The 115,343-nt window shown below is 70.4% G+C and carries 88 protein-coding genes and 10 pseudogenes (2 of these 98 only partly in view); 60 read left to right on the top strand and 38 right to left on the bottom strand.

Features of this window, described 5'->3' with window-relative positions; all coding sequences use genetic code 11:
• Together OG700_RS01545 and OG700_RS01540 are read left to right on the top strand one after the other, a co-directional pair.
• A protein-coding gene (locus OG700_RS01545; RefSeq protein ID WP_405607660.1) for an ABC transporter ATP-binding protein crosses the window boundary here: on the top strand, nucleotides 1–882 show its 3' portion. The gene continues 819 nt to the left of window position 1, outside the view; the window shows 882 of its 1,701 coding nt (coding positions 820–1,701); its start codon lies off the left edge, out of view; the stop codon is at nucleotides 880–882.
• Nucleotides 879–1,700, top strand: coding sequence for an ECF transporter S component (locus tag OG700_RS01540; protein ID WP_405607657.1), 822 nt, complete (start codon nucleotides 879–881; stop codon nucleotides 1,698–1,700). Before OG700_RS01545 ends, OG700_RS01540 begins: the two co-directional genes overlap by 4 nt.
• 421 nt (nucleotides 1,701–2,121) lie before the next feature.
• On the opposite strand, the gene OG700_RS01535 is transcribed toward OG700_RS01540, so the two are convergent.
• Nucleotides 2,122–2,463, bottom strand: coding sequence for a hypothetical protein (locus tag OG700_RS01535; RefSeq protein WP_405622250.1), 342 nt, complete (start codon nucleotides 2,461–2,463; stop codon nucleotides 2,122–2,124).
• A gap of 62 nt (nucleotides 2,464–2,525) precedes the next feature.
• On the bottom strand, nucleotides 2,526–3,023 hold the full coding sequence (locus tag OG700_RS01530; protein WP_405607654.1) for a hypothetical protein: 498 nt from the start codon (nucleotides 3,021–3,023) through the stop codon (nucleotides 2,526–2,528).
• 33 nt (nucleotides 3,024–3,056) lie between these two features.
• Here OG700_RS01530 and OG700_RS01525 point away from each other — a divergent pair.
• The 3 genes and pseudogenes from OG700_RS01525 to OG700_RS01515 form a co-directional block, all read left to right on the top strand.
• Nucleotides 3,057–3,308: pseudogene (locus OG700_RS01525) on the top strand (sugar ABC transporter permease); the annotation flags it as partial.
• Nucleotides 3,309–3,395: 87 nt separating this feature from the next.
• A pseudogene (locus OG700_RS01520) lies at nucleotides 3,396–3,775 on the top strand (enolase C-terminal domain-like protein); the annotation flags it as partial.
• A gap of 175 nt (nucleotides 3,776–3,950) precedes the next feature.
• Nucleotides 3,951–5,519, top strand: coding sequence for an SMI1/KNR4 family protein (locus tag OG700_RS01515; RefSeq protein ID WP_405607651.1), 1,569 nt, complete (start codon nucleotides 3,951–3,953; stop codon nucleotides 5,517–5,519).
• Between the two features lie 398 nt (nucleotides 5,520–5,917).
• Here the strand turns inward: OG700_RS01515 and OG700_RS01510 are convergent, their stop codons facing one another.
• Nucleotides 5,918–6,820 carry a LysR family transcriptional regulator gene (locus OG700_RS01510; RefSeq protein WP_405621370.1) on the bottom strand — a complete coding sequence of 301 codons (903 nt, stop codon included), beginning with the start codon at nucleotides 6,818–6,820 and terminating at the stop codon, nucleotides 5,918–5,920.
• Between the two features lie 90 nt (nucleotides 6,821–6,910).
• On the opposite strand from OG700_RS01510, the gene OG700_RS01505 reads away from it, so the two are divergent.
• Complete coding sequence (locus tag OG700_RS01505) at nucleotides 6,911–8,254, top strand: aspartate aminotransferase family protein (protein ID WP_405607648.1); 1,344 nt, start codon at nucleotides 6,911–6,913, stop codon at nucleotides 8,252–8,254.
• A gap of 920 nt (nucleotides 8,255–9,174) precedes the next feature.
• Here OG700_RS01505 and eno read toward each other — a convergent pair.
• Nucleotides 9,175–10,482 (bottom strand): phosphopyruvate hydratase, encoded by a 1,308-nt coding sequence (gene eno, locus OG700_RS01500; protein WP_405607645.1) that lies wholly within the window; start codon nucleotides 10,480–10,482, stop codon nucleotides 9,175–9,177.
• 176 nt (nucleotides 10,483–10,658) lie between these two features.
• Here eno and OG700_RS01495 point away from each other — a divergent pair, with 176 nt between their 5' ends.
• Complete coding sequence (locus tag OG700_RS01495; protein WP_405607642.1) at nucleotides 10,659–11,087, top strand: MarR family winged helix-turn-helix transcriptional regulator; 429 nt, start codon at nucleotides 10,659–10,661, stop codon at nucleotides 11,085–11,087.
• Nucleotides 11,088–11,340: 253 nt separating this feature from the next.
• Here the strand turns inward: OG700_RS01495 and OG700_RS01490 are convergent, their stop codons facing one another.
• From OG700_RS01490 to OG700_RS01465, 6 genes are all read right to left on the bottom strand, one after another.
• The gene (locus tag OG700_RS01490; protein ID WP_405607639.1) at nucleotides 11,341–11,898 is read right to left on the bottom strand and encodes a TetR/AcrR family transcriptional regulator; all 558 of its coding nucleotides are present in this window, start codon (nucleotides 11,896–11,898) and stop codon (nucleotides 11,341–11,343) included.
• 8 nt (nucleotides 11,899–11,906) lie between these two features.
• On the bottom strand, nucleotides 11,907–12,488 hold the full coding sequence (locus tag OG700_RS01485; RefSeq protein ID WP_405607636.1) for a sugar O-acetyltransferase: 582 nt from the start codon (nucleotides 12,486–12,488) through the stop codon (nucleotides 11,907–11,909).
• Between the two features lie 86 nt (nucleotides 12,489–12,574).
• On the bottom strand, nucleotides 12,575–13,783 hold the full coding sequence (locus OG700_RS01480) for an MFS transporter (RefSeq protein ID WP_405607633.1): 1,209 nt from the start codon (nucleotides 13,781–13,783) through the stop codon (nucleotides 12,575–12,577).
• Nucleotides 13,784–13,874: 91 nt separating this feature from the next.
• Nucleotides 13,875–14,099 (bottom strand): hypothetical protein, encoded by a 225-nt coding sequence (locus OG700_RS01475; RefSeq protein WP_405607630.1) that lies wholly within the window; start codon nucleotides 14,097–14,099, stop codon nucleotides 13,875–13,877.
• Nucleotides 14,083–14,343 carry a DUF6400 family protein gene (locus OG700_RS01470; protein ID WP_405607627.1) on the bottom strand — a complete coding sequence of 87 codons (261 nt, stop codon included), beginning with the start codon at nucleotides 14,341–14,343 and terminating at the stop codon, nucleotides 14,083–14,085. The genes OG700_RS01475 and OG700_RS01470 overlap by 17 nt, the downstream gene beginning before the upstream one ends.
• Before the next feature lie 228 nt (nucleotides 14,344–14,571).
• Nucleotides 14,572–15,201, bottom strand: a complete 630-nt coding sequence (locus OG700_RS01465) for a hypothetical protein (RefSeq protein WP_405607624.1) — start codon at nucleotides 15,199–15,201, stop codon at nucleotides 14,572–14,574.
• A gap of 71 nt (nucleotides 15,202–15,272) precedes the next feature.
• On the opposite strand from OG700_RS01465, the gene OG700_RS01460 reads away from it, so the two are divergent.
• The 8 genes from OG700_RS01460 to OG700_RS01425 all read left to right on the top strand — a co-directional run bounded on the left by OG700_RS01460 (nucleotide 15,273) and on the right by OG700_RS01425 (nucleotide 30,360).
• Nucleotides 15,273–17,771, top strand: a complete 2,499-nt coding sequence (locus OG700_RS01460) for a protein kinase domain-containing protein (protein ID WP_405607621.1) — start codon at nucleotides 15,273–15,275, stop codon at nucleotides 17,769–17,771.
• A gap of 10 nt (nucleotides 17,772–17,781) precedes the next feature.
• Nucleotides 17,782–20,076, top strand: coding sequence for a protein kinase domain-containing protein (locus tag OG700_RS01455; RefSeq protein WP_405607618.1), 2,295 nt, complete (start codon nucleotides 17,782–17,784; stop codon nucleotides 20,074–20,076).
• Between the two features lie 206 nt (nucleotides 20,077–20,282).
• Entirely contained in the window at nucleotides 20,283–21,371 is a 1,089-nt protein-coding gene (locus OG700_RS01450; protein WP_405607615.1) for a hypothetical protein, read from the top strand.
• Nucleotides 21,368–22,726: a hypothetical protein gene (locus OG700_RS01445; protein WP_405607612.1), complete on the top strand. Its 1,359-nt coding sequence runs from the start codon at nucleotides 21,368–21,370 to the stop codon at nucleotides 22,724–22,726. The genes OG700_RS01450 and OG700_RS01445 overlap by 4 nt, the downstream gene beginning before the upstream one ends.
• A complete protein-coding gene (locus OG700_RS01440) occupies nucleotides 22,723–26,172 on the top strand; it encodes a hypothetical protein (RefSeq protein ID WP_405607609.1) in 3,450 nt (1,149 codons plus the stop codon). The genes OG700_RS01445 and OG700_RS01440 overlap by 4 nt, the downstream gene beginning before the upstream one ends.
• Nucleotides 26,172–28,064 carry a hypothetical protein gene (locus OG700_RS01435; RefSeq protein ID WP_405607606.1) on the top strand — a complete coding sequence of 631 codons (1,893 nt, stop codon included), beginning with the start codon at nucleotides 26,172–26,174 and terminating at the stop codon, nucleotides 28,062–28,064. The genes OG700_RS01440 and OG700_RS01435 overlap by 1 nt, the downstream gene beginning before the upstream one ends.
• 296 nt (nucleotides 28,065–28,360) lie before the next feature.
• Nucleotides 28,361–29,260, top strand: coding sequence for a GNAT family N-acetyltransferase (locus tag OG700_RS01430; RefSeq protein ID WP_405607603.1), 900 nt, complete (start codon nucleotides 28,361–28,363; stop codon nucleotides 29,258–29,260).
• Nucleotides 29,261–29,463: 203 nt separating this feature from the next.
• Nucleotides 29,464–30,360 (top strand): hypothetical protein, encoded by an 897-nt coding sequence (locus OG700_RS01425; RefSeq protein WP_405607600.1) that lies wholly within the window; start codon nucleotides 29,464–29,466, stop codon nucleotides 30,358–30,360.
• Nucleotides 30,361–30,401: 41 nt separating this feature from the next.
• Here OG700_RS01425 and OG700_RS01420 read toward each other — a convergent pair whose 3' ends face one another.
• Entirely contained in the window at nucleotides 30,402–30,986 is a 585-nt protein-coding gene (locus OG700_RS01420; RefSeq protein ID WP_405607597.1) for an exonuclease domain-containing protein, read from the bottom strand.
• A gap of 173 nt (nucleotides 30,987–31,159) precedes the next feature.
• Nucleotides 31,160–31,492: a hypothetical protein gene (locus OG700_RS01415; RefSeq protein WP_405607594.1), complete on the bottom strand. Its 333-nt coding sequence runs from the start codon at nucleotides 31,490–31,492 to the stop codon at nucleotides 31,160–31,162.
• A 416-nt stretch (nucleotides 31,493–31,908) separates the two neighbouring features.
• Between OG700_RS01415 and OG700_RS01410 the strand changes: the two genes are divergently transcribed.
• The 5 genes from OG700_RS01410 to OG700_RS01390 all read left to right on the top strand — a co-directional run bounded on the left by OG700_RS01410 (nucleotide 31,909) and on the right by OG700_RS01390 (nucleotide 38,313).
• A complete protein-coding gene (locus OG700_RS01410; protein ID WP_405607591.1) occupies nucleotides 31,909–35,304 on the top strand; it encodes a tetratricopeptide repeat protein in 3,396 nt (1,131 codons plus the stop codon).
• Nucleotides 35,305–35,484: 180 nt separating this feature from the next.
• Nucleotides 35,485–36,039, top strand: coding sequence for a hypothetical protein (locus OG700_RS01405; RefSeq protein WP_405607588.1), 555 nt, complete (start codon nucleotides 35,485–35,487; stop codon nucleotides 36,037–36,039).
• Nucleotides 36,036–36,383 (top strand): transcriptional regulator, encoded by a 348-nt coding sequence (locus tag OG700_RS01400; RefSeq protein WP_405607585.1) that lies wholly within the window; start codon nucleotides 36,036–36,038, stop codon nucleotides 36,381–36,383. Before OG700_RS01405 ends, OG700_RS01400 begins: the two co-directional genes overlap by 4 nt.
• A 98-nt stretch (nucleotides 36,384–36,481) precedes the next feature.
• Entirely contained in the window at nucleotides 36,482–37,354 is an 873-nt protein-coding gene (locus OG700_RS01395; RefSeq protein ID WP_405607582.1) for an ABC transporter ATP-binding protein, read from the top strand.
• A gap of 65 nt (nucleotides 37,355–37,419) precedes the next feature.
• Nucleotides 37,420–38,313 (top strand): ABC transporter permease, encoded by an 894-nt coding sequence (locus OG700_RS01390; protein ID WP_405621368.1) that lies wholly within the window; start codon nucleotides 37,420–37,422, stop codon nucleotides 38,311–38,313.
• 124 nt (nucleotides 38,314–38,437) lie between these two features.
• Here the strand turns inward: OG700_RS01390 and OG700_RS01385 are convergent, their stop codons facing one another.
• Nucleotides 38,438–39,718: an MFS transporter gene (locus OG700_RS01385; protein WP_405607579.1), complete on the bottom strand. Its 1,281-nt coding sequence runs from the start codon at nucleotides 39,716–39,718 to the stop codon at nucleotides 38,438–38,440.
• Between the two features lie 125 nt (nucleotides 39,719–39,843).
• Between OG700_RS01385 and OG700_RS01380 the strand changes: the two genes are divergently transcribed.
• Nucleotides 39,844–40,383 carry a TetR/AcrR family transcriptional regulator gene (locus OG700_RS01380; RefSeq protein WP_405607576.1) on the top strand — a complete coding sequence of 180 codons (540 nt, stop codon included), beginning with the start codon at nucleotides 39,844–39,846 and terminating at the stop codon, nucleotides 40,381–40,383.
• A 54-nt stretch (nucleotides 40,384–40,437) separates the two neighbouring features.
• On the opposite strand, the pseudogene OG700_RS01375 reads toward OG700_RS01380, so the two are convergent.
• From OG700_RS01375 to OG700_RS01365, 3 genes and pseudogenes are all read right to left on the bottom strand, one after another.
• Nucleotides 40,438–40,698 (bottom strand): annotated as a pseudogene (locus OG700_RS01375) (2-phosphosulfolactate phosphatase); the annotation flags it as partial.
• A 50-nt stretch (nucleotides 40,699–40,748) separates the two neighbouring features.
• Nucleotides 40,749–41,753, bottom strand: coding sequence for a helix-turn-helix domain-containing protein (locus tag OG700_RS01370; RefSeq protein WP_405607573.1), 1,005 nt, complete (start codon nucleotides 41,751–41,753; stop codon nucleotides 40,749–40,751).
• A gap of 147 nt (nucleotides 41,754–41,900) precedes the next feature.
• Nucleotides 41,901–45,659: a S8 family peptidase gene (locus OG700_RS01365; RefSeq protein ID WP_405607570.1), complete on the bottom strand. Its 3,759-nt coding sequence runs from the start codon at nucleotides 45,657–45,659 to the stop codon at nucleotides 41,901–41,903.
• A gap of 245 nt (nucleotides 45,660–45,904) precedes the next feature.
• On the opposite strand from OG700_RS01365, the gene OG700_RS01360 reads away from it, so the two are divergent.
• Nucleotides 45,905–46,732 (top strand): helix-turn-helix domain-containing protein, encoded by an 828-nt coding sequence (locus OG700_RS01360; RefSeq protein WP_405607567.1) that lies wholly within the window; start codon nucleotides 45,905–45,907, stop codon nucleotides 46,730–46,732.
• Nucleotides 46,733–46,856: 124 nt separating this feature from the next.
• Nucleotides 46,857–48,245 carry a tryptophanase gene (locus OG700_RS01355; RefSeq protein WP_405607564.1) on the top strand — a complete coding sequence of 463 codons (1,389 nt, stop codon included), beginning with the start codon at nucleotides 46,857–46,859 and terminating at the stop codon, nucleotides 48,243–48,245.
• On the opposite strand, the gene OG700_RS01350 is transcribed toward OG700_RS01355, so the two are convergent.
• Nucleotides 48,230–48,427: a hypothetical protein gene (locus OG700_RS01350; RefSeq protein WP_405607561.1), complete on the bottom strand. Its 198-nt coding sequence runs from the start codon at nucleotides 48,425–48,427 to the stop codon at nucleotides 48,230–48,232. The genes OG700_RS01355 and OG700_RS01350 overlap by 16 nt on opposite strands.
• A 114-nt stretch (nucleotides 48,428–48,541) precedes the next feature.
• On the opposite strand from OG700_RS01350, the pseudogene OG700_RS01345 reads away from it, so the two are divergent.
• Nucleotides 48,542–48,976: pseudogene (locus OG700_RS01345) on the top strand (chitinase); the annotation flags it as partial.
• 167 nt (nucleotides 48,977–49,143) lie between these two features.
• Here the strand turns inward: OG700_RS01345 and OG700_RS01340 are convergent.
• Complete coding sequence (locus OG700_RS01340) at nucleotides 49,144–50,073, bottom strand: LysR family transcriptional regulator (protein WP_405607558.1); 930 nt, start codon at nucleotides 50,071–50,073, stop codon at nucleotides 49,144–49,146.
• A 1,147-nt stretch (nucleotides 50,074–51,220) separates the two neighbouring features.
• On the opposite strand from OG700_RS01340, the gene OG700_RS01335 reads away from it, so the two are divergent.
• From OG700_RS01335 to OG700_RS01290, 10 genes are all read left to right on the top strand, one after another.
• The gene (locus OG700_RS01335; RefSeq protein WP_405607555.1) at nucleotides 51,221–56,656 is read left to right on the top strand and encodes an SDR family NAD(P)-dependent oxidoreductase; all 5,436 of its coding nucleotides are present in this window, start codon (nucleotides 51,221–51,223) and stop codon (nucleotides 56,654–56,656) included.
• 5 nt (nucleotides 56,657–56,661) lie between these two features.
• The gene (locus OG700_RS01330; RefSeq protein ID WP_405607552.1) at nucleotides 56,662–63,693 is read left to right on the top strand and encodes a beta-ketoacyl synthase N-terminal-like domain-containing protein; all 7,032 of its coding nucleotides are present in this window, start codon (nucleotides 56,662–56,664) and stop codon (nucleotides 63,691–63,693) included.
• Complete coding sequence (locus OG700_RS01325; protein ID WP_405607549.1) at nucleotides 63,690–65,273, top strand: PfaD family polyunsaturated fatty acid/polyketide biosynthesis protein; 1,584 nt, start codon at nucleotides 63,690–63,692, stop codon at nucleotides 65,271–65,273. The genes OG700_RS01330 and OG700_RS01325 overlap by 4 nt, the downstream gene beginning before the upstream one ends.
• Before the next feature lie 29 nt (nucleotides 65,274–65,302).
• On the top strand, nucleotides 65,303–65,596 hold the full coding sequence (locus OG700_RS01320) for an acyl carrier protein (protein WP_405607546.1): 294 nt from the start codon (nucleotides 65,303–65,305) through the stop codon (nucleotides 65,594–65,596).
• A complete protein-coding gene (locus OG700_RS01315; RefSeq protein ID WP_405607543.1) occupies nucleotides 65,593–66,597 on the top strand; it encodes a 3-oxoacyl-ACP synthase III family protein in 1,005 nt (334 codons plus the stop codon). The genes OG700_RS01320 and OG700_RS01315 overlap by 4 nt, the downstream gene beginning before the upstream one ends.
• A 55-nt stretch (nucleotides 66,598–66,652) precedes the next feature.
• The gene (locus OG700_RS01310; RefSeq protein WP_405607540.1) at nucleotides 66,653–67,525 is read left to right on the top strand and encodes a class I SAM-dependent methyltransferase; all 873 of its coding nucleotides are present in this window, start codon (nucleotides 66,653–66,655) and stop codon (nucleotides 67,523–67,525) included.
• Between the two features lie 85 nt (nucleotides 67,526–67,610).
• On the top strand, nucleotides 67,611–68,462 hold the full coding sequence (locus OG700_RS01305) for a thioesterase family protein (protein ID WP_405607537.1): 852 nt from the start codon (nucleotides 67,611–67,613) through the stop codon (nucleotides 68,460–68,462).
• Between the two features lie 526 nt (nucleotides 68,463–68,988).
• A complete protein-coding gene (locus OG700_RS01300) occupies nucleotides 68,989–70,194 on the top strand; it encodes an acyl-CoA dehydrogenase family protein (protein WP_405607534.1) in 1,206 nt (401 codons plus the stop codon).
• Between the two features lie 125 nt (nucleotides 70,195–70,319).
• Nucleotides 70,320–70,628: a transposase gene (locus OG700_RS01295; protein WP_283472008.1), complete on the top strand. Its 309-nt coding sequence runs from the start codon at nucleotides 70,320–70,322 to the stop codon at nucleotides 70,626–70,628.
• A complete protein-coding gene (locus OG700_RS01290; protein ID WP_405607530.1) occupies nucleotides 70,625–71,542 on the top strand; it encodes an IS3 family transposase in 918 nt (305 codons plus the stop codon). The genes OG700_RS01295 and OG700_RS01290 overlap by 4 nt, the downstream gene beginning before the upstream one ends.
• A 316-nt stretch (nucleotides 71,543–71,858) precedes the next feature.
• Here the strand turns inward: OG700_RS01290 and OG700_RS01285 are convergent.
• Nucleotides 71,859–71,960, bottom strand: a pseudogene (locus tag OG700_RS01285) (hypothetical protein); the annotation flags it as partial.
• On the opposite strand from OG700_RS01285, the gene OG700_RS01280 reads away from it, so the two are divergent.
• From OG700_RS01280 to OG700_RS01270, 3 genes and pseudogenes are all read left to right on the top strand, one after another.
• The gene (locus OG700_RS01280) at nucleotides 71,924–72,346 is read left to right on the top strand and encodes a 4'-phosphopantetheinyl transferase family protein (protein ID WP_405621366.1); all 423 of its coding nucleotides are present in this window, start codon (nucleotides 71,924–71,926) and stop codon (nucleotides 72,344–72,346) included. The pseudogene OG700_RS01285 and the gene OG700_RS01280 sit on opposite strands and share 37 nt — an antisense overlap.
• Nucleotides 72,347–72,361: 15 nt before the next feature.
• Nucleotides 72,362–72,562: pseudogene (locus tag OG700_RS01275) on the top strand (acetyl-CoA C-acyltransferase); the annotation flags it as partial.
• 36 nt (nucleotides 72,563–72,598) lie between these two features.
• Nucleotides 72,599–74,782: a 3-hydroxyacyl-CoA dehydrogenase NAD-binding domain-containing protein gene (locus tag OG700_RS01270; RefSeq protein ID WP_405607527.1), complete on the top strand. Its 2,184-nt coding sequence runs from the start codon at nucleotides 72,599–72,601 to the stop codon at nucleotides 74,780–74,782.
• Between the two features lie 24 nt (nucleotides 74,783–74,806).
• Here OG700_RS01270 and OG700_RS01265 read toward each other — a convergent pair whose 3' ends face one another.
• Entirely contained in the window at nucleotides 74,807–75,562 is a 756-nt protein-coding gene (locus tag OG700_RS01265; RefSeq protein ID WP_405607524.1) for a hypothetical protein, read from the bottom strand.
• On the bottom strand, nucleotides 75,559–76,479 hold the full coding sequence (locus OG700_RS01260; protein WP_405607521.1) for a hypothetical protein: 921 nt from the start codon (nucleotides 76,477–76,479) through the stop codon (nucleotides 75,559–75,561). The genes OG700_RS01265 and OG700_RS01260 overlap by 4 nt, the downstream gene beginning before the upstream one ends.
• 265 nt (nucleotides 76,480–76,744) lie before the next feature.
• On the opposite strand from OG700_RS01260, the gene OG700_RS01255 reads away from it, so the two are divergent.
• Together OG700_RS01255 and OG700_RS01250 are read left to right on the top strand one after the other, a co-directional pair.
• Nucleotides 76,745–76,960: a hypothetical protein gene (locus OG700_RS01255; protein ID WP_405607518.1), complete on the top strand. Its 216-nt coding sequence runs from the start codon at nucleotides 76,745–76,747 to the stop codon at nucleotides 76,958–76,960.
• Nucleotides 76,961–77,381: 421 nt separating this feature from the next.
• Nucleotides 77,382–78,635, top strand: a complete 1,254-nt coding sequence (locus OG700_RS01250) for an MFS transporter (protein WP_405621364.1) — start codon at nucleotides 77,382–77,384, stop codon at nucleotides 78,633–78,635.
• A gap of 563 nt (nucleotides 78,636–79,198) precedes the next feature.
• Here the strand turns inward: OG700_RS01250 and OG700_RS01245 are convergent.
• The gene (locus tag OG700_RS01245; protein WP_405607515.1) at nucleotides 79,199–79,888 is read right to left on the bottom strand and encodes a nitroreductase family protein; all 690 of its coding nucleotides are present in this window, start codon (nucleotides 79,886–79,888) and stop codon (nucleotides 79,199–79,201) included.
• A gap of 106 nt (nucleotides 79,889–79,994) precedes the next feature.
• On the opposite strand from OG700_RS01245, the gene OG700_RS01240 reads away from it, so the two are divergent.
• Entirely contained in the window at nucleotides 79,995–80,600 is a 606-nt protein-coding gene (locus tag OG700_RS01240; protein WP_405607512.1) for a TetR/AcrR family transcriptional regulator, read from the top strand.
• A gap of 321 nt (nucleotides 80,601–80,921) precedes the next feature.
• On the opposite strand, the gene OG700_RS01235 is transcribed toward OG700_RS01240, so the two are convergent.
• Nucleotides 80,922–81,305, bottom strand: a complete 384-nt coding sequence (locus OG700_RS01235; protein ID WP_405607509.1) for a hypothetical protein — start codon at nucleotides 81,303–81,305, stop codon at nucleotides 80,922–80,924.
• A gap of 201 nt (nucleotides 81,306–81,506) precedes the next feature.
• On the opposite strand from OG700_RS01235, the pseudogene OG700_RS01230 reads away from it, so the two are divergent.
• Nucleotides 81,507–82,935, top strand: a pseudogene (locus tag OG700_RS01230) (NF041680 family putative transposase); the annotation flags it as partial.
• Nucleotides 82,936–83,641: 706 nt separating this feature from the next.
• Here the strand turns inward: OG700_RS01230 and OG700_RS01225 are convergent.
• The 4 genes from OG700_RS01225 to OG700_RS01210 all read right to left on the bottom strand — a co-directional run bounded on the left by OG700_RS01225 (nucleotide 83,642) and on the right by OG700_RS01210 (nucleotide 86,576).
• On the bottom strand, nucleotides 83,642–83,824 hold the full coding sequence (locus OG700_RS01225) for a hypothetical protein (RefSeq protein ID WP_405607506.1): 183 nt from the start codon (nucleotides 83,822–83,824) through the stop codon (nucleotides 83,642–83,644).
• A 160-nt stretch (nucleotides 83,825–83,984) separates the two neighbouring features.
• Nucleotides 83,985–84,893, bottom strand: a complete 909-nt coding sequence (locus OG700_RS01220) for an AAA family ATPase (RefSeq protein WP_405607503.1) — start codon at nucleotides 84,891–84,893, stop codon at nucleotides 83,985–83,987.
• Nucleotides 84,893–85,978, bottom strand: coding sequence for an RNA ligase (locus OG700_RS01215; RefSeq protein ID WP_405607500.1), 1,086 nt, complete (start codon nucleotides 85,976–85,978; stop codon nucleotides 84,893–84,895). The genes OG700_RS01220 and OG700_RS01215 overlap by 1 nt, the downstream gene beginning before the upstream one ends.
• 388 nt (nucleotides 85,979–86,366) lie before the next feature.
• Nucleotides 86,367–86,576 (bottom strand): hypothetical protein, encoded by a 210-nt coding sequence (locus OG700_RS01210; RefSeq protein ID WP_405607497.1) that lies wholly within the window; start codon nucleotides 86,574–86,576, stop codon nucleotides 86,367–86,369.
• A gap of 430 nt (nucleotides 86,577–87,006) precedes the next feature.
• Between OG700_RS01210 and OG700_RS01205 the strand changes: the two genes are divergently transcribed.
• Nucleotides 87,007–87,276, top strand: a complete 270-nt coding sequence (locus OG700_RS01205; protein WP_405607494.1) for an NrtR DNA-binding winged helix domain-containing protein — start codon at nucleotides 87,007–87,009, stop codon at nucleotides 87,274–87,276.
• A 47-nt stretch (nucleotides 87,277–87,323) separates the two neighbouring features.
• Here OG700_RS01205 and OG700_RS01200 read toward each other — a convergent pair whose 3' ends face one another.
• From OG700_RS01200 to OG700_RS01180, 5 genes and pseudogenes are all read right to left on the bottom strand, one after another.
• Nucleotides 87,324–87,542 (bottom strand): hypothetical protein, encoded by a 219-nt coding sequence (locus OG700_RS01200; protein ID WP_405607491.1) that lies wholly within the window; start codon nucleotides 87,540–87,542, stop codon nucleotides 87,324–87,326.
• Nucleotides 87,543–87,627: 85 nt separating this feature from the next.
• Nucleotides 87,628–88,081 (bottom strand): annotated as a pseudogene (locus tag OG700_RS01195) (transposase family protein); the annotation flags it as partial.
• Nucleotides 88,059–89,465 (bottom strand): helix-turn-helix domain-containing protein, encoded by a 1,407-nt coding sequence (locus OG700_RS01190; protein ID WP_405607488.1) that lies wholly within the window; start codon nucleotides 89,463–89,465, stop codon nucleotides 88,059–88,061. The pseudogene OG700_RS01195 and the gene OG700_RS01190, both read right to left, overlap by 23 nt.
• 41 nt (nucleotides 89,466–89,506) lie before the next feature.
• Nucleotides 89,507–90,304: an SAM-dependent methyltransferase gene (locus tag OG700_RS01185; RefSeq protein ID WP_405607485.1), complete on the bottom strand. Its 798-nt coding sequence runs from the start codon at nucleotides 90,302–90,304 to the stop codon at nucleotides 89,507–89,509.
• On the bottom strand, nucleotides 90,301–91,146 hold the full coding sequence (locus OG700_RS01180; RefSeq protein WP_405621362.1) for a helix-turn-helix domain-containing protein: 846 nt from the start codon (nucleotides 91,144–91,146) through the stop codon (nucleotides 90,301–90,303). The genes OG700_RS01185 and OG700_RS01180 overlap by 4 nt, the downstream gene beginning before the upstream one ends.
• Before the next feature lie 737 nt (nucleotides 91,147–91,883).
• Between OG700_RS01180 and OG700_RS01175 the strand changes: the two genes are divergently transcribed.
• Nucleotides 91,884–92,657, top strand: a complete 774-nt coding sequence (locus tag OG700_RS01175) for an SAM-dependent methyltransferase (RefSeq protein WP_405607482.1) — start codon at nucleotides 91,884–91,886, stop codon at nucleotides 92,655–92,657.
• Between the two features lie 181 nt (nucleotides 92,658–92,838).
• On the opposite strand, the gene OG700_RS01170 is transcribed toward OG700_RS01175, so the two are convergent.
• Entirely contained in the window at nucleotides 92,839–93,294 is a 456-nt protein-coding gene (locus OG700_RS01170; protein WP_405607479.1) for a GNAT family N-acetyltransferase, read from the bottom strand.
• A gap of 321 nt (nucleotides 93,295–93,615) precedes the next feature.
• Between OG700_RS01170 and OG700_RS01165 the strand changes: the two genes are divergently transcribed.
• From OG700_RS01165 to OG700_RS01100, 14 genes and pseudogenes are all read left to right on the top strand, one after another.
• Complete coding sequence (locus OG700_RS01165) at nucleotides 93,616–94,458, top strand: IclR family transcriptional regulator (RefSeq protein ID WP_405607476.1); 843 nt, start codon at nucleotides 93,616–93,618, stop codon at nucleotides 94,456–94,458.
• Between the two features lie 412 nt (nucleotides 94,459–94,870).
• A pseudogene (locus OG700_RS01160) lies at nucleotides 94,871–95,671 on the top strand (transposase); the annotation flags it as partial.
• Nucleotides 95,672–96,166: 495 nt separating this feature from the next.
• Nucleotides 96,167–96,889, top strand: coding sequence for an aspartate/glutamate racemase family protein (locus tag OG700_RS01155; RefSeq protein WP_405607473.1), 723 nt, complete (start codon nucleotides 96,167–96,169; stop codon nucleotides 96,887–96,889).
• A 130-nt stretch (nucleotides 96,890–97,019) separates the two neighbouring features.
• Nucleotides 97,020–98,003 carry a membrane dipeptidase gene (locus OG700_RS01150; protein ID WP_405607470.1) on the top strand — a complete coding sequence of 328 codons (984 nt, stop codon included), beginning with the start codon at nucleotides 97,020–97,022 and terminating at the stop codon, nucleotides 98,001–98,003.
• 46 nt (nucleotides 98,004–98,049) lie between these two features.
• On the top strand, nucleotides 98,050–99,657 hold the full coding sequence (locus OG700_RS01145; protein WP_405607467.1) for a phytoene desaturase family protein: 1,608 nt from the start codon (nucleotides 98,050–98,052) through the stop codon (nucleotides 99,655–99,657).
• A complete protein-coding gene (locus OG700_RS01140; RefSeq protein ID WP_405607464.1) occupies nucleotides 99,654–101,288 on the top strand; it encodes an ABC transporter substrate-binding protein in 1,635 nt (544 codons plus the stop codon). Before OG700_RS01145 ends, OG700_RS01140 begins: the two co-directional genes overlap by 4 nt.
• Nucleotides 101,289–101,301: 13 nt before the next feature.
• Entirely contained in the window at nucleotides 101,302–102,252 is a 951-nt protein-coding gene (locus tag OG700_RS01135; protein ID WP_405607461.1) for an ABC transporter permease, read from the top strand.
• A gap of 19 nt (nucleotides 102,253–102,271) precedes the next feature.
• Nucleotides 102,272–103,219: an ABC transporter permease gene (locus OG700_RS01130; protein WP_405607458.1), complete on the top strand. Its 948-nt coding sequence runs from the start codon at nucleotides 102,272–102,274 to the stop codon at nucleotides 103,217–103,219.
• A 15-nt stretch (nucleotides 103,220–103,234) separates the two neighbouring features.
• The gene (locus OG700_RS01125; RefSeq protein WP_405607455.1) at nucleotides 103,235–104,257 is read left to right on the top strand and encodes an ABC transporter ATP-binding protein; all 1,023 of its coding nucleotides are present in this window, start codon (nucleotides 103,235–103,237) and stop codon (nucleotides 104,255–104,257) included.
• Entirely contained in the window at nucleotides 104,254–105,351 is a 1,098-nt protein-coding gene (locus OG700_RS01120; RefSeq protein WP_405607452.1) for an ABC transporter ATP-binding protein, read from the top strand. The genes OG700_RS01125 and OG700_RS01120 overlap by 4 nt, the downstream gene beginning before the upstream one ends.
• On the top strand, nucleotides 105,348–106,838 hold the full coding sequence (locus OG700_RS01115) for an aldehyde dehydrogenase family protein (RefSeq protein ID WP_405607449.1): 1,491 nt from the start codon (nucleotides 105,348–105,350) through the stop codon (nucleotides 106,836–106,838). Before OG700_RS01120 ends, OG700_RS01115 begins: the two co-directional genes overlap by 4 nt.
• A gap of 78 nt (nucleotides 106,839–106,916) precedes the next feature.
• Nucleotides 106,917–107,207 carry a muconolactone Delta-isomerase gene (locus OG700_RS01110; RefSeq protein WP_405607446.1) on the top strand — a complete coding sequence of 97 codons (291 nt, stop codon included), beginning with the start codon at nucleotides 106,917–106,919 and terminating at the stop codon, nucleotides 107,205–107,207.
• Between the two features lie 75 nt (nucleotides 107,208–107,282).
• Nucleotides 107,283–107,756, top strand: coding sequence for a GNAT family N-acetyltransferase (locus OG700_RS01105; RefSeq protein ID WP_405607443.1), 474 nt, complete (start codon nucleotides 107,283–107,285; stop codon nucleotides 107,754–107,756).
• Between the two features lie 54 nt (nucleotides 107,757–107,810).
• The gene (locus tag OG700_RS01100) at nucleotides 107,811–108,725 is read left to right on the top strand and encodes an IS982 family transposase (protein ID WP_405607440.1); all 915 of its coding nucleotides are present in this window, start codon (nucleotides 107,811–107,813) and stop codon (nucleotides 108,723–108,725) included.
• A 561-nt stretch (nucleotides 108,726–109,286) separates the two neighbouring features.
• Here the strand turns inward: OG700_RS01100 and OG700_RS01095 are convergent.
• Nucleotides 109,287–109,490, bottom strand: a pseudogene (locus OG700_RS01095) (SDR family oxidoreductase); the annotation flags it as partial.
• Nucleotide 109,491: 1 nt separating this feature from the next.
• Nucleotides 109,492–109,641: a winged helix-turn-helix transcriptional regulator gene (locus OG700_RS01090; RefSeq protein ID WP_405607437.1), complete on the bottom strand. Its 150-nt coding sequence runs from the start codon at nucleotides 109,639–109,641 to the stop codon at nucleotides 109,492–109,494.
• Between the two features lie 449 nt (nucleotides 109,642–110,090).
• On the opposite strand from OG700_RS01090, the gene OG700_RS01085 reads away from it, so the two are divergent.
• Together OG700_RS01085 and OG700_RS01080 are read left to right on the top strand one after the other, a co-directional pair.
• On the top strand, nucleotides 110,091–110,783 hold the full coding sequence (locus OG700_RS01085) for a DUF998 domain-containing protein (protein ID WP_405607434.1): 693 nt from the start codon (nucleotides 110,091–110,093) through the stop codon (nucleotides 110,781–110,783).
• A gap of 590 nt (nucleotides 110,784–111,373) precedes the next feature.
• Complete coding sequence (locus OG700_RS01080) at nucleotides 111,374–111,796, top strand: VOC family protein (protein WP_405607431.1); 423 nt, start codon at nucleotides 111,374–111,376, stop codon at nucleotides 111,794–111,796.
• Between the two features lie 27 nt (nucleotides 111,797–111,823).
• On the opposite strand, the gene OG700_RS01075 is transcribed toward OG700_RS01080, so the two are convergent.
• From OG700_RS01075 to OG700_RS01065, 3 genes are all read right to left on the bottom strand, one after another.
• Nucleotides 111,824–112,858, bottom strand: a complete 1,035-nt coding sequence (locus OG700_RS01075; protein WP_405607428.1) for a FecCD family ABC transporter permease — start codon at nucleotides 112,856–112,858, stop codon at nucleotides 111,824–111,826.
• The gene (locus OG700_RS01070; protein ID WP_405607425.1) at nucleotides 112,855–113,928 is read right to left on the bottom strand and encodes an iron chelate uptake ABC transporter family permease subunit; all 1,074 of its coding nucleotides are present in this window, start codon (nucleotides 113,926–113,928) and stop codon (nucleotides 112,855–112,857) included. Before OG700_RS01070 ends, OG700_RS01075 begins: the two co-directional genes overlap by 4 nt.
• Before the next feature lie 92 nt (nucleotides 113,929–114,020).
• Nucleotides 114,021–114,767, bottom strand: coding sequence for a helix-turn-helix domain-containing protein (locus tag OG700_RS01065; RefSeq protein ID WP_405607422.1), 747 nt, complete (start codon nucleotides 114,765–114,767; stop codon nucleotides 114,021–114,023).
• Nucleotides 114,768–114,906: 139 nt separating this feature from the next.
• Between OG700_RS01065 and OG700_RS01060 the strand changes: the two genes are divergently transcribed.
• A protein-coding gene (locus tag OG700_RS01060; protein ID WP_405607419.1) for an ABC transporter substrate-binding protein crosses the window boundary here: on the top strand, nucleotides 114,907–115,343 show its 5' portion. It continues 553 nt past the right edge of the window; 437 of the gene's 990 nt are visible here — the first part of the coding sequence; the start codon lies at nucleotides 114,907–114,909; its stop codon lies off the right edge, out of view.

Raw genomic sequence — 115,343 nt, 5'->3', positions numbered from 1 at the left:
GTGACCCCGGTGCGCCGCCCGGCGGCGGACGGCGAGCGGCCCGTACTGCTCGACGCCCGCGGAGTCACCGTCACCTACCACGGCGTTCCCGCCGTGCGTGAGGTCGACCTGAGGCTGCGCGGCGGCGAGATCACCGCCTTGATGGGGCGCAACGGATCGGGCAAGTCCTCACTGCTGTGGGCACTTCAGGGCTCGGGACCTCGGCGGGCCGGGACGGTGGCGGTCACCTCCGCCGACGGTACGGAACCGGCCGACCCCAAGTCGCTGTCCGCCGCCCGTGCGCGGCGCCTGGTGGGTCTCGTCCCCCAGACGCCCACCGATCTCCTCTACCTGGAGAGCGTCAAGCAGGAACTCGCCCAGGCGGACCAAGAATCGGCGGGGACCTCTCAGAGCGCCGGCACACCGGGGACCGCCGGCACATCCGGGAGCGCCGGCCAGTTGCCGGCCCGTGTCATCCTGGACCGGCTGGCCCCCGGAATCGACGACGCGAGCCACCCCCGCGATCTCTCGGAGGGCCAGAAACTCGCTCTGGTGCTCGCGATCCAACTGGCCGCCACGCCCGGCGTCCTGCTGCTGGACGAACCCACCCGGGGTCTCGACTACCGCGCCAAGTCCGAACTCACCCGCATCGTGGACGATTTGGCGGCCGACGGACGCGCCGTCGTCATCTCCACGCACGACGTGGAGTTCGTCGCCCGCGCCGCCGACCGCGTCGTGGTCATGGCCGAGGGCGACATCGTGGCCGACGGCCCGACCACCGAAGTCATCGTGGCCTCACCGGTGTTCGCGCCCCAGGTCGCGAAGATCCTGGCGCCCCTCGCGTTCCTGACGGTCGATCAGGTGGCGGCGGCGCTGCCGCCCGGGACGGAGGCGGACGGATGAGGGAACGCGCGGCGACCGCCATCCGCATCACCCCCCGGGCCGGGCTGGTCATCACCATGGCCGCGTTCGTCGGACTCGTCGCCTTCTTCTGGCCGTTCGTCGTCACGCCCGGAAAGCTCGGCTCCGCCTACGCGCCGCCGCTCATCTTCGGCGTCCTGCTCCTGCTCGTCCTGTGCGTCGTCCTCTCCGAGATCGCCGAGGGCGGTATCAACTCCAAGGCGCTGGCGATGCTCGGCGTCCTGTCGGCGGTCAACGCCGCCCTGCGCCCGCTCGGCGCGGGCACCGCGGGCATCGAGACCGTGTTCTTCGTCCTGGTGCTGGCGGGGAGGGTGTACGGCCCCGGGTTCGGCTTCTCGCTGGGCTGCACGTCCCTCTTCGCCTCCGCCCTGATCACCGGTGGCGTCGGCCCCTGGATGCCGTACCAGATGTTCGGCTGCGCCTTCGTCGGCATGCTCGCCGGTCTGCTCCCACGGGCGACAGGACGCCGCGAGGTCTTCCTCCTGGCGGGCTACGGCTCCCTGTCCGGCTACCTCTTCGGCTTTCTGCTCAATCTGTCCTTCTGGCCGTTCTCACTCGACCCGAACAGCTCGATCGCCTACCTGCCCGGCCTCCCCTTCACCGAGCAGTGGCAGCGCTACATCGCCTTCGACCTGGCCACGTCCCTCGGCTGGGACACCGGCCGGGCGGTCACCAACTTCGTCTGCGTCCTGATCGCGGGACCGGCGGTCCTGACCACCTTCCGCCGCGCGGCCCGCCGAGCCCGCTTCCGGGCTCCGGTGAATTTCCACGCCGACGGGGCCGGCGGAAAGGGCGCCTGACGGGGCTAGGGCGTGTTGCGAAAGTCCCGCCTGGCCGACGACGCCTGGCACGCACACTCGCCGCGTTGTCGGACTCGTCCAAGTACGCCCAGTACGAGAACGATCCTCCGCCTTGCGATCGCACGCACCAGACGCCGTCGGCCCCGCCCTTCGGGCGGACGGCGCTACTTTCGCAACACGCCCTAGCAGGCCCGGTTCAGGCGCCCTCGACGCTCAACCGACCATGATGGGACCGGCGGTGGCCGTGCGATTCGTCCGGTCGGCTGCCACAGTCGCGCAGCCGCTTCCCGGGGTGGCCGTGCAGCAGGCCGGGGTGAACTTGACGAACGCGCTGCCGGGATCGACGGCCGCGGAGGAAACACGCTCCATGGGCCGCCCCGGACCTGAGGTGAGCTGGTGGACAGCGCACCGTTCGCGGCGCCTAGAAGAAGTGCTTGCGCCCACCGACCATGCGACCGGTCGCGCCGAGAATCCACAGAACCGCGCCGGCCGTGACGAGCACGCCGCCGATGGTCGTCAGGAGGGAGATGCCGACCAGCAGGCCGATGACGAGCAGAATGAGACCAAGGACAATCATGTGTGTTCCGATCTTCTGGACTTTGACGGTGTGCGGTCCTCGCCGCGTCAGCGCCGCCGCCCCCTCGACCCGCACGCTCCGTGGCTCGGGCCGGGTGAAATCCGCGACGGCCGCGCGATCGACGACCTCTGGTTTCGGTTGCTCGACCACCGTGTGCCCGGCCTTCGGCCGCCAATGCGCGAACAAGTCATCGTTTCTCGCGCGTGGGCGCAATCGTGTCGATCCGGCCAAGGGCCGCAGGAGGCGGACTACGAGTTCCGCCGGAGCCGTTCCTCGGCTTCGGCGGGTGTGTCGTAGTAGCCGGGGCGGGCCAGCAGGACCGCAGGGAAGTAGTAGCCCTGTTCCTCGTCGGGTTCGTCGTCCGCCGCGAACGGACGCCAGAAGCTCAGCAGGAGGTCGGCGGCGATGAACGAGGCGGGGTTGTCCGGATCGGCCTCGATCGTGGTGTGTTCGCGCATGAGGGTGACCACCTCGCGGGCCGGCGTCGCGAATACGTCCACGTCGTGGAAGACCACCCGGTCCGTCGTGGTCGCCGGGCGTCCCAGCTCGATCGCCTGGAGCTCGTCCCGTACGCAGTCAATGCTGACCATCAGTCCGCTCGGACGGAAGACGTGCTGTCCTGGCCGGTCCGATTCCGATAGTGCGGACAGGTCTCGGAGTGAGTCCAGTGCGGTGTTGGCGTCATGCCGGGACATGCCGATGCGCAACGGGCCGATTCCGGTGGGTGGTGCGAGGTGGAAATCCATGCGTGCATGATGTCAAGAGTGGCTGTGGGTACCGGAAGTACCTGCGGTACCGCCGCTACCGGTCAACCATCGATGCCGAGCCGTCCGTTCGACATCCTGTACGCCACCAAGGGCGCCGGCGGCGGCTCCGACTTCGAGGCGGAGACCCTCAACGTCTACGCCTACGGGCTGACGTTCTAGCGGGAGTACGGGCTCGCCGCCGCCGTGCTCGTCCTGTTCACGCTGTTCGTCATCATCGGCGTCGTGGTGCTGCTCCGCCGCCGTGCCGGAAGGGATGCGGCATGAGTGCCGTCGTTGCTCCCTCCGCCGGGCGCACCACGCCGCCCCTGCCGTGTCCGCCTCCGGCGGGCGCAACAGGCGGCGCGGGTACGGCAGTTGATCGACTACGTACGCTCGTCGGTCACCCACTTCGGCGGGGTCTCACCCCTCAGGAAGCTCCTCGACTTCGCCGCGCGGTACCAGATCGAGAGCGCCATGCACGGCCCCGAGGACATCTCCCCGGTCGGTATGGCCGCCGCCGTCCACCTCGACCTCGCGGTCCACAACTTCGGCATCCAGGAGTACTCGGGCCACACGCCGCTCACCGAGCGGGTGTTCCGCCACGCCTACACCTTCACCGACGGCCACCCGCACCCGGGCGAGGCCCCGGCACCGGCGTCGAACCGGACGAGGAACTGGCCGTCACCCACCCGTACGACCCGGCGTATCTGCCGGTCAACCGCCTCCAGGACGGGACCGTGCACGACTGGTGACACGGAGGCCGGCGGCGGCCGTCAGCCGACGCCGGCCCGGACGGTGGGCTTCCGGCCGACGAACGGCGTGCCGGTGCTCGACGTGTGTCGCGCACCGGCACCGCCGGTCGGTGCTCGATGTCAGTGGTCGCTGCGATGATTCCCGGCAGTACTTTCGACAGCAGGGGAGCAGGGCATGGTGGAGCGGGCGGTACGGCCGATGGTCGAGGCGATCGTCGCGAATGCCCCGAGCGGCTGGACGCACGCGGTCCTGCGAGCTGGGGCGGGGCGCGGCGGTACGTCGGTCACCGGCGGTTACGCGGGGCCGGGGGACCAGGGGAACGCAGTCGTGCCCCACCTCCGCGTGGAACTCACGGCACTGGCGCAGACGCTGCGCGAGGACCGCGGCTGGGACCCCGTCAGCCTGGAGATCCGGTGCCGGGCGTCCGGCGAGTACCGGCTCGTCGCCTTCGACGGCTCCATCACCTGGGTGACCGGGACGGGCAGCGGCTTCCAAGTGGTCCTGGACCCCGGCTACCGGCTGCCCCAGCCCGGCCTGCGCCAGGAGCCCGGCACCGCCCCACCGGCAGGCGACCCCGAGTTGGCGGTGGCCCGCTTCCGCGCCTACCTGGAACGGCGCGCCGCGATCCTGGGACAGCCCGAAGAACTGCCGCCACCCGCGACCTCCGCCGCGCTGGACGAAGCCGAACGCCGTCTCGGTCGCCGGCTGCCCGCCGACCTGCGGGCGCTCTACGCGATCGCCGACGGCGACGGCGACGATGAAGGCGACGACTACGAGAATCGCTATCTGTTCCAGGGCAACGCCTGGCTGTCGCTGGAGAGTCTTGTCGCCGAGCACACCGGGTGGAGCCAACGACCCTGGTACGGCTGGGACTTGGAATGGGACGCCGTCGTCTTCGACACCAGTCCCACCGATACCGTACGCCGCTGCGGAAGCCACCCCGGCTGGCTGCGCTTCGCCACCGGCGAGGACGGCAACTTCCTGGCGGTCGACACGGCCCCGGCCCGTCACGGCCGCCCCGGTCAGCTCATCCGCACCGGCCGTGACTACGACGACGGGCCGGCGTACGTCGCCGACTCGGTCACCTCGCTCCTGGGGCACTACCTGGACCTGCTGGACCAGGGCGCGTACGAGACGCACGGCGACGACATCTCCCTGCTCGAACCCCCCGCCCGTGACCCCGCCCCCCGGAAGATCATCGGCGGCATCCCCGACGAGGTGCCGCCCACCCTCCAGGCGATCCACATCAACGGCGCCACCGGCCCTGTCGACCTCGCGCCGCTCACCGCCGCCCGCAACCTCCGCCGGCTGCATCTCAACCGCTCCGCCACCGCCGACCTGACGCCCGTGCGTGAACTGGCCGTCGAATCCCTGCGCGTGGCCCTCGCCGACTGCGATACGACCCCGCTCGGGGGCCACCCCCACCTCACGTCCCTCGACCTGACCACCACCACGGGCCCGGCCGACCTCACCCCACTGCGTACCGTCCCCCGACTGCGCGGCCTCGATCTCTCCGGAGCCGACGTCCCCGACCCGGCGTTCCTGGGTGACCTGACGGAGCTCCGCTATCTCTCCCTCACAGGAAGCCACTGGACCGCCCTGCTGAACGAGGGCAAGGCACCACCCACCCTCGCCGCCGCCCGCCTGGCCGACGCGGGCGCCTCCCTGGACGACGCCCTCGCCTGGGCGGCCCGCCTCGGCCTCACCACCGTGGGCCCCCTGCGCGTCACCGGCCACCGGTGACGCGGAATCAGCCTCCGACGGGAGCGTGCGGCGTCGCCTCGCCCTGTGCGGTGGTACTCGCCACCATGCCGCCGCTGCTGTCCGCGATCGCCAACGCCAACGCCGGACGACACGGCGTACTGGTCAAGTCCGCCGTCGTGATGGAACGCCTCTGCCAGGCCGACGCGGTCGCCCTGGCCGCCGCCCACACCGGCATCGGTTCCACAGCCGACGTCGAGAACGCCGGGGCCGGACACCTGCTGTTCGCCGACCGGAAGGGCACCCCCGCCGCAGGCCGGAGCGGTCCGCAAGGTCGTGACCACGGTCATCGCGGGCGTCGCGCCGCAACCACGGCCGTAGACCGGCCGTGGCCCGAAGCGCCTTTCTGTATACGGGGAGTTCCTTGGTCTCCGGGCCACTCACAAACCGGCGGCCGACGGGCCCGGATCGAGACGCAGTGCGTCCAGCACGACACGTACCGCCGCGCGAGGGGGCGAGCCCCGGCGGATCGCCGCCGTGATCGTGCGCGTCACCGGATTCGCGAGCTCCCGGGTGGCGACGCGGTAGCGGCGGTCGACCGCCAGGCCGGGCAGCAGTGCGATCGACAGCCCGGCCTCGACGTGCTCCAGAGTCATCAGGTAGTTGCTGAACCTGCACACCACCCGCGGCTCGAAACTCGACTGACGGCACAGCCGCAGCGCGAGATTCGCCATGTACGACTGAGGCATGTCGAGCGCCCACGGCTCGTCCGCGTAGGCCGCGAGATCCACGGTGCCGCGCCGTGCGGCGGGATGATCGGGCGGCACCACCAGCAGGATCGGATCCGTGGCCAGCGGTACGAGGTCGAGGTCCGGCCCCAGAGGCAGCTCGTCGAAGTTCGTGGTCGTGATGATGAGGTCGACATCGCCGCCCCGCAGTGCCGGCATGCTCTCGTGCGGCTCCAACTGCGACAACTCGACATCCAGATGCGGATATCGGAGCGCCAGCCGGGTCACCGCCGGTACCGCCATGGTGCGGATCGCGCTCTGGAAGGCGCCCAGCCGCACCAGCCCGACCGGCTCCTCGCCGAACCCGCGCAACTCCGTCTCGACGGTGTCCATGTGATCGAGGATCGCCCGCGCCCGCCGCGCGAGGATCAGCCCGGCCGGGGTCAACCGCACCCGGCGGCCGGTCCGTTCCAGGAGCTGGGTACGCGTCTCTGCCTCAAGTACGGCGAGCTGTTGGGACACGCTCGACGGGCTCAGGTTGGCCGCCTGGGCGACCGCCCGGACGGTGCCCAGCGTATCCAGTTGGCTCAGCAGCCGCAGCCGCCAGGGATTCATCACGCCACCATTGTTGTGCGGTTCCTCCGAACAGCAAAACCACAATCGTGAGATGGACGTGACGCTCGACCGCGCCCTAGCGTCGCGGACATGGCCACATCGACCAACCCCGCATCCATAGCCCCCGCATCCTCCGACGACCGCTTCTGGGGCGACGCAGACAGGCATCTCGTCCGCTACGGCGGCGAGTTCACCCGCGAGATCATCGACCGCGCCGCCGGAAGTTTCCTGTTCACGGCGGACGGCCGGAAGATACTCGACTTCACCTCCGGCCAGATGAGCGCGATACTCGGCCACTCGCACCCCGAGATCGTCGCCACCGTCCAACGGCAGGTCGCGACCCTCGACCACCTCTACAGCGGCATGCTCAGCCGCCCGGTGGTCGACCTCGCCCGCCGGCTGGCCGACACACTGCCCGCGCCGCTGGAGAAGGCGCTGCTGCTGACGACCGGCGCCGAGTCGAACGAAGCCGCCATCCGGATGGCCAAGCTCGTCACAGGCCGGCACGAGATCGTCTCGTTCGCGCGGTCCTGGCACGGCATGACGCAGGCCGCCGCCTCCGCCACGTACAGCGCGGGGCGCAAGGGCTACGGCCCGGCCGCGCCCGGCAACTTCGCCATCCCCGTGCCGAACACGTACCGGCCGGACTTCACCGCGGCCGACGGCTCGCTCGACTGGCGCCGCCAGTTGGACTTCGCCTTCGACCTGATCGACGCCCAGTCGACCGGCAGCCTCGCCGCGTGCCTGGTCGAGCCGATCCTCAGCTCGGGCGGAATCATCGAGCCGCCAGTCGGCTACTTCGCCGCCCTGCGCGAGAAGTGCCGCGAACGCGGCATGCTGCTCATCCTGGACGAGGCCCAGACCGGTCTGTGCCGTACCGGGACCTGGTACGCGTTCGAGCGCGACGGCGTCGTTCCCGACATCCTCACGCTCTCCAAGACGCTCGGTGCCGGACTCCCTCTCGCGGCCGTGATCACCAGCGCCGAGATCGAGCAGGAGGCATACGAGCGCGGGTTCCTGTTCTTCACCACACACGTAGCCGACCCGCTGGTGGCCGCGGTCGGCAACACCGTCCTCGACGTCCTGACCGGCGACGGACTCGACCGGCGCGCACGGTCGCTCGGCGATTTCCTCCGCCGCGGCCTGTCCGACATCGCCGCACGCCACGCCGTCGTCGGCGACATCCGGGGCCGGGGCCTGCTGGCCGGGCTCGAACTCGTCGTCGACCGCGAGACGAAGCGCAGCTCGGACGAACTGGGCGCCCGGGTCACCCGGCGCTGCCTCGAACTCGGCCTGCACATGAACATCGTCCAACTCCCCGGCATGGGAGGTGTCTTCCGGATCGCACCGCCGCTGACCGCCACCGAGGACGAGCTGTCACTGGGGCTGGCGATTCTGGACCAGGCGATCGGCGACACCTGCGCCGTGCTCTGAGCCGGCGCTACTGCCTGCGGTCCACTGCCTGCGGTCTAAGGTCTGCGGCCTAAGGTCTGCGGTCTGCGGTCTGCCCGATGACGCCGGTGCTTCACCGGTTCGGGTGTTCGCCGGTCAAAGGCCGCTCAAGTCCGGCAAGGCCGGAGGTGGACGCCCGTCCCGGGGGGAGACATCCGGTGGCAATTCGTCCTTCCACCCGGTGCGCCCCCGACGACACCGCGTGGGACCGAGCCGGATCGGGTGGGGGAGAGGTACGAAGTCATGTGGCGGACCGTGGAGTTCGGGGCGTCCCACGAAGGAAAGCCGGGAGTTCTCCTGCCGGACGGAAGCGAGCCCAAACCGGTCCTGTTCGACACCGGAAGCGGATCCCACACGCACGAGAGCAGCGACTGGTGGATCTACGACGGGACGCTGCGCGCGCCTCGGGCGACGGAGCTGCGGGGATCGTGCTCGTGCGGATGGCGGGGCGAGGCCCGCTACCCGCTCGACTGGAACGAGGTGGACTCGAACCGCCCGGAGCTGTTCGACACCCGCGGACCCGAGGACGACTGGGAACAGCACGTGAAAGAGGTCGAAGGCAGGACGGTTCCGCTGCCCGCCGACCTCGTCGCGCTGATCGACCAGGTGCAGGCCCGGCTCGACGGCCTCGCGTCCGACACCCCGCTCGCAGCCCTGCGGGCGGTCTCCTTGCTGGAGCACGCCACCCGCCACGCCGGCCGGACCGCGGCACACTACGCGCACGACGACGACCCCGGCGGGGCCGCCGCCGGGAAGGCCCTCGGAATTACGCCCCAGGAGGCCCGCTCGCGTCTTCCACTACGGCCACCGCTGACCATGGCTTGGTACGGTGCGGGTCCCGCCGGTCGGCGGGACCCGCACCACCTCACGACCGCGTCATGGTCTCCACCTCGGCCCGCTGTTCACGCCCGACGCAGTGCGGAGCGGCCCGCGAAGCGCGCCGAGTCGCCCAACTCCTCCTCGATCCGGATCAGTTGGTTGTACTTCGCCGTGCGGTCGGAGCGGGAGAGCGAGCCGGTCTTGATCTGACCGCAGCCGGTCGCCACCGCCAGATCCGCGATGGTGGTGTCCTCCGTCTCGCCCGAGCGGTGCGACATGACAGCCGTCCAGCCCGCCTGGTGGGCCGTCGCCACCGCGGCCAGCGCCTCGGTCAGGGTCCCGATCTGATTGACCTTGACAAGGACCGAATTGCCGACGCCGGTGCGGATGCCCTCGCGCAGCAGTGTCTCGTTGGTGCAGAACACGTCGTCGCCGGTGAGCTGACAGCGGTCGCCGACGCGGGCGGTCAGCTCGCGCCAGCCGTCCAGGTCGTTCTCCGCCATCGGGTCCTCGATGGAGACGACCGGGTAGGCGTCGATGAGTTCGGCCAGATAGTCGGCGTGCTCGGAGGGGGTACGGCGTACTCCCTCGCCCGTGTAGTCGTACACCCCGTCGCGGAAGAACTCCGACGACGCCGGGTCCATGACCAGGCCGAAGTCCGCGCCGGGGCGGTAGCCGGTGCGCTCGATGGCGGCCATCACGAAGTCGAGCGCCTCCTCGGCGGTACGCAGCACGGGCGCGAAGCCGCCCTCGTCGCCGACGCCCGTGGAGTGCCCGGCGGCCAGCAGATCGCGGCGCAGGGTGTGGAAGACCTCGCTGCCCATGCGGACGGCTTCGGCGAAGGTGTCCGCGCCCACGGGCGCGATCATGAACTCCTGGAAATCCAGCGGATTGTCCGCGTGGGCGCCGCCGTTGACGATGTTCATCATGGGCAACGGCAGGAGGTGGGCGTCGGCGCCGCCGAGGTGGCGGTAGAGGGGCCGGCGGTGGGCGGCGGCGGTGGCCTTGGCGGCGGCGAGGGAGACGCCGAGGATCGCGTTGGCGCCGAGCCGGGACTTCGTGGCGGTGCCGTCGAGGGCGACCAGCGCGGCGTCGAGACCCGCCTGGTCCGCCGCGTCCCGGCCGCGTACGGACGCCGCGATCTCCCCGTTGACGTGGGCCACCGCCCGGTCGACGCCCTTGCCGTGCCAGCGCGCGGAGTCTCCGTCACGCAGTTCCACGGCCTCCCGGGCACCGGTGGAGGCGCCGGAGGGAACGGCCGCGCGCCCCAGGGACCCGTCCACCAGGACGATGTCGACCTCGACCGTGGGGTTGCCCCGGCTGTCGATGATCCGGCGGGCGGTGACGGTCTCGATGGCGGCGTCGACGGTTCCGGCTGTCTTCGCGGACATGGGAGTTCCTTCCCGTTGTCGTATGCCGTGGCCCCGGCTGCGACAACGCTGGCGCTGAGCCCGACAACGCTGAACCATACAGCAATGCTGCGCAGTTTCGCTGTTCAGTTGTGCTGTGCGGTATTGCTGTGCAGGTCGGCTGCGCAGCGATGCCGGCCAGCGGGGTAAAGTGCCCCATGCCCACCTCGGAAGCGGAAGCCGCCGCCATCGCCGCCGAACTGCGCACCGCGATGGGCAAGCTCACCCGACGCGTCAAACACGAGGACCGCATCCCGCTGGGCCAAGTCGCCGTGCTCGGCGCACTCGACCGCAACGGCGCCATGACCACCAGCGACCTCGCCGCCGATCAGCGCGTACGACCCCAGTCGATGGCGCGGGCGGTGGGTCTGCTCATGGAACAGAGCCTGATCACGCGCCGGGCGCACCCCACGGACGGCCGCAAGTCACTGGTGGAGCTGTCGGACGGCGGCCGGGCCGCCCTCGAAGCGGAGCGCGGTCGCAGGGCCGGCTGGCTCGCCCAGGCCATCGAGGCCGAACTCACTGATGAGGAGCGGGTGTTGCTGGCGCGCGGCGCCGCCCTGCTGGAGCGGCTCGCCACCCGCTAGGGCCTGTTGCGAAAGTGGCGCCGTCCGCCCGCCGGGCGGGGCCGACGGCGTCTGGTGCGTGCGATCGCAAGGCGGAGGATCGGCGGTGTGGATGATGGCCCGGCCGTACTCGGATGTCTTCGAGAACGCTGTCAACGCGGCGAGTGCGCGTGCCGGGCGTCGTCGGCCAGGCGGGACTTTCGCAACACGCCCTACGCGGCCGGGAACGTTGACGGCGATTGAGGGTGAAGCGGCCCACCGGGCAGGAACTAAACTAGTGGTCTTGTCGACCGGTTGTGGTGATGCGGGAGACGGCCTCAAGGGTCAGAGCGCGGTCGTGGGGCTCCTTGGCCAGGGCGCGGTGGAGGGTCAAGCCCTCGATGAGGGCGTCGAGTTGGCGGGCCGTGTCCGGGTCGAAGTGCTTCTCCAGGTGGATGCGGCTGCGGCGCATCCACTCGTGGGTGAGTTCCCGGTAGGCGGGCCGGCGCGCCGCGAGGGTGTACAGCTCCTGGGTGAGTACGAGATCGCGCCCGCTGCCCTCGGACAGGGTGTGGATGAGATCGGTGACGGCTTCGAGGGCCTGCTCGCGGTCGGCCGGGGCGGCGAGGTGGGCGTCGAAGACGGCGACGATGTGGTCGGTGAAGCGGCTGAACGCTTCGCGGAGCAACTGGTCGATGCCGCCGAAGTGGTAGGTCATGGAGCCCAGGGGGACACCGGCGCGAGTGGCGATCTTCCGGTGGGAGACGCTGGGGAGGCCGTCTTCCGCGATGAGGTCGAGAGTGGCGGTGATGATGCGTTCGCGGCGCTGCGGGTCCGTGTGTCCGGTTGTCATGGCAGGGCTCAGAGGGCTCGGACCGGGCGGGCGGGGTTGCCGACGGCGACGGTGTTGGCCGGTACGTCCCTGGTGACGACCGCGCCGGCGCCGATGACGGAGTTGTCCCCGATGGTCACGCCGGGCAGGACGATGGCGCCGCCGCCCAGCCACACGTTGTCCCCGATGGTGATCGGCCGGGCGGCCTCCAGCTTGTCGCGCCGGGGCTGCGGCGCCAAGGGGTGGGTGGGGGTGAGGAGTTGGACGTTCGGCCCGATCTGGCAGTCCTCGCCGATGGTGATCGTCGCGACGTCCAGCGCCGTCAGGTTGTAGTTGACGAAGGTGCGCGCCCCGATGGTGATGTTGCTGCCGTAGTCGACGTACAGCGGCGGCCGTACGTGCGCCTGTTCGCCCAGTGAGCCGAGCAGTTCGGCGAGGAGCGGCCGGGCGGCGTCGGCGTCCTCTACGTAGGCGGCCAGGTAGTGGGCGGCGAGCCGTACGGCTTGCTGCTGGCGGCGGGCGATCTCGGGGTCGTCGGCGATGTAGAGGTCGCCCGCCCGCATGCGTTCGAGGTTCGTGCGGGGGTCCTGCGCGAAGTGGTCCATCGGCATGCGTACGATCGTACGCTCAGGGTGAGCGCACGGCCCGCAGGCTGGGGAAATCCGTCGTAGAAGCCAGTCGGGGAAGCCCCGAGCGTTCAGCGCCGCCGGGCCTGGAGCACTCCCGCGAGGAGGAACGCGAGCAGCCCCGCGAGCGGTACCACGAGCAGGCCCGCCCGGAGGCTGGTCGCGTCGGCGATCAACCCGACGACCGGCGGGGAGAGCAGGAAGCCCAGACGCATGAGCCAGGAGACGATGGCCAGGCCCGAACCGGGCTTGAGGCCGGGCAGCTCATCGGCTTCGAGCATCGCCGCGGGAACCAGCGTCGCCACACCGAACCCGGCCGCGGCGAAGCCGAGGATCGTTCCCGGCACCGTGGGGACGGCCAGTGCCACTCCCATGCCGGCCGCGGCGATGAGGCCGCCGGCGCGGGCCACGGCGCGCTGGCCGAAGCGGTCGACGAGCCGGTCGCCGATGATACGGCCGATGAACTGGGCTCCCACCAGGGCGATGTAGCCGCCGGCCGCCAGCGTCACCGGCGCGTGCAGCGACTCGGAGAGGTAGAGCGTGGCCCAGGAACTGCCCGCGTCCTCCACGAGCGTGCCCGCTGTGGCGATGAGGACGAGTGCGGCGAGCACATAAGTCGTACGCCGACCTGCCGCCGTACGCCCGGTCCGCCGCTTCTCATGGCCGGCGGCGTCGGGTTCCACGGCCTGCTCGGTGTCGGGTCCGGGCAGACAGAACCGCAGGGCGACGCACGCGGCGATCGCGAACACCACCGCCGAGATCGCCAGATGCCGCTCCAGCGAGAGGTCGAGTGCGATCGCGCCGGCCGCCATGGACCCACCGGTGACGGCACCGATGGACCAGATGGCATGGAAGGAGTTGATGATGGAGCGCCCGTAGCGGCGCTGCACCCGCAGTCCGTGGGCGTTCTGCGCGACGTCGGTGAACGAGTCCATCGCGCCCGCCAGGAACAGGGCTGCCGCGAACATCGCCACCGAGTCGGCCAGACCGGCCGCGAGTATCCCCACGCCGGTCAGCAGGGTCCCGGCGACCGCCACCCGCGCCGAGCCCAGCCGGCGGACGAGTATCCCGGCCGCCAGACCGGCCGCTATGGCGCCCGCCGGGAACGCGGCGACGGCCAGTCCGTAGGCGGTGTTGCCGATGCCGAGATCCGCCTTGATCTGCGGAAATCTCGGCAGGAGATTGGCGAACAGGGCCCCGTTGGTGAAGAACAGAACGGCAACGGCCACGCGGGCCCGCCGCTCGTCCAGGGCGGGCCGGTGCGGGACGTCAACTGTCATGCGGGGGAGCCTATAGCCAGTGCGTACGAACGTACACTCTCGGACGGGAGGCCCACCGTCCGCGCCCGTCCGCGCCCGTTTGCGCGGAAGGTCAGCGGGGCAGGCGGCCGGGGCGGGTGTTGAGCGACCAGGTGTGGGTGCACGCGGGGCACTGGAGGTGGATGACCGGTCCGTTGTTGGCGATCAGATAGCGCCAGTGCTCGGTGCAGTTGCGGCGGTCGGCGCAGCTGGTGCAGTGGCGCGCGTCGTCGCACACGGGGCAGGCCACCCAGGCGCGGCGGGAAGGGTCCGCCTGTGGGTCAATGGGCTGCCGCACGGCCCGGCTCCTCGCCCGGCAGGCCCGGCAGAACACCGGCCTCCACCAGCAGGTCGTGGATGCGCTGCTGCTCGGCGTCCAGGCCGGAGTAGAGGAGCGCGTACGCCTCGTCCTCGCCCTGGAGCGCGGCCCTAGGGTCCCAGTGGGGGCCGAGGGCGGTCACGACCTCGGCCCGCCGCCGGGCCTCCTCGAAGGTGAGGTCGATGGTGAAGGGGGTCAGGTCGCTGCTGCTGTCCTGGTTCATGGCGTGACTTCCGATACGTCGACGGAACCCCACCAGCTCTACCAGGCGACCACGGTGACAGGGAAGGGTGCCCTAAGTTGCCCCGGTGTCCACGCCCCGGCGGCCCGCCGACGCGCCACCCCCGGATCGGCGGACGGAGGCGGGCCGTTGGCGGCGTCGGCCCCCGAATCGCGGACAGGGTCCGCGACCGGCACTGTGACGTACTTCATGCGTGGGTCCGGGGCGGGCTCACGGACGGGGTGCCACTACCCCGGTGACGTGGTTGATCTCGTCGGACAGGACGTCGTTCAACGTGGCACGTGCCGCTCTGGACCGGTCCATGGCGTCGACCACTTCCTGGCCGACCGCGCTCTCCCGCGGCTCGGGTTGCCGTACGGTCCTGCGCAGGATCTCCGCACGTACGACCCGGGTCGCCTCGCGCAGACCGGCCAGGAGCTGAGCGCGGGCCTCGGCGGCCCGTATGTCTCGATCCCGCGCGCCCAGGGGGATGGGAGCGGACCGCGGCAACGTGTCGATGGAATCGACCCAGTTGCCCCCGAAGGCCGGCGAGATCCCCGCTCGGTGGGCTTCCGTGCTGACCTGGACGATCATGTCGTCGTACCGTTCGAGATCCATCGGCCGTCCGGCTTCGAGATCTTGGACGGTCCGTTCCAGCGTGTCGATCCACGCACGTCCTGTCACCCTGACGAGCAGCAGCCGGGCGGTCTCGCCCTCCCGCCAGAGGGCCAGCTTCTCCGCGTCCTTCTGCTCGACCTGCCTGCGGTGCAGACGCAGGGGTCCGTAGACCGCGGCGAGTCCCGTGACACCGGCGCCGCCCAGCGCCCCGAGGAGTCCGAACCACACGTTGCTGTCAGCCATTCTGCCCATTCTTCCCCACCTCCGTTACTCCTACCGGGAGTTGAGGGCGCCGTGCGACGATGGGAGAGGGCGTGTCGACGCGAGAGGACACACGGTTGCTGGCAGCACTGAGCGACGTGTCGCCACGTCGGATCGGCCCCTTCACCGTCCTGGCACGGATCGGGGCCGGCGGTATGGGCGATGTCTACCTGGCCACGCCACGGCCCGGTGCTCCCGTGGACCGGCTGGTGGCGGTGAAGACCGTACGCCGTGACCTGGCCGACGACCCTTCGTTCCGGAGCCGGTTCCGTCGCGAGACGGCCCTGGCCGGCACCGTCGACAGCCCCTACACCGCCACGTTGGTCGATGTCGACGCCGACGCCGAACTGCCCTGGATGGCCGCCGAGTACGTCGCGGGACCCACCCTCGCCGAAGCGGTCCGGCGTGCGGGGCCACTGCCGCGGGACGCCGTCGCCCGGCTGGGCGCCGACCTCGCCACCGCCTTGGGCGGGCTGCACGCGGCCCGGATCGTTCACCGGGACGTCAAGCCCGGCAACATCCTGCTCGATCTCGACCGGGCCTGCCTCATCGACTTCGGTCTCGCCCGTGCTCAGGGGGGCGGCACCGGCACCGAGGGGGACTTGGTCGTCGGTACGCCGGACTTCATGTCTCCGGAACACCTACGGGGCAGTCATGCCGTGACCGCCGCCTCCGACGTCTTCAGCCTCGCCGCCGTGCTGTGTTACGCGGCGACGGGGAGGAAGCCGTTCGGGGAGGGGCGGCCCGTTCAGGTCGTACAGCACCGGATCTCCACCGCCGACGCCTCCATCGACTCCGTGCCGGAGGGTCTGCGGGACACTCTCAAGGAGTGCCTGAGCCCGGATCCGGCGCGCCGGCCCTCGCCGGATCTGCTGCGGGAGCGGCTGAGTTCGCACAGGGCCGCCCTCTGGCCGGCCGGGATACGGACACTCGTCGAGGAGTGCCGACGCGATGCGGTGCTCCTCAGCGCCACCGGCGGACCACTCCTGGCGCCGCCGGCCACCGATTCACCGGTCACCGATCCGTCGACCACCGATCCAACGGCCACCGATGCGCCGGCCGGGGAGCCGAGGCGGCGAGGTGAGGAGCTGCCCGACCGGTCCGGCCGACGCCCACGCCGCCGGGCCGCACTCGCCCTGGCACTGGTCGCCGTGCTCGGCGCGGGCGTGGGACTCGGTACGTACCTCTCGCGCCCGCAGAACCGAACGGCGAACGCGGATCCGGCCCTCACGCCACCGGCAACCGGCTCTCCCCTCAAGGGAGTTGACGACCGCGGCGCGGCCGACTCCTCCGGCGCCGTCCCACAGCTCACGGACCAGCGACCCGAGAACTGGCGACCCTGGCAGGGGAAACTGTCCGGCCCCGCCATGGGGTGCGCCGCCGGGACAGCGGTCCTGGTGTGCCGGCTGACGGATGGCACGTACGAGGCGCGCGATTCCGCAACCGGCCGCGGACTGTGGACCGTCGGCCGGTACGACGCGCGTGCGCAGACAACCATCTCCGGGACCGGGTACGTCTCCTTCGCCGCCCGGAGCACACAGCCGACCGTCCACGGCGGGGACGTCGTCCTGAGTACCGACGGATGGCTACAGGTACGGGACGCACGCACCGGCAAGATCCGCTGGGAGCAGGAATCGGCGGGTGCCCTGGGGTTCTCCTCCCGCCCGCTCGCCGCCGACGAACTGGTCTTCGCGGCGACAGTCGTCGGCGGGAATCTCGGCCTCACCGCCTTCGCCCTGGCCGACGGCCGGAAGCTGTGGAGCAAGGTACTGACCAACCAGGAGTACGCGCGGGCCCACCTGCGGGACTTCGAGCCGGTCGCCTACGCCGACGGGCGCGTCTACGCGCTCGGTGACGGTGGCGTCGTCGCGTACGACGCGCGAACCGGTGCGCGGCGCGGCCAGGTACAGGGCGGGGCGCGAGCCTGCGACTCGCTGCGGATAGCGGGACCGACCGCGTTCTGTTCGCACTGGGAAGCCTCCACCCCGGACGCGCCCGTTCTGTCGCTGCTCAGGCTGGACGCGGTGACCCTCGCTCCCGAGGGCCGTCTGTCGCCTCCCCGGGGCATCGAAACGGCGGGCGTCGCCGGGCTGACAGCCGTGGACCACCGGGTCGCCGTGGTCTTCGACCCGGACGGCCGCAGCCGGCTCGGAGCGGACGACGCCACCCCGGCGGCGGGACTGATCGTGCTCGACCAGCGGACGGGGAGGGAGCGTGGGCGCTACCGCGTCGCGTCCGCGGTGTCCGGCGGACGCGGAAAGGCGCGGACACAGGCGTTCTCCGAGCCCATGATCGCCGGTGACTCGCTGGTGTACGCGGACTTCTCGGCGCTCCACGTCATACCGCTGGGCAGGGACGGCCGGCCGGGCAAGGAACACGTACTGGCGGTACCCGGCGCTCCCGGCCCGAGGCCCGGGGAACCGCAGGACGATCCGTTCGGCGAGACCCTGCCGTCCGAGTCGATCCGGTCGCCCGTCCTGCTGCCGCTGGGCGGTGTCGCCTTCGTGGTCTACGACAAGGGGGCGGTCGCCTCCGTCGCCCTGCCGGGCTGAGGGGGCCGTCGTGCTGACACCGTTGGAGCCGGATGGGCCGGCCCGGCACATCGGCCCGTACCGCCTGCTGGGCCGACTCGGCGAAGGCGGGTTCGGAGAGGTACATCTGGCCTGCTCCGCCGCGGTCGCCACCGTCGATCCGAGCCGCATGGTCGCGATCAAGACGATTCGCGGGGACCTGGACCTCCACCCGTGGGCCCGCAAGCGGTTCGCCCGGGAGATCGCGGCGGCCAAGGCCGTACGCAGTCCGCACACCGCCGCCCTCGTCGAAGGCCGGGCCGACGGTGAGAACGCGTGGCTTGCCACCGAGTACGTACCCGGCCCGTCCCTCGCCGAGGCCGTGGAGCGCTGCGGGCCGCTGGACGTGCCCGCGGTACGGCAGTTGGGTGCCGCACTCGCCGGGGCGCTGGTCGCCGTCCACGGCGCCGGCCTGCTGCACCGGGATCTGAAGCCGGCGAACGTGCTGCTGTCGGCATACGGACCCAAACTCATCGACTTCGGCATCGCGCGGTCCGTCGGCGCGTCCGCGCTCACCGTGCCTGGCACGCTCCTCGGCTCTCTGCTGTTCATGTCGCCGGAGCACATCGACGACGACCGGACCGTGGTGCCCGCGACCGACGTGTTCTCCCTCGGTTCCGTGCTGTGCTTCGCCGTGACCGGGCACGGCCCGTTCAACTACGCCGACCGCGATGTGCTGTTCCACCACATCCGGTTGGGGAGAGCGGATCTGAGCGGGGTGCCGGAACCGCTGCGACCGGTCATCGCCGCCTGCCTGCGGCAGGATCCCGCGCGACGGCCCACGCCGCGGTGGGTGGCCGACCGGCTCGGGCCGTCGCGCAACGGCCCGTTCGGGTGGCCCGGACCGGTGCTGTCGCTGATCGCCGAGCACAGCGAGACGGCCCGGCGACTCGGGGCGCGGGCGGGAGCACATCTGGTGACCCAGGACACCGACGCCGGTGTTCCGTACTCGCCCACACTGACGGACGGGCCGCCCGACAGGTCAGCTTCACCAACCGAGTTCGAGCCTGTCGTCCGCCCCCGTTGGCGCCGGTCCCTGCCCGCGGCGGCGGCGATACTGCTGGTGAGCGCATCGGCGACCGTCGTCCTGAACGCCGGGAGCGGCGGAAGCGGCGGAAGCGGCGGCGAAGGGGACGGGCGGAAGAGCGGCGCCGGCGGCCAACAGCCCATCGCCGCCCAGGTGTACGTGCCTGCCTACGCCGGAGAGGGACACCCCCGCGACTTCGGCGCCACCGCGACCTCACGCGACGCCCACCCGCCCAACTGGTCCCCCTGGGCGGTCAAGGCGCCCTCCGTGAACGGGCCTTGCACCCTGACGGGGACGACGCTGATCTGCGCCGGATACCGCGGCGCGCTGACGGCGCTGGACGCGAACAACGGCGACACACTCTGGTCGCACCCCGCGTCCGGACCGCAACCGCCCACCGCGGACCCGAACGTGATCGTCGTCGGCGACGTCGCCTACACCAACGGTCCGGCGGGCATCGCCGGGTACGCCGTCGAGAGCGGCGACCGGCTCTGGCACCGGGCGCCGGCGGCGGGTGCGTACGTACTGCGAGGCGTGGACAGCGTCGACGGTGTCATGTACTCCGTCCATGTCGACGCCAAGACGCACGCGGCGGGCGAAGAGGGGCCGGGCCTGCTGATCGCGCAGCGGCTCGACGGCGACCGGAAGGAGCTGTGGCGTGTGCCCCTTACGGGCGGCCCCCAACGGCCGGTGACGGCCGGCGGGCGTGTGTACGTGCCGAGCCGGGCGGGGCTCATGTCCTTCGACGCGGGTACGGGGCGTGAGCCCGTCACCCGTGACGGAATCTGGTGCGGCGAAGTTCAACTGCGCGAGGGGCAGTTGCTCTGCGGCGGGGACCAACTGGGCGGAGTCCAGGTCCTGGACGCGGACTCCCTGCGCGTACTGCGCGGCATCGGCAAGGGGCTGCAACTGACGGCTGCCCCGGCGATCAACGCGGACGGTCTGCTGGCGCTGACGGACGCCGAGAACGTGTACCTCTACGACCTCCGGTCCGCCAAGCGCCTGTGGTCCGGCGAAGCGTGGTCCAGAAGCCGTCAGGCGGGGTCGCTGTACTTCGCCGGCGACCGCGTCGTCCTGGCCGACGGGCTGAACGTCCACTCGTACGCGACGAAGTCGGGAGAGGCCACGTTCGCCAGGCACCGGGGGCTCCCGTCCACGCCCGAGGACAGCGATCCCGCGCCGAACGGGGAATCCCTGGCCGCCGGAGGGGTCGTGTACATCCCCCTCACCGACGGCACCGTCGTATCCGGCCATCTGTAGCCGCCGTCCGGCCCGACCGGGCGTCGGCCGCTGTCGTGACGCGGCGTCCTCGCGACCGGATCGCCTGTCGTGACGCGGCGTCCTCGCGACCGGGTGCCGTCCGGCTTCCCAGGGCCAACTCCCCACATGAGCCGCACAGTCGGCCCATCCACCCGATAGGGTGATGTGGGTCTCAGAAGGGACGCCGACCTCGTCGGAGGTGGTTCATGACCGGACTCGCAGGTCACGGTGGGGTGGTCGCCGCCTACGCCCGTTGCGCGGACGCCCCGGTCGCACGTGGCGATCAAGTGGACGGGCGGACCGTCACCGGTTTCACATTCGACCCCGCCCCCGTCTCCGGGGCACCGGGCGATCGACTGCTGGTGGCCGGAGACCACACTCTGACCAGGCCGCCCGACCGGACTGTGCCCTCGGCGGCCGACAGTTCGGTCCGGATCATCCGGTCCGGCCCGTCCCCGGTCGACAGCCTCGAAGGCGACACCGTCACGGCCGCGCCCCCGCGACTGCGGGCCGGCTACGAGCGGGTGGTCGTCGCCATGGGGGACGGAGGCCGGTTCGTGACGGCGCTCCTCGACGCGCTGGCGGCACGGCACCACACGACGTGGCTGGTGGGCGGAGCGGTGCGGGACCTGCTCCACGACGGCAGCGAGGCCCGGGTGAATGATCTCGACTTCACCGGTACGGCCGGACCGGGAGAGCTGACCGAACTGGCCGACGACCGCCGGCTCAGACGGCACGGTCTCGGAGACGTCGTCTGCCGGGTCTCACCCCAACTGGTGTGGTCGGTCCGCCCGGAGGAATCCCCGGTCAGCCGGCTCATCGAGTACCGGCCGCTCGCACTGGAGGAGTTCGCCTTCCCGGCGTACGGGGGAGACCTGGCGACCGATGCCGCCACCCGCGACCTGACCGTCAACGCCCTCTACTACGACCACCGGCGCGATACGACAGCCGATCCCACCGGCCTGGGCCGCGCGCATCTGGCGGCCACACCACGCGTCATGGCGGTGGGGTACGAAGGGGACGACCCCGTGGCTCAGGCCCGTGTCGTCTTTCGCTGCCTCAAATTCCGGCTCCGCTGGCCGGAGGCCGAGATCGGCGGGGCCGTCGAGTGGATCGGCGCACTGCCGGCGGACTTCGCCGACCGAATACCGGCGGACGGCTGGCCGAGGGTGAACGCGGCGCGGGAGATGTGTGTTCCGGTGCGGGACCGCGGGGCGCGGGAGTCCGCACTCGCCGGTGAACTCGGCCCCGCCGCCGCGAGTCTCGTCAAGGCGATCCAGGAGCGGACCGGGTGACGGACCATCGACCGCTCAGCGTCTGGACCGCGACGGTGCCCTCGCCTCCGTCCCCGTCCTCGGCCGTATCCGCGACCGGGACCCCGTCCGCGGCGGCGGCCTGGCCGCCCGGACTCGTCGTGAACGACGGCGACGAGCGCGCCGACGCCCGGCGGCTGCCGAGGTTCGCACACGGCTGGCGGCGCCACGGCGTCCTGCTCGAACACGGCGAACAGGGCGAACACGGCGAACAGGGCGAACAGGGCGGACGGCGCGGTCAAGTACTGGGCCTGGTGAACGAGTTGACCGGAGAGACGGTGGTCGAGCTCGACGAACTGGCCAGGCCCCTCCCGGTCACCGACGCCGGACTGCGTGTCATCACCCGGCTTGAGGAGGGGTGGCCCGATGCCACCCCGAGCACCGCCGACACAAAGGTGCTCGCCCGTGAACAGATAGAAGTACGACGCCTGCTGCTGGCCCGTCTCGCCGCCGAGGGCAGGCCCCCCGGCAAGCTGTTCCACATCCTGCCCTGGGACCGGGTGACCCGGCTGGCCGATGACCTCGACGCCGTACTGGACGGCGGCGCACCCGGCCCGGTGATCCGGCTGCGCCACTGGTTCCGGCCGGCCGGCCCACGCTTCACCGCGTCCCTGGAACAGCTCGACGAGGGGATGCGGGACAACGACCGAGGACTGATCCGGGTGGCCGCCACGAGCCTGTGCGCGCGGCTGGCGGAACTCGACGCGGCCCGCCTGCCCGCGAACACCAGGGCGTCGCTCGCCTCGCTGGTCGACGCGCTCGCACGCGAGAACAGATTCCTCGGCCACACCGCCGCACAGGTCACCGGGAAGCTGCGAGGAGAGGACCGGCCCGCCCAGGCGGCGCCACGCATGGACACCGTGCTGCTCGACGCGGGGGCGTCCGACGCAATCCGGCGGGAGAGCCAGGAGTTCGAACGCGCCCCGTTCACCGTCCGGGTGGCCGTCGCCAGCACCGGGCACGTCACGGTGAGCGCGCGCACCCTGCTGCGGCCCGGCGAGGACCGGCTGCTCGCCGAGGGGTACGGAGTCATGCTGCTGCCGGTCCGCATCCTGCACGCACAGGGATCGACGCGGTACTGGGTGGTGATGGAGCCGTCCGAGGCGTTCCTCGGCGGGAGTCTGCCCCTGCCCATTCCCGCCGGGGACTTCGTCGAGACCGACGTCGACGGGCCGCCGGTCGGCGTCATGGAGGTGGAGTCGCTGAGTGCCGAGGAGGTGGAACGCTCGATCGGGGCCATCGAGACCGGCAGCTACCTGGACCTCTGGGAGCGGATCGCCGACGCTCTGCCCCCGTCGCACCTGTTGCGGGACGTCATCGGACGGGCGGTCCAGTGACCCCCGCCGGCCCGCCGAGCCGGGACTTCGGCCGCTATCTCGTTGAGGAGGCGCCGCCGCAGGACGCGGACGAGTTGCGCCAGGAACTCCTGGGGCCCGGACGGCCGCTCTTCCGGCTCGTCAAGCGGTTCGTCGGGGGCGGGGACAGCCACGCGCTGAGAGCGCTGTACGAGGAAGTGACGCCGCTGCACCGGCTGTTGGGCAACGGCCGGGGAGCGCGACGGGTGCCGGAGACGAGGGCCGTCCTCGGCACGCCGTTCCGGGACCGGGAAGACGCTGCCGTCAACGCCCTGCGTTCGCTGGCCGGGATGGGACTCGCCCTGGTCGACACCGCCGCCGCGCCCGACGCGCTGCCTCCGGTGCTCCGACGTATCGAAGCCGCCCGCGTCTCCTTGCCGGGCGGCCCGTTGTCCTCCGCGTGGACCCCGGACGGACTCGCCGAGGGGGACGAGGCGCTGCACCACTGCCTCACGGTCCTGGCAGCCTCGGTGGCGGCCGGACAACACCAGGACGGCGCCTCGCTCACCGCCGCGCTCACGCTCCAGCGGCTGGCCGGGGCCACTCCCGCCCCGCGCCGCGCCCCACGGCAGTTGGAGGTGCTGACCTCCCGCGGGGTCCAGGGCCGCCACGCGACGCTACGGGCCCGCCTGCTGCCCGGAGGGCCGCCGGGGCTCGTACCCGACCCCGGGAGGATGAGCCTGTTCAGCGCCGACCCGAGGTTTCAGACCTCGCTGGAGCGGGCGTGGTCCTGCGCGGGCGCCGGCCGTGTCAAGGGAACGGTGCTCTGGTGGCTGGAGAGCGAGACGGGACCCGTTCACTACGTCGAGGACGAGTCACTGGGCGCCGCCTTCGCCGTCGTCCTCGACGAGATCCACCGACTGCACACCTGGGCCTCCACGCGCCGGGCCGTGCGACGGCTCGCCGACGACGTGGCGGTGGTGGGGAAGATCGACGGCATCGGCAACCTCCACACGGTCGGCCACTACCGGGCGAAGCTCGCGGCGGCGGACCGGGTGAGCCGGGTTGTCGTCCCCGTGAGCGACCAGGAGGAGGCGCAGAACTTCGCCCGCCCCGGCCTCGTGGTGGAGCCCGCCCGGAGCTGGCAGGAGGCCGCCCGCCACGCACGCCGCCCGGACGGCCGGGTGATAGCGGTCAACCTCCTCCTTCTGGGTCTGGTACTCGCGGTGCTGTCCGGCGGCCTCGTGGGCGTGGGCCTGTTGCGGGAACAGGCGCGCGGCGACGAGCGACAGCAGATCTCGCGGTCCCGTCAGCTCGTACGGGAGGCGGCCGATCTGGAGGCGACCGATCCGGGGCTGGCCCGCCAACTGCTCCTGATGGCGTACGACATGTCGCCGACGGACCAGGCGCGCGGCGCGCTGCTCAACAGCCTCACCCTGCCGGGCTCGTACACCCATGACGCCCGGACGCAGGGTTCCCCCGTGACCGTCGCCTTCCAGCCCCGTGGGGAGCTGCTGGCCGTGGGCGGGACCGGCACCGTCGTCCTCCAGGACGTACAGGACGGGAGACAGGTCGCGGAGCTGCCGGGCGGGACCGGGGACGTCGGGGCGCTGGCGTTCACCCCGGACGGGCGGACGATGGCGGTGGGCTACGGATTCGGCGATTCCGGTGCGGCCATCCCCACCGGGAGCATCCAGCTGTGGGACGTCTCCGAGCCCGAACACGCCCGCCGGCTCTCCTCGTTGACGTACCGCTACTCGGTCACCGCACTGGCCTTCAGCCCGCAAGGGGACCTGCTCGCCACCGGCAGCGCGGGCGGACCGACGCAACTGTGGGACGTCGCCCGCCCGGCGCGTCCGGCACTGAAGGAGACCCTGGACCCGGCGGCGGACGCGTACGCCGTCGCCTTCGAACCGGGCGGCCGGTCGACGGCCTGGCGGTTCGACGGCCGGGTGACCTTCCGCGGACTCGACGGTGAACGGCTGGGCTCGCTCAGGACCAGGGCGAACGACATGGCGTACGCGCCCGACGGCGTCCTGTTCGCCACCACCGACACCCGGGCCCGCGAGATCACGGTGTGGGATGTCACGGAGCCGCGCCGTCCGCGCTCCGTCACCACGGTGCCGGAGAGCGACGGTTTCGTACGGTTCGCTCCCGACAGCCGGCATCTGGTCACCACCTACGACGGCGCGGCCGTACTGCGCCGGCTCGTCCGGCTCGCCGACGGCCGTCTCATCCATGACCCGAACTTCGAGGCGGTGCTCGGCCGTTCGGCGGCGCGCGGCGCCGACAGCTTCGGCATCGACGTCAGCCCGGACGGCCGGACCGTCGCGACGGCGTCCACCGAGGGCACGGTCCGTCTCTGGGACATCTCCGTGCCGCAGCAGCCCGGCGCGCTCTCGGTGGCGGCCGACCCCGACTTCGAACGGTCCGAGGGAAGCGGCGTCGATCTCGACATCTCCGAGGACGGCGAACGAATGGCGGTGACCTGCGGACAGACCGTCTGCCTCTGGGACATGAGCCACCCGCGCGCACCCGAGTACGTCGGCGCCCTCCCCGAGGAACCGCTGGACCAGGTCGACAACCCCACGTTCAGCCCGGACGGCACAGCCCTGTTCGTCGCCAGCCGGCAGCACTACGTGACTGTGTGGGACATCAAGGATCTCGCCGACCCGTCACGCGTCACCAGGTTCGAACCGGGCGAGGCCGGCGCGTACGCTTTCAGCGACGACGGCACGCGGCTCGTCTCGGCGGTCGAAGCGGCGAACACGTCGAACACGGAGGGCTCCGCAGGCACGGACCCGCGCAACGTCCTCGTGCTGTGGGACCTCTCCGATCCCCGGCGGCCGGTACGCGCGGCCACCCTCCCCGGCGTCTCCAAGGAGTTCACGATCGACGAGATCGCCATCAGTGCGGACAACACGGTGGTGGCCGCCCTCGGCTTCGCGAAGGATCTGAGCCTGTGGAACATCGCGACACCCACGAGACCCACCCGGTTGCCGGGGCGGAAGGTCGACAAGGAGAACGCCAACCACCTCACCTTCTCCGGCGACAGCCGGCGGCTGATGACCGGGGGAGTGAACGGGAGCGGCCGGATCTGGGACCTCAAGGACCCGCCCGGCAAGGCCGCGGCCCCCTTTCTCGCCGGGTCGCTCCCGCACGACGCCAGGCTCGCCGTATCCCGCTCCGGAGAACTCCTGCTCACCGAAGGTGACAGCGGAACGCAGCGCGTCTGGAATGTCGACGACAGCGACAAGCCGCGACACCTCGCGATGCTGCGCGGCGCCGGACCCTACGACACCGGATGGGAGTTCAGCCCCGACGGAAGCCTGTTGGTGTCGGGCTCCGTCCAGGGCATCGTCAGTGTCTGGGCGTTGGACACACGGGACATCAAGTCCCGTCTCTGCACCCGCCCCGGAGAACGCATCACCCCGAACCAATGGGCGCAGTACGTCCCCGAGCGCTCCTACGCTCCGCCGTGCGCCTGATGACGCCCACGGATCTCGGCGCCGCCGAGCGACTGCTCTGGGCCGCGTTTCCCCAGGGCGGCTGGGTCGACGTCACGGACCCCGCCGCACCCGCCGGCACCGGGCCGGAACAGACCCTGCGCGCCGAGGTGATCACGGCCCTGCTGCTCGGCGCCCGGGAGCCGGAGCCCGGACAGCTGGCCGGACTCCGGCTGCGCGGCGCCCGGATCACCGGGTCGCTGGACCTGCTGCACGCCACGGTCGACTCCGCCATGGTCTTCGAACAGTGCCGCTTCGACGAGCCGCCGCGACTCGCCGAGTCCACCCTGCGGAGCCTGCGCCTGTACGACTGCCGACTGCCGCGGTTCGACGGCGCGGGGATGACGGTGGAGGGCCGGCTCGACCTCCGCGCCTGCGTCGTCACCGGCGGAGTCACCCTCGACCGGTCCAGGGTCGACGGTGACATACGCCTGGGCGGGGCCCAGTTGGGTGCCGACGCCGACGGAATCGCGCTGAGCGGCGACGGACTGACGGTCGGCGGTGGCGGGTTGGACTGCGGACGGGGCTTCGTGGCCGACGGCGGCGTCATGCTGCGCGGGGCCCGCGTCGAGGGACCGGTCAGCCTCGTCGGCGCCACCGTACGGCGCCCCGGCGCGGACGCGCTGAACATCGACCGGGCAGTCATCAACGACCGGCTCCTGGCACCCCGCCTCACGGTGACCGGCTGCTTCAGGCTGTTCAACGCCACGATCGCCGGAAGCGTCCAACTGTCCGGAGCCCGGCTGTCGAATCCGGGCGGCATGGCGCTGGGCGCCGGCGGTCTCGCCGTACGCGGCGCGGTCTGGTGCTCCGACTCCTTCACCGCAGAGGGCGAAGTCAGGCTGATAGGCGCCGAGATGAGCGCCAACCTCAGCCTCGACCGAGCCGTGCTGAGCAACCCGGCGGGCAGCGCGCTCACCCTGGACCGGGCCACCGTCGCGGATGTGGACGCGACCGCCCTGACCGTCACCGGCGGCCATGTCACACTTGTCGGCGCGCAGATCCGCGGCCGACTCGACCTCAGCCGGGCGCAGTTGGGCACCGACGGCGAGGACATCGCGCTGGACGCCGAGTCGGCGGCGGTCGGCGGCAGCATCCTGTGCCAGGACACACGCGCCGCGGCCACGGTGCGGCTGCGCGGCGCCGTCGTCGCCGGATCGGTGCTCTTCACGGGCGCCCGGCTGACCGCGCGTGGCGGGCCGGTGCTCGATCTGCGCATGCTCCGGGCCACCGAACTCCTCCTGACCCCGGCCGAGCCGATCCGGGGCGCGGTGCTCCTGGAACACGCCCAACTCGGCGTCCTCGGCGACGACCCGGAGCGCTGGCCCACGGAACTCGGCCTGGACGGCCTGAGTTACGCCACGCTGAATCCGGCCCTGCCCGCCACCGCGCGGCTCCGCTGGCTGTCCCGCGACCCGTCCGGCCACCGGCCCCAGCCGTACGAACAACTCGCCGCGCTGTACCTCCGCGCCGGCGACCAGACCGAGGCGCGCCGAGTGCTGTACGCGAAGGAACGGCGCCAGCGCCAGGGCCGCTCGCCACTCAGCCGCGCCTGGGGCGCACTCCAGGACATCACCGTCGGCTACGGCTACCGTCCCTGGCGGGCGGCGCTGTGGCTCCTGCTGCTGCACGGCGCCGGCAGCGCGGCGTACGCGGCGTCACCCCCACCCCCACTCAAACCGGCGGAGACCCCGCACTTCAACCCGGTGGCCTACACGACCGACCTGCTCCTGCCACTGCTCGACCTCGGACAGGAACGCGCCTTCAACCCGGCGGGCGGCGCCCAGTGGTTGTCGTACCTGCTGATCGCGGCGGGCTGGGTACTCGCGTCCACGGTCGCCGCCGGAGTCGCCCGTGTCCTGTCCCGCCCTTAGGGCATGTTTCGAAAGTCCCGCCTGGCCGACGACGCCTGGCACGCGCACTCGCCGCGTTGTCGGAATCATCCAAGTACGTCCAGTACGAGAACGATCCTCCGCCTTGCGATCGCACGCACCAGACGCCGTCGGCCCCGCCCTTCGGGCGGACGGCGCTACTTTCGCAACACGCCCTCGTGCGCCCGCCGGGTTCGCAGTTCTCACCGGGTTCGCAGTCCTCGCCCACGTACCCGCGCCGCGCCGACCGGTCGGAAATCGGGTGCGGAGTGGCGGTGCGGTGGTGTGTGATCAGGGATATGGCGATTGTGCTGGGCAGGCCGGGAGTCGACGGGCTGGGCGAGGCGGTGGGCGTGCTGCGGGAGTGGCAGTACGACGGGGCGCCGATGCAACTGCATCCGGGGGACGTGGGCTGGTTCTGGCGGTCGGGCGCCGAAGCGACCGCCGCGGCGGTCAGGACGTGGAGCCGGAACGGACGGATTCTCGCCGTCGGGCTGCTGGACGGTCCCGCGCTGTTGCGGCTGACGATCGCGCCGGACGCTCAGCGGGACGAGGGGCTGGCACGGCAGTTGGTCGAAGATGTGACCGAGCAGGAGCGCGGCGTGCTGCCCGGGGGAAGGGCGAACATCGAGGCGCCGATGGGTGCCCTGGTCCAGGGTCTGCTGTTCGAGGCCGGCTGGGACGTCGACGAGCCGTGGACGCCGCTGCGCCGCGACCTCACGGAGCCGGTGAACGACCCCGGCGTGCGGATCGAGTCGGTCGGGCCGGAGCGGGCGCACGTGTTCGCCGCCGTACATCGGGCGGCGTTCGACGGGTCGAGGTTCACGGACGAGCGCTGGCACGCGATGGCGGCCGGACTGCCGTACGCCGACGCCCGGTGTCTGCTCGCGTACGACGACCGGGGCGACGCGGTGGCGGCCGTGACGGTGTGGTCGGCCGGTCCGGGCAGGCCCGGGCTGCTCGAACCGATGGGCGTGCACCGGGAACATCGCCGTCAGGGCTACGGCGAGGCGGTCACCGTCGCCGCGGCGGCCGCACTCCAGGAACTGGGCTCGTCGAGCGCGATCGTCTGCGCCCCGACCTCCAATGCCGGCGCCGTCGCCACGTACCAGTCAGCCGGCTTTCTGCGATGCCCCGAGGTCCGGGACCAGTACCGGAGCGCCCAGGCATCCGGGTCGTCGGTCACGAGCGGGGCCTGACAGGCAGTACGGCAGCGGTGCCGGTGCCGGTGCCGAGGGGTACGTATCCGTGCTCGTCGCAGCGGGGTGGCGACGGCTCCGTACCCAGTAGGGTTGCTCTCTTCGGGCGGCGCAGGCTCCCGGAGTCCTGAAGGCGACCGCCCCTGATGATCTCCCGACCAGTGACTTCTCGTCCGGACGACAACATACGCGGGGTGTGGCGGATGCCCGTCGCTGATGCCCTGCGAGGGCGCCGGGCTCTGTGGTGGAGCGTCGGGCACAACGGGGAACTCGCGGTTCTGCTGGTACACCAGCGGTATCTGAAGCGTTTCCGCTACATCAAGGGCTGGGTCGGCTGGGGCGTGGAGACCCCCTTCACCGGTGAACTGGTCGTCATCCGTGGGCGGGAAGAGCGGCGCACGCCGGTGCGAGACATCCGGATCCGGCCCAGCCACTTGGCCCTGCTCCCCGATTCCCGGTTCCTGCTGGCGGGTGGCGGCCCGTCCCGGCTCGCGGCGGGCGAGACCTGGCAGCCGAATGCCGTGGTGTTCTGCGCGTCGGGGACACCCGAAGGCGAGTTCTGCATCGGCGCCGACATCCCCACCCTGGTCACCGACCGCGAGGGCGGTATCTGGATCGCCTACGGAGACGAGGGCATCTACGGGCACCACCCCGAATCGGGAGAGGGCCTGGCCGGATGGTCGCCGGAGGGCCACGCCACATGGCTTCCTCAAGGGCGTTTGCCCGACGTCCCGTTGGGAGGCGCCACTGCCGCGACGGAGGGAGACCATGTGTGGTTGGTCTGGTACTCCGGTGGCCGCCACGGAGGGACCTTCCTGACCCGGATCACCCCGTCCACCGGCGAAGTGACCAGCTACCCCAGCCCTGTCGGGCAACCGGACGGATTCGCGGTCCGCGACAACCGCGCCGTACTCACCGTCCGCGACCACAACAAGCGGTCCACCGAACTCATCCGCGCCGAACTGACCGGCGGCGCGTGGACCGTGACCGGCCGACGCGAACTGCGGACCCCCGGACGAATCGTCCTGCGCTGCGGCCAGGGCCGCGACGGTTCTCTCTGGCTGCGCACGGGTGACACCTGGCTGCGTACCGAGGCCTGAAGACCTGGCGCGCCTTGGTTCCGCCGGCCCGGATGGGCGCGTCAAGCGGGGTGTTGGACCGTGGCCGGCCAGGCGCCCCGTTCCGACAGGTGGAGCAGGAGCGCCGCGATGTTCCAGGCGTCGTCCTCGCCCCGGTGGTGACGCCCTTCGAGCCGCCGCCCGGCGATCTCCAGGGCCTGTGCCATGCCGGGTCGCTTTCGCAGCCCGTGCGCCTCGGTGAAGACCGCCTTGGCGTTGGTGTGTTGGCGGCCGAAGGGGTAGGGCGCACGAGTGGCCCGGCACTGCCGGGTGAACTGGTGGCGGTCGTAGTCGCCCCAGCTGACCCACGGCCGGGTGCCCGCGTGGTGCTCGGCCGCCAGCAGCCGGCACGCCTCGGCGAAGCTGACCCCCTGACCGACTTCGTGTGGGGTGAGGCCAGTCAACTCCGTGCAGAACTCGCTGACCGTGGAGCGGACGGGCCTGACCAGAATCCGGTGCCGGGCGACGCGCTCACCGGCGTCCAGGTCGACGACGGTCAGTCCGATCTCGATGATCTCGCTGACCGCGCCGGGCGGCGGGGAACCGGCCCAGCAGGTCGCTTCGACGTCCACGACGTTGACAAGGTGCTCGGCCCAGACGCTGTCCATGGAGGGGAGCGTAGAGAGGGACGGCGGCCGGGGCACCTGGATTTTCGGAATCAGCCCCTGACCCGTGCGCGGTGGGGCGGAGGGCGCGTGGTCGCCGCTGCTACGTGCCGCGCGTCAGGCTCTCGCGTCACTCAGGCACGTTCGAGCAGCCCTGGTGCGAACGGTCTCGCCGCTCACCGTGAGTACGTGCCGCTCATTGCCCAGATGGCCCAGACGACAACGCCGACCGGCGCCATGACGGCCACCGATCCGAGAACGGTCCCGGCCCATGCCCGACGGCGGTCCGCTCCTTCTCGCTCCCGCATGCCGCGCAGCGCGCCGATCCCGGAGACGACCGCGGCTATCCCCACGGGCACGACCAGGTAGACGGGGAAGTACCGCAGAGACGGATCGACGGAGGTCGGCAGCCAAGGCCAGCCGAACAACATCAGGCCGAGCACGCCCAGTACCAGCGAACAGGTACCGTTCCGCCCTCGCGGGGCGCTCACTTGGGTCCACTTGTTCATGGTGCCGAGGGTAGGAAGCGGGCGATACGTCGCGCGTGGGGGCGGCTACTCAGATCCCGGTGAGTAGTCACCAGCCGAGTCGTCGCCGGGGCGTCGGGACCGAACGTCCGCGCGTGGCATCAACTGCCAACCGGAGAAGCCTTGTTCTCGGCTGAACCTTGGCGGGGAACAGGACGAGGGTGGCCGGTCCGCGTCTGTTGTGTGCCGGAAGCGTGGCCTCCGCGCTGCGCCCGGGGGATCATCGAGTTGCGGCCTCAGCGTTCCTGACCCGCCTGTACGTCTGTACGTCTGTCCGCCTGCCCGTGAGGAGATCCGGTGTTGGACGAAGCGATGGCCAACGACCGGGGCGACGTCATCGTGCACGAGCGGGCCGCCCTCGCCTGCCCCGACTCCGGACGCGGACGCGGGCAGGACCGGTGAGTGAGACCGTCGCCGGAGTCGGTGAACCGTCCCGCTCCCGCCAGACGGTGCGTACGGACGGTGGCTTCGCCTACGGGGTGACCGGCGCGGACATCCATGTCTTCGGCGACGGCATCCCCCTGTACGTACTGGAGAACTGGCGTCCGCCACCGCACAGCGACCCGCAGTGGTTACGGGAGTTGCCCAGCCGCATGCTCAGCGCCCGCCACGCGGTGGTCGAGTTCACCGGCCGCGAGAGCGAACTCACCGATCTGTGCCACTGGCGCGACAACGGGCCACGGCTGGACGCCCGTTGGCTGCACGGTCCTGGAGGGCAGGGCAAGACCCGGCTGGCCGACCGGTTCGCCGCTCGGTCCGGCGGCGCCGGATGGAAGGTCGTCACCGCCACCCACGGCCCCGGAACCGTCCTGCCTTCACCCGGCAGCCAGGATCTGCGCCTGGACGGCGCCCGCGGTCTGCTGTTGGTCGTCGACTACGCGGACCGCTGGCCCCTGACCCATCTGGCGTGGCTGTTCAGCAACGCCCTGCTCCACGGGTCCGCCGTGAGAGCCCGCATCCTGCTGCTGGCGCGGACCGCCGACACCTGGCCGGCGGTCCGCGCGGGGCTGGCCAACCATCAGGCGGGGGCCTCCGCCCAGTTCCTGGAGCCCCTGCCCTCCCGGGAGACCGGGCCGCGCGTCCGGATGTTCCAGGCCGCCCGCGACAGCTTCGCCGTGCGCTACGGCCTGACCGACCCGGCCGGCGTCGCGGCGCCCGGCCCGCTGGAGCACCCGGATTTCGGACTCACCCTGGCTGTGCACATCGCCGCCCTGGCCGCCGTCGACGCCCACGCCACCGGCCGCGGCCGTCCCCCGTCCGACATGGCCGGCCTGACCGTCTACCTCCTGGACCGCGAACACCTGCACTGGGCACGCCTGTACGGCGACGGCGATGTCGACGGCGACAGGTACGGCGGCCATGAACTCAGCCCCGACGGGCGCACCTTCTCCACCCCGCCGCAGGTGATGAACCGGACAGTGTTCACCGCCGCCCTCACCGGCAGCCTGGAACCTTCCGCGGGCACCGCACTCCTCGGCGCCCAGCGCTCGCAGTACTCCCGGCCCGCCCCGGAGAGGGTTCTCGCCGACCACGCCCTCTGCTATCCCCCCGCGGACCCCGGCCGGGACACCGCACTGGAGCCGCTGTATCCCGACCGCCTCGCCGAGGACTTCCTCGCCCTCACCCTCCCCGGCCATCAGGCCGACTACCCCGCCCAGCCCTGGGCGGCCCCCACCACCAACTCCCTGCTCACCCGGCAGGGAGCGGGCCGGTCCGCACCCAACTGGACGCCACGAGCGATCACGTTCCTCGCCACCGCCGCTCAACGCTGGCCTCACCTCGGCCCGCGCCACCTCTACCCACTCCTCCGTGACGACCCCCGGCTCGCCCTGGAGGCGGGCAGCGCAGCGCTGACCGCCCTCGCCGCCCTGGACGACATCGACCCCGTACTCCTGGAGGCCATCGGGTCGCTCTTCCCCTCACTCGAACGCCACCCGGACCTCGACCCCGGCATCGCCGCGTTCACGGTCCCGCTCGCGGAGCACCAGTTCTCCCTCAGCGACGACCCGGCCGAGCACGCGCGCATTTCCGCGCATCTCGGTGTCCGCTTCTCGAACGCCGGGCTCCATGAGCGAGCCGTGCACGAGCAGGAGTACGCGGTGGCGATCTACCGCCGATTGGGCACCGAGAGCGCCGGGGCCGCCGCCCACGCACGTGCACTCGGCGTCTCGCTCTACCTCCTCGGGGCTTCGCTGGGGGTCCTGGGGAGAGCGGCGGAGGCGCTGGCGGTGACCGAACAGGCGGTGGCCGTCTTTCGCCAACTGGCCGAGCCAGACCCCCACACCGGCCCCGCCACTCGACAACTCCTCGCCGCCTCGCTGACCAACCTCGGTCTCTGGCTGGCGGCCGTGGGGCGGAGGTCCGAGGGTCTGATGGCATCCCAGCAGGCCGCGATCCTTGAGCAGCCCGACGCAATCGACAGCGGAAGGGAGGCATCGCACGCGCAATTTCTGCACAACCACGCCACCCACCTTCTGGACGCCGGGCGGTCGGCCGAGGGCCTGGAGACGATTCAGCGGGCAGTGGCCGCCCGGCAGCACCTCGCCGAGGTCAACCCCGCCGCCCACACACACGACTTGGCGGACTCGCTGACCAACCTCGGCAACGCCCTTGCCGCGATGGGACGCCGGGAGGAGGCATTGGAGGCGACCGGGCGGGCGGTCGCCCTGTACCGCCGGCTGGCCGAGGCGAACCCCGCCGCCTATGAACCCGGTCTCGCCAACGCGCTGAGTGGTGCCGGTGTCGACCTGGCCGGCACAGGCCGACTCGCGGAGGCGGTGGAGGCAGGGGAGGAGGCTGTCGCCGTCCGGCGCAGGCTCACTCGGGCGAACCCCGCCGCCCACGAACCCGAGCTTGCTGTTTCCTTGTCCAACCTGGCCGTGTGGCGGTTACGGGTGGGGCGCGCACCCGAGGCGTTGGAGGTGGCGGAGGAGGCGGTGGCCATCCACAGGCGCCTGTGCGAAGTGAATCCGGCGGTCCACGAACCCCGTCTGGCGGACTCGCTCGACAGCCTCGGTCAGGGCCTGATGATGCTGGGGCGTGGGAGCGAGGCGGTGACGGCCATGCGTCAGTCGGTGGCCCTGTTCCGCCGCCTGGCCCAAGACGACGCACCGGCCTACGAGTTGAGACTCGCTCGCTCTCTGCACGACCTCGGCCTGCTCTTCGTCATGTCGGAGCGATGGGCGGACGCGGAGCGGACCGCCGAGCAGGCCGTGGCGATTCTCCGCCGGCTGAACGAGGCGAACGCCCCCGCCCACGAACTCGACCTGGCGAAAGCGCTGACCAACCTCGCTGTCGCTCTGGGCCGGCAGGGCCGGTGGGCGGAGGCCGCGCGGGAGGCCGCACATCCCGTCGCCCTCCATCGCCGACAGCCCGAGGCGCCTCTCGCCGGTCACGAACCACTCCTCGTGCATCTGCTGACCGGCCTCGGTCTCCAGCTGGCCGAAACGCAGATGTGGGCCGAGGCGTTGGAGGCGTTCACGCAGGCGGTATCCGCTCAGCGACGGATCACCGAAAGCGACCCCGCCGCCAGCCCTGCCCTCGCCGCCTGCCTGCGGAACCTCGGTACCCACTTGGCGATCGGGGGACGGTGGGGCGACGCCGTGGACGTGGTTGCGGAATCGGTGGCACTCCTACGCCGACTCACCGCGCAGCACCCCGGCGTTCACGAGCCCGGCCTCGCCGGAGCGCTGACCGTGCTGAGCCACGCGCTCGGGCGGCTCGGGCGTCGGGCCGAAGCGCGGCAGGCGTCCCGGGAGGCGGCGGCCCTCGGCCACCGGCCGCCTCGTAGGTGAGCCGCCGGGTGGCGACTCCGCCCTTCACTTGCCTACAGGGAAAGTCGAAGGTAGCTTTCCCAGTAGGCAAGTGGAGCGGGCTTGTCCCGCACGGCCGTACGCCGTCGGCCCGCTCTCCAACCGCACACTGTCCTGAATGGTCAATCGTCAATGGTGAATAGTCATGGGAGGGCGGCGGCCGTGAGCACACCGGTGGATGCCGAACAGGCCTGGAGAGACCTACAGCGCATCCGGGTGCCGCAGGAGCGGGTGTACGACGAGATCGAGCGGTACGCGTCCGGCGGCCCCGGCGCCGCGTACGCCACGGCCGCGATCATGTGGGTCTTCCTGGCCGGACTGGGCCTGGACCTGCCCCGGTGGGGCGTCTGGCTGGTCGTCGCCGGGTACGTCGCGCTGGTCGGGGCGCTGGCCGTGACCTACAGCCGCAGGAGCCGGATACAGCTGCACCGCTCGCGCTGCGACTGGCGGATGTTCGCCACGTTCGCCGCCGGGGGAGTGGTGACCGGCGGGACGGCCCTGCTGTCCGGGCGCCTGGTCGAGTCACTGGAGCCGATGTCCGCCGGCCTGATCCAGGCCACGGTCACGGCGGCCGTGTTCCTGCTGTTCGTCGGGCCGGCGAGCCGCTGGTCGACAGGCTCGTTGCGCGGTGGCAGCGGTGGCAGCGGTGGCAGCGGTGGCAGCGGTCGCGAGCGGGCGGCGAGCAAGCGGGCGGCGAGCGAGGAGGCGGGGCGATGAGCACTCCCACCGGCTTCGACGAGCTGATCCATCCCGCCACCCGGCTGTCGGTGGTGGCGCTGCTCGCCACCACCGAATGGGCGGACTTCGCTTTCATCCGCGACAGCCTCTCGCTCAGCGACTCCGCGCTCTCCAAACAGCTGCACACCCTGGAAGAGGCCGAGTACCTGGAGATCCACAAGGAGGGCGGCGGCCGTAAACGGCGCACGAAGGTACGGCTGACGGACCGCGGCCGTACCGCCTTCGAAGGGCATGTGGCGGCGCTCCGGGCGATCGTCGCGGGCGCCGGCCCCGCGGCACCGACCGGCCCGGCACAGCAGCGGCACGCGGAGGCGGGACGTTGACGCCACGCGGACACACCCCCGTACACCCCGCACCGTCCAACCTTGCTGCTCCGGCCACCACCAACGCCCAACCCGTCGTCCAGGCGCGGGATTTGACCATGTCGTACGGGGACACCGACGTCCTCCACGGCATCGATCTGGACATCCACCGCGGCGAGGTCTTCGCACTGCTCGGACCCAACGGCGCCGGAAAGACCACCACCGTCGAGATCCTGGAGGGCTTCCGCCGGCGCTCCGCCGGGGAGGTCCGGGTCCTCGGCGCGGACCCGGAGCGGGGCGACGACGCCTGGCGCGGCCGAATCGGACTGGTCCTGCAATCCTGGCGCGACCACCGCCGCTGGCGGGTCGCCGAGCTGCTGACGCACTTCGCGACGTACTACCCCGCCCCGCGCGACCCGGCCGAACTGCTGGCCCTGGTCGGCCTCACCGACCAGGGCGAGCAACAGGTGGACCGGCTGTCCGGCGGACAGCGCAGGCGGCTGGATGTCGCGCTCGGCATCGTCGGCCGCCCAGAACTTCTCTTCCTGGACGAGCCGACCACCGGCTTCGACCCGCAGGCGCGGCACGAGTTCCACGTCCTGGTCGAACGGCTGGCACGCGACGAAGGCGTCACCGTCCTGCTCACCACACACGACCTGGTGGAGGCCGAACGGCTCGCCGACCGGATCGCGATGCTCGTCGGGGGCCGGATCCGGGCCTGCGGCACCCCCTCGGAACTGGCCCGGCGGGCCGCCGCGCAGGCCGAGGTCCGCTGGACGGCCGACGACGGAACGCCCCGTCGCGAACGGGCCGAGGACCCCTCACTGCTGGTCTGGGAACTCCACCGGGACGCGGGCGGCCCGATCGCAGACCTGGAGGTCCGCCGCCCGACGCTGGAGGACACCTATCTGCACATGGTGCATCGGGAGGACGGCGGCACGGCGGGCGTCGTGGACTCAGAGGCACAGGCCGCAGGAGAGGGACGCACGTGACGAACAGAACGGCCAGGGACAGGACCGACCCGGCGGACGCGACCGACGCGGCGGCCGGGGCGGGTGTGAACGACGTACCGGACGCGGCGACCGAACCTCGCCGCCCCACCCGCCGCCACTGGCGTGTCGGCCTCATCCGCGGCCGCATCGAGCTACGGCACCTCCTCCGCAACCCCAAGGAGCTGTCCGGCCATCTGACCAACGTGGTCGTCGCGCTGCTCGTCGCCGCCTACGTCAGCGACGACGTACCCGGCACCGACACCCCGATGTCCCATCTGGTGCTCGCGGGCTTCGCCGCCTATCTGCTGTTCCAGATCGGGCTGGTCAACCTCCCGCAGATGCTCGTGACCGAGCGGGAGGAGGGCGTGCTGCTACGGCTGCGCGCCACACCCGGCGGGATTCCGGCGTATCTCGTCGCCAAGTGCCTGCTGGTGGTCGTCACGGCGGTCGGCACCCTGGCCCTGCTTCTGGCAACCACGGCGCTGCTGGTGGACGGCCCACTGCCGCGGGGGCCCGGCGGCTGGCTGACGCTGCTGTGGGTCACCACACTCGGGCTGCTCGCCGTCGTACCGCTGGGCGCGGCCATCGGCGCGGTGCTGCCCAACCCGCGCGAGGCACTGGCGTTGATCATGCTGCCGACGATGGCGCTGCTGATCACCTCCGGAGCGGTGTTCCCGATCACCGCGCTGCCCGTACCGGTCCAACAGGTGGCCTCCGTATTCCCGCTCAAGTGGATGGCCCAGGGCCTGCGTTCGGCGCTACTGCCGGACTCCGCGCGGGCCGCCGAGGCGGCCGGCTCCTGGGAACTGCCCATGGTCGCCCTGGTGCTGACCGCCTGGGCGGTCCTCGGGTTCCTCCTCGCGATCCCTCTCCTGCGGCGCGCCGCCCGCCGCGAGTCCGGCTCCCGCCTGACCGCGCGCCACCACAAGGTGGCACAGAGCGGGGCGGTGTCCCCGTAGGCGAGGGCGGTTTCCGTCGACGCGCCGTCAAGGCGCCGGAACCGTACGCGTACGCCGGGGCCTGCGGCCGCGGGCCCCGGCACGGACAACTCCACCCGCCTACCCGCCTGCTACCCCTGTCCTGTCAGCCCTGCGCCGAGATGTGAGCCGTTTCCGCCGGATCGGCGGCGCGGGTCGGCTGCTTGCGGGACAGGTGGTGGCCCAGCTCCGAGGTGATGAGGGCCACCACGGCCAGGACCGCCGCGATCAGGGGGAGGGAGTTGGCGCCCGCCCAGGCGATGCCGAGCGCGCCGACCGCGCCGGACAGTGAGATCGCCAGGTACAGGATCGCGGCGTTCAGCGCGATCAGGACGGAGGCCGACTCCGGGTCCAGGGTGATCAGCCGGTGCTGCTGGGGCGTGGTGATCGCGAACGCCGCCGCACCGTAGACGACGATCATCACCAGCGCCGGGCCGAACGCCCCCGTGGCGATGGGGAACACCACCAGCGCCCCGACCATCCACAGCAGCGCCACCGCGACCACGATCCGCCCGCCGAAGCGGTCCGCGAGGGACCCGGCACCGAAGTTGCCGAGAGTGCCGATCACCCCAAGGGTGAACATGAGCACCGCCAGCCGGTCGCCACTGCCCCCGGTCGCGGGCTCGAAGACGACAGCGATGTACGTGTACGGGATGTAGACGGCGGTGAAGCCGATCAGGGTGGTCGCCAGGATGGCCAGCACCCGGCGGTCCTTGAGCGGGGCCAGTCGCCGCCGCAGTCCTTCCGGTGCCGGTGTCGGTACCCGCGCGGGCACCAGCAGCCGTACGCCGATCAGTCCCAGTACGGCGAGCGCGGCGACGAACCACATCGTCGCGCGCCAGCCCAGGTAGCCGCCCAGGGCGGTGCCGATGGGCGCGCCCAGCGCGGTCGCCGCGGTGAACCCGATGGCGACCGTCGCGAGGGCGCGGCCCTTGCGCCCCGGCGGGACCAGCGCGGCGGCGGTGACGGCGGCGGTCGGCACGAAGAGCCCGGCGCCCACGGCGGCGACCATCTGCGCCGCGAGCACCGTCGCGAAGGTCGGGGCGAGCGCGGTCGCCACGTTGCCCACCAGGTAGACGACGATCGCGAACAACAGCACCCCGCGCCGCGCCCGCCGGGCGGTGGCGGTGGCCAGGACCGGTGCGAATACCGCGCAGGTCAGGGCGAAGACCGTCACCACCTGTCCGGCGGTGGTGACGGAGACGCCGAGATCGCGGCCGAGTTCGGGCAGTACGCCGGCCAGGACGAACTCGTCCGTCCCGACGGCGAAGGTGGCGAAGCCCAGCATGGGAACGCCCCAGCGGGTCGCGTGCGGCGCCGGGGCCGCGTCTTTGACATCGGTGTCTGGGGAATCGCTGTCCATGACCGTCCAGTCGTAGATCTTCACGGATGGGGTTCGTGCGCGGGGGTTCACGGGTCGCCCGGAGGCATTCGGAACCGATCGGTACCGTCTTCGGGAATGGACGGTACCGATCGGTACCGTTTGGCGTCAAGGTCGGTTACCGTTGCCTCATGGCCACCCACGCTCGCGAGCGCCTCATCGAGGCAGCCAAGGAACTCTTCTTCGCGGAGGGCATCCGCGCGGTCGGCGTCGAACGACTGCTCGCGGACTCCGGCATCGGCCGCGCGTCCTTCTACCGACACTTCACCGGCAAGGACGAACTGGTCGTCGCGGTCCTCAAGGAACGCGACACAAGCTGGCGCCGGTGGCTCGCGGCGGAGGTCGACGCCCGGGGCGGTGCGCCGCTGGCCGTCTTCGACGCCCTCGCGCAGGACGCCGAGCGGGGAGGTTTCCGGGGCTGCGCCTTCATGAACGCCATGACGGAAGCCGCCGACGCCGACGGCCCGGTCCACCGCCTGGCGGCCGAGCACAAACAGGCGGTCGCGGAGTACATCGCCGGACTGCTCACGGCGGCCGGCCGGCCCGACGGCGACGCGCTGGCCCGGCAGTTCGTGCTGCTGATGGACGGGGCGACGGTCACCGTCGTCCGCGAGCGCGACGCGGAGCCGTTCCGGTCCGCCAAGGCGATCGCGGCCGGCCTGCTGACCTGACCCGTGGCCCGACTCCGCGCAGTTGATACCGCCTGCCCGACAGGGGGCTCGCCCTCAGTCGGTCAGCGACGCCATCGCGTGTGGACGGCGCGTGCGCAGGACCATGAGCGAGTCTTCCAAGGCCGCCACCATGGCGAAGGGGAACCGGTCGACCTCAAGACAGAGCGCGACGTCATCGGGATGGACGCCTTGACGCACCCCCTGCGCCAGTTCGCCGGCGGCACGCACCCGGCTGCCCGGCGAGGGAACTCAGCGGCATCCGTCCCCGCCGGACAGGCCCTAGGTGGCCCTCCGGGCGATGTACCGAGCACACGCCTGGGACGGCCGAACCGGGCACTGCGAACCGCCGGGGCGACGGCATCCCGTCACAGCCAGTTTCGCCGGGCCGCCTGCCAGGCGAGCTGCATGCGGGTGGTCGCTCCGGCGAGTTCCATCATGTGCTGGATGTGGCGCTGCACCGTGCGCCGGCTCAGCCCCAGCTGGCTGGCGATCGCCTTGTCGGCGATACCCGCCACGAGCAGGGACAGCAGCCGTCTGTCGACGGAGGAGAGCGGGTCGGGTGCGTCGGCGCCGTCCGTTCCGGTGACCGTGCCCGAGTCGTCGACGTCCAGGGGGACGGCGTCCTCCCAGTAGCGTTCGAACAGGGCGATGAGGGCGGCCAGCAGGTTGCTGTCCCGCACCAGCGCGGCCGTCGGTTCGTCGGGGCTGCCGTGCGGGCCGCCGGGGACCAGCGGGCAGATGGCGATCGCGCGGTCGGCCACGGCGAGCCGCAACGGCAGGTGGGACACGGATCTGGCGATCTCCCCGGCGCGCACGCCCTCCACGACGTTGTCCACCGCGCCCTCGTCGTCGAAGAAGGCCCTCTCGTACAGCACCCGGTAGGTGACACCCCGGCCCAGTGCGTCGAATTCCGCGTCGTTGCTGCCCGAAGGCATGGCCACGTACTGGGCCTTGCAGAACCAGAGCATCTCGTCGCGGGCGCTCGCCTGGATCTGGCGCAGATGCTGGCGCAGGGCCTCACCGCCGGTGATGACCTCGATGAGCTGGCCGGCGTCCTGACGGCGTGCGGTGTCCCGGTAGGTCTCCAGAAGGCTGGTGACTTCGACGCGGGCCAGGTCCAACGCGTCCGCGTTGTGCTTCAGCCGGGGGGTGAGCGCCACGTCCGGGGGAGTCGCCCGGTACTGACGCGGCAGACCGTCGGTGTGGCTGACCATGCCCTTGGCCGCGAGACCGGTCAGCACGTTCCGGGTCTCCACGGCCCCCAGTCCGATGCGCTCGGCGACGTCAGCGGCCGTGAGCAGGCCCGTCGTTACGAGAAGCCGGTAGACGGCCTCCTCGACTGCCGACACCCCGGCGGCCTCCAGCGCCACTGCGCCCTCCTGAGACCTTGGCCCCCATGCGTTCAATTCACGCACCTTCGAATGTTGATTACCGTAATGCATCGTATGAACGGCACACCGGTGGGCAGGCGCCTTCGGTCGCCTGCCCACCGGTGTGGAATGTGTCCCCGACCGGTCCTAACCTCGGTGGAGGTACGCGCGTTCGACGGTCTGCCGGACCCGGTTGCCCGCGGAGTCCTTCGCCGTGACCCGCAGCGTCACGTACGCGTCGCCCCGCTGCCGGTCCGGTCCGTCGATCTTCGCCGAGAAGGAGTTGGAGCCGCGGCTCTTCACCGTGGCCCGCTCCCAGCGGGCGCCGTCGTCGTAACTGGCCTCGACCTCGACGCTCACACCGCGCGGCGCGGCCAGTCCGTCCTGGGCGCGGACGGTGAGTCCCACGGAGTGGGACCGGCCGGGGCGGACCGCGTTGCGCGCGTCGACGGGTGCGTCGTAGTCGAGTTGAAGCAGCGGCAGCACCGCCGTCTTGTCGGCGGCCCCGGAGCGGAACGACCACGAGGTCTCGGTGGCCGTCCCGAACTCCCACTCCGGCGACACCCGCGACGTCCTCAGGTCCAGCCGGTAGTCGGCCGCGCCTGGCGGCACGGTGAGGTCCGTCCAGGCACCGCCGGCCTCGGTGATCTTCTTACCGTCGCGGTACAGCACGGCCGCCGCCGCGTCCCCCGGCTGACCGATCCCGCCTCCACCGCCGTCGATCAGCCGCGACCGGTGCCCACTCGTCGAGTCGGTGAACTCCGGGATCCGCAGCGACAGTACGTTCCCCTCACGAACCGAAGGGGTCGTGGTGCCGCGTGGAATGGACGGCCGGACAACGGCCCCCTGCCACACCTCGGACGTGCGCTCGCCCGGCTGATAGGAGCGGGGCGTGTTGCCCATTCCAATGGTCAGTGGCCAGTCGGCGTCGAAGGGGCTCTCGTGGTGCACCCGATGCTGCCAGCGGGTGTCGCCCGCACTGACGTACTCGGTGCGTTCGAAGCCGGTCGGTACATGGCGAACGTACTGATTCCAGGCGGCGTCCTGGTAGGGCCGCCAAGCGAAACGCTGTTCGGCCGCCCACGGTGACCCGCCGTTGTCGGCATAGGAGGTGCGCACGATCGCGCTGTTGCGCTCGGACACCGTGTGCACCACCCGGTCCGGAATCCGCTGGGAGGACACCTGCATGACGTCGTAGAGGTACGGGCTGCGCGCGGTGCCGGTGAACCGCACCGTGGTGGAACGCTTGTTGACCCGCTCCAGCAGTTCGGCGCCCGCCTTCGCGCCGATCCGTACGGTGGGCAGGGCCCAGCGTTCGCCGTTGGGACGCCAGCGGGTCCAGCCCAGGTCGTCGGAGTGGACAAGCATCAGGCCACGGGCACCGGCCGCCGCCGCCTTCTCGGTGAGGGCGCGTTCGTCCACCCCTTCCTTGTTGGTGACGACGGCGAGCTTGCCGCGTGCCTTGGCGAAGGCGGGTGCCTTCGCGTCACCCGCGTCGACGGCGGTGAGGCGTGCGCCCCGCTCGTCGAACAGGGGCGAGGACGGCATGTAGTAGGCGCCCAGGTCGAGTTCGGTGCCCGGCACCGTCGCTTCGATGAGTGGCGCGACGAGTTGCCAGCGGGAGGCGAACTCGAACGTGCCGTCGGTGACGGCGGGGGTGGGGCTGACGTACAGGCGTTTGGCGATGTCGAAGTACATGGTGCCCTGGATCAGGCCGCGTCCCTCGATCTTCCGGTACGTCTGGTAGCTGATGATGCCGCGCTGTTCGGCGGGGCGTGGTGTGCGGATGTCGACCAATGTCGTACGGCGTGCGTCGAGGGTGACGGACATGTCCTTGGTGACCTTCACCTCGGGCAGGACGATATGCCGCAGTTCCTCTCCGTCCTCCGCCATGTCCACGAAGGAGTGGTTGAGCTGGTAGGTGCCCTCCTCCAGCTCGGTCTCGACCGGGTCGAAACTGGTGTACCCCTCGAACCCGTTGGCGCCCCAGATCACCGGCAGCGCCTGGACGCGCTTGCCGTCGCGGTCGTACGTCTTGATGCTGACCTTGTGCACGGGGCCCTGTACGACCAGGCTCACCGTGGTGTGCACAGCGGCCGAACCGTCCGACGGTGTCGCCGTCACATGGCCGTAGTAGTCGCCCTGCGCGGCGCGTGCCGGGTCGACGGTGAGCGGCACCTCGGCCGTCGAGCCCGGCTGGACGCGTACGGAGTCGGAGCCCAGGCGCACCGCGTCGGCGGCGGGTTCCCGGCCGCCGTTGGTGGCCAGCTTCAGGCCGAGCGAGAGCGTGACCTCCTTGTCGGAGGTGTTGGTGTAGCGCAGCGTTGTCGTACGGGGCTGGCCGGTCCCGGTCTCGAACGGGCCGAGGGCGACGGTGCCGGTGGCGGTCACCGGACCGAGCGCCGCGGCGGCCACGTCGACACGACCGCCGCCCTGTTCGGTGACCTTCTGGCCGTCGATGATCCGGGCGGTGCTGATCAGCGCGTCCTTGAGGCGCGTGGCCGACCAGTCGGGGTACCGCTGGGCGAGCAGAGCCGCGGCTCCCGCGACATGCGGGCTGGCCATCGACGTACCCGAAGCCGCCACATGGCTCTCGTCCACCGGATCGCCCATGCCGGTGCCCGCCGCGCGGGCCGCCACGATTCCGACCCCGGGGGCCGTCACATCGGGTTTGACACCGTCGTTCCCGGTCCGGGGACCACGGCTGGAGAACGAGGCCAGGGAATCGTCCCGGCCCACCGCGCCGACCGTCAGGGCGGCGTCCGCGGCGGCGGGGGAGCCGATGGTGCCCGTTCCCGGGCCGCTGTTGCCCGCCGCCACGACGAACAGCGCGCCGCTGCTCGCGGTCAACTTGTTCAGCGCGAGGCTCATGGGGTCGCTGCCGTCGCTCGGGGTGTCCGAGCCCAGGCTCATGTTGATGACCTCGGCCCCCTGCGCCGCGGCCCACTCCATCCCGGCGATCACCTGCGACTCGGAGCCGTAACCGTCGTCGCCGAGGACCTTCGCGACCATCAAGTCGGCTGCGGGTGCGACTCCTTGGCGGCTGCCGCCGGAGGCCTGCCCGCTGCCGCCGACGATCGAGGCCACATGCGTACCGTGTCCGAACGCGTCCCCCGTTCCGGGGCTGTCGGAGAAGTTCTCGGCCGAACCGATCCGGCCCGCCAGGTCGGGATGGGACTGGTCGACACCGGTGTCCAGGACGGCGACCTTGACGCGCTCGCCCCGCAGACCCGTCTTCCATACGTCCGGCGCCCCGATCTGGGCGGTACTGCGGTCCAGGGACGCGCGGACGCGTCCGTCCAGCCACACCCGGGGCGTGGCGGTGACCGCGGCGGCGTTCATCGACGCCCCGGTGGGCGCCAGTTCCTTCCAGAACGCCCCGAGGTCGTCGGGGGAGACACGGACCGACCGGGCGCCGATGCTGTCCAGGCGCCGGGTGGCAGAACCGTCGTCGGCGAAGGCGGCGAGCCGTCGCACCGCGGGGTCCGCCGCCCCGTCGTTGCCCGCCACGATCAGCGGAAGTCCCCCCTTGTGCTTCTCGTCGTACCGCTGGGCGGCGAGCGCGGTCACGTCGAAGAGCTTGCGGTCCAGCCGTCCGGCCGAGACCAACTCTCCGGCGTCGGAGGGCAGGACGGTGAGTTGGCCGTCCTCCTCGAAGGTCCGGAAGATGATGCCTTTACGGCCCTTTCCGGGTTCGACCGAAACGTTCTGGCCGCCGTCGCCACCACTGCTGAGAGTGACCCGGTCGCCGGTGATCAGGCGTACCGAGACGCTGTCCGCGGCGGCCTTGTCGCTCGCCGCCGGGCTCTCCCGTATGTTGTTGGTGGTGGCCGACACCGGCGCCACGGCGCCGGCGGCCAGAGTCAGTCCCGCCGATATAGCCGCCACGAGGCGGATCCGTCTCATCGGGTGCCATGCCTTCCGTCGTGCGAAGTGAAGAGTTCATCTGCTGCACAGAATCCTGTGGTGGCGGATAGGTGTCACTGAATTCCGCTGGCACAGGTGGGACATGTCCCAATGGCGACACCGGCCCGCCGGGCGCCCGTCGGCCGTGGGTGGGGCCTCGCGGGAATTTTCTTCAATGCCTCACCGCCGGCGAGTGGCATCCTCAAAGGACGGCAGAAAGCCGCTGGGCAGCACGGTGGAAGGGCATGACAAGGCAAGCCAGCAGCAAGATCGACTACTTCACGTCGGCCGCCAGCGGCGTCGAGTTCCTGCGCGGGCGGCTGCACGGGTACCGATACTCCCCGCACATGCACGAGACCTTCATCGTCGCGGCACTCTCCCACGGCGTCGGCGCGCTCTCGATCGGAGGCCGGCCCTACAGCCCACGGGTGGCACAGCTGATCTTCTGCAACCCCTTCGAGGTCCACGACGGCGCGGCGCGTGGCGGCGGTCTGAGCTACCGGGCCAGCTATCCCTCGGAGTCCCTTCTGCACCGCATCGCCGCCGAGAGCCCGGCGGCTCCCGCGCACGGGGCGGTCCGCTTCACCGAGCCGGTGGTGGACGATCCGGTGGGCGCGGCCATGTTCCTGCAGGCGCACGAGAGTTCACGGCGCGGTGAGTGCGCGCTTGAGGCAGAGGGACGCCTCTTCACGGCGTACGCGTACTGCCTGTCGCGCTACGCGGGCGTCCGCTTCGCGGAAGCCGGGCAGGAGGACGGCCCCATCGACCGCGCCGTGACGCTGCTGTGCGACGACTACGCCACCAAAGTCACGCTCGCGGACCTCATCGATGAGACAAGAGTCCCGCGGCAGCGGCTCATCAGCGCGTTCCGCCGCCGGACGGGACTCACACCGCACGCCTTTCTCGTCAATCGGCGCATCATCGCCGCGAAGCGGCTGCTGCGCGGTGGCGAGGACGCGTCGACCGTGGCGGCGCGTACCGGTTTCAGCGATCAATCCCACCTGATCAGGACATTCAAGGCGCATATCGGTGTCACGCCCGGCGCCTACCAGCAGGCCGTCCGGGAACGGTGACGGCCCGCAGGCATCCCCTTCCTTCCCCTTCCTTCCCCTTCCTTCCCCTTCCTTCCCCTCCCCTCCCCTTCTCGTTCCTTCTTCGCAACGCCCCTACGGGGCCACCCCTTTGGGAGTACGCACCATGCCCAGGCGCCTGCCGGAACCGTTTCGCATCAAGGTCGTCGAACCCATCCGGACGACGACGCGCGGCCACCGCGAGGAAGCGCTGCACGGCGCGGGCCTCAACCTCTTCTCACTCCGCAGCGACGACGTCTACATCGACCTGCTCACCGACAGCGGCACCGGAGCGTTGAGCGATCGGCAGTGGGGCGGCCTCGTCACCGGCGACGAGGCGTACGCGGGCAGCAGGAGCTTTCACCGGCTGCGGGACACCATCTCCCGGATCCTCGGATTCCCCCTGACCATCCCCACCCATCAGGGGCGGGCCGCCGAGAACATCCTCTTCCCCGAACTGGTCGCCCGACGCGATTCGTCCGCGCCCGTGTTCATCTCCAACTTCCATTTCGAGACGACCAAGGCGCACGTGGAACTCGCCGGCGCGCGGGCCGTCAACACCCTGACCCCCGACGCACTGGACACCGGTACGTACCACCCGTGGAAAGGGAACTTCGACATTCCGGCGTTCCTCGCCGCCGTCGAGCGGCACGGCGCCGCGAACGTGGCCGGCGTCATCGCCACGATCACCTGCAACACCTCCGGCGGCCAGCCCATGTCGGTCGCCAACCTGCGCGAGGTCTCGTCCCACTGCCGGTCCCTGGGCATCCCGGTCATCCTCGACATCGCACGCTTCGCCGAGAACGCCTGGTTCGTCAAGCAGCGCGAGGAAGAGTTCAAGGACAGCGCCGTGTCCCACATCGTGGCGCAGACCATGGCATGCGGAGACATCGCCGTCGCATCCGCCAAGAAGGACGGCCTGGTGAACATCGGCGGCTTCTGCGCCTTCCGCGAGGACGGCGAGCTGTACCGGAAGGCCCAGCAGCGCTGCCTGCTGACCGAGGGCTTCCTCACGTACGGAGGGCTGGCGGGCCGCGACATGGAAGCGCTCGCCATCGGCCTGGAGGAGGCCATCGATCCCGACTACCTCGCCTACCGGATCGGACAGGTCGCCTACCTCGGTGAGCGTCTGCGCTCGGCCGGCATCCCGATCCAGTACCCCACGGGAGGCCACGCGGTCTTCGTCGACGCCGGGGCCATGCTGCCCCACATCCCCTACGACCAGTTCCCCGGGCACGCCCTGGCCTGCGAGCTGTACCTGGAGGCGGGCGTCAGATCGGTGGAGGTCGGGTCGCTGTTGCTCGGCCGCGACCCGGACACCGGCGTACAGGAGAAGGCACCACTCGAACTGCTGCGGCTCGCCGTACCGCGCCGCGCCTACACCAACGACCACATGGACTACGTGGCCGACGCGCTGATCGAGGTGGCGGCCGGGTCGGCCCGGATCCACGGCATCCGCTTCGACCACGAGCCGCCCGTGATGCGCAACTTCACCGGCCGCTACCGCTGGATCTGACCCGCCTCGGTGCCGAGCGGTTCCGCCGCGGACACTCCCGAGGGTCGGGGCTCGTACGGGGCTCGCTCGTACGGGAAGTCGAGGAAGACCGTTTCGTCCTCGCCCTGAAGACGGAGGTCGAAGCGGTACAGCGCCTGCCGTTCCCGCCGCGCGAGAAGTGTGGCCAGTCGCTCGGGCGGCACAGTGGCCAGCGAACGGTCACCGGCCAGGGCCTCGGCGTGCTCGGGCAGGTAGGCGCGGGTGTGGAGGTGGTGGAGCAGGCCGCGGGCGAAGACGGCGAGGGAGAGGTACGGGACGACTTCGACGACGAGTACGCCGCGTACGGCACCAACGGCACCGGCCGGCCCAACGACAGCTCGTTCGTGCACCTGATGACGGCGCTGCGCGCGAACATGCCGGACAAGATCATCAGCCTCTACAACATCGGCCCGGCCGCGTCGCGGCTCTCCTACGGCGGCGTCGACGTCTCGTCCACGTTCGACTACGCCTGGAACCCGTACTACGGTTCCTGGCAGGTCCCCGGCATCGCACTGCCCAAGTCGAAGCTGTCGCCGGCCGCCGTCGAGATCGGCCGGACCGCACAGAGCACGGCCGCCGACCTCGCCCGCCGCACCGTCAGCGAGGGGTACGGCGTCTATCTGACGTACAACCTCGACGGCGCCGACCGCAGCGCCGACGTCTCCGCGTTCACCAGGCAGCTGTACGGCGGTGACGCCTTCTACACACCGTAGGGCGACGGCGGCGGGTGCGTGGACGCCGGCGCCGTCCTCCGCCTGGTCCGCCCCGGAACGACACCTGGAGCAGGACCGGGGCCAACAGCGCTTTCGCCCCCCGCACTTCCCGCATATCGCCTTGGCTCCATTATTCCTCCCACCACCGGTCGGGCAGGGGAGTGCGGCTACCCACCTGGCATGGTGACAAGCGACAGCGCCCTCGTCCGTACCGCAGGGTCCTGCCAGTCGTGGTGCTGGACGGATCTCTTGACGAGTTCGGCGAACTCCGCGGCGTACGGATTGGCGCTGCCCGCCTTGCTCATCCCGATGAGTTGGTCGCAGGGCACCGCGGGCACCAGCGGGAGCGCGCGCAGCCGGGGCACCTTCGCGGGAATGGCGATGCCTGGCAGCAGGGTCACCCCGTGACCGTTCGCCGTCAGGGTCAGCAGGGTCGCCGGATCGTCGACGCGGAAGGTGATGCGGGGGGTGACATCGTGGTCCTGGAAGAAGGAGCACAGCTCGCGCTCCGTCGCCCCGCTCGGCATCAGCAGCGGTCCGTTGGCGAGCTGCCGCACATGCACGGTGGGCGCGGCGGTCAACGAATGGCCGGCGGGTAGGACGACGTGAATACGGTCGCGCAGCAGCGGTACGGTGGTGAGTCCGCCGCGCGCCAGTGCGGCGATCCCGACATCCACCAGACCACGCCGCAGCCACTCCTCGACCTGGGTGCACGATCCCAGCCGGACGTCCAGGGCCATGTCGGGCCGGCGGGTGCGTAGTTCACCCAGCAGCCGGGGCAGCATGCCCTTGCCCAAGCTGCGGCTGACGCCGATACACAGCCGGAGTTCGGCGGTGCTCGCCATGGAGGAGGTGACGGAGGCGATCTCCTGCGCCTGCTTGAGCATGATCCGCGCGCTCTGCAGGACGCGGTGCCCGGCCGCGGTGAGCGTGATGCTGCCGTGGTCCCGGCTGAGGAGGTCGATCCCGAGTTCCTTCTCCAGTGCCGCGACGGCGTGACTGACGGCCGACTGGCTGACGCCGATCAGCTTGGCCGCGGCGGTGAACGTGCCGGTGTCGGCCACCGACACGAAGGCCCTGCATTGGGAGAGTTTCACTGTGCTGGCCCCCGTCCGGCGCTCCGCTGAGGTGCGCCTCGATCCGATCGTCGCATCCGTCGACACCGACGGATTTTTAGCGTGTTGCACGGGTGAACCCCCTGAGGGAAGTTCGTTGCGTAAGAGCTGGGAATGCGCACGCGGAGACGTTCCAGGACTGTGGTTCCGGCGGGGAATCCCGCGTGAGAGTGGACCGCTGAACGCGCCACAGGACGAATGCGCAATCGATCGGCGAACAGAACTGGTTGGTCAGCACGGCGTGCCGATTCAGACCTGGCTGCCCTCGAATGCGGGAAGGCCATGAAAGCCGTCCGGCGAGGGGTCGCACGTGCTGGCGATGGGCGAACGTGGTGCGGTCTACACCACGGCTGGCCCAAATGTCGCGCGAAATTTTTGACCCTCAGGAGCTGGTATTTTCCCCGTTGAGCGTTTAATTTCGTCCGGATGCAGAATGAGAGAACGGTACGACTCGACTCGCATCACCCCCGTGATACTTGAACGTGAAATTAAGCCACTACCGCACTCTCAATAGTCAACGATGCCACTGCGGCCGTCAAGGTTTCCCGGGCATTGGCCAACGGTTGTCCGGTAACTGCTGGTCACGGGTGAAACAATCTTGGTGCGGCCGGTGTGGTCACGGCGTGGGAGCCGTCCTGGCCGACCGTCCCGCCGCCTGTGCCCCCCGCTTCGGGTGCTGCCGCCTGCCCTGGCCGGCGATGCGGGTGTCTCGCGTTCGCAGTCGTCGTTCGCTGTCAGGACGATGGTGACTCTCCGATTGTGCCCCCCCCGATGGCGACTCCTCGATTGCGGCTCAAACTCCCATGGGATTCCCCTTTGCGCCCTTGGGTCGCGGTGGTGCAGGGAATGTCAACGCTCATGAGCAACTTCGATAGAGCTATGAGGAGCACGCATGAAAGAACAAGCCGTCAGAGGCCTGACACCCCCGGCCCAACCGCTCACGGGGGTGCGTAAACACGAATGATCGCGGCCCCATGAATCTGGATCAGCCTTGCTGGCCAACTGGCAGTCGTGTAAAAATCGAGCCGTCATCAGCGGGGGCGCATGACGTGACCTTCGCTGTCGTGTCGGTGCACTTGATCCGGAGCGCCGCCTGGACGCCGTACAGCGGAATCCACGAAAGGAATCCATGCGCTCCCCTTCAAGAGAACGGCGACTTTCGGAAACCCCGATCGCCATCGTCGGAATTGGTTCCCTCTTTCCGGACTCCAGCGGCACAAGTGATTTCTGGCAGAGAGTGGTGGAGGCGGCGGACTGTATTCGGGAAGTCCCGGATTCACACTGGTCGACCGACCACTATTTCGACCCGGATCCAACGGCCCGGGACAAGACCTACTCACGGCGGGGAGGGTTCCTGCCCGACGTGCGGTTCGACTCGATGGGCCTCGGTATCCCGCCGACGCTCCTGCCGTCGACCGACATCGTCCAGTTGCTCAGCCTCGCCGTCGCCCGCGACCTGCTGCGTGACGCGGGGGTCGAGGGATCCTCCTGGTACGAGCCGTCGCGTACGGGTGTGGTGCTCGGCATCAGCGGCTCCCTCTCGGCGACCATCCCGCTCAGCTCCCGGATGCAGGCGCCGATCGTGGCCGCCGCGGCACGGAGCATCGGCCTCTCCGAGCACGATGCCGACGAGATCACGGAGCGTTTCACGAGGGCCTTCGTCGAATGGGACGAGGCGTCCTTCCCTGGGCTGCTGGGCAATGTGGTGGCGGGGCGCATCGCCAACAGACTGAATCTCGGCGGAATGAACTGCACGGTCGACGCCGCCTGTGCGAGTTCCCTCGCGGCGATCGAGGTGGCGGTTCGCGAACTGGCCTCCGGCCGACAGGACATGATGGTGACCGGCGGCTGCACGGTCGACAACACGGTCTTCGCCTATATGGCCTTCTCCAAGACTCCGGCGCTCTCCCTCTCCGGAAGCGTGCGGCCCTTCGACGAATCCGCGGACGGCACTCTGCTCGGCGACGGCATAGGCATGATCGCCCTGCGCAGGCTTGAGGACGCCGAGCGCGACGGAAACAACATCTACGCGGTGATCCGAGGGCTGGGCACCGCCAATGACGGCCGGTCAGGCAGTATTTACGCACCCCAGAAGAAGGGGCAGACGCTGGCACTGCGCCGCGCCTATGAGGACGCGGGCGTATCGGTCTCCTCGGTCGGCCTTTTCGAGGCGCACGGAACCGGCACCAAGACCGGTGACAGCGTGGAGCTTTCGGCGCTGACGGAAGTCATCCGCGAGGCCACCTCCGAACGCAAATTCGCCGCGATCGGAAGCGTCAAGTCGCAGATCGGCCACACCAAGGCCGCGGCGGGTGCGGCCGGCATCATCAAGGCGGCTCTGGCACTGAACCAGAAGATCCTTCCCCCGACCATCAACGTCACGCGCCCGCTGGAAGCGACAGCCGCGGCCGACAGCGGACTGTACGTCAACACCGTGGCGCGGCCCTGGATCTACGAACCGGGGCGCCCGATCAGGCGAGCGGCGGTCTCGGCGTTCGGCTTCGGCGGCACCAACTACCACTGCGTACTGGAGGAGTACACGGCCCCCGGCCAGCGGCCGTCGGTCATGGCGCCTACCGTGCGCACGGCGCTGTGGCACGCCCCGGACGCCGTGAGCCTGGCGGAACGGCTCACACGGAACGCCCCCGCCGCCGACGACGCGGCCGTTCCGGCCGGGGACCTGCGGATCGGCATCGTCCACCGCACACAGGACGAATTCGAGAAGCTGAGGTCGGACGCCGCACGCCTGGTGCGCGAGCGGCCCGACGCCGAGGAGTGGAACGACCCGGCCGGAATCCTCGGCAGGCGCGGAGCACTGCCCGGACCCGGCAAGGTCGCGGCACTGTTCGCCGGTCAGGGAAGCCAGTACGTCGACATGGGGCGGACCGCGGCGCTCGCCGTGCCGCCGGTGCGGGAAGCGTTCGACAGCATGTCCATGTACGTGCCCGGCGGGTCGGCCGTATCCCGCGCCGTCTTCCCGCCGCCCCACTTCGGCCAGGACGAGGAGCGGCGGAACGAACTGCTGCGGCAGACGCAGAACGCCCAACCGGCGATCGGGGCGCTCTCCGTCGGCCAGTACAACTGGCTGCGGGAGCTCGGGTTGTCGCCGGACAGCTTCCTCGGACACAGCTTCGGCGAACTCACGGCACTGTGGGCCGCGGGCGCTCTCACCGAGGAGACGTTCTTCCGCCTGGCCGGTGCGCGAGGCCAGGCGATGGCCGCCCCCGAGACAGGAGCCGGCGCTCTCGACTCCGGGGCGATGGCGGCGATCAGCGCGCCCAGGAGCGTCGTGGACGACCTGGTCCGGGCCCATCGCGACACCCGGGTGTGCAACATCAACGCCCCCGAGCAGTTCGTCGTCGGCGGAGCCACGCCGCAGATCGACAAGCTCGTGGCCGAGGCGGAAGCCAAGGGGATCACCGCGTCGCGGCTCCCCGTATCGGCGGCGTTCCACACACCGTTCGTCGAGCACGCCGTCGCATCCTTCCGTACGGCCGTCGAGTCGACCGAGTTCCAGGCGCCGGACAGGACCGTCTACGCCAACACGGCGGGCGCCGCCTACGGTTCGGACCTGACGAAGAACAAGTCCGTACTGGTGGAGCAGTTGCGCAATCCGGTCGACTTCTCGGGACGGATCACCGAGATGTACGACGCGGGAATCCGGGTCTTCGTCGAGTTCGGGCCGAAGTCCGTGCTCTCGGGGCTGGTCCGGCGCACCCTGGCGGACAAGTCGGTGGTGTGCCTCTCCGCCGACAAGGGGCCGCGCGCCTGCGCCGACCATTCCCTCAAGCTCCTCGCCCTCCAGCTTCGGGTCCTGGGCCTGCCCATCCACGGGATCGGCCGTTACGACCGGGCGAAGGACCTGGTACCCGACGCGAAGGGCTCGATCCTGCTGACCGCGAAGAACTTCGTCCCGGCGCAGAAGAGCGCGGCGTACGGGCAACTCCTCGCCACACCCCATGCGATGACCTCCCTCGCCCCCGAAGCACCACAAGAGCCCGTCGCGGTCGCTGTTCCTCACGGCCGGGACGGAGAACCAGCCGGGGTTTCCCCGGAAGCGGACAACGCACCTGCCACTCACGCCAATGGAGCTGATGTGTCGATCAGTACGAGCCGTCTGCTGACAAGGCATGTGGCGCTGCACAAGGAGTACCTGAACGGGCAGTTGCGCGTCGCCCAGGACATGATCTCCGAGATCGCCGAGGATGTCGCCGCCGCACCGGCCGAGGAGATCAAGGAGTCACTGCGGGTGCTGCGGCGCTACAACGACCTGATCCTCGAAGGGCAGGAGCAGGGACACAACCTGATCTGCGCCCTGCTCGACGGGGCCGATTCAACTGCGCCACCGGTCGCCGACCCCGTACCGGTGTCACAACAGCCGGTCCCGTTACCGGTGGTGGTGGAGGCGCCGGTGGTTGAGCCGGTCGAAGTGGTCGAGCCGGTTGAGGTGGCGCCGGTGGTTGAGCCGGTCGAAGTGGTCGAGCCGGTTGAGGTGGCGCCTGTGGTTGAGCCGGTTGTGGATGTGCCGGTGGTGGTTGTTGATTCGGCGTTGGTGGTGCGGGCGCGTGAGGCGTTGTTGGTGGTGGTGTCGGAGAAGACCGGTTATCCGGTGGACATGTTGGACGCGTCGATGGATATCGAGGCGGATCTTGGTGTGGATTCGATCAAGCGGGTTGAGATTGTGAGTGGTCTGCAGGGGATGTTCCCGGAGATTCGTGAGATGGATCCTCAGCGGTTGGGTGAGTTGCGGACGCTGGAGGATGTCGTGGGCGTGCTGGTGGCCTCCGATACGGGCGGAGCCGACTCGCAAGGCGCCGAACAGGAGCCCGGCGAGGTGGACGCCGTCAACGGGAGCGCACCCGCATCAGGAGTCGGCCGTCTCACCGTCGCCTACGACACCGCGGGCGAGGTGGTGACCCAGGGAAAAGCATTCGCGCCGCGGTCAGCGGCGCTACTGGTCGATGACGGTTCCGCGATCACCCGCTGCGTCGTCGACGAACTCCTGAGCATGGGGCTGCGGCCGCATCTCGTCATGCTGCCGGGGATCCCACCGTCGGTCGGGGGAGTGCCGGTCACCCGGCTCGAATCGTGGGACGAAGCGGCGCTCGCCGAAGCCGTCGAGGACGTGGTCCGCCAGGCGGGCCGGCTGGACCTGTGCGTACAGATGGCGGGCGGAGAGACGGCCACCGTCGCGCACGCCGTCAAACGGCTGACCCATGTGATCCTCCTCGCGAAGTTGACGCAGGAGCACCTGCGGGCGACCGCGGGGGATCTGCGCTCCGGTTTCGTCGTCGTCACGAACCTGGACGGTGGCGCCGGGCTCGGCGGCGGCTCGCTGCCGACCGGCATGCTGGGCGGACTCACCGGACTCACCAAGACGTTGGCGGTCGAATCCCCCGGCCTGTTCTGCCGGTCGATCGACATCGCGCGGGGACTTGACGACACGACGGTGCGGGCCATCGTGAACGGCGAGCTGAACGACCCGGACACCGGACTCCACGAGGTGGGGCGCGACGGCCGGAGGCGTACGGCTCTCTCGTTCGGCGCGACAGCGGCCTCCGCCACGGTGGTCGGGCGGGGAAAGGGCGGATCCCCCGACGCGTCGGACGTGTTCGTCGTGACGGGCGGCGCCCGTGGGGTGACCGCCGAGTGCGTCGCCGCGCTCGCCGCCCGGTACCCCTGCGAGCTGGTGGTCCTGGGCCGTACGGCGCTGGACGCCGAACCGGAATGGGCCAGGGGTCGCGACGGTGCCCGGCTGAAGGGGAGCATCATCGAGCAGGCCAGGAGGGACGGCGGGAAGGTCGACCTTCCTGAGGTCGAGCGCCGGTACCGCACCGTCCTGGCCCAGCGCGAGATCGCCGCGAACCTGGCACGGTTCCGGGCCGCCGGCGCCCGGGTGGCGTACCACGCGCTGGACATCCTGGACGCGGACGCGGTCAGAGAGGCCCTGGAGCCCTACCAGGAGCGGATCAGCGGCGTGGTCCACGGCGCGGGGCTGCTGGCCGACCGGCTGATCGTCAAGAAGAGGGCCGAGGACATCACCGCCGTGCTGGCGACCAAGCTGGTCGGCCTCGACAACGTACTGACACCGCTCTCGGATCGGCGCCTCAAGCACATCGTGCTGTTCTCGTCGGTCGCCGGGCTGTTCGGGAACCGCGGCCAGGCGGACTACGCGGTGGCGAACGAAGCGCTGAACCGCGTGGCGTCCACACTCAAGCGCGAGCGGCGGGCGGAGCGCGTCGTCTCGATCAACTGGGGTGCGTGGGACGGGGGAATGGTCACGGCGGAACTGCGCGAGATGTTCGAGGAGCGCGGTGTCGTCCTCATCCCGCCGCACGTCGGCGCCGAGATGTTCGCCGAGCAGTTCGCGCCCGGGCGCGGCGGCGACGCGGTCATCATGATCGGCCCGACGGAGACGCCCGCGGGCCTCCACCCGCTGATGTCCGACCCCGTGGAGGGCACACCCGGCGCACCCGGCGCACCCGGCGCACCCGGCGCACCCGGCGCACCCGGCGCACCCGACTGGGCGCGGCGGGCCGCCACCGCCGTCCTGGCCGGGGGGTGACGGCGATGGCGCACGGGCAGAGGTACGCGATCGTCGGCATGGGCTGTCTGTTCCCCGGAGCCGCGACGCTGGAGGAGTTCTGGCAGAACCTGTGCCAAGGCCGGGACAGCCGCGACGACGGCACGAAGGAGATCTTCGAGCGGGGCGGCCCGCCCGGCGGACCGGCGGCCCGACCGGGGGACAAGCACCGGATCTACAGCACCCGCGGGGGGTTCGTCCGCGACTTCACCTTCGACCCCACCGGCTACCACCTGCCTGCCGACTACCTTCGCGCACTCGACCGGATCTTCCAATGGTCGCTCCACGCGTCCCGCGCCGCCCTGAGCGACGCCGGCTACGACGTAGGGCGCCCGGCCGGGGGCCTCGCCGGACGTACGGGAGTCGTGCTGGGGAACGCGGGCTTTCCGTCCTCGCTGTCCACCCGGCGCGGATCGGACCTGTGGCTCTCCGCGGTCGGTCGCGGCCTGGCCGAGGCCGGGTTCGACCCGGGCGAGGCACTGACGCCCGGTACGAGCCACGCGCCGACGCCCGGCGCGAGCGGTGGCGATCCGCTGGCCGCCGCGCACAACCTGTGGGTCGGGGGCATGCCCGCACGCGTCGTGGGGGCGGCACTGGGTCTCGCCGGTCCCCAACTCGCCGTTGACGGGGCGTGCGCCTCCGGGCTGTACGCGCTCAAGCTGGCCTGCGACCACCTGTCCGTCGGCAGGGCCGATGTGATGCTCGCGGGCGCGGTGGGCGGCCAGGAACTGGTGGGCCTGCACCTGGCCTTCTCCGATCTGCGGGCCTACCCGGAGGACGGCCGCAGCCAGCCATTCGACACCCGTTCCAGCGGGGCCCTGACCGGCCAGGGCGCGGGCATGCTGGTGGTGAAGCGGCTCGCGGACGCCCGGCGCGACGGTGACCGCGTCCACGCGGTCATCGAGGGCTCGGCCCTGACCAACGACGGTGCGGGCCGGCACACGCTCGTACCCCAGCGCACCGGCCAGGTCGATGCCTATCGGCGTGCGTACGAGGACGCCGACGCCGACCCGTCCACCGTGCACTACCTGGAGTGCCACGCCACTGGTACGCAGGTCGGCGACGGCGTCGAACTGTCCGGCATCAACGAGTTCTTCGGCGCCGGCGGCACCATCCCGTACTTCGGCTCGGTCAAGTCCAACCTGGGGCACCTGCTGACCGGGGCGGGAATGCCCGGACTGATCAAGACGATCCTCGCGATGCGGTACGGGGTCATTCCGCCCACCCCGGGTGTGACCGAACCTCTCGCGGACGCGCGGGGCCGGCTGGTGCGGGCAGCCACCGAATGGCCGGAGAGCGGGCAGCCCCGCAGGGCGGCGGTGTCGTCCTTCGGGTTCGGCGGGACGAACGCCCACGTGGTCCTCGCCGAACCTGCCGAACCCGTCGCCGATGTCGCCGATGTCGCCGATGTCGCCGATGTCGCCGATGACGCGGCGGCGGAGGAGCCGCGTGCGCTGCCGAAGCTCGACATCGTGGGCATGGGGTGCCACGTCGGCCCCTTCACGGACGTCGGTGAACTGGAACGCGCGGTGTACGAAGGCCGCGACGGATTCGGGCCGCTGCCGGAGCGGCGCTGGCGCGGCCTCGCACCCGGCCACCCCCCGCCAGACGGCGCGTACGTCGACTCCTTCGACTGCGACGCGGCACGCCTGCGCGTCCCGCCGATCGACCTGGAGGGTTTCAACGACCAGCAGTTGCTCTTCGTCCGGGTGGCGGAAGAGGCCCTGCGGGACGCCGGCTACCGGCGACAGGCCGACGACGGGGGACAGCCGCCCGCCCGCAGGGTGGCCGTGATCGTGGCGGCGGAGATGAACGCGTTGGGGCACTCCTACGCCGCACGGCACGACGTGGCCGAGTCCGTGCGCCGCCGTTGCGAAGAGCTCGCGCTGACCGGCGACGCCGAGGCCGTGGCCGAGTTGACGGACGCGGCGCGGCGGGGCATCGGCGACGGCTGGTCGCCCAACGCGGTGCTGAGCTATCTGGGCATCACGGCCACGAGGATCTCGTCGCTGTGGAACTTCACCGGACCGGCGTTCACGGTGGCGGCCGACAGCGCGGGTGCGGCGACCACCCTGGAGACGGCCGCGCTGATGCTCCTGGACGAATCGGTCGAGGCCGTACTGGTCGGGGCGGTCGACTTCACGGGCAACGTGGAGAACATGCTCGCGCGCTACGGGCTCGCCGCCTACGGAGGTGAGCCCGGACTGGGGCTCGGCGGCGGGAACGGCTGGCGGGCGGGCGAAGGCGCCGCCGCGCTGCTGCTCACCCGTGCGGGCGCCCGGCGGAAGCCGGAGCGCCCGGCGTACGCCACGATCGACGCGCTGGCGATCCGGTACGCGCCGTCCCCGGCCGTGGGTCTCGCGACCGACGGCGAGCAGGTCAGGCTGGCCACGCTCGAAGCGCTGGAGACCGCCTCGGTGACGCCGGGCGAGGTGGACTACGTCGAGCTGCACTCGACGGGCGTTCCCGCACAGGACGCGGCCGAGCTGGAAGGTCTCGCCCAGATCTGGGCCGGGGCCGTGGACGGGACAGGAGCCAAGGACGGCGGGGACGGCGGGGACGGCGGTGGGGAACGTACGACGGCGCTGGGCGCTGTCTCCGCCAACGTGGGGGACACCCAACTGGCGGCGGTGCTGGTCAGCATCGTCAAAGTCGCGCTCTGTCTGCACCGCGCCCACCTCCCGGCCGTCCCTGGCTGGTCGGGCCCGTCGGACCGTTTCGCCGGCCTGCTGTCGGACTCCGCGTTCTTCGTGCCCGAACGGAGCCGGCCCTGGCTGCGCGCCGCGCACCGGGGGCCGCGCCGGGCGGTGGTGAGCGGTCTCGGCACCGGGGGCGCCCACATCAGCGTCGTCCTGTCCGCGGCCTCGGTACGCGGTGACGTCACGGCCGTGGAAGGCCCGGACGTCCACGGGCAGCTGATCGTGTCCGTGGGCGGGGCGGACTTCGCCGAGCTGATGCGCCGGGTCGCCGAGGTACGTGACGCGACGGGCGACCGCGCCGCACTCGGCCGGGTCGCCAGGAACGTCGCCGCGCTGCCCGAGCACGTCCACCGGCTCGTGCTCTGCGCGGCCGACCGCGACGTCCTGCGGCGCGAGGCCGAGCGGGTGTGCGCCCTGGTGCCGGCGGCGCACGAGGCCGGAACGCAGTGGACCACCCCGGCCGGGAGCTACTACACGCCCGCGCCGATCGGCGGCGGGGGCAAGGTCGCGTTGGTCTTCCCCGGCATGCTCAGCGCGTACCCGGGAGTCGGCGCCGAGCTGTTCCGCGCCCTTCCGGGACTGCTGCCGATCGCCGAGGCCGCGGTGGCGGACGCGGGTGAACTGATGCGCGCCGACCTGCTGTTCCCGCGCCGCGTACGCCCTGCGGACGGTGACCAGGTGACGGCCGCGGCCACGGCGCTGATGCGGGACTTCTCCTCCATGGTGGACATCGGCAGCTCGTTCGCCTGGCTCCAGACGCAGGCGCTGCGGCACCTGCTGGGCGTGCCCGTGCACGGCGCGTTCGGCTACAGCCTCGGCGAGTCCAGCATGCTGTACGCCCTGGGCGCCTGTTCCCCCGCGTCGCACGGGCCGGAGCAGCGCGCCCGGCTCGGCGAGGTGTTCCAGGGCCGGCTGAGCGGACCCAAGTACGCCGTCCGCGAGGCGTGGCGGCTTCCGGACGCCATGGCGGACGCCGACGTCTGGTCCGGGTACGTCCTCTTCGAGGACGTGGCGAAGGTCCGGGATGCCGTCGGAGGGTACGACCGCGTCTTCGTCACCCACGTCAACACCCCGGTGGAGGTGGTCATTTCGGGCGACCCGGCCCAGTGCCGGGCCGTGGTGGACGCGCTGGGCTGCCGGAGTCTGCCCTCCGGGGTGAGCCATGTGCTCCACTGCCCGCTGCCGGACCGGGCCGAACTGGCCGACTGCCTGCGCAGGCAGACGCGGCCGGTCAGCGACGTGGAGCTGTACTCCGCGAACGGCTACGCGCCCCTGACGGACTTCGGCGCCACGCCGATCGCCGAGAACAACGCGGCGACCCTGAGCCAGACCATCGACTTCCCACGGCTGGTCGAGACGCTGTACTCGCGCGGCTACCGCTACTTCGTCGAGGTGGGACCCGGCGGCACCTGCAGCAGGTGGATCAAGGAGATCCTCGGCGACCGGAGCCATGTCGCGGCATCCGTGGACCGGCGCAGAACCAGCGCGGCATCCGGGATCGGCCGCGTTCTGGCCCGGCTGGCGGCCCACGGTCTGCCGGTCACCCTTTCGCCCTACCTACCCGCACCACCCGAGGGCACCACGCCCGCGCTGTCGGTACGTCGGATCACTCCAGGAGGACCCCCGGTGGCAGAGTCCGTGGCCGAGAACAGCCGCGCAGCGATCCAGCGGCTGCGGCCGACAAGCAGGGCCCCCGGGGAACAGCCCGCCATCACCTTCCCCGGCCGCCCGCGGCGCACCGCGGCCGCACCCGAGCAGCCCCGGCAGGCCGCGGGCGACGGCCCCGCCGCAGCCGACGCCCCCGCTCCTCCCGACGCCCCCGTTCCTCCCGGCGTCTCAACTCCTCCCGACGCCCCCGTTCCTCCCGGCGTCTCAACTCCTCCCGCCGTCTCCGCTCCCCCCGGCGAGCGGAGGAAGCCGCAGGGCGTGATCCTCGACGAGCAGGATCTGCACGAGTTCGCCAACGGCGAGATCAGCAAGGTGTTCGGCCCTGAGTACGCACCGATCGACCGGTTCGCCCGCAGGGTCCGACTGCCCGCCGAGCCCTACCACTTCGTCAGCAGGGTGACCGCTCTCGAAGGCGAACTGGGCAAGTTCGAACCGTCGTTCATACGCACCGAGTACGACGTCCCCGAAGGCGCCTGGTACAGCGTCGACGGGCAGATGCCCTTCGGTGTGCTCGCCGAGGCGGGCCAGTGCGACCTGGTGCTGATCAGCTATCTGGGGATCGACCTCCAGAACCAGGGCGAGCGCGTCTACCGGCTGCTCGACGGGTCACTGACCGCGTACGGCTCGTCCGTGCGCGAAGGCCAGCGCATCCGGTGCGACATCCACATCAGCAACGTCCTGCGGACCAGCGGGCCGACCCTGACCTTCTTCCACTACGACTGCTTCGTCGACGGCGAGCTGGCCTTCACCATGCGCGACGGCTGCGCGGGCTTCTTCACCGACCGGGAGCTGGCCGAGGCGGGCGGCATCAGCGACGCCGGATCCACGGCGCCGGCGCCGGAACCGGCCGGGCGCGCGGCGCGGGCCTCCGCCTTCAAACCGCTGGCGAGGACGGACCGTACGAAACTCGACGGCGAGGACATCGCCAAGCTCACCCAAGGCCGCTTCGCGGAGGTGTTCGGCCCCGAGTACCAGCAGGCGCCCGGCGCCAACCACTCGCTGCGGCTCAACCCGACACGGCTGCTGATGGTCGACGAAGTGCCCCGGATGGAGCTGACCGGCGGCGCGCACGGCTTCGGTTCGTGTACGTCGATCAAGCGGCTCGACCCGGACGAGTGGTACTTCACCAGCCACTTCGTCGGTGACCCGGTGATGCCGGGCACGCTCGTCGCGGAGGGCGCCATGCAGGCGCTCCAGGTGTACGGCCTGCACGCCGGCCTTCATCTGTGCCTGCCGGACGCCACGTACCAGCCCGTCAAGGGGCTGACGACCACGACCAAGGTGCGGGGTCAGATCAACCCGGCGACCCGTCGGATCCGCTACGAGATCGACATCGTCGACATCGGTCTCGTCCCCCGCCCCTTCCTCATCGCCGATGTCCTCGTCCACGCCGACGAGTTGCCCGTCGCCCGGATCAGCAACGTGGGGTTCCAGATCGTGGAGAAGCCGGGCACCGACTTCCGTCCGGACCACGGTGAGCGCACCCCGCGCTCCCTGGGCCGGCGCGGCGCGTCCGGAAAGCCCGCCGTGCTCAACGAGATGCACATCGCGCACGTCGCCAGGGGCGACCACGCGATGCTGGGCGAGCAGTTCGAGGTCTGCCGCGATCGCCCCCGGGTGCCCCGGCTGCCCAGCGGTGAACTGTGCTTCGTGGACCGCGTGATGCGCGTCGACGGGGTCGGTGGCGCCATCAAACCCGGTGACGTGATCGAGTCGGAGTACGACGTCCCGGCGGACAGCTGGTATTTCACCGACAACAACCAGCCCTACCTGCCGCACTTCGCCTGCATGGAGGCCGGGGTCCAGCCCGGGGTGCTCGGACCGTACTACCTCGGCACGACCCTGCGGTTCCCGGACACCGAGTACTACCTGCGCAACCTCGGCGGGCACGCCACCGCGCTGCGCCAGGTCGACCCGCGCGGGAAGACGGTTCTCCAGCGGGCCACCATCCTGTCCAACGACGCCGTCGGCGGAGCGATCCTGCACCGCGCCGACTGGGAACTCTCCGTCGACGGTGAGGTGTTCCACACCGGTGAACAGCTCTCCGGCTACTTCACCAGCGACCTGCGGGCGGGCAGCGTCGGCCTGGACCAGGGCAGGCCCGTACCGCTGTGGCTGGACTCGGCGCGGCTGCCGGCCGGTGCCGCGATCGAGGTCGACCTGGACGGACTCCGTGCGAGGACCGACTCGCTGCGCCTCGGCACGGGGCGGCTGGACATGCTCGACGGTGTCACGTACGTCCCCGGCGGGGGCCTGCACGGCGCGGGATATCTGCGCGGCCACCGGAACCTGAGCCCGGACGACTGGTACTTCCCGCTGCACTTCCACCAGGACCCGGTGATGCCGGGCTCGCTCGGCGCGGAGACCGTCTACGCGGGCCTGCGGGCCTACGCCATGGCCACCGAGGTGGCCTCGGGCCGGCCCGACGCGCACTTCGACCACGCGCCCGGCATCAAGATGCGGTGGACCTACCGGGGCGAGTTCGCGCCGACACATCCCCGGCTGGACTTCGAGGCGCACATCAAGGACGTACGGGAGGAGGACGGTCAGGTCCTGCTGATCGCGGACGCCAACGTCTGGCGCGGCGAACTGCGCGTCTACGCGTTCAACGACATCGCCATCGCGGTGGTCACGGGAGGTGGGCACAAATGAGCGGGACGCCGAACTGGCAGGGGGAACGCGCCCCGAGATTCGATGTCGCCGGAGTGCGTGGCGAGCTGCACCGGCTGCATGACGCCTGTCACATCGTCGCCGACGGGGACGAGGTCGGCGCGGTCTGCGGCGGGCGACAGACGGACGGGGGCGGATTCGAACTCCTGGCGTCCGTCGCGCCGTTCCCGTCGGACATGCTCGGCTCGGCCGCGTTCCGCGACACGCACGGGGTGCGGCTGGCCTACATGTCGGGCGCGATGGCGAACGGGATCGCCTCCGAGGAACTTGTCGTCGCGATGGCCGAAGCGGGCCTGCTGGCGTCGTTCGGCGCGGCCGGTCTCGCACCGGTCCGCATCGCGTCCGCCCTGGACCTCTTCGAGTCGAAGATCCCCGGCCGGCCCTTCGCCTGCAACCTGATCCACAGCCCGGCCGAGTCGGGCCTGGAGCGGGCCACCGTGGACCTCTTCCTCGACCGGAGGGTACGGCTGGTGGAAGCCTCCGCGTTCCTCGGCCTCACCACGGAAGTGGTGCGCTACCGCGTGGCGGGGCTGGAGCGTGACCGTGACGGCGGGGCCGTGGCCCGCAACCGCGTCATCGCGAAGGTGTCCCGCCCCGAGGTCGCCGAACTGTTCCTGCGGCCCGCGCCCCGGGAGATCCTCGACGCGCTGGTGGCAGCGGGTCGGATCAGCGTCCTCCAGGCCGAGTTGGCGAGCCGGGTCCCTCTCGCCGACGACATCACCGTCGAGGCGGACTCGGGCGGGCACACCGACCGGCGCCCCTCGACCGTGGTGACCGCCGCCGTGCTGCGGCTGCGGGACCGGATCACCCGGGAGCTCGGCTACCCGTCGGTGCCCCGCGTCGGAGCGGCGGGCGGACTGGGCAGCCCCGAGGGCCTGGCCGCCGCCTTCGCGATGGGCGCGGACTACGTGGTCACCGGCTCGGTCAACCAGAGCTGCGTGGAGGCCGGAACGTCGTCGGAGGCCAAGGAACTGCTCACCCGGGCCGGTGTCGCGGACTACGCGATGGCGCCCGCCGCCGACATGTTCGAGATCGGCGCCGACGTCCAGGTCCTCAAGAGCGGCACTATGTTCCCGATGCGCGCGTCCCGGCTGCGCGAGCTGTACCGGACGTACGACGGTCTCGACGCCATCCCGGCCACCGAGCTGAGCCGCTTGGAGAAGGACGTGTTCCGCATGTCCGTGGACGAGGTGTGGCGGGAGTGTCTCGACTACCTCGGGGAGCGGGCACCCGAGCGCATCGACCGCGCCACCAAGGACCCCAAGGTCAAGATGGCACTGGTGTTCCGCTGGTACCTCGGCAGCTCGGCGCGGTGGGCCAGCCGCGGCGAGACCGACCGGATCCGGGACTACCAGGTGTGGTGCGGCCCGGCCATGGGCGCGTTCAACAGCTGGGTGCGGGACAGCCATCTCTTCCCGGCGGAGAACCGGACGGTGGCCGAGGTGGCCGAACAGCTCATGCACGGTGCCGCCTACCTGTTCCGGCTGCGCCAGCTCGGCGCCACCGGGGCGGTGTTGGCGACCGCGTTGAACGACTACCGGCCGGCACCTCTGTCGAGCTGACCCGAAGCCAGAGAACGGAGAACACCCAAGTGACCCAGCACACAGCCGAAGCGGTCGGCGGCGGCGACACCGACTACGCACGCGTGCTCGAAGAGGTGCGCGGGCTGATCGCGGAGCACCTCAAGATCCCGCTGTCCGAGGCGACGGCCGCGACCCAGCTCCTCGACCTCCCCGGAGTCGACTCGCTCAAGCTCCTCCAGGGGCTGCTGACGGTCGAGGACCACTTCGACATCACCTTCGACGAGGACGAGGCCCCGGCCGTCCGCAGCATCGGCCAGGTCGCCGCGCTCGTGGTCGAAGCCCTGAACAGCGACCGGTCATGACGCTCCACTCCCGGATCGGGGCCGTGGCGGTCCATCTGCCCGAGCGGCGGCTGTCCGTCACGGACGTCGAGGAGGAGATCGCCGCCGGCAACCCCCACCTCGACCTGCCGCGCGGTCTGATCGAACAGCTGACCGGGGTGCGGCACCGCTACGTCGCCCCGGTGGACTGGCAGGCGTCCGACCTCGGGGTGGCGGCCTCCCGCCAACTGTTCGAACAGACGGGCCTGGGGCCCGGCGACATCGACCTCGTCGTCTTCGCCGCCGCGAGCGGGGACGTCCTCGAACCGGCCACGGCCCACATCGTCGCCGAACGGCTGGGCATGACATGCCCCGTCTTCGACCTCAAGAACGCCTGCAACTCGGTCCTCAACGCCATCGAGACCGGCGACGCGCTCATCCGCGCGGGCAGCTACCGGCGCATCCTCGTCACCTGCGGCGAGGCCCCGACACGGCTGCTGGGCACCACGGTGGCGAGCGTCCAGGAGTACGTGGAGAGCTGTGCCGCCCTCACCATGTCGGACGTGGGCGCCGCGCTGCTGCTGGAGGCGAGCGACGAACCCGGTGTCCTCGCCCACCGCATGGGCGCCAACTCCCGGGCCTGGCGGGCTTCGGTCACCTCGATGACCACCAACACCGAAGGCAGGCTGGAGATCGGCCGGCTCAAGGTCAAGCCGCTGAAGATGCTCAGGTCGCTGGCCGAGACCGACTTCAGCCTGATCACCAAGCTCCTGGCGGAGAACGACCTGGCCGTGGACGACTTCGACGTCGTGTGCGTGAGCCAGATCTCCGTCCCCTACACCCGCCAATTCTGCCGGAGCCTGGGCATCCCCGACGACAAGGTGCTGATCACCGTCGACGCGTACGGCTGCGCCAACGCGGCAAGCATTCCCCAGCAGTTGGCCGCCGCCGAGGCGTCCGGGCGGCTGCGCGCCGGCGACCTGGTCTGCCTCATCGGTCTCGGCAGCGGACTGAGCTTCGGCGTCGTGGTCGTGCGCTGGTGACCCACCGAACCGCGCGCAACCGTATCGATTATTCCTGCGAAAGGGTTGAGAGGGAATGGGAACAGCGGGCACGACGGAGCACTACAACGGCGCCTCTCCCGACGCCATCCAGCACCACTACGACGTATCGAACGAGTTCTACCGGCTCTGGCTGGACGAGAACCGCATCTATTCCTGCGCGCTCTGGGAGGACGGCGACACGCTGGAGAGCGCACAACTGCGCAAGCTGGACTACTTCGTCGCGCAGACCGACGCCGCCGGGAGCGGCCGGGTCCTCGACATCGGCTGCGGCTGGGGCGGACTCCTGCGGCGGATGACCGAGGCGCACGGCGTCGGCGAGACCGTCGGCCTGACCCTGAGCGAGGAGCAGGCGGAGGCCGCACGCGCCCTCGGGCTGCCCGGCTGCGACGTCCGCCTGGAGAACTGGATGGACCACCGGCCCACCGGGAAGTACGACGCGATCATCTCGATCGGGGCGTTCGAGCACTTCGCCCGGCGGGGCCTGTCGCGCGCCGAACGCGTGGCGGGATACCGGGCGTTCTTCGAGAGCTGCCGCTCCTGGCTGCGCCCGGGTGGCCGCCTCGGACTCCAGACGGTCGGCAAGGGCAATACCGTCAAGCTCGACCGCGCCTACATCCGCGACATCGCCTTCGTCTCGGACGACATCTTCCCGGAGACCGAACCGCCCCGCCTCTCCGAGATCCTGGAGGCCGCCGAGCTGATCTTCGACCCGATCGCGGTGCGCTTCGACGGCGCCCACTACGGGCGCACGATCAGGACCTGGCTGGAGCGCCTGAGGAACAACCGCAACGCCGCCGAAGCGGTCGCGGGCGCCGACACGGTCCTCAAGTACGAGCGCTACCTGGAGGTCACCGCCCAGTCCTTCGAGAAGCGCTTCGCGAACCTGTTCCGTATCACCTTCGAATGACCTCCGGTATGACCGATCTCGGGTGACCGACCCGCGGAACCTCCCGGACCGCCGACCTGCCGCAACACCGCAAGGAGCTCCGCTTGTGACGACCGAGACAGACTTCGACAAGGCCACAGCCGTCCGGCGGGTCGGGGACACGGGCGACCGGTTCCAGGCGGACTTCCGTACCGAATGGCTGAACCACGGGCATGTGAACGGCGGGTTCGTGCTCGCCGTCGCGGCCCGGTCCCTGGGCAGGCTGATCGCGGAGCGCTCGGCCCACGTGGATCCGTTCGCGCTGAGTGCCCACTTCCTCAGCCGCTCGGCCCCCGGACCGGCCGAGATCCGGACCGCGATCGTCCGTCAGGGGCGTCAACTGTCCACCGGCACGGCGTCCATCATCCAGACCGACCAGAAGGGAGCGGAGACCGAACGGGTCCGCATCACCGGAACGTACCGCGACCTGGACACGCTCAACGACGAGGTGTTCACCACAGCCACCGGCCCCGACCTGCCCCCACGCGAGGAGTGCGTCAGCACCGAGACGGCAACCAGCGAGATGCTGTCCCAGTCCCGGCTCCACGAACGGCTCGACCTGCGGCTCGACCCCCGCACGAGCGGATGGTCGAACGAGGAAGGACCGTCCGGCAGGGGAGTGGCGAGCGGCTGGATGCGGTTCAGGGACGGCCGGGAACCCGACCCCCTCGCCATGCTCCTCGCCTCCGACGTCCTGCCGCCCGTCACCTTCGACCTGGGCGCCGCCGGATTCCCCCTGACCGTGCACATGGCGGTGCACGTACGGGCGAAGCCCGCCCCGGGCTGGCTCCGCCTCACCCAGCGAACGAACAACTACGCGGGGGGCTTCCTGGAACAGGACGTGGAGATCTGGGACAGCAAGGACCGCCTCGCCCTCCAGGCACGCCACCTCGTCTACGTCCTGCCGTTCGGCGACTGACCAAGAGGAGAAGCACCGTGACAGTGCGTGAGCACGGCTTGCGCGCGACTACTGCGGGACACGCGGCTCGGCACGGACCGTTCCCTGACGGAGGGCGGGACCACCGGGCGGGACCGGCTGCGGCCCCCCTCGTACAGATCGAGGAGCGCGGCGACACCCTCAACGAGCTTGAGGTGATGACCACTTGTGGCCTGCTGCTGGTCGCCGGACACGAGACGACCGCGTCCTTAGCCCCGACGCCTTCGACATAACCCGTGAAAGGGTGCCCCATCTGGCATTCGCGGCCGGCATCCACTTCTGCCTCGGCGCACCCCTCGCCCGCCTCGAAGCGGCTCTCCTTCTGCGGTCGTTCGCCAAGAGGGTCAAGGAACCACGCCTGATCGACGTCGCGTACAGGGACCATGTGAACGTCCGCGGCCCCAAGCGACTGATCATCGGGCATTCCGGAGGGAGTTGGCTTCCCCTCATTCCATTCACTCCATGCCGAGGAAATCTGTAACCACCGGCCGACGCCCACTGGAGAATCATGAACATGGAACTGGACGCCGATCTCGTCGAGACGCGGACCTGGGCTCGTGGATTCGCCCAGAACGTGCTCAGACCGGCGGCCTCCGAATGGGACGAGCGCGAAGACATCGCCTGGCCCGTCATCCAGGAGGCCGCGAAGATAGGCCTGTACTCACTGGACTTCTTCTTCACGCAATCGCTTGAGGAGACCGGCCTCAGCCTGCCGGTGGTGTTCGAAGAACTCTTCTGGGGCGACGCGGGAATCTCCACGGCGTTCGCGGGGACGGGGCTGGCCGCCGTGTCCGTCCTGGCCAACGGCACTCCGGAGCAACAGGCCGAGTGGATTCCGCCCATGTTCGGTTCGGTCGACGACGTGAAACTCGGCGCGTTCTGCGCCTCGGAGCCCGGCGCGGGCAGCGATGTCGGGGCGATTCGCACCACGGCCCGCCTTGACCGGGCGAAGGACGAGTGGGTCATCAACGGCGGCAAGACATGGATCACCAACGGCGGGATCGCCGCGGTGCACGTCGTCGTCGCCTCGGTGGACGGCTCGCTGGGCAGCCGGGGGCAGGCAACATTCGTCGTGCCTCCGGGCACGCCGGGCCTGACGCAGGGGCGCAAATTCAGCAAGCACGGGATCCGGGCATCGCATACGGCCGAAGTGTTCTTCGACGATGTACGCGTACCGGGGTCCTGCCTCTTGGGCGGAGAGGAACGGCTGGACGCCAGGCTCGCAGCGGCACGGGAAGGCAGGTCCTCCGGAAACCAGGCCGCGTTCAAGACCTTCGAGTCGTCGCGGCCCACCGTGGCGTCCATGGCCGTGGGTATCGCGCGAGCGGCGTACGAGTACGCGCGTGACTACGCCTGCGAACGCGAACAGTTCGGCCGGAAGATCGGCAGTAACCAGGCCATCGCCTTCCTGCTGGCGGACATGGCCACACGGGTCGACATGGCGCGGCTCCTCACCTGGCGGGCCGCCTGGATGGCCCGTAACGGCAAGGCGTTCGACAACGCCGAAGGCTCGATGTCGAAACTGGTCGCCGGCGAGACCGCGGTCTGGGTGACGGAGCAGGCGATTCAGATCCTGGGCGGCGCGGGCTACACCCGTGACCACCCGGTGGAACGCTTTCACCGGGATTCAAAGATCTTCACCATCTTCGAGGGAACCTCGGAAATACAGCGCCTCGTCATCGGCCGTGCCGTGACGGGTCTGACGATCGGCTAGCGGCCCGGTGGAAAATACCCTCGTGCCCGGCCGGTACGGCCACGACGAACTGAGGGTGAGGTTCCCCCGAGATGCGGAGGAAGCTGACAGCAGGTCAGATGGGACTCATGAGAGGACCTGTGACCATGGCTGCACCCCGGAAATACTCGCTCGAGTTGCGTGAGCGTGCGGTACGGATGTACCGCACCACCGAGCCGAAGCCGCAGATCAAGAAGCTGGCCGTCGACCTCGGTGTGCACCCCGAGGCCCTGCGCGGCTGGATCCGCCAGGCCGAGGCGGATGCCGGCGAGCGCGACGACCGTCTCACCACCGACGAACGCGCCGAGCTCACAGCCCTGCGCAAGGAGAACTCCCAGCTCAAGCGGGCCAATGACGTCCTGCGGACGGCCTCGGCTTTTTTCGCGGCGCAACTCGACCCGACCCGGCCCAGGTGACAGCGCTCGTTGACGAGCATCCCCGCCTGGGAGTCGAGTGCGTCCTGCGGGAACTGCACATCCCCTCCTCCACCTACTACCGCTGGCGCCGTGCGGAGAAGGAACCGTGCGAACGGCGACGCCGCGACGTCGAACTGGCCAAGCGGATCAAGGAGATCCACGCGGAATCCGGCGGCAATTACGGCTCGCCGCGCGTGCACGCCGTCCTCAGACGCGAGGGCAAACGCGTGGGCCGCAAGCGGGTCGAGCGCCTGATGCGCGAGGCCGACATCGCGGGGATCAGCCCGCGGCGGAAGGGCTTCACGCGCCGCGATCCCAAGGCCAGCCTCGCCCCGGACCTGGTCAACCGGGACTTCACCGCACCGGCGCCGAACCGGTTGTGGGTCACCGACCTCACGATGGTCTCCACCGGCGAGGGACCGTTGTGGCTCTCCGCGATCCGGGACGCATTCTCCCGCCGCGTGGTCGCGTGGGAGACCTCCGCCCGCGCGGACGCCGACCTGGTCCTGACCACGCTGGAGTACGCGCTCGCGTCCCGCGAGGTCGAGCCGGGCAAGCTCATTCACCACGCCGACCACGGCTGTCAGTACACGTCCATCAGGCTCACAACTCGACTGATGCGGGTGGGAGTTGAGGCATCCATGGGCTCCGTCGGGGACTCCTACGACAACGCCCTCGCGGAGAACCTCTGGATGCTCATCAAGACCGAATGCATCCGTGGCCGCACCTACACGACAAGGGCCGAGGCGAATCTCGCGCTCTTCGAGTACATCGACGGCTTCTATAACTCCCGCCGCATCCAGGAACGCCTCGGCTTCCTCAGCCCGATCGAGTTCGAAGAGAAGTACTACGCCGAGCAGGCGACGGCCGAACCAACGAATCTGAACACCCGTCAACCCCTGCTGACCAGCTGATCAGCGGCTCCCGCATGACGGGGGAACCTCAGGGCGAGTCGAGCCGTTCACATCTGGGTGGGCCGGTCCCGAGGCGAGATGAACGAGGCAGATCTCGCCCTCCTCTCTCCTGGGGAACTGACCCGCCTTCGCACACTCAGGGGCGCCACAGGAATTCACTACGCCGCAGCGCACGCCTCGGTGCGACGCGTCATCGCCCGTTACGTGAGAACCGATGCCGCCCATATCGAATTCGGCACCGCGACGTGCGTAACCTGCCACAGCTCCGCACACGGGAAACCCGTGATCGTACGGCCGGATTCAACACAACTACGGTTCAGCCATTCGCGGAGCGGACCGTTCTGGTCCCTCGCGATCGCCACCGTCGACGTGGGCCTTGACATCGAGGAGCGCCGCGAATTGGACACCCAAGGCATCGGGGATTTCGCGCTGTCCACCGCTGAACGCGAGTTGCTGGCAGAACTCGCGGACAGAGAGCGCCAGTCGGCCTTCTTCCGCTGCTGGACCAGGAAGGAAGCCGTGGTGAAGGCCAGTGGCCACGGCCTGTCGGCGAGCCTGCGCACAGTCGAAGTCATGACATCGACGGCCCCTTGGGCCAGGGTGGATCATGCGTCCGCCGTCGCCCCGGACGGATGGGTGGTGGGGGACCTTCAGGTCTTCCCGGCCCTGTCCATGGCGCTCGCGTACAAGGCGCGCGACGCCGATGACCCGGCGGCCGTGGAACGGGTGGCCGTCTTCGACGAACACGGGTGCGGGTGGCCGGGCCCGCCGACCGACTGGCCGCAGTCCGCGTTGCTGGGCTGAGGGCCGCCTCCTGATGTGGCGGAGATGGGGCTTTCGCTGGATCGGGTGAACGTCAACGGCGGGGCGATCGCGCTGGGTCATCCGCTCGGCGCGACGGGCGCGATGATTCTGGGGACTCTGGTGGATGAACTGGAGCGCCGGGACGAGCGGTTCGGTCTCGCGACGCTCTGTGTCGGTGGCGGGATGGGTGTTGCCACTGTCGTCGAACGCGTCTGACCGTCCCACTGTCCCCTTTCGCTACGGAGCAGCAGCATGAGCGAGTTGACCACCATCCGCTGGGAGCGGGACGAGACGGGTGTTGTGACCCTCGTCCTCGATGATCCCGCGCAGTCCGCCAATACCATGAACCAGGCGTTCAGCGACTCCCTGTCAGCCGTCGCCGACCGTCTGGAGGCTGAGCGCGGCTCGATCCGTGGCGTGATCGTCACCTCCGCGAAGGAGACCTTCTTCGCCGGCGGTGATCTGCGCGAGCTGATCAGAGCCCGGCCCGGGGACGCCCGGCGTGTCTTCGAGGTGACCATGGCCATGAAGAACGACCTGCGCCGCGTCGAGACGCTGGGTGTTCCTGTTGTCGCGGCGATCAACGGTGCCGCTCTGGGTGGTGGTTACGAGATCGCGCTCGCCTGCCACCACCGTGTGGCGCTGGACGCGCCGGGCTCGAAGATCGGGCTGCCGGAGGTCACTGTGGGCCTGCTGCCCGGTGGTGGCGGGGTGGTTCGCACGGTGCGTCTGCTGGGTATCGCGGACGCGCTGGCGAAGGTGCTGCTGAAGGGCACCCAGTACACGCCCAGCGGCGCGCTGGACAGCGGGCTGGTCCACGAGGTCGCCGCCAGCACCGGGGAGATGCTGGACAGGGCGCGGGCCTTCATCGACGCGAACCCGAGTTCGCGGCAGCCGTGGGACGTGACGGGTTACCGGATCCCCGGTGGCACGCCCTCCAGCCCGCGCTTCGCCGCGAACCTTCCCGCGTTCCCCGCGAGCCTGCTGAAGCAGACCGGCGGCGCCCCGTATCCGGCGCCGCGCAACATCCTGGCCGCCGCCGTGGAGGGCTCGCAGGTCGACTTCGCCACCGCGCAGACCATCGAGGCCCGGTACTTCACCGAAGTGGTGACCGGGCGGATTGCCAAGAACATGATCCAGGCGTTGTTCTTCGACCTCCAGAGGGTCAACTCCGGCGCGAGCCGCCCCCTCGGCTTCAAGCCGCACACCGTGCGCAAGGTCGCGGTCCTGGGTGCCGGGATGATGGGCGCGGGTATTGCCCACTCCTGCGCGCGGGCCGGAATCGATGTCGTCCTGAGGGACGTCTCCACCGAAGCGGCGGCCAGCGGCAAGGCGTACTCCGGCAAGCTCTGCGACAGGGCGGTCGCCCGGGGCCGTATCACCCGGGACGAGGCCGACGCGCTCCTTGCCCGGATCATCCCCACCGCGGACCTCGCGGACCTCGCGGGGTGCGACGCCGTCATCGAGGCGGTCTACGAGGACACCGCGCTCAAACACCGGGTCTTCCAGGAGATCCAGGACCTCCTGGCGCCCGACGCGCTGTTGTGCTCCAACACCTCGACCCTGCCCATCACGACCCTTGCCGAGGGTGTCGCCCGGCCCGAAGACTTCGTCGGCCTGCACTTCTTCTCACCCGTCGACAAGATGCCCCTCGTCGAGATCGTCAAGGGCGAACGGACCGGCGGCGAGGCCCTGGCCCGTGCCTTCGACCTCGTCCGCCAGATCAGCAAGACACCCGTCGTCGTCAACGACTCACGCGGCTTCTTCACCTCACGCGTCATCAGCCGGTTCATTCAGGAGGGTGTCGCGATGGTCGGTGAGGGTATCGAGCCCGCCTCCATCGAGCAGGCGGCGGCGCAGGCGGGTTACCCGGCCAGGGTGCTGTCGCTGGTGGATGATCTGACTCTCACCCTCATGCGCAGGATCCGCCATGAGACCGAGCTGGCCGTGGAGGAGGCGGGTGGAAGCTGGACCCCGCATGCGGCGGACGCGGTGTTCGACCGGATGGTGGACGAGTTCGGGCGGACGGGCCGCGCCGGCGGTGGCGGCTTCTACGACTACGCCGATGACGGTGAGCGGGCCGGTCTGTGGCCGGGTCTGCGCGAGCACTTCACCAAGCCGGACGCGGATGTTCCGGACGTGCCGTTCACCGACATGAAGGAGCGCATGCTCTTCTCGGAGGCGCTCGAAACGGTGCGCTGCCTGGACGAGAACGTCCTGACGACCGTCGCCGACGCCAACATCGGCTCGATCATGGGCATCGGCTTCCCGCCCTGGACCGGCGGCGTGCTCCAGTACATCAACGGATACGAAGGCGGCCTGCCCGGCTTCGTCGCACGGACCCGCGAGCTGGCCACCACCTACGGCGAGCGATTCGCACCGCCCGCGCCGCTGATCGAGAAGGCCGAGCGCGGCGAGACGTTCCACGACGGCTGACGTATGGGCCGCGCGCCGGCAGCCCTACGCGGCCAGCAGGTCTTCGAGCCTGTCGTGGACGCTGTCCCTGCCACCCGCCGGGGCGGGCACCAGCTTGTCCCGGTGCCGGGGGTGCCGGGACAGGGCGTGCAGCCGCCCCTCGTTGCGGGCCAGGATCAGGTCGGTGCTGGTGCCCGCGGTCTCGGCCGATCCACGCGCGGTGTACTGGGTGACGGTGACCAGCGCGGAACGCTCCGACCCGGCGAGCACGGCATCGGCGTCCATCGACGGATCGATATCGGCCGACTGGCCCCGGGGCAGCCAGTCGGTGAGCGTGCGCAGCGCCTCGTCGAGCTTGTGCAGGCCGATCTGGTGGACGCCGAGCGCGTCGATGCGGACCATCAGGCAGATCTGCTCGGGCTGGGGGAGCAGCAGGATCCGCCACGGCTCGCCCGGACTCGTTCCGGTCGTACGGGCGTCGAGCACCTTCCTGGCCCGCTGCTGGAACGCCACGGCGATGCCCAGGTCGCCCCGTACCTGGACCTCCTCGCCCGAGGAGCCCGCCAGAAGCAGTTGGCGTGCGGCCAACGAGCGGACGGCCTCGGTGAGTTCGTCGTCCGACGGCCGGGCCTCCAGGAAGTCCACGATCGCGTCCACGGCGGTGAGTTCGGCGATGGTGTACGCACCGAGCAGCACCGGCCCGGTGTCCACCAGATGCACCACGGCCGAGACCAGCCCCGGAGGAACGGACGCCTCGCCCGGCGTCGACGCCGAAGGAGTGCCGCGTCGATCGTCGCTCATGACGGACCTCCTGCCGGCCACCCATCCGCGGCGGGCGTCGCGGGCGCCGCGGGAGTCTCGCGCAGAAGTGCGGCGGCGGTACGGGACGGGGTCTGCGTCACCCATACGTCGGAGTTGCCGAACAGGCCCCGCCCGGCCCTGCCGGACAGCGCCTGGCCCAGCTCGCCGGCCAGATCCGGCCGGTCCGGTGGCGGGAACCGGGCCGCGAGATCCTGAGACACGGCAGTGGCGTCGTCGTTCGCCTCGATCCGGTGCAGCGCCTGGGTCAGAGACCGCGCGATCGGCGGCGTCAGGGACGTGGGCACCGTCAGAACCGGCGAAAGATACAGCGGGCGCCGCTCAGTCATCCGCGACGTCCCCCAGGGGCCGACGTTGCTGTCGGTGAACTTGTACACCACGTAGTCCACCAAGTGCCGCAGGTCGCTCGGCCGGGGCAGCTTGGGCCCACCGAACGCGGCCGGGGTCTTCTCCAACTGCACCCAGGTGCCCTGTGCCGTGCGGCCGTGCAGTTTCTCCCGTACGACCTGTCCGCGCATCCCGAAGTCCGGGTAGCGCGTCTTGTCGATGTCGCGGTGGTGGCTGGACAGCCGCGGATGGCTGCCTTTGGCGAACCGCCACTTCTCGTACAGCTCCGGGTCGTCCACCAGCACATGACCGCCGCGCAGCACGTCGCGCAACTGCGGCACCTGTAGCCCGTGCCGCTCCAGATCGGCGAGGATCACCGCCTCCTCCGCGCTGAGGCGTTCGGCGGCCTTGACCAGCCCCTTCCGGTACGACCCGGCTCGCGCGGTGATCTCGACCATGAGCCGCACCCTGACGCGCAGCGCTTCGGCCCGCGCGGCGTCGGCGCTTTCGGAAGCCGCCCCGCCGGGCGGAGCGGCGCGCGTGACGAAGGCCCGCGTGTGCTTGCGCTTCATCTGGCCAGTACAGCACGCCGGGCGGGCACCCGCAGGGCCTGGCGCCGCCCGCCGGGAAGCGCGGCCGCTCGCTGGCAAGGGGCACTCCCGCGTGTACGGGGCCTGTCGTGTGGACCTTGCCACCGCCCGACTTCGGCCAGTTGTACGGGACGCGCGGGGAGAAGGGCGCGGTATCCGGCCATCGACGGCCTTACGTCTTGTCCGACTTGTTCGCCTGTGCGAGATTGCCGTCGAGTAGGAGACCGGGCCAAAGGGGGAGAATCGTATGCGTACCAGGATTTGGGCCGTAGGCGTCGCGCTGGGAGCCGTCATGTTCGCCGGCGGTGCCGTCGCGGCACCCGCGTCGGCCGCCGCGTCAGCACCTGTCCTCGTGGGCTACTTCGACACCGTCGAAGAGTGCTTCGAGGCAGGCCAGACACAGGTCGGCGAGCACGCGTGTGTCCGCACCGGCGCCAGGTGGGCGCTGTACGTCTACGCGTAACCGGAAGGGGCTCGTCGCGGCCCTCTCCGCTGTCCACGGGACCGGCCGACGGCACATGCGTACCGCTCGTCGGCCGGGACCCTTTTCGGACGTGTGATCGCGTACGGCCTGCGGGAGGACAGTTGGTCTCGACGGCCGGTGCGGCCCCCGGCCGCAACACTCTCGCCCTCTTGACGCAGACACCATGACAACGCCCGCGTGAAGCCGCCCGCACCAGGTGAAACCGAGGCACCGTCCGTCCGGCCGGGGCGTCCTGACCGGATGGCGGCAAAACCGGTTGGCTGGACGCGCCGGCCGCGTGGATAGTCCGGGAGTGACCCCTGCCTCCGAAGCCGACGCCGAAGCCGACGCCGAAGCCGACGCCGGCCCGCGACGCGCCCACCGTCCTCACCGCCCCGCGTGGGCCGGCCGCAACTACACACTGCTGACCGCTGCGGCGATCGCCACCAATCTGGGCAGCCAGGGCGCGCTGATCGCCTCGGCGTTCGCGGTGCTGGAGGCCGGCGGCGACGCGGGCGACGTGGGGCTCGTGGCGGCGGCCCGTACGATTCCGCTCGTTCTCTTCCTGCTGGTCGGCGGCGCGCTGGCGGACCGGCTGCCCCGGCACCGGGTGATGGTCGCGGCCAACGCCCTCAACTGCGTCTCGCAGGCGACCTTCGCCGCCCTGGTCCTCACGGGTGACGCGCAGCTCTGGCAGATGATGGCGCTGGCCGCACTGGGCGGTACGGGCCACGCCTTCTTCGGCCCGGCCTCCGAGGGCATGCTGATGTCCAGTGTCGACGGCGAACAGGCGGGCCGCGCCTTTGCCCTCTACCGGATGTCGATGCACGGCGCCGGGATCGGCGGCGCGGCCCTGGGCGGGGCGCTCGTCGCGGTGATCGGCTCCGGCTGGGTGCTGGCCGTCGACGCCGCCGCCTTCCTGGTGGCCGGGGCGCTGCGCGTCTTCCTCGATGTCAGCCACATCCCGGCACGGAAACCCGGCGGCGGGATGGTCGGCGATCTGCGCGACGGCTGGCGCGAGTTCATCGGCAGACCGTGGCTCTGGGCGATCGTCGTCCAGTTCGCGGTGGTCAACGCGGTCGTCGTGGCGGCCCAGTCGGTGTACGGGCCGCTGGTCGCCCGCGACGAGCTGGGCGGGGCGGGCCCCTGGGGCCTGGCACTGGCCGCGTTCGGCGCGGGCACCGTGGGCGGCGCGCTGGTGATGATGCGCTGGAAGCCGCGGCGGCTGCTGCTCGCGGGCACGCTCTGCGTCTTTCCCCTCGCCCTGCCGGCCGCCGGGCTCGCGGTGCCACTGCCGGGCGCGGGGCTGGCGGTGGTGATGTTCCTGACGGGCCTGTCGGTCGAGGCCTTCGGGGTGTCCTGGATGACCGCGCTGCACCAGGAGATAGCAGAGGAGAAACTCTCCCGGGTCTCCGCGTACGACATGCTCGGCTCGGTCGGGATGATTCCGGTGGCCACCGCGCTCGCCGGACCCGCGGAGAGCGCCTTCGGGCGCACGTACGCACTGTGGGGCTGCTCGGCGCTGGTCGTCCTGCTGACGGCTGCGGTCCTGGCCGTGCCGGACGTACGCCGACTGACGCGCCGCGCCACCCCCGCGCCGGCGGGGACGCGGAACGGCGAGGAGACCATCACCGTGTCAGCCGACGCCGAAGGCGCCGTCGGTCGGGCAGGGTGACGGCACGGCTGTCCCGTACGGGGCTCGCGTCCCCGACCACATGGGCCAGGGCCTGTCGTTCGGATCAGTCGGTGGTTGGCACGGGGTGCGCCGCCAACAGATGTGCGGTGGGCGTGGATTGAGCCGTTGCTCCCCACCGATCGGTCGCCGAAGCGGGGTGGCCACGACGATCCACCTCGCTGCCGACGACCGTTGACGGTGACTCAAACGGATGCTCTCTAGGGCGTGTTGTGAAAGTGGCGCCGTCCGCCCGGAGGGCGGGGCCGACGGTGTCTGGTGCGTGCGATCGCAAGGCGGAGGATCGGCGTTGTGGATGGCCCGGCCGTACTTGGATGCCTTCGAGAACGCTGTCAACGCGGTGAGGGGGGCACCTCCCGTGCCCCCTCGGGGTTACGGGGTAGTGCGTGCCAGGCGTCGTCGGCCAGGCGGGACTTTCGAAACACGCCCTAGGAGTGTCCTGAAGACCTTGAAATCGAGCCCGGCTTGCACCAGTTCATGCAGATTGACATTTACCGGCAATCCGGGGTGAGTCGGGCGGCCGGAGCAAGATCTTCAGCAGTCTCCTAGTCGTGGAAGGCCGTAGTCGACTCGACTGGAGCCCGCTCGGTTCTCACTCGATTCACCGGTGCGGCCTCGTTGGCGTAGCCGAAGGAGATGCCGACGAGCAGTTTTCCTCCGGTGACGCCGAGTTCAGCGCGGACGGTGTCGGCGTAGAAGCTCAACAGCCCCTGCGGGCAGCTGTCCACGCCGTACGCGGTCATCGCCAGGAGCAGTGTCTGCATGTAGGCGCCGCCGTCCGCGGCCAGCCGCGCCTTTCCGTCCCCGTGGACAAAGAGGAACGCCACGTGTGGCGCGCCGTAGAAGCGCAGGCTCTCCAGGTCGTAGGCCGCACGTGCCGCGTGATCGTCGGGGCCGATGCCCAGCGCCCCGTACAGTTCGGCGCCGAACGCCGCCCGACGTGTGTGGTGCACCTGCGTGTACATCCCCTCGGAGTATGGGAAGTCCACCGAGGTGCGCCTCCCGGCGTAGGCCGTCCGCAAGGCATCGCTCAGGCGCTGACGTGCCGCCCCGCTCACCACCTCCAGCTGCCACGGCTGGGCGTTGGAGTTGGACGGCGCGGCGCCGGCCAGGGAGAAGATCCTGCGCATCGTGTCCTCGGGTACGGCTTCCGGACGGAACGCGCGGGTCGCGTGGCGGCCGCGTATCAGCTTCTCCGCGCAGCCGCTCAGCTCAGTGGGGACGAACTCGGTCATGTGACTCCTTGGTGACGGAGAGCCTATGTAAACGAGACCGTTTACATCCAGGCGCCACCCTAGCGTGACCTCCCAGATAAAGTAAACGAGTGCGTATACTTAGTTCATGGATGCGACCGTGAGTGCGACGGCCACGACGGCCCAGCGGCGGGGACGTGGAGGGCGGGAGCGCATTCTGGCCGCCGCCGCCCTGCTGTTCGCGACCCAGGGCATCAACGCGACCGGCATGGAACAGATCGCGAAGGAAGCGCCGGTGTCCAAGCGGACGCTCTACGCGCACTTTCGCACCAAGAACGATCTTGTCATCGCCCACTTGCAGGGCCTCGTGCTGTCGGGGGCCACGCTGGAAGGCGTGCTGACCCGCGAGGACATCCCGCCGCGTGAGCGGATCCGTAAGCTGTTCGACCAGCCGGTGCCGGACGCGGTTCCGGTGCGCGGGTGTCCGTTCATCGATGCCGCAGCGCAGTTCCCCGACCCGCAGAGCACAGTGCACTCCTACGCCCGGGAACAGAAGCTGCGCATGGTGGAACTGATCGTCGCCCTGGTGACGGAGCTGGGCTGCCGCGCCCCCCTCTCACTCGCCCAGCAATTGGCCACCCTCGCGGACGGCGCGGCCAGCCGCGCCATGGTGCTGGACGAAGCGGACTACGGCCGACACGCGTGGGCGGCAGCGGAAGTCCTCCTCGACCGAGCTCTACCGCGAACGAGCTGACGAGGAAGAAGCCGGCGCAGGCTTGCCCACAGGATCTGGGGCGCGCAGGTCGTCAACACACACATCGAGGCCTCGTCAGGGGCGGGTGGCGCCGAGGGTGACGAGCCGGAGCGCTGGCGAAGCCGTCCCGCGCCGTGGGATGGACCGAGCGCTACGACCGGTAGGCGGTGAGGCCGCCTGGCCGAAGACGACTCGGGAGAAATGGGCGAATCGGCAAGGAAGAAGCCGTGGGGAACGTCGGCACCGCCTCAGGGCTGTCGCGTGACTGCGGACGCCGTATGTGCCCGGGGCCCGTTCCTGCCATGAAGCTGAGCTTGTTCTTCAACCTTGAGTGTTGGGCTGGGTGAGCAGTTGCGAGACGCGTTGGGGTGAGACGCCTAGGACGTGGGCGATGTCTCGGCCGGTCATGCCCTGACTCTTGAGTGCTGCGGCGGCCTCTCGAAGTTCCACCGCAGCCTGAAGCTGGGCCTTGTGGGCGTCAACGGTGGCTTGATTCGCAGCCTTGACCCGGCGGTTGAGCTCGTCGCCCAAGTCGACCTGGAGCTGTACGCCCTGGTCGGCGCCAGGTGCATCGGCAGCCTTCAAGAGCGCACGTCCACACTCGGCTGCTTCACCCAGCCGGCGAACGTAGGCAGGGGCGAGGTCGTTCACTTCAAGCATCCAGCCACCGCCGGCTCGACGGGCCACGATCTTGGGCAAGTCCATCTTCGGCACCTCTCTGGGGACGAGATAGGGAGTCTACCCCCTCTAGATAAGTTCATCTAGAGGGGGTAGATGTTCTTTGGCGTCCTTTCCGGGAGGGGAAGTTGACGCCCGCCGGCTGCTGAGAGCTGGTGTGACAGCGGTGCGGCCTTGGTGTGATCTGTGCGTTGTCGAGACGCTGTTGATCATGTCAAGGCCGCGAGGGTGAGTCTGTCGTACGACGCTGTCCGCGCCGAGTCCCTGACCGTGTTGTCCCGGCTCCGGACCGACTTCTACGACTGCCTGACCGCCCGCGCCGATGCGCTGTTCGAGCCGGCCGATGCTGCGTTGTGCACCGACGGGCCGGTGCGGTCGTCGGTCGACCTCGCCCTGGCACCCGAGCACCGCCGGGGCCACGGGGCTCTCCACGCCGGCCTCAACCGCGGGCGGATGGATGTCGTCCAGCTGCGGCGGGCTCTGGCCGGGGCGCCGTTGCCCCGGGCGGCCGGCGGACGGCTGGTCGTGGCGGTGGACGTCTCGCCGTGCCTTCGGCCGGACGCCGGCACCGTGCCGGACCGCTCCTTCTGCCACACCTTCGGCCGCGGCAACGCCAAGCATCAGATGATGCCCGGCCGGCCGTACTCGGTCGTCGTCGCCCTGGAGACCGGCCGCACTTCGTGGTCCGCGCTCCTGGACGCGGTCCGGCTGGACCCCGGCGCCGACCTTGCCGCCACCGCCAACCAGGTCCGCGAGGTGTCCAGCGACTCGTCGCCGCAGGCCAGTGGGTTGCGGGCGATCCGGAGATCCTGATCGTGCTGGACGCCGGCTACGACGCTCCACGCATCGCCCACCCGCTGTCCGACCCGCCGGTCGAGATCCTGGGCCGAACACGGTCGGACCGGGTGATGCGCCGCCCGACGCCACCGCGGGTCTACGACCCCAAGGGCGGCCGGCCGCCCAAGCACGGCGGGGAGTTCGTCTTCGCCGCCCCCGCCACCTGGGGCGAGGAGCAGGCCGCCACGGTCACCGACACCCGCCTCTACGGCAAGGCCACCGCGCGGGCATGGGACCGACCGCATCCGAGACTGATCCGCCGGGCCGCCCGGCTCGACCATGACGGGCCGCTGCCCATCATCGAGGGCACGGTCATCCGACTCGCCGTCGAGCACCTTCCGTCCGGCGGGGTCAACAAGCCGGTCTGGCTGTGGTGGTCACGCACCGGCGCCACACCGGCCGACGTTAACCGCTGCCGGCAGGCGTTCCTCCGGAGATCCGATATCGAGCACACCTTCCGCATGCTCAAGCAGACCCTCGGCTGGACGCGACCCCGGCTCCGTGACTCGGCCGCCGCCGACCGCTGGACCTGGCTGATCGTCGCCGCCCACACCTAACTCCGTCTCGCCCGACCGCTCGCCACCGATCTACGGCGGCCGTGGAAAAGCCCGACCCGCCGCACAAGCTCACCCCATCCCGCGTCCGGCGCGGGTTCAGGAACCTCCGCACAACAACCGGCTCGCCGGCCGGTGCACCGAAACCCACCACTCCGGGCCCGGGACACCCGCCGGGCTCGAAGAACCGACGACCTCCAACCCGTCACGACGTGGGACGAGTCCTCACCGGCGGCGAGGCATACCAGCGACCGGCTCACCACACGACCGGTACCAAACCCGACGGACCATGCCAGCTCCAAGCAGACGGCAGACCGTCCCTGCACTACGACCGTGTGATCAAGCAGGATGGGCTCCATGGACGCGAACGACCTCGTGCGCTGGAACGGTGGGCTCTCCGCACTCATCAAAGGTGCCCGGAGCTTCGAACCGACGTCGACTGTCCGCTCCACCACCACACATCAACGGAACACGGCGTGCGTCCCTCATCGCGCGTACGCACACCGCCGTCTTGCCCGCTGGCACCGGTGGTTGGGACCGTAGTGCCATGGTCGATACACACTCGCGAGGGTATGTGCTCGCGGCTCGCAGAATGTTCTGGTCCGGAATATGGCTGTTCGGTCTCGGTATGGCCGTCGCCTGGATTGCGGACGGGAGGTTGATTACGTGGGAGTGCGAATCGACGGTGTGCCGGCGCACGACCAGCGCCACGTGGGAAACGATCCAGATCGGGGCCCTCACGACTCTCGTGCTCGGGATCGCGCTCACGGTGGCCGGTTTCCTGATGGTCAAGCTCCGTCGGCCACGTACCGGGTCCTTGTCGTCCTCGTGATTCTGCGACCGCGGCGGTGGACCGAGGCCGGTCAGAGGGGGACGAGCCGCGCGGTGGTGACGGTAAGGGCGGCCGGCGCGCCGGCGAAGTGCACGACGGTCGCGTTCGCGGCCGGGAGGGTTGCCGCGCGGTAGCCCCGTTCACGTGGGCGGGGCGCGGTGGATCCGTGGCCGCAGGTGTTCGCCGCCCCCGCGTCGTCGTACCGCGATCGTCCCGGTGTTGCCACAGTGCCCGAACTCCCCGCACACTTCCGCCCTGCCGGCCACCAACGCCTGTTCGGCGTCCCTGTCGGTACCGGAGGTGATGAAGTCGTAGGCGCCCATGCGGGAGCTCCGTTCGGGCAGTGCCGTCTGCCGCTGGCGAGCGGGCGGCCCGGGGTTGGACGGGCGGCGGAAGCGAGTCGGTATGCGGTTACGGGACCCGTCCCGCCCCGGCAGAACGGGGGGCAAACGCCTCTGGGCACTGTGAGACGGCGTGGTGGCGTCAGAAGTCGCCGTCGGCGACCTGAAGTACGGTCAGCCCGATGGCCCGCCACGCCTGTACGACCTGAGCGCGGTCGTCGAGTACGCAGGTGACGTTGTAGGTGTCGCGTACGTGGGCGTCGAAGAGTTCGACCTTCACGATCGAGTCCTTGCGGAAGTCGCCAGTGGGCCGCATGAAGGGCCCGTCGTACGGGACACCGACGTGCTCGTTCAGCCATGCCCCGGTGGCGGTCCGGCAACTGTCGGTGCGGCCAGAGAGGAACACGATGCGCTGGCCTGCCGCGTGCAAGGCTCGCACGACGCTGATCACCGGAGCGTTGGGGAGGTCCTGGAGCACCCGCGTTTCGTCGAAGGGGCTGCGGCCGTTCATCAGGGCGACGGTCCCGTCGATGTCGACCAGGACGGCCTTGGGGCTGTCAGGCTTCGGCTCGTACTGCAGCCCCACCGGAGCGGCGGCGCGGCTCTCCTCCGGCAGGGGAAGCGGCGACGACTTCCCCGCCAGGAAGCGCTGGTGCAGGCCGCGGATGGTGTCCTCGCCGACGGACGCCTCACGGGCAGCGTCGCGCTCCAGGCACGTCTCCAGCGGTACGTGGGTGAAGTCGTGTATGCCGAGCTCGGCACCGGCACGGTCTGCGAGGCGGGCCAGGTCGCGGGCGACGCGCTGCGGCAGGTTGGTGTCGTCGCAGACCACGTCGTAACCCTGGCGCAGCAGTTTGAGGATCGTCGCGTCCCGGACTGCCATGACGCGCTTCTCGGTGACGCCCTTGATGTGCTCGCCGGAATCGAGCATGGTGCGCAGATCGTCCCGGTTGACGCGTGCCCGGCCCGCGCGGTTCTCGGCGGTCCAGCTGCGCGCCCAGGCGGTCTTGCCGCTGGCGGGCAGGCCGCGGGTGAAGTGCAGCGTGGGCATCAGGAGTTGTCCTCGGTGGTGTTGAAGGGCCGGATGTCGGCCTCGGGCCGCAGGGTGTGGAAGATCCGGTCCGACGGGTCGCGGCCGTCCAGGAGCATGAACAGCCAGGCAGGCATCGGCGAGCGGCTGGCGTGCAGGGCGTAGTCCTTGCGCGTCCATCCCTCCGGCAGGCCGTCGAGGATGCGCTGGTGCTCGTCGAGAGCCTCGGCGAGGATCGCGTCGCGCTGCCGCGTCAGGTCCGCGGCGACGTGCTTGACCCAGTCGTGGAACTCGTCGGGCAGGCTGTCGCAGATCTCGACCATGGTGTCGCCCGCGCCGAGCCGTTCCCAGACGGCGCGGGCGTTGAGCCCTGTGATGATCCGGTGCAGTGCCACGTAGTCGTCTTGCTTGATCTTGATCATGGTGTTGTCGTGGCCGGGGAAGCGCAGCACGAAGCCCTCGGCGCCGGGGCGCGGTGACGCGGCCAGGGCGTCGGTGAGCGTGTTGAAGGCGAAGGTGTCGACGCGGGGGCCGTCCCACGGCAGCTCGTCGGCGGGCAGTGGGGTGCCGGTGGCGATGTCAACGCCGCCGAGGAGGACAAGGTCGTCCAGGGTGCCGTAGTCGCAGACGATCCGGTTCTCGGGGAAGATGATCTCGAAGAGGTAGGTGACGCCGGGCTTGATCGACGTGGTGTCGGCGTAGCGCTCCTGCCAGATCTTCGTTGCGTGCAGCGCCTGGTCGGAGGCGAACGAGCCCCGGGTCGCGATGGCGTGGCCGGCGTCGGGCAGCGGGTAGAGGATGCCGAGCGAGCCGTCGAGCTTGTCGGTCACCACGACCGTGTCGTCCAGGTCGAAGGTGCCCTCGGGGTGCTCGGAGTAGTTGAAGAACTTCGCGTACGGCCGGGCGAGGATCCGTCCCTGGCGGTCGGTGATCAACCCGCGGCACTGCCTGGTGACTTCGTTCCACTCCCGCTCGAACACGGCCTTCTCCGCGTAGTTGAGGATACGAAGCGGCAGGGTGGGGTGGGTCTGCTCGCGGACGTAGCCGGCGTCGAGGCTTCGCGCGAGAAGAGCGGGGTCGAGCAGGCCATCTATGTGGGAGTGCATTGCCTCTCCTGGGCTGGGGCGGAATAGCCCATCATGTACGTGCGGCGGCGCTCGGCGCGTGCGGTTTTCTCAGGGCGGGGCGCCGCTGTCTGTGCGGCACGACGGCCGGAATGCCCCGTGCCGGACAGGTGTCGCAGGCAGCGCAGCGACTGCTCGGGCGACTCGTAGTAGTCGTGGAAGACGATCTGGTCCTGATGGCAGATGATCAGGTTTTAGGTGGCGAGCGGGGCGGGGTCGAGCTCGTCGGAGTCGCCCTGTGCGCCGAACGCGGTCGTTGTGTGTCCTACTTCGGGCTGCGTCATTCAGGGGCGAGAAGTACGGACCGCAGGGGGGTGTTCTCGCGAGCGGGACACCCGCCCCTGCGGCATGGGGTGTTGGCGGCGGTTGGTCAGACGGCCGCGGTGACCGCGGAGCGGTCGTCGGCGCTGCCGGGAGCGGCGCTGTCGTTGTTGTCGTCCAGAAGATCCGGATCGATGCCGAGGGCGCGAGCGGCGTTCTTCTTGTCGCGCTCGGTCAGAGCCGTCACGATCTGCTCGTAACCGCTCTGGATCGGAGGGTTCTTCACGGTGCCGTAGCCGAGTACGTACTGGCTCCTCATAGCGCGGGTGAAGGCGACGTAGAGCATCCGCTTGGGGAGCGTGGCGAAGACCCGGAAGCGGCCGGTTGTTGGCCGCGAGCCGGGTGCGCTGACGGTCTCCGGTGACGGCAGAGTGGGCTACGTCTGCGAACGGGGCGCGGGCTCGGTCGCCGTACTTGATCCGCGACCGGGCTGTCGGAGGGTCGCCCTGAGTGGGTGCGGGTGGCGTCGAGGGCTGAACTGGGTGCGCACGCGCAGCCGCGCGGCCTGGTCGAGCGCGGCGGTCGTCTGCTGGTCGCGTGCCGGCTGATGGATGTGCTGCCGGTCGTCGAGGTGGCGTCGGGCGCAGTGGTGGATTCGGTGGGTCTGCCGGTCAAAGGCGGCGGGCCCGCGTCGGTGCTGGCGGTGGGCGACGGGTTCGCGCTGGTGACGTGGAGCGGGCGCTGTCGCGGTGGTGGACCTGCTGGAGTGGAGCGTCACCGCCGTCGCCACTGCCTTCTGCGGGGAATACCTCACCCTGAGCGAGTTGGGCACGGTCTACGAGGTGATCTGGGGCCAGCATTTGGACCCGAGCAACTTCCGCCGCAAGGTGCTCAACACGACGGGCTTCGTCAAGCCCACCGGCGACCGACGCTTCCCTCCCACCGGCCGCCCTCTACTGCCGGGGAGACGCCTGGCTGCTCAACCCGCCGCTGCTGCGCGGTACCGGCACACCGGATGACCGGCGCGCGGTGCCGAGCGGTGCGCGAGGTCGGCCTCGCGACGCTGTCATCGGTAAGGCATCTCCGGAGGGTGGGGTTGCTCGTGGATGAAGCCGCTGGAGAGGCTACCGAAGCCCTCGTTCCTGGTGGATATGTGTTCCGCCATGCAATCGCGCCGACCGTGGGTGAGGCTGGCGTTGCCCACGATCTGCAGCTGACGCACGTTCTGATGGGACTTCAGGCGGTCGTTCGCGCAGGTGACGGTGCGTCGGGCGAGGTCCGTCACAGCCCCTTCTTTAACGTCTCTTGGCGAAAGCGCTCGGCTATGGCTGGGTTGTCGCCGCTGGGCCTCGGTGGGGTGGGCAGGGCCGGCGGCCTCGGAACGGGACGGGGACGGGGTTGCCGACTCCTTGGTACGCCCTATCCGCCCAGCACCGCGGCTTGGCTACGGCGGTTCATGCCGTGACGCTTGTGTTTCCCGCAGTGGTACGAGGTGACGGCAGAGGCCCGGTCGATTGGCAGGAGGATGCCGTCCAGGATCACGAACGCCTTGGTCCGGATGGTCTTCATCGCCTCGGTCAGGGTCGGGGCGAGGGCGGCCAAGACGTCGATTGCCTCGCGTATGTGGCGACAGACCGTCGCAATGCCCATGCGGAACCCGGCGGCGAGCAGGGCATAGGTATCGCCGCATCGTAGGTGAGCCAAGGCGAGCAAGGCCTGTCGGCCTGCGGGCAGACACCGCCGGCGCGTTCCGGTCGCCCGCCGCCGGGCATGCGGCCGTCGCCGACAGGTTGGAATCAGCTCAGCGAGGCCGTTGCCCGCGATACGTTCTGCCTCCTCGCCGTGGCAGCAGAGCCGGGCCGTCGCCGGGAGTCGCGATCGTCTCGGCGGCCAGGTGGAGTTCCGCCCGCACCGTCGCGGACGACAGATCGAGGGACAGTGCCCTGCCGCACTTGCTCAGCCAGTCGGTGAGGGTGCTCCGGCTCAGACTCAGCTCAGAGGCGGCGGGAGCCGTGCGGCCACGGTGTTGGAGCCAGCACCGAAGGGCGATACGCAACGGTTGGTCCAGTGGTTCGAGAAGGGCCGAGGCCCAGCGACGGGCGTGCTCGGCGTTGAGCAGATCGGTAGGCAGCGGGGGATCGGGAACAAGGCGTGTGGACGAGCTGATCTGTGGGGGAGCGGCCGGGGCCCGCATCGCCAGCAGGAGCTGTGCCTGCACGGTGGGGTTGTCCAGTTCGGCTGCGAGCACAGTACCGATCCCGCGCAGCCGTGTGCGCACGGTTCCTTCGGACACGTCGAGCACCGATGCGGCGGCCTGAGCGGATCCCGACCGCAGGTATGCCTCCAGCGTCCGGTGCTGCTCGCGGTCGAGGGGCTTGAGGACCGCTGCTGACCAGGAGGTGAGCCGATGGGTCGCAATGACGTGGAGCAGCCCGCGCGAACCCAGTACGGTCGCGGACGTCAGGAAGCCGGCACTTGCGCCGTGCCGCGCGTTCCCGGCCTCGGCCCATGCGGTGGCGACCATGTCCAGCGGCAGAGGGTCCGAAAACCCCCCGGCCAACCAATGCTGGGCGGCGATGCGCGTGAGGAGCGGGCGTACCGAGTAGTGGTCGTTGCCCATGCCGTGGAGCGCGACGACCACCAGCTCATTCCCCTCCACACACACCAGCAAGCGGGGGTCACTGAGGGACACGCTGGGCCGCGCCGCTCGCCAGTGGGCCTGGTACGCGGTATGTACCGACTGCCCGACCAGCCGGAACACCGTGGCATGCGTGACGGCGGCGCCGCCCAGCACATCGGTGGCCAGATGAGGCTGCCCGCTCAGCAGGAGACGCAGAACGGCGGTGTGCAGCCGCTGCTCAGCGTGGTGTGTCTCCTCCGCCCGGCGAACCCGGGCCCGCATTCTGAGCAGATCAACGGCGGTTCGCGCGACCAGGTCGCCGCGGGATGCGGGGGACACCGCGCCGGGGCCGACGACGAGGACGGCACCGGCCATCTTGCGGATCGTCAGTCGCGGGTGGAGCTGGGGGTGCGCGGCGGCGCGCACCCCCTGAGGGCCGGCGGTGTGGGGCGTGCTGCAGACGACGCCACCCGTGAGGTCCACCAGGACCGCCCAGCCCTCGGCCAGGGCCGCGGCCTCGGCGATCAGCTGGGCGTCCGAGTGGGCCGCTGCACGGGTGAGCCGTCGCACCACCTGATACCGCGTCACCTCTACGGGAGAGGAAGACGCGGACCCCCCACTGCCCGTCATCATGAGATCCGAGCCACCCCGCCCCAGCCCGCACGGTCGGTGAGACGGCCGGTGTTCGCGTCGGGGCGCCAGCGCGGCCAACTCGTAAACCCGGGTTCGATCAGTTCGGTGCCCTCGAAGAGCTCGATGGCCACCGACGGCTCCCGGAAGATGTAGGGAATCGCCCCGGAGCTGTTGTATTCGTCCTGCACCGCTTGGTGTTCCCCGTCCGCGGCGGTGGAGTGGCTCAGCGACAGGTAGCTGCCCGGCGGAAGCTGGTCGATCAGCCGGCGCACGAGACCCCGGGCCTCGTCCCACTCAACGATATGGCCCAGCACATCGCTGATGACCAGAGCGATCGGTTTGGTCATGTCCAGCGTCTTGGCCGCACCCGCTAAGACGGTGTCCGTGTCACGCATGTCCGCCTGCACGTAGGCCGTAGCGCCTTCGGGGGTGCTGGTGAGCAGCGCATGGACGTGCAGCAGCACGATCGGGTCGTGATCGATGTAGACCACCCGGCAGTCGGGCGAGATCCGCTGTGCGACTTCATGGGTGTTGTTGCTCGTCGGCAGCCCGGCACCCAGGTCGATGAACTGCCGGATCCCGCCTTCCCCGGCCAGGAACGTGGTGGTACGCCGCAGGAAGTCCCGAGACTCCCCGGCGAACGGGACGATATGGGGGTACTTGCTGCTGTAGGCGTCACCGGCGGCCTGGTCGGCGGGATAGTGGTCCTTCCCACCCAGCCAGTAGTTCCAGACGCGCGCACTGTGAGCGACGGACGTATCGATCTGCGGGGACGGATGGGTCGGTTCGGTCATTCCAATGCCTCTTTCGATTTGGCAGGGTGGGATGCGATGACACAGGCGTGGTCCAGCAACACGTGATACGCCGTCACCACGTGCCGTGTGTCGGAGACTTCGGCGGTTCCGGGCAGACCTCCTTCACGGACCACGTGATCAGGGATCTCCGGCACGTCGACCCGGTACAGGGTTACGGTCGGCATGCCGGTCATGACGTGGAAAGGCCCTTCCAGAGGGTGGATCTGCAAAGTCACATCGGGGCGCTCGACGGCTGCCCGCAGCGCCTGCCGCTGCTCGGCCATCACCCCCTCGCCGCCTACCCGAGTACGCAACGCCGCGGCTGACATGACTGCCCAGACGCGCGTGTTCTGGTCACACAACCGCTTCTGGCGTTCCATGAGCAACTCAGTCCGCCGGTCCTTGTCCGCAGGGGACAGCTCAGGTCTGCGGACGTCATCGACGGCGCGAGCGTAGGACGGTGTACGCAGCAGCGCAGGGACGAGTGCCGGCTCCCACACGCGGATGATCCGGGTCGCGGACTCCACACTCATCAGGTCCAGTTGCCATGCCTCCAGGACAGACCGCCACGGATGCCACCACCCCGGGAGATTGGCCTTCGCGAGCTGCCCGAGGAACCCCTCGATCTCGACAACTCCCGCGCCGTACACCGTCAGCAGGGTGTGGACCTGGCCCTCATCCAGGGATGTCTCGGCCAGTTCGATGCGGCGGACGGTTGCCGCGTGGGCTCCGAGCGCGTCGGCGGCTTCTTCTCGGGATATCCCCGCGGCTTCGCGCAGGGTTCTGAGCCGGGTGGCGAGAACGCGGTGCGCGACGGTCCTGCCAGACCTTTCGCGAGCCACGGACTCCCCTTCCGGCACTTTCTTCAACTTGCGGGCAGTGCAAACTTTGTACCTTGCAATCTTCGCGCGCAACCCCTTGAGTATGTCCAACCCGCCGCATTGACGGTGCAGTTGGGGGTGGTGAGATGCCGTGAGCCGGTGCGAGCCGGTGCTCCGCTCGCGTACGCGTCGAACAGACCGGGAGGGCGAATGAACGGGCGTGATCCGCGACAGCCGTCCCGGGGGAGGGCGCGCCGTCAGCAGGGAGAACGCCGGCGGTCCTGGCTGCCATCCTTGGCGCACCTCTGTGCGACCGCTGACCCTCAACAACCGTCCACCGGAGGACCGTTGACACCGGCCGCCCGCAGACGAGCACTACGCCGCACGGAGCGCGACGGCCGCCCCTTTCGGCGAAGGAACGGCCACCACTGAACCAACTCACGGCACCACCAGAACACGAATCCGACCTCAGCCCTGGTGGAGCTCCGGCAGCGTGTGACAGCACGCACCGTGTCCAGGACAGACGTGCCCAAGCCAGGGGAGGGAACAACAACCCTCCTCGGCCGCCGGCCCCTGACACAGGAGCTCCCCCGTACACAAGAGGATGCCCGCGTGCCCACAGCTGTCCCGCTCCGAAGGTTCAAGCCGACGTCCCCGTCGGGCTCGGCCGAAGGGCCGTCCATGTTCGCCGACTCCGTGCTCGCCGACCCCGTCCCCCCGGCCGGTACTGACGTGACCCCTTCTCCGGAGACAACACCGTGCCCGACATCGACACTTGCGTCCCGCACTCCGCGCGCATCTGGAACTACTGGTTGGGCGGCAAGGACAACTACGAGGTCGACCAAGAGGCCGGCGACGCCTACCGCGAGATCGCCCCTCAAGTCGTGGCGATGGCCCAGGAGTCCCGCAAGTACCTGATCCGCGCGGTGACGGCCCTCGCCGGTGAGCTGGGGGTTCGCCAGTTCCTCGACATCGGCATCGGTCTGCCGGCCAACGACAACACCCACCAGGTCGCCCAGAGGATCGACCCCGAGGCCAAGGTCGTCTACGTCGACAACGACCCGGTCGTCCTGGCACACGCGCGGGCACTGCTCCACGCGACGCCCGAGGGCATCACGGAATCCATTGAGGCCGACCTGCACGACCCGGAGAAGATCCTCGACGAGGCCCGCGGGATCCTCGAATTCAATCAGCCCGTCGCCCTGATGCTCATGGGCATCCTCGGTCACATACCGGACGACCAGGAGGCGCAAGCGATCGTCCGTCATCTCCATGCCGCACTGCCCTCCGGCAGCTACTTCGTGCACTACGACGGCAGCGACACCGACCCGGAACTCGCCAAGGCCCAGCAGGGCTACAACGACACCGGCGCCGTCCCCTACGTCCTGCGCAGCCCCGAACAGATCGCCGCCTTCTACGACGGCCTCAACATTCTGGAGCCCGGCATCGTCTCCTGCCCGCTGTGGCGTCCAGCCGCCGGAACGGCCCCGGAACGAACCGACATCTACGGGGGCGTCGCCCGAGTGCCCTGACAGGCGCGCCGCTCCCGGTCCGGCCCACACCCGCAACCCCCGTCCGGCTCCCGTGCGGCGTGTGGGCACTGCGGCAGAGGGCCGGGAGACCCGCGTACGGCCCGCTCCACCGGCCGCCGCACACAGGAAGGCCGGCGGGCGAATGCGCCCCCGAGAGGCAGGCCCTGAGCCGAACGCAGCCTCAGGCCCGGTTCTCCTGGGCCGGCCGGGTGAGCCTGAGCATGACCTCGTCGTACTCCTCGTCGACGCGGCGGCTCTCCTCCACGAAGCCCATTCGGGCGTAGAAGCTACGGGCCCGTGCGTTCTTCTCGTACACGTCGAGCGACAACGAGCCGTGCAGCGCCGCAGCGTGCTCGACCATGCGGCGGCCCACTCCCGTGCCCTGGGCCTCCGGAGCCACGAAGAGTCCGCCGATCTCGGCGTCCAGGAGGCCCAGGAGGGCCACCACGCGACCGTCCGACTCGGCGACCCAGTTCTCGGCGTGGGGGAGATAGATCTCGCGCATCTTGCGTGCGCGCTCACCCTGACCCTCACCGGGGATGAAGGGATGGGCGATGAGGCTGGCCCTGGACCACAGGTCCATCGAGGCGCCCTCGTCCGTGGCGGTGTACCGGCGGATCTTGGCAGGTTCGGGCATGCGTGCGACCGTAGTGCGCCGCGGGGGAACCCGCAGCTGAGTATTCGGCTTCCCGCGGTGCGGGCGCACCGGCACCGCCACGGGCAGGCGGGGCGGTCTCGGCCTCATGTGCGGGTACTCCAGGTTCGACCGCCTCGCTGCCGCCTCGCCGCCTCGCCGCCGCCACGGCGGTCGGCGGGCGTCGGCCGTGGATGACGGGGTGTGGCCACTGTGTGATAATCGCGAGCGATCATTCATGCAACGCGCGGACAGGGTCCGGGGCCGTCCTGTGGGAGCGCCCTCACACCGAACCCTGCTTCCCCCAGGGAGAGGACCGGCCCGATGGTGGACGAACAGGGTCCGGAGCCCACACAGACTTCCTCACCGACCGGTGCGTCGGCGGCGGGCACGGCCGGAAAGCGGACCCCGCCCGCGAGCACGGTGCAGATCGTGGACCACGCACTGCTGGTGCTCAAGACGATCGCCGAGGCCGACAGGCCGCGCGGGCTGCGTGAGTTGAGCCGGGACCTGGAGATCAGCAAGAGTTCCACCCAGCGGATCCTCGCCTCCCTGGAGCGCGTCGGGCTCGCCGTCGTGGACGAGAACTCCCGCAAGTACGTGATCGGGCCGGCCGCGCTCACCCTCGCCTGGCGACACGCCGCCAACAGCGACCTGGTGAGCGCCGCCTCCGAGGCCACGGCCCGCATCGCCGCCACGACAGGCGAGACCGCGTGCGTCTCCGCCGTGGTGGACGGCCGCCGGGTGACGGTGTACGAGGTGGAGAGTTCCCAGCCACTTCGTCTGATCACGGGGGTCGGCCGGCCGTACTCGCTCTTCTCCGGCGCGACGGGCCGGGTGCTGCTGTCGATGCTGCCCGAAGCTCACCTGGAGCACCTTGTAGGGGAGCATGTCTCCACGACCGACGAGACCGGCGCGACGGACGCGACCGAGATTGTCGACCGGGTCGCCGCCGCCCGCGACCGGGGATACGCCTTCAGCCGCGGCGAGTGGATCATGGGGGGGTGCGGGGTGGCCGTACCCATCGCGACACAGGGCACCGTCACCGCCGCGCTGAGCATCTACGGACCCGAGGCGCGGCTCGCGGACCAGCGCATGGCCGAACTGGTCCCGACCCTCCAGTCGGCCGCGGCCCAGATCGCCATCCGCTGGCGCCAACCCGCCTGATTCGAAATCCCTTGATCCGCTTCCGCGGCGGCCGGGCCGGCAGCTCCCTCTGTTGAGAGGGGCGTGCGGCAGCCGAGTTGGTCCAGCCGGCTCACCAGGTGCCGGACGCGCGTGGCCCGGCCGACCCGTTCGACGCGTGCCGGCCGCGGAGTTCGCTGCAGCCGGCGTCGTCGGCGAACAGGTGTCGGACGGGGCCGGCTGAGAGGCGGCCCTGAGCCAGGAACCACCGTGCCTGGCCTCTCCGCCGCCGGTGTCCGCCAGGCTGAGCTTGTCGTTTATCGTCCCGATGTCGAACGACTCTCGAACTTGAGCCGTGTTTTCGCAGTTCGGCGGACGTGCGGGCGGCCTTCGCCCGATCCTGTGCTCCGACCAAGGAGCGCACGTGACCGTAACGAAGGTCGTGGAGTCGAGTCTGCTGGGCAGGCTGCGGTCGGACCGGGTGATGCGCCGGCCCACACCGCCGAGGGTCTACGACCCGAAGGGCGGGCGGCCGCCGAAGCACGGCGGTGAGTTCGTCTTCGGCCAGCCGGGCACCTGGGGCGAGCCCGACGTCCCGACGGTGCGGTATGGCAGCGCGGTGGCCACCGCCTTCGGCCGGCTAGACCCGAGACTGACCCGCCGAGCGGCCTGAACTCACCCACGGCGCCGAGCTGCCGATCATCGAGGGCACCGTGATCCGGCTCAGGGTAGACCGTCTGCCCAATGGCGCGGACCCGAAGCCGGTCTGGCTGTGGTGGTCAGGTATCGGCGCGAGCGAGAGCGATGCCGACCGGCTCTGGCACGCGTTCCTGAGGAGGTTCGATCTTGAGGACACCTTCAGAATGATCAAGCAGACCCTCGGTGGACCCGCCCGAAACTCCGCGATCCCGATCCCGATCCCGATCCCGAGGCCGCGGACCGTTGGACGTGGCTGGTGATCGCTGCCCATACTCAACTCCGCCTCGTCCGGAGCCTGGTCGCTGATCTCCGCCGTTCTTGGGAGCGGCCGGTTCTGCCGCACAAACTCACCCCGGCCCGGGTGCGACGAGGGTTCAGAAACCTCCGCCCTCACCTGCACAGTCCGGCCCGTGCACCCAAACCCTCAACGCCCGGCCCAGGGCGCCCACTTGGATCGAAGAACCGGCGAGCCGCCACCCGTTAAGACATGGGCAAATCGACCAGACCCCCTGAAAGCATCGCTGAGCGTAATCAACTCAAAGCTCACAAACGATAAAAACAAGCTGATGGTCGCCGGGACGCGCACCGGTCCACGAGGCCGGACCGGCGGTGGGGACGCGTACCGCCCGTGCGGGGAGACCGCCTCGTTGACCAGCCGGTCCCGCACGGTCGGCAGGCCCGGAGGGCGACGGTTCCGATTCCCGCACGGCGCAGGCCCGTTCCCAGGGGTCCATGCCCATCCAGTCCCAGGCCTCGTGCGAGCCGCAGGCCCCCGGCCGACGTATGCCCACACTGCTTCTTCGCGCCGAAAATCTCCCCATTGACCTGACCGAAACGCGTAGGTACATTGTCCCAAACAATCTGGTCCACTGTCCCAGATTGCTCCGCAGTAGGCGCCTACCTCGGCTGATCCCAGAGGGAAGGCGGGACCTTTGCCGCTGTACCGGGTGGCGTTCCACGCAGCAGAATCTGTGCACCACATCGGCTTCGGTAGACCTGCCCGGCGCCTTCACCTTCCCGTATACACAGCTCACTTCAGGAGAAATGCCCCATGATGCTCGGCTGGCGCGCACGAATCGGACAGATCCGCCCGGCGACCGCGATCGAAGGGGCGGAGGAGTGGCGCTCGGTCGCGCCCACCGGAGTGGCCTTCGCCGACGCCCGGACCATCGTTCCCCGCGTCGACGCGGAGGGGCTGCGAGAAATGATGAGCCAGGTACTCGACGCCTCCCGGCAACTCGCCACCGCGAAGGTGGACCTGATCGTGCAGTGCGGCGCGCCAGGCACCTTCATACCGGGCCCCGGCACCGACCAGAAGGTCACCGACGAGATCAAGGCCGAGACCGGGATTCCCGCGATCACCATGATGCAGGCGACCGTCGACGCCCTGCGCGCCGTCGGCGCCACCTCGGTCGCCGTCGGCAGCATCTACACGGACGAGGTCAATGAGGCGCTGCGCGCGTACCTCACCGCCATCGGCTTCGAGGTGCCCGTGATGGAGGGGCTTCAGATGACCGACCCCTACGAGGCCAGCGTCCACGACGCGGACAGCGCCTACCGGCTCGGGCGCAGGCTGCACAAGGCCGCCCCCGACGCCGACGCGCTGCTGATCTCCTGCGGTACCTACCGGACTTTCGAGATCCTGCCCTACCTCGAAATGGACACCGGCCGCCCCGTGGTGACCAGCAATCAGGCATCTCTGTGGAGTGCCCTGCGGACCCTGGGGCTCCGCGACGAGATCCCTCAGCTCGGCCGCCTCGGCCGCGAGGTCTGACACCCGGCCGTGCGCACCGCGGCAAAGCCGCGCCACCGCACCCACCGCACCCACCGTTCACACCGAGCCGCGCGGCCGGGCCGTCACCACGCCCGGACCACGCGGCCCACCCGCCTGAAGAGGAAAGCACGTGCTGGTAGACGCATTGCAGTTCGTCAAGCCCGCCCGCGAGCGGTTCGAGGAGTGGCACGCCGCCGGGATAGCCGGCGTCCACGCCACCGTCGCCATCTGGGAGAACTCCACCGAGACCATGCGCGAGGTCGGCCGCTGGCAGCGGCTGCTCGCGGAGAACGCCGACCTCCTGCGGGAGGGCCGCTCGGCCGACGACATCCGCGCGGCGGGGAACGACGGCCGTACCGCCGTCGTCCTCGGATTCCAGAACAGCAGCCCCTTCGAGGACGACCTCGACCTCGTCGGCGCCTTCCACCAGGCCGGGGTACGGATCGCCCAGCTCACCTACAACACCCAGAACTCCGCCGGCGCGGGCTGCTGGGAAGGCGACGACGCAGGCCTTTCCCGCACCTATGGAATCAATCTGATCCGGGAGATGAACCGGGTGGGAATGCTGATCGACGTCTCCCACTGCAATGAGCGCACCTCCCTCGAAACCCTTGAGGCGTCCGAACGACCGGTGGCGATCACCCATGCCAATCCCCGGGGATTCGTGGGCGAGAACGTCGAACTTGCCTTCCGTAACAAATCCGACACGGTCCTGAAGAAGGCCGCCGAATCCGGCGGCGTCGTGGGCCTGAGCATGTACCCGAGAATCGCTCCCAACGGTGTCGACTGCACCGTCGACGAATTCTGCGACATGGTCGCCCACACCGTCGATCTGATCGGCGTCGACCACGTCGGACTCGGCTCCGACTACTACGCCGGCCAGGGCGACGAAGAACTCCACTGGTGGCGGCAGGGCCGCTGGAGCCGTAAGCCCATGGTCCCAATCTCCGGACCCGTCGAATTCCCCGGGTGGTTCGCCGCGGGCAGTGGCTACGCCACCGTCCTGGAACACCTGCGCAAGCGCGGATTCAACGAGAGCGAGGTCGAGCGGATCTCCGGCGGCAACTGGCTGCGCATGTTCGACGCCGGCTTCGTGGCCGATCCCCAGAACTGACGGCTGCGCGGACAACGCGGTGCGAGCGGAGAGGAATGTCGGGAGCATGAACCGGTTTGACGTCGTGGTCGTCGGGGGCGGCCACAACGGGCTGGTGACAGCCGCCTATCTGGGCCGGGCGGGACTGCGCGTCGCCGTGGTCGAATCCCGTCAGCGCCTCGGCGGGCCCTGCGGAGGCTACGAGTTCCTGCCCGGCCGCAGCCTCGCTTTCACCAACTCGCCCGGGTCGCTCAACCCGGCTGTCGTCAGCGAACTGCGGCTGGCCGACCACGGTCTCCGGTTCATCCGGGCCGATCCGACCGTCGTCCAGCAGTTCGACGGCCGGTGCTTCCTCGGCTGGCGCGACCCCGCCCGTGTCGACCGGCAGCTCGACGCCTTCGCGCCGGGCGAGGCCGACCGCTACCGAGGGCTGATCAGCGATCTGGAACGGCTCGGCGCGAGCCTTCGGGTCTCCCTGGACGACCCCCCGCCCGCTCTGCGCGCACTGCGGGAGCGGCTGGCCGACCCGGCGGAGCACAAGCTCTTCACCGCCGTCTTCGACGGCAGCCTCACCGGGCTGCTCGACGAGCGTCTCCGGTCGGACCAGGCCAAGGCGCTGCTCGCCCTGCTGGCGCTGAACGCCCAACTCGTACCGCCCTCCACGCCCGGCAGCGCCGTCGGACTGATGATGCGCCCGTTCGCCCTGGCCGCGGCGGGCGCCGCCAACCCCGGCGACGCCGCCGAGCGGGTCGCGCTCCGCGGCTCCACCGGTCTCCCGGTCGGGTCGATGAGCGCGATCGTGGACGCGCTGGCGGACTGCTGCCGCGCCCACGGCGTCACCCTGCGCACCGGCTCCCCGGTGGCGCGGATCCTGCACGGCGACGCCGGCGTCCGAGGCGTGGTCACCGCGTCCGGCGAGGAGTTCACCGCCGACCGGGTGGTGTCGGCGGTCAACCCTGTCCACCTCTTCCGCGACCTGCTGGACGACGCGGCGATGGGCCCCGAGATCCGCGCGGAGGTCATGGGTACGGCGATGCGCGGATCGGCGTTCAAGGTCGTCCTGGAGGTGGACTCGCTGCCCGCCTACGCGGGGCTGCCCGAGGACGCGGACCCCGACCGGGTGCGGGCCTGCCAGTTCCGGGTGGGCTCCTCGCTCGGACAGATCGAGGAGTCGGTCTCCCAGGCACTGCGGGGCCACGCGAGCGAGCAGCCCCTGATGTGGGGGCTGATACCGACCCTCACCTCACCCGGCCTCACCCCGGGGAACACCCACCTCATCAGCGTCAACGCCTGGCACGCCCCCTACCGCCCGCACGACGGCCCCTGGGACGCCGAGCGTACGGAGCGGTTCGGCCGCAGGTGCGTCGACGAACTCTCCCGGCTGATGCCGGGACTGGCCGAGCGCGTCATCGACCACCGGTTCATGAATCCGGTGGAGATCGAGAGTGAACTGGGCCTGCTGGAAAGCAACATCACCCATGGGGACATGCTGCCCGGAAATCTCTTCGGGGCCCGCCCGCACCCCGAAGTCGCCGGGTACCGCACCCCTCTCCAGGGCTTCTACGTCAGCGGCGCCGGGACATGGCCCGGCGGCTACGTCACCGGAACACCCGGCAGGAACACGGCCGGAGCGGTTCTCCACGACCTTCACCACGAGCAAAGGCGACAAGCATGAGGCTTTCGCGCCGCGGTGGGCCGAAGCGCCCACGCACCGGACAACTCAGCCGAATAGCGAGCGGTATGGCCGTCGCGGGCGTCCTGCTCACCGGCTGCAGCGCCAATCCGTCCTTCGGCCGCGACTCGCAGACCCTGATCATCGGCGCCGAGGGAGAGATCCCCACGCTGGATCCGCACCGCGCCTCCGGCACCCCGGTGCTCCGGGTCATCGACGCCCTCTTCGATCCGCTGATCCGCGAGGACCTCGGCACCGAGACGGCCCAGGCGCCCGAACTCCGCCCCGCGCTCGCCGAATCCTGGCAAGCCTCCCCGGACGCGCGAACGTACACCCTCAAGCTCCGCAAGGGGGTCGACTTCGCCGACGGTTCGCCCTTCGACGCCGCGGCCGTCAAAGCCAACTTCGACCGGATCATGAACGAGAAGTCCGACTTCCACGACCCGACGGCCGCCGGCAACATGAAGTTCCTGACCCGCTGGATCAAGAAGGTCGAGGTCCGCGACCCGCACACCGTCACCCTCGGACTCACCGAGCCGTACGCCGGCCTCCCCAGGGTGCTCACCGACCGCCGGATGTCGATCATCAGCCCCAAGGCGCTGCGCGCCCACCGGCCCGACGACATCGGCCTGCACCCCGTAGGTACCGGCCCCTTCACCCAGCAGTCCGCCGATCGCGGCAAGCGCATCACCCTGAAGCGGAACTCCGCCTACTGGGGCGGCGTCCCCAAGACCCCCTCCATCATCGTGGAGTCCGTCACCGACCCCACCACGCTCGCCATCGCCGCCCAGACCGGCGAGGTGGACGCGATCCTCAGCGCCGGGGCCCAGCAGGTCCAGCAGCTCGCCGACGGCGGCACCATGACCGTGCAGTACCCCGAGCCCGCCAACCAGTACTTCCTGCGCCTCAACACCCGGATCGCCCCCACCGACAACGCCGTCTTCCGGCAGGCGCTCAACCACGCCGTCGACCGCCGGGCGATCGCCACCCTCACCGGCCAACAGGTCGCCCCGTCGACCGGGCCGCTGCCCCGGGGTAACGAGGCGTACCAGGAGGACCCCGGAGCCGCGGCCGACTCCTACGACCCCGAAGAGGCCCGCCGGCTCATCCGTGAGAGCGGAGTGCCCACCCCCGTACGGCTGCGGATGCTCGCACCCGACAGCGGCCCCGGATTCTCCCAGGCCACCGAGATCATGTCGCTCATCCAACAGGACCTCAAAGCGGTCGGCGTCCAACTGGACACCCAGTACATGGAGTTCGCCTCGCTCGTCGCCGAAGAGGGCAACGGCTACAACGACACCACCCACGGCTCCTTCAACGGATGGACCACCGGAGCCGACGCCGCCGACTTCCTGGAGCGGATGTTCAGCGGGGAACTGCATCCCCCCGACGGCGTCAACCGCGGCTGGTACCAGAACCGGGACGTCGACGCCCTCTTCGACCGCGCCCGGGGCGAACCCGGCGTGGACCGCCGCACGGCGCTCTACCGGGAAGCCGCCGCCGGCATCGCGGCCGACGCGCCCTGGGTCTTCCTCTACCAGGACCGGCTGCCGCGCCTGCTGAGCCGCACGGTGGACGGAGTCGTGCCCGCCGCGTCCGTCTACATCGACTACACCACCATCCGCCGCCGGTGAGGAGATCACAGCCATGAAGGCCACTGCGGCACCACCCCGCCCCGACGCCGTGCGGGCCGCGTCCCCTCGGCGGCGCACCCGCCTGCGCGCGCTCGTCGGCTCCGGCAACACCACCGTCCTCATCGGCGGCGCCATCGTCGCCGCCACGATCCTCATCGCTCTGCTCGCGCCCCTGATCACCCCGGACGACCCGCTCGCCACCAACCCCTCCTCCATCGGGCTCGGCCCCTTCAGCGACGGCCACCTTCTGGGCACCGACGAGGTCGGCCGCGACATCCTCAGCCGGCTGATGTACGGCACCCGGCTCGCCCTGCTGGTCGCCGTGCTGCCGACGCTGGCGGCGCTCGTCATCGGCGGTTGTATCGGACTGCTCTCCGGCTACGTCGGCGGCTGGCTCGACAGCATGCTCATGCGGATCTTCGACGTGATGTTCTCCTTCCCCGGGATCCTGCTCGCCCTCGGCATCGGCGTCGCACTCGGCCCCGGCGTCACCTCGATGGTCATCGCCATGGTCGTGGTCACGATCCCCGAGTTCGGACGGATCGTCCGGGGCAATGTCATCGCCCTGCGGCAGGAGCAGTACGTGGAGGCCGCGGGCGCCCTCGGCTACGGCCATCTGCGCATCGCCTTCCGCCACATCACCCCCAACCTGCTCGGCGGCGTGGTCGTCTTCGCCACCCTCCAGACCGGCCGCAACGTCATTCTCAGCTCCAGCCTCGCCTTCCTCGGCCTGGGCGCACAGCCGCCCACACCCGACTGGGGCCAGATGCTCAGCGGCGGACGTGCCCTGCTGGTGACCGCACCACATGTCGCCACCATCCCCGGCCTCGCGATCGTCGTGCTCGCCGTCGGGTTCAACCTGCTCGGGGACGGCATCCGCGACCGTCTCGACCCGCGCAGCCGCAAATCGCGGGCGGCCCGCGGCGGCGGACGCACCCCGTGGACCCGGCGGAGCCGGTCATGAACAGCCTTGGAGATTCGCCATGCTGACCTTCACGCTGCGCCGCGCGCTGCACATGCTCCCGGTCATTCTGGGGGTCACCATCGCCACCTTCGGCCTCGGCCAGATCATCCCCGGCGACCAGGCGAGCGCCCTGCTCGGCCCCACTTCCTCCGAGGAGGACCGCCAGGCACTCCGCCAGGACCTCGGCCTGGACCAACCCGCCGTCTCCCGCTACTTCACCTACCTCGGCAGCCTCCTCAACGGCGATCTGGGCCGCTCGCTCTCCTTCGGCCGGCCGGTCTCCGAAGTCCTCTCCGACCGGCTGCTCAACACCCTGCTGCTGTCGGGCACCGCGATCGTCGTCGCGGCGGTCGTCGGCGTCGCCATCGGCACCTGGGCCGCGCAGAAGCCCGGCTCGACCCGGGACCGCGGCCTCACCGTCGGCGTGCTGTTCTTCAACTCCGTACCGTCGTTCTGGTTCGGACTGGTGCTCATCGTTGTCTTCTCGCTGCAACTGCGGATGCTTCCCGCCACCGGGATGACGTCCATAGGCGGCGGCGGAGCCCTCGACGTCGCCGCCCACATGCTGCTGCCGGTCATCACCCTCGCCGCCTGGTCGCTGGCGGTCATCGCCCGGATGACCCGCTCATCGGTGCTGGAGGTGATCGGCAACGACTACGTCCGCACCGCCCGCTCGCGCGGCGTCGGCGAGTTCCGGGTGATCGTCCGCCATGTGCTTCCCAACGCCATGCCGTCCGTCATCACGGTGATCGGCCTGCAGGCGGGCTTCCTGCTCAGCGGCGCGGTGCTCACCGAGACGGTGTTCTCCTGGCCGGGCATCGGCCTCGCACTCCACCAGGCCATCTCCACCCGGGACATCCCCCTCGTACAGGGCGGGATCCTCGTGATCGCCATCGCGTTCGTGCTGATCAACTTTCTGGTCGACGTGCTCCAGGCGTACTTCAACCCGAAGATCAAACTGGCTTAGAGGGAGGAAATCACCGTGACCGTACTGGAAGTTGAACACCTCAAGGTCGCCTACCGCGGCCAGGACCGGAACGACGGCACCCCCCTGGAGACCGTGCGCGACGTCTCCTTCGGCGTCGCCGCCGGCGAATCGCTCGGCGTCGTCGGCGAGTCCGGCTGCGGCAAGAGCCAGACCATGCTGGCGGTGCTGCGGATGCTCGCCCCCACCGGCGTCGAGATCTCCGGCCGGGTGACCTTCGACGGCAGGGACCTGACCACGCTCACACCCCGGCAGATGAGGACCGTCCGGGGCTCCGGCATCGGACTCGTCTCCCAGGACGCGCTCTCCGCGCTCAACCCGGCCATGACCATCGGCACGCAGATGGCCGAACCCCTCATCCATTACGACGGGTTCAGCCGACGGGAGGCCGCCACGCGGTGCGCCGAACTCCTGGACCTCGTCGGCCTCCCCGCCGCCCGCGAACGGCTCCGCAGCTACCCCCACGAACTCTCCGGCGGCATGCGCCAGCGCGTTCTGATCGCCATGGCCATCAGCCGCGAACCCCAGATCCTGATCGCCGACGAACCCACCACCGCACTCGACGTCACCATCCAGTCCCAGGTGCTCCAGCTCATCGACCGGCTCCGCAAGGACCTCCGGATGGCCCTCATCCTCATCACCCACGACCTCGGGGTCGTCGCCGGGGTCACCGACCGGATCGCGGTGATGTACGCGGGCCGGATCGTGGAGATGGCCCCCACCACCGCGCTCTTCGACAACCCCGGCCACCCGTACACCCGAGCGCTCATGGAGTCCATTCCCCGGATGGACCGCGAGCGGGTCGAGCACCTGCCCGCCATCCCCGGCTTCCCGCCCGACCCCGCCGCACCGCCGCCCGGCTGCGCCTTCCAGCCCCGGTGCACCGACGCCCGCGCGACGTGCGAGGACTCCGTCCCCGAACTCCTTCCCCTCATCTCCACCGCCCCCGGGCACGTCGTCCGCTGCCCCTACACCGCACCGGTCCCCATCGGCGCGGACCACCGAGAAGGGCGCTCATGAACGCCGCCGGCACCCTGCCCTCCGCCACCGCCGGACCACCCGACGCACCCGACGCCGTCGCCGTCACCGGCCTGCGGGTCCACTTCCCCCTCCGCACCGGGGTGCTGCGCCGGGTCACCGGCACCGCGCACGCCGTGGACGGGGTCTCCTTCACCGTGCCGGCCCGCGGCATCGTCACCATCGTCGGCGAGAGCGGCAGCGGGAAGACCACCACCGGGCGCGCCCTGGTCGGCCTCTCGCCCATCACCTCGGGCCAGGTCAGCGTGCACGGCCGCCCCCTGGACGAGATCCGCCGCGAGGGCTCGCTGCCCCGGCTCGCGCAGATCGTCTACCAGGACCCGTACGCCAGCCTCAACCCCCGGATGACCATCAGGGCGATGATCCGCGAGGTCATCTCCGTGCACCGGACGGTGCCCCGCGAGCAGATCCGCGAGCGGGTTGACGAACTCCTCGGGCAGGTCGGTCTCCGCGCGGAGCTGGCCGACCGCCATCCCCATGAACTCTCCGGCGGGCAGCGCCAGCGCGCGGCCATCGCCCGTGCCCTCGCGGTCGAACCCCGCTTCATCGTCTGCGACGAGATCGTCTCCGCGCTCGACGTCAGCATCCAGGGCCAGATCGTCAATCTCATCAAAGACCTCCGCCGCGAACAGGACGTCAGCTTTCTCTTCATCTCCCACGACATGAGCGTGGTACGGCACATCTCGGACCATGTCATCGTCATGTACGGCGGCCTGATCATGGAGAGCGGCCCCTGCGACGAGGTGTTCTCCGCGCCCCGCCACCCCTACACGCACGCGCTGCTGGCGGCCGTGCCCGTGCCCGACCCCCGGGCACCCGGCCTCCGCGGCGGGATCCGCACCCGCGCGGAACCCCCGGACCCGGCCGATCCGCTGCCGGGCTGCCGCTTCCAGCGCTCCTGCCCGTTCGCCACCGAGGTCTGCCGTACTGGCGCACCGCCCCCGACCGTCGCAGTCGGGGCGGCCGGACACACCCTCGCCTGCCACCACGCCGACACCCCCGACGTACGAGCCGCCCTGTCCACGCAAACCCCCTCCACGCAGCCCCCGTCCCAGGAAAGGACCACCACTCCATGACCACCCCCGACACCCCGCCGGCCATCGAGGACTACACCTCCCACACGGGCGGGGCCCGGCGCGCGCCGGCCGGTACGGCGGTGCCGCTGACCGACCCGGCGACCGGGGAGGTCTGGGCACGTGCGTACCAGGACCCTGACGCCGTGGACGCCGCCGTGGAAGCAGCCCGCGCCGCCTTCCTCGCCCCCTCCTGGGGCGCGCTCCCCGCCCACGCCCGCGCCGATCTGCTGCACCGCCTCGGCGATGTGCTGGTCGCGCACACCGAGGAACTCGCGGCGCTGGAAACCCGTGCGAACGGCAAACCCCTCACAGCCACCCGGGGCGAGGTCGGCGCGCTGGCCCGCTGGTACCGCTACTTCGCGGGAGTGGCGGAGACCATGCAGGACATCTCGCGTCCGCTCAGCGGCACGGCGAGGGCGCTCATCACGCAGGAACCGCTGGGCGTCGTCGCCGCGCTCACCCCCTTCAACGGCGCGCTCTCGCTGGGCTCCTGGAAGCTCGCCCCGGCCCTGGCCGCAGGCAACACCGTGATCCTCAAGCCGCCGCCGCAGGCCCCGGCCTCCTCGGTGCGCCTCGCCGAACTGGCCCTGGAGGCGGGGTTCCCGCCCGGGGTGATCGGCGTCGTCATCGGCGGCGCCGACGAGGGCCGCCGCCTCACGGACCATCCCGACGTCGCCATGGTCACTTTCACCGGCAGCACCGCTGTCGCCCGTACGCTCGGGGCACGCGCGGCCGAGCGGATGAAGCGTTACGTCTGTGAGGCCGGCGGCAAGTCCGCGCATATCGTCTTTGCCGACGGCGATCTCGACGCCGCTGTCGTAGCGGCCCGGCAGGGCGCTTTCGCCGCGGCCGGCCAGACCTGTGTCGCGGGCTCCCGGGTACTCGTACAGCGCGAGGTGTACGAGGAGTTCCTACGGCGGTACGGGGAGGCGGTCGGGCTGCTGCGGGTCGGCGACCCCCGCGATCCGCGCACCCACGTCGGACCGGTGGCCTCGGCGGCGGCTCTGACGCGGATCGAGGGATATGTGGACGACGCCCTGGCGAAGGGCGCGCGGGCCGTCACCGGCGGGCGGCGGGCCACGGTCGCCGCGCCCGCCGCGGCGGGCTTCTGGTACGAGCCGACCGTGCTGGCCGACGCCGCACCCGACCTCGCGGTCTGCCGGGAGGAGATCTTCGGCCCGGTCGTCACCGTGCACCCCTTCGACACCGAGGACGAGGCGGTCGCGCTCGCCAACTCCGTGGAGTACGGCCTGGCCGCGGGCTTCTGGACCCGCGACGCCGCTCGCGCGCACCGGGTGGCCCGACGGCTGGAGGCGGGCGTGGTCTGGGTGAACACCTACCGGCTGCTGCACTGGAGTGTGCCGTTCGGCGGCTACAAGCAGTCCGGCCTGGGGCGGGAGAACGGCGTCGAGGCCGTCGCCGAGTTCCTTCAGACGAAGTCGGTCATCACCGAACACGGCACCCCGGCCGACCCGTTCGGCAACTGACCGCCCGCAGCCGCTCGCTTGCCCGCTGGCCCGCCCGCCTCAGGAACCTCCCAGCCTCACAGGAACAGGACGCGTCCCATGGAATTTCTCGTCAACATCCGGATCACCTGGCCCGAGGCCATGGACCCCGAACGCAAGGCGGCGGTCTCCGACGAGGAGCGCCGCCGCGCCGCCGAACTCGCCGCGTCCGGATCCCTGGTCCGTATGTGGCGGGTGCCCGGCCGGACCGAGAACTGGGGACTGTGGCGGGCCGCGGACCCCACCGAACTCCACACCATCATCTCGTCGCTGCCGGTCTGGCCCTGGATGGACGTCACGGTGCACGCTCTGGCGGCCCACCCGGTCGATCCGGGGCCGACGGCCCCCTAGATGATCAATTCCAAGGGGTCGTTGGACGGTCGTAGGCAGTTTCGCTTCGTCGGATCGGTCTGCGAGAGTTTGGCCATGAGTGACGTTGTTATCCGTCGGGCCGAGTCCGATGACGCGACCGCGCTGGCAGCCATGCGCTGGCGGTTCAAGGTGGAGGACGGCGGAGATGAAGTCCCGCGGAACGAAGAGGAGTTCACCGCCGAGTGCGAGCAGTGGCTGCGTTCCCGGATGGTCGGGCCGTGGCGTGCCTGGGTTGCGGAAGTGGGCGGTCGGCCCTGTGGTCACGTGTTCGTGTGTCTTGTGGAGAAGGTCCCCAGTCCCTACCCGGGTTCCGACGCCCTGGGCTACGTGACGAACTTCTACGTCGCCCCTGAACAGCGCAATCGCGGTCTGGGCAAGGCCCTGCTCGACGAGGCCACCGGCTATGCGCGCGTTCGCGGCCTGGATACGTTGATCGTGTGGCCGTCTGAGCGCAGTGCGCCGCTGTACCGGCGCTGCGGATTCGACGGACCGGACGAGCTCCTCGAACAGCCTGTCGCGCCCAGCTGAGCGAAGTTCTCGCACTGCCTGCGCGGACGATGCGAGGGCGCCCAAGGTCAGTCTGTGACGAACGACCTGGACACCCTCGCGACCGCACTCTATGTGAAGACCGACGACCTGCTGAAGGACTCGCCGCAATTCGCCCCGCAGCGTCCGGCCGTGGGCATCGTGCCGCAGCTCAGCGACGCCGAGCTGGTAACGCTGGCGATGATGCAGGCGATGCTCGGTTTCACCTCCGAGGCCCGCTGGCTGCGCCACGCCGGCGCCCACCTGCGCCACCTCTTTCCGTACCTGCCCCAGCAGCCCGGCTACAACAAGCGGCTGCGCAAGGCCGCCGAACTGATCCGCCGGGTCACCCGGGCACTGGCCCGCGACACCACACTGTGGAGCGACGACGTGTGGGTGGCGGACTCCACGCCCGTCGAGTGCGGGCGCTCCCGAGAGACCGTCAAACGCTCCGACCTGGCCGGATGGGCCCAGTACGGCTACTGCGCCAGCCACTCGCGCTACTTCTGGGGACTGCGGCTGCATCTGGTCTGCACCCTTCACGGCCTGCCGATCGCGTTCGCACTCACCGGGGCCAAGGCAGACGAGCGCGAGACCCTGCTCGACCTGCTCGCCGTCGAACCCCGTCTCACCGCCGAACACCCGGGACAGACACTGATCGGAGACAAGAACTACTTCGGCCGAGAGTTCGAACAGCGGCTCGCCGACCTGGACATCCGCCTCCTGCGGCCGGCCCGCAAGGGCGAGCCACAGCGAGCCGGATCACAGCTGTTCAAGCCACTGCGCCAGGTCATCGAGTCGGTCAACGAGACCTTCAAGGGCCAGCTCGACCTCGAACGACACCGAGGCCGCACCCCCAATGGTGTGACCGTCCGAGTCCTGCAACGCATCCTCGCGCTCACCGCCGCGATCTGGCACAACGACCGCACCGGCCAGCCGACCATGCGCACGCTCACTGCCTACGACCACTAAGCCCCTTGGAATTGATCATCTAGGGCATGTTTCGAAAGTCCCGCCTGGCCGACGACGCCTGGCACGCGCACTCGCCGCGTTGTCGGAATCATCCAAGTACGCCCAGTACGAGAACGATCCTCCGCCTTGCGATCGCACGCACCAGACGCCGTCGGCCCCGCCTTTCGGGCGGACGGCGCTACTTTCGCAACACGCCCTAGGTCCTGTCCGGCGGGTCTTCGGGGGTCCGGGTCGCCTGGCACGGCGCCTCGCTTCGTTGACAGCGTTTTCGAAGGCATCCGAGTACGTCCAGTACGAGGCCGATCCTCCGCCTTGCGACGCACCGCACCGGATGCCCCGGGCTGATCCCCGAAGCGCCGCCGGACAGGACCTGGCAGCAACTCGTCGGCCTCAAGGAACTGCTCGGCATCCGGACCGAATGGCGTGCCTGACCGCGTCGGACCTTTTCGGCACCCCGATCGGCGCGGATCGTCTGAGGGCGATCCCGCTCTGTGGGCGGCCGGGCCGGTTCCTGGTTCTGGACGGTCGTGAACTATCCGGCCGTCGTGTCGCCGTCGTTGGTCAGACGCGTGGACCGAGGAACAGGCCGCCGCTCGCGTCGATTACCTGGCCGGTGATCCAGCGAGCGGCGTCGGACGTGAGGAAGGCGACCACATCGGCGACGTCGTCGGGCCCGCCCAACCGGTCGAGCGCGGTGACGGCGGTGATCTGTTCGGCGAGGCCCGGTGCGTCGAAGACGGCTGCGTTGGCCGCAGTCCTGGTGGCTCTAGAGTTCGGCACCGTTCCCGGTCAGTTCGTACTCGACTCGGGGTGGTGTCTCCTCGAACAGGGTCCGCCGGACGATCCCGTCCGCCTCGAACTCCCGTAGTTGCTGGGTGAGGACCTTCTCGCTGACGCCGGGGAGGCTGCGGCGCAATTCGCCGAATCGATCGAGCCGCTCGTCCAGCGCCCGGGGCCTGCCGCTGATGTGGAACTCCCGCCGGGCGGGGGTGCTGTCCTGGCTTGGCTGGTGCCGGGACCGCGGCCATGGAAGGGGGCGACGGTTTCCCAGTCGTTGCCCGTGCCCTCGGTGATCGCCTGCAAGGCGGCGAACGCCGCCGGGAACCATGGCTCGTCTTTCCGATGGCCATCGAGTCGGACGCGAACGAGTGAGCGGCGGCTAAGCGCTTTCCTCGCCCGTGAGTTGCCAGAAGTCGCTGTCACTCCGCCAGGTCCCGCAGGGTGCTGTCCGTTACCCGCTCGGCGGGGACTGTACGAGCCCCCGCGCGTGCCGGGGCCGCTCCGTTCGATGAGTTTTCCGGTCGCGGCTGGTCTCTACCCATTGAGTCCCAGTGATGTCGACCAATTACCCCGGAGGAAGATCCCATGGCCCACACGACGAACGACACGAGCACCGACAGGCACGCCCCCGTCAACTCCGCGACCTCGATTCGACCGTCGACGCGGGCCCTGCTGGGCGCCGGGATCGTGGCCGGCCCGCTGTTCCTGGGCGTGGGTGTGATCCAGGGCCTGACGCGAGAGGGCTTCGACTTCACCCGCAACGCCATCAGCCAACTCAGTCTGGGCTCCCTGGGATGGATCCAGGTGGTCTCCTTCCTCATCGCCGCCACGCTGATGGTCTGCGGTGCGATCGGGATGCACCGGGCGATGCGCGGCACCCCCGGCGGAGTCTGGGTTCCCCGGCTGATCGGTGTGCTCGGTGTCGCGTTCCTGGTCTCCGGGATCTTCAAGGCCGACCCGGGCAAGGGATTCCCGGCGGGCACGCCGGTGGATTCGGCCGGCTCGATCAGTACGCACGGCGCCGTACACCTCGTGGTGGGCATGGTGGGCTACCTCGCTCTGTGTGCCGCGTTCTTCATCGTGGCCCGGCACTTCGCGGCCGAGGACCGACGTGGTTGGGCCATTGCCTGCCGCATCGTGCCGGTGTTGGTGTTCGCGGGCTTCGTGGGCTCTTCCTCGGCCGTCTTGAGCTTCACCGCCGGAGCCGGGCTCGGACTCCTCGCGCTCTCCGCCGTGACCGCCCGGCTGCTCACCACCAGATCCCCGGCGCGGGGATAGACCCGGCGTCCCTCGCCCAGCCACGGAACGTGCCCGGCGCACCTTCCCTGCCCCTTCCCTGCCCCTTCCCTGCCCCTTCCGTGTCCGCGAACACAACACATCGCGACGTCCGGGGCAGGCTCGACCCGCGCAGAGCCAGGATCCGGGGAGTCCTGCGCCCTGGGCGGGTAGAGATGCCCAACTACGGTCGTCCCGCGCCACGTAACAGCCCGGAGTGCGAGGTTGGGCGCCGACCCGCAGGGGCGTGGAGCCCAGGATGTCGTCGCAGGGGGGCGAGTTCCCGCGTGGATGTCAGGCCGCTGGTGCCGTAACTCGCCCCTGCGGGTCTTCCGCCGGCGTTCACCCTGGCGGTGATCGACTAGGCCCTGTCCGGCGGATCTTCGGGGGTCCGGGACGCCTGGCACGGCACCTCGCTTCGTTGTCGGCGTTTTCGAAGGCATCCGAGTACGTCCAGTACGGGCACGATCCTCCGCCTTGCGACGCACCGCACCGGACGCCCCGGGCCGATCCCCGAAGATCCGCCGGACAGGACCTGGCCGAGGTCGATGACTTCTGGTGCCCTCCAGCGGCTGGACTACAGTTGGCCCACCATGCCCGATCTCTTCGGAATCAACCATCTGACTCTGTCCACGACCGACCTCGACCGGCTCGTGGCGTACTACACGGAGTTGCTCGGAGCGGCGCTCGCATTCGAGCGCGCCGCAACCCTTTCCGATCCTCGGATCGCAGTCATCGATGTCGGCGGGGACGACCACCTGATGATCGTCGAAACCGCTACCGCCCCCACCACTGATCTCGATTCCCGCTGCAATGCGGGATGGGGGCTGCGCGTGGGAACATACGCGCAACTGTGTGAGGTTCGCGATCACATCCTGGGCGCCGGGTGGCCGGTCGGGCAGATCGAGACACTGCCCACGCAGTGGACGATGACAGCTCGCGATCCCGATGGACGCCCGGTGGAGGTTCGAGCCCATCGCCCACGCACCGCATTGCCGTCACGAACCACCGACTGACAGTTGCCCGGCTTCCAGAGCATGCACCTAGAACCCCCGTCGGGACTCCCGTACCAGCAGGGCCAGCAGATACGCCCCGCCGACGCACACGGTCACCGCACCTGTCGGTAGCGACACACCGGGAATCGCGTGCTGCGCCGCGATGTCGGCACTGAGCAGCAGCAGCGCGCCGACGAGCGCCGCACCTGCGAGGTCGACGGAGGTTCCTCGCCCGGTGAGACGGCGGGCGATCTGCGGCGCGGCCAGCGCGACGAAGGCGATGGGGCCCGCCGCAGCGGTCACCGCGGCTGTCGCGGCAACGCCGAGAACGACCAGCAGCAGCTTCGTGCGCTCGACGGGTACTCCCAGCATCGCCGCAGTGTCGTCGCCCAGTTCGAGCCATCGCAAGCGGCGCTGCGCCACGGGGGCCATCAGTGCGACCCCCGCCGTCAGGACGGAGGCCATCACGATGGCGGGCCAGCCGATGGCGCTCAGTGAGCCGGCACCCCACACCGCGGCCCTCAACGCGGTGTCCACATCGGCCTTCACCGAGAACCACGTGTTGACCGAGGACAGCAACGCACCGACCGCGATACCCACGATGATGAGCCGGAAGCCCCGCACACCCCGCCGGAACGCCAGCAGATATACGGCGAGGGCGGTGACAAGGCCGCCGACGAGCGCGCCGGCCGCGAGCGCCTGGTAACTGCTCGCGCCCGCGAGCAGCGTGAGGACGACACCGGTGTAGGAGCCGGTGGTGAAGCCGATGACGTCGGGGCTGCCGAGCGGGTTACGGGTCAGGGACTGGAAGATCGCGCCGCCCACGGCGAGGGCGGCGCCGAACAGTGCGGCGGCGACGATGCGCGGCGCCCGCCAGTCCAGGACGACGGTGCGGATGCTGTCCGTGGCTGTGCCCGACATGACCGCGGTCAGGTCGCCGAGGCTCAGCGGGTAGCTGCCGAGTGTGAAGGCCCACAGGGCCAGCGCGACGAGCGCGATCCACAGCAGCCCGCACACGGTGACCGCGCGGCGCGTCGCTCGCAGGCTCAGAGGCCCCGCTCTGAGGACGAACACCCCGTTCACAGCTCCCTCATCCGGCTTCGGCGCACCAGCAGGATCAGTACGGGCGCGCCGATGAGCGGCATCATGACGCCGACCTGCAACTCGGCGGGGATCAGGATCAGCCGGCCCAGGACATCGGCGAGCAGCACGATCACCGGGGCGAGGACGGCGGAGTAGGCGAGGATCCAGCGCCAGTCGGGCCCGGTGAGCCATCGCACGGCGTGCGGCACCAGGAGACCGACGAACATCAGCGGGCCCGCCGCGGCCGTCGCCGCACCGCACAGCAGGGCCACCGCGATCACCACACCGCACCGGGTCGCGCCGACCCGCAGCCCGACAGCCCGTGCCGCGTCGTCGCCGAGTGCGATCGCGTTGAGCGGGCGCGCACAGCAGACGGCGGCCAGCAGGCCGGCCAGGACGAAGGGCACGATGTCACCGGCGGTGCCCGTCGGGCGGTCGGTGATGGTGCCCGCTCCCCAGAACCTCATGCGGTCGAAGGTCTCCGTGTCGATCAGGGCGAGGGTCTGGGAGATGCCGGTCAGCACCGCCGTGAAAGCGACCCCGACGAGGGTGAGCCGCAGTGGCGATGGCCCGGCCCGTCCGCCGCTCGCGGCGAGGTAGACCACGACCGAACCGGCGATGGCGCCGACGAAGGCGAAGGGCAGATACTGCTCGATGCGCGTGACGCCGAAGACGGCCACGCCCAGGGTGACGGCGAAACCCGCGCCGGCGTTGACGCCGAGGACACCCGGGTCGGCGAGCGGATTGCGGGTGAGTGCCTGGATGAGTGCTCCCGCCACGCCCAGGGACACACCGACGACGATGCCGAGCAGGGTGCGGTCCACCCGGGCTGCGCTGATCGTGGCGTGCGACGCGGAGCCGTCGGGAGCGGTCAGCGCCTGCCACACCACGTCGAGGGGGAGCATCGCCGAGCCGATCGCGACACTGAGCAGCACCGCCACGAGGAGCGTGCCGACGGCTACGCCCAGGCCGATGAGCCGGCGCGTCCTGCGACGCGGCGACCGTGCCGACGCGGCCGGTGCCGACGCGGCCGGTGGTGGCGCGGCCGTCCTCCCGAGCGCCTGTGTCATCGAACCTCCCTGAGCGATCCGCCGCCCGGACAGCCCGAAGTACCGTGCGTGATCGACGTAGGTGAACTGACTGAAACTGCCTGGCTCCCGGCTCAGTGCCCTCCGAGCGCCCCCACCGCGTCAGCCGCGAGCGCACTCACGGGCACCCCGGACTCACGACTGAGCGCGCGCAGCAGTCCCGCCCGGGTCGCGTAGCCCGCTGCTCTGGCCGCGGCCGTCAGCTCACCCCCGCCGCGGAGGTGTTCGACGGCGGCGTTCATCCTGGCCCGGTTGCGCCACCGTGTGAAGGGCAGTCCGGTCTCGTCGAGGAAGACGCGCTGCACCTGACGAGGGCTCATCCGGTGCTGTACGGCGAGCCCTTCCAGCGTCATGGCGGGAGTGCGCAGGGCTTCGCGGGCGAGTGCGCGCACCGCTGGATGGGTGGGCGGCACGACCGGGAAGTACGGCCGGGAGATGCCTCTCAGCACGCGCCCCAGTGCCTGACGGAAGGGCAGGACCTGCTCCGCCGTGCTCGGTGCCGCGCCGAGAATGGTGGTCATGAGTTCGATAATCGCGGGTACGGCCCCGAGCGGCTGCACACGGCATCGGGGCAGGTCGGTGGGGTTCAGGGTGGGGCCGAGTGCCATTCCGCCCGGCTCGATCCGCAGCGCGTGCGCCACGTGGGGAGCGAGCCAGACGGCCTCGTGTCGCGTGAGCCGCCACTCCTCGCCGCCCGTGGACAGGCGGGCGTTGCCGGATACCAGGTAGACGAGGTGCGGCTCGTCGTGCCGATGGGTGTCGTGCCCGAAAAAGCGGATGGCGTTCTCGGCGACCACGGTGCCGAGGGATGTCACCGGCAAGCGTGCCTCCCGTTGTCTGCGCGGCGTCGTGTCCGTCACCCGCGATGTCGCACTCGGATCAGTACGACGGAAAAAGTCAGGTTAGCCTCACCTTACCAACAGCTCGAACGTGCGAGCTTGCCCAGTCACATGAGGTCCCATGTCTGCTCCTGCCCGCCTTCTCACCTTTGCGCTCGCCGCCGCGCTGACCCTCACCGGCTGCTCGGCTGCCTCCGCCCCCTCGGGCGACGGCGACAAGGCGCCCGCCGCGAAGTCCCGTACCGTCAAGACCGACTACGGCGAGGTGAAGGTGCCGGCCGATCCCAAGCGGGTGGTCGTGCTGAACCACGCACTCGCCGGGTATCTCTACGACCTCGATGTGCCGGTGCACGCCACGATTCCCGAGGACGCCGACGGCAAGGGCAAGTTCTCCCCGTACTGGGAGAAGGAGGCGAAGGGCGACGGCACGACGTTCCTGCCGTGGAGTGTCGACGGCTTCGATCTGGAGGCGATCCTCGCTCTTGAGCCCGACCTCATCGTCGGCGGAGGCATCGGCTTCCCGCTGTTCCAGGCGGAGAAGGTGTACGACAACCTCTC

This window comes from Streptomyces sp. NBC_01508 (assembly GCF_045040315.1).
Taxonomy (GTDB): domain Bacteria; phylum Actinomycetota; class Actinomycetes; order Streptomycetales; family Streptomycetaceae; genus Streptomyces.
This window is presented reverse-complemented; position numbering and strand designations above follow the sequence as displayed.

Bases quoted from the DNA above. Each gene is read 5' to 3' on its own strand.
- OG700_RS01260 (WP_405607521.1), bottom strand. From the start codon at position 76,479: ATGAAGCGCAAGCACACGCGGGCCTTCGTCACGCGCGCCGCTCCGCCC.
- OG700_RS01105 (WP_405607443.1), top strand. From the start codon at position 107,283: ATGAGTGACGTTGTTATCCGTCGGGCCGAGTCCGATGACGCGACCGCG.
- OG700_RS01240 (WP_405607512.1), top strand. From the start codon at position 79,995: ATGGATGCGACCGTGAGTGCGACGGCCACGACGGCCCAGCGGCGGGGA.
- OG700_RS01085 (WP_405607434.1), top strand. From the start codon at position 110,091: ATGGCCCACACGACGAACGACACGAGCACCGACAGGCACGCCCCCGTC.
- OG700_RS01255 (WP_405607518.1), top strand. From the start codon at position 76,745: ATGCGTACCAGGATTTGGGCCGTAGGCGTCGCGCTGGGAGCCGTCATG.
- OG700_RS01165 (WP_405607476.1), top strand. From the start codon at position 93,616: ATGGTGGACGAACAGGGTCCGGAGCCCACACAGACTTCCTCACCGACC.
- OG700_RS01135 (WP_405607461.1), top strand. From the start codon at position 101,302: ATGAAGGCCACTGCGGCACCACCCCGCCCCGACGCCGTGCGGGCCGCG.
- OG700_RS01330 (WP_405607552.1), top strand. From the start codon at position 56,662: ATGGCGCACGGGCAGAGGTACGCGATCGTCGGCATGGGCTGTCTGTTC.
- OG700_RS01420 (WP_405607597.1), bottom strand. From the start codon at position 30,986: ATGGACAGCGTCTGGGCCGAGCACCTTGTCAACGTCGTGGACGTCGAA.
- OG700_RS01395 (WP_405607582.1), top strand. From the start codon at position 36,482: ATGTCGTACGGGGACACCGACGTCCTCCACGGCATCGATCTGGACATC.
- OG700_RS01115 (WP_405607449.1), top strand. From the start codon at position 105,348: ATGACCACCCCCGACACCCCGCCGGCCATCGAGGACTACACCTCCCAC.
- OG700_RS01435 (WP_405607606.1), top strand. From the start codon at position 26,172: ATGACGCCCACGGATCTCGGCGCCGCCGAGCGACTGCTCTGGGCCGCG.
- OG700_RS01155 (WP_405607473.1), top strand. From the start codon at position 96,167: ATGATGCTCGGCTGGCGCGCACGAATCGGACAGATCCGCCCGGCGACC.
- OG700_RS01080 (WP_405607431.1), top strand. From the start codon at position 111,374: ATGCCCGATCTCTTCGGAATCAACCATCTGACTCTGTCCACGACCGAC.
- OG700_RS01235 (WP_405607509.1), bottom strand. From the start codon at position 81,305: ATGGACTTGCCCAAGATCGTGGCCCGTCGAGCCGGCGGTGGCTGGATG.
- OG700_RS01450 (WP_405607615.1), top strand. From the start codon at position 20,283: ATGACCGGACTCGCAGGTCACGGTGGGGTGGTCGCCGCCTACGCCCGT.
- OG700_RS01360 (WP_405607567.1), top strand. From the start codon at position 45,905: ATGACAAGGCAAGCCAGCAGCAAGATCGACTACTTCACGTCGGCCGCC.
- OG700_RS01295 (WP_283472008.1), top strand. From the start codon at position 70,320: ATGGCTGCACCCCGGAAATACTCGCTCGAGTTGCGTGAGCGTGCGGTA.
- OG700_RS01540 (WP_405607657.1), top strand. From the start codon at position 879: ATGAGGGAACGCGCGGCGACCGCCATCCGCATCACCCCCCGGGCCGGG.
- OG700_RS01270 (WP_405607527.1), top strand. From the start codon at position 72,599: ATGAGCGAGTTGACCACCATCCGCTGGGAGCGGGACGAGACGGGTGTT.
- OG700_RS01470 (WP_405607627.1), bottom strand. From the start codon at position 14,343: ATGAACCAGGACAGCAGCAGCGACCTGACCCCCTTCACCATCGACCTC.
- OG700_RS01210 (WP_405607497.1), bottom strand. From the start codon at position 86,576: ATGAGGAGCCAGTACGTACTCGGCTACGGCACCGTGAAGAACCCTCCG.
- OG700_RS01220 (WP_405607503.1), bottom strand. From the start codon at position 84,893: ATGCCCACGCTGCACTTCACCCGCGGCCTGCCCGCCAGCGGCAAGACC.
- eno (WP_405607645.1), bottom strand. From the start codon at position 10,482: ATGTCCGCGAAGACAGCCGGAACCGTCGACGCCGCCATCGAGACCGTC.
- OG700_RS01215 (WP_405607500.1), bottom strand. From the start codon at position 85,978: ATGCACTCCCACATAGATGGCCTGCTCGACCCCGCTCTTCTCGCGCGA.
- OG700_RS01225 (WP_405607506.1), bottom strand. From the start codon at position 83,824: ATGGGCGCCTACGACTTCATCACCTCCGGTACCGACAGGGACGCCGAA.
- OG700_RS01365 (WP_405607570.1), bottom strand. From the start codon at position 45,659: ATGAGACGGATCCGCCTCGTGGCGGCTATATCGGCGGGACTGACTCTG.
- OG700_RS01430 (WP_405607603.1), top strand. From the start codon at position 28,361: ATGGCGATTGTGCTGGGCAGGCCGGGAGTCGACGGGCTGGGCGAGGCG.
- OG700_RS01185 (WP_405607485.1), bottom strand. From the start codon at position 90,304: ATGACCGAACCGACCCATCCGTCCCCGCAGATCGATACGTCCGTCGCT.
- OG700_RS01335 (WP_405607555.1), top strand. From the start codon at position 51,221: ATGCGCTCCCCTTCAAGAGAACGGCGACTTTCGGAAACCCCGATCGCC.
- OG700_RS01510 (WP_405621370.1), bottom strand. From the start codon at position 6,820: ATGAATCCCTGGCGGCTGCGGCTGCTGAGCCAACTGGATACGCTGGGC.
- OG700_RS01310 (WP_405607540.1), top strand. From the start codon at position 66,653: ATGGGAACAGCGGGCACGACGGAGCACTACAACGGCGCCTCTCCCGAC.
- OG700_RS01490 (WP_405607639.1), bottom strand. From the start codon at position 11,898: ATGACAACCGGACACACGGACCCGCAGCGCCGCGAACGCATCATCACC.
- OG700_RS01145 (WP_405607467.1), top strand. From the start codon at position 98,050: ATGAACCGGTTTGACGTCGTGGTCGTCGGGGGCGGCCACAACGGGCTG.
- OG700_RS01415 (WP_405607594.1), bottom strand. From the start codon at position 31,492: ATGAACAAGTGGACCCAAGTGAGCGCCCCGCGAGGGCGGAACGGTACC.
- OG700_RS01130 (WP_405607458.1), top strand. From the start codon at position 102,272: ATGCTGACCTTCACGCTGCGCCGCGCGCTGCACATGCTCCCGGTCATT.
- OG700_RS01110 (WP_405607446.1), top strand. From the start codon at position 106,917: ATGGAATTTCTCGTCAACATCCGGATCACCTGGCCCGAGGCCATGGAC.
- OG700_RS01170 (WP_405607479.1), bottom strand. From the start codon at position 93,294: ATGCCCGAACCTGCCAAGATCCGCCGGTACACCGCCACGGACGAGGGC.
- OG700_RS01495 (WP_405607642.1), top strand. From the start codon at position 10,659: ATGCCCACCTCGGAAGCGGAAGCCGCCGCCATCGCCGCCGAACTGCGC.
- OG700_RS01400 (WP_405607585.1), top strand. From the start codon at position 36,036: ATGAGCACTCCCACCGGCTTCGACGAGCTGATCCATCCCGCCACCCGG.
- OG700_RS01355 (WP_405607564.1), top strand. From the start codon at position 46,857: ATGCCCAGGCGCCTGCCGGAACCGTTTCGCATCAAGGTCGTCGAACCC.
- OG700_RS01300 (WP_405607534.1), top strand. From the start codon at position 68,989: ATGAACATGGAACTGGACGCCGATCTCGTCGAGACGCGGACCTGGGCT.
- OG700_RS01120 (WP_405607452.1), top strand. From the start codon at position 104,254: ATGAACGCCGCCGGCACCCTGCCCTCCGCCACCGCCGGACCACCCGAC.
- OG700_RS01265 (WP_405607524.1), bottom strand. From the start codon at position 75,562: ATGAGCGACGATCGACGCGGCACTCCTTCGGCGTCGACGCCGGGCGAG.
- OG700_RS01325 (WP_405607549.1), top strand. From the start codon at position 63,690: ATGAGCGGGACGCCGAACTGGCAGGGGGAACGCGCCCCGAGATTCGAT.
- OG700_RS01485 (WP_405607636.1), bottom strand. From the start codon at position 12,488: ATGCCGATGGACCACTTCGCGCAGGACCCCCGCACGAACCTCGAACGC.
- OG700_RS01315 (WP_405607543.1), top strand. From the start codon at position 65,593: ATGACGCTCCACTCCCGGATCGGGGCCGTGGCGGTCCATCTGCCCGAG.
- OG700_RS01070 (WP_405607425.1), bottom strand. From the start codon at position 113,928: ATGACACAGGCGCTCGGGAGGACGGCCGCGCCACCACCGGCCGCGTCG.
- OG700_RS01515 (WP_405607651.1), top strand. From the start codon at position 3,951: ATGGTGGAGCGGGCGGTACGGCCGATGGTCGAGGCGATCGTCGCGAAT.
- OG700_RS01140 (WP_405607464.1), top strand. From the start codon at position 99,654: ATGAGGCTTTCGCGCCGCGGTGGGCCGAAGCGCCCACGCACCGGACAA.
- OG700_RS01380 (WP_405607576.1), top strand. From the start codon at position 39,844: ATGGCCACCCACGCTCGCGAGCGCCTCATCGAGGCAGCCAAGGAACTC.
- OG700_RS01530 (WP_405607654.1), bottom strand. From the start codon at position 3,023: ATGGATTTCCACCTCGCACCACCCACCGGAATCGGCCCGTTGCGCATC.
- OG700_RS01480 (WP_405607633.1), bottom strand. From the start codon at position 13,783: ATGACAGTTGACGTCCCGCACCGGCCCGCCCTGGACGAGCGGCGGGCC.
- OG700_RS01425 (WP_405607600.1), top strand. From the start codon at position 29,464: ATGCCCGTCGCTGATGCCCTGCGAGGGCGCCGGGCTCTGTGGTGGAGC.
- OG700_RS01505 (WP_405607648.1), top strand. From the start codon at position 6,911: ATGGCCACATCGACCAACCCCGCATCCATAGCCCCCGCATCCTCCGAC.
- OG700_RS01245 (WP_405607515.1), bottom strand. From the start codon at position 79,888: ATGACCGAGTTCGTCCCCACTGAGCTGAGCGGCTGCGCGGAGAAGCTG.
- OG700_RS01465 (WP_405607624.1), bottom strand. From the start codon at position 15,201: ATGGCTGACAGCAACGTGTGGTTCGGACTCCTCGGGGCGCTGGGCGGC.